92 protein-coding genes and 1 pseudogene are annotated in these 109,047 nt (G+C 63.7%); 8 read left to right on the forward strand and 85 right to left on the reverse strand.

Going from position 1 to position 109,047, the window contains the following annotated elements:
• From infB to sprA, 7 genes are all read right to left on the reverse strand, one after another.
• A partial coding sequence (gene infB, locus QF819_03685; protein ID MDP6802263.1) for a translation initiation factor IF-2 occupies positions 1 to 1,553 on the reverse strand: 1,553 nt, incomplete at its 3' end.
• Entirely contained in the window at positions 1,553 to 1,879 is a 327-nt protein-coding gene (locus tag QF819_03690) for a L7Ae/L30e/S12e/Gadd45 family ribosomal protein (protein MDP6802264.1), read from the reverse strand. The genes QF819_03690 and infB, both read right to left, overlap by 1 nt.
• Positions 1,785 to 2,258 (reverse strand): YlxR family protein, encoded by a 474-nt coding sequence (locus tag QF819_03695; protein ID MDP6802265.1) that lies wholly within the window; start codon positions 2,256 to 2,258, stop codon positions 1,785 to 1,787. Before QF819_03695 ends, QF819_03690 begins: the two co-directional genes overlap by 95 nt.
• Positions 2,155 to 3,726 carry a transcription termination factor NusA gene (gene nusA, locus QF819_03700; GenBank protein MDP6802266.1) on the reverse strand — a complete coding sequence of 524 codons (1,572 nt, stop codon included), beginning with the start codon at positions 3,724 to 3,726 and terminating at the stop codon, positions 2,155 to 2,157. Before nusA ends, QF819_03695 begins: the two co-directional genes overlap by 104 nt.
• Positions 3,723 to 4,211, reverse strand: coding sequence for a hypothetical protein (locus QF819_03705; GenBank protein MDP6802267.1), 489 nt, complete (start codon positions 4,209 to 4,211; stop codon positions 3,723 to 3,725). The genes nusA and QF819_03705 overlap by 4 nt, the downstream gene beginning before the upstream one ends.
• A gap of 93 nt (positions 4,212 to 4,304) precedes the next feature.
• Complete coding sequence (locus QF819_03710) at positions 4,305 to 5,231, reverse strand: M28 family peptidase (protein ID MDP6802268.1); 927 nt, start codon at positions 5,229 to 5,231, stop codon at positions 4,305 to 4,307.
• Positions 5,232 to 5,282: 51 nt separating this feature from the next.
• Positions 5,283 to 11,348, reverse strand: a complete 6,066-nt coding sequence (gene sprA / locus QF819_03715; GenBank protein MDP6802269.1) for a cell surface protein SprA — start codon at positions 11,346 to 11,348, stop codon at positions 5,283 to 5,285.
• Positions 11,349 to 11,532: 184 nt separating this feature from the next.
• On the opposite strand from sprA, the gene QF819_03720 reads away from it, so the two are divergent.
• Both QF819_03720 and lptG read left to right on the forward strand, forming a co-directional pair.
• Positions 11,533 to 12,852, forward strand: coding sequence for an LptF/LptG family permease (locus QF819_03720; protein ID MDP6802270.1), 1,320 nt, complete (start codon positions 11,533 to 11,535; stop codon positions 12,850 to 12,852).
• Positions 12,849 to 13,925, forward strand: a complete 1,077-nt coding sequence (gene lptG, locus QF819_03725) for an LPS export ABC transporter permease LptG (GenBank protein ID MDP6802271.1) — start codon at positions 12,849 to 12,851, stop codon at positions 13,923 to 13,925. The genes QF819_03720 and lptG overlap by 4 nt, the downstream gene beginning before the upstream one ends.
• 21 nt (positions 13,926 to 13,946) lie before the next feature.
• Here lptG and metK read toward each other — a convergent pair whose 3' ends face one another.
• The 19 genes from metK to QF819_03820 form a co-directional block, all read right to left on the reverse strand.
• Complete coding sequence (gene metK, locus QF819_03730; GenBank protein ID MDP6802272.1) at positions 13,947 to 15,113, reverse strand: methionine adenosyltransferase; 1,167 nt, start codon at positions 15,111 to 15,113, stop codon at positions 13,947 to 13,949.
• Between the two features lie 86 nt (positions 15,114 to 15,199).
• Positions 15,200 to 16,258, reverse strand: coding sequence for a bifunctional phosphoglucose/phosphomannose isomerase (locus tag QF819_03735; GenBank protein ID MDP6802273.1), 1,059 nt, complete (start codon positions 16,256 to 16,258; stop codon positions 15,200 to 15,202).
• Positions 16,255 to 16,539 (reverse strand): HPr family phosphocarrier protein, encoded by a 285-nt coding sequence (locus QF819_03740; protein ID MDP6802274.1) that lies wholly within the window; start codon positions 16,537 to 16,539, stop codon positions 16,255 to 16,257. The genes QF819_03735 and QF819_03740 overlap by 4 nt, the downstream gene beginning before the upstream one ends.
• Before the next feature lie 16 nt (positions 16,540 to 16,555).
• The gene (gene hprK, locus QF819_03745; protein ID MDP6802275.1) at positions 16,556 to 17,527 is read right to left on the reverse strand and encodes an HPr(Ser) kinase/phosphatase; all 972 of its coding nucleotides are present in this window, start codon (positions 17,525 to 17,527) and stop codon (positions 16,556 to 16,558) included.
• A 48-nt stretch (positions 17,528 to 17,575) separates the two neighbouring features.
• Entirely contained in the window at positions 17,576 to 17,962 is a 387-nt protein-coding gene (gene raiA, locus QF819_03750) for a ribosome-associated translation inhibitor RaiA (protein MDP6802276.1), read from the reverse strand.
• 27 nt (positions 17,963 to 17,989) lie between these two features.
• Positions 17,990 to 19,468 (reverse strand): RNA polymerase factor sigma-54, encoded by a 1,479-nt coding sequence (gene rpoN, locus QF819_03755; GenBank protein MDP6802277.1) that lies wholly within the window; start codon positions 19,466 to 19,468, stop codon positions 17,990 to 17,992.
• 20 nt (positions 19,469 to 19,488) lie between these two features.
• Entirely contained in the window at positions 19,489 to 20,232 is a 744-nt protein-coding gene (lptB, locus tag QF819_03760) for an LPS export ABC transporter ATP-binding protein (protein MDP6802278.1), read from the reverse strand.
• A complete protein-coding gene (lptC, locus tag QF819_03765) occupies positions 20,229 to 21,776 on the reverse strand; it encodes an LPS export ABC transporter periplasmic protein LptC (protein MDP6802279.1) in 1,548 nt (515 codons plus the stop codon). Before lptC ends, lptB begins: the two co-directional genes overlap by 4 nt.
• Positions 21,777 to 21,840: 64 nt before the next feature.
• Complete coding sequence (locus QF819_03770; GenBank protein ID MDP6802280.1) at positions 21,841 to 22,869, reverse strand: KpsF/GutQ family sugar-phosphate isomerase; 1,029 nt, start codon at positions 22,867 to 22,869, stop codon at positions 21,841 to 21,843.
• A complete protein-coding gene (gene kdsA / locus QF819_03775; protein MDP6802281.1) occupies positions 22,866 to 23,711 on the reverse strand; it encodes a 3-deoxy-8-phosphooctulonate synthase in 846 nt (281 codons plus the stop codon). The genes QF819_03770 and kdsA overlap by 4 nt, the downstream gene beginning before the upstream one ends.
• Positions 23,708 to 25,381: a CTP synthase gene (locus tag QF819_03780; protein MDP6802282.1), complete on the reverse strand. Its 1,674-nt coding sequence runs from the start codon at positions 25,379 to 25,381 to the stop codon at positions 23,708 to 23,710. Before QF819_03780 ends, kdsA begins: the two co-directional genes overlap by 4 nt.
• Positions 25,378 to 26,148 (reverse strand): 3-deoxy-manno-octulosonate cytidylyltransferase, encoded by a 771-nt coding sequence (kdsB, locus tag QF819_03785; protein MDP6802283.1) that lies wholly within the window; start codon positions 26,146 to 26,148, stop codon positions 25,378 to 25,380. The genes QF819_03780 and kdsB overlap by 4 nt, the downstream gene beginning before the upstream one ends.
• A 216-nt stretch (positions 26,149 to 26,364) precedes the next feature.
• Entirely contained in the window at positions 26,365 to 26,631 is a 267-nt protein-coding gene (gene rpmA, locus QF819_03790; protein ID MDP6802284.1) for a 50S ribosomal protein L27, read from the reverse strand.
• 30 nt (positions 26,632 to 26,661) lie between these two features.
• Positions 26,662 to 26,973, reverse strand: coding sequence for a 50S ribosomal protein L21 (gene rplU, locus QF819_03795; protein MDP6802285.1), 312 nt, complete (start codon positions 26,971 to 26,973; stop codon positions 26,662 to 26,664).
• 128 nt (positions 26,974 to 27,101) lie between these two features.
• The gene (locus QF819_03800) at positions 27,102 to 28,778 is read right to left on the reverse strand and encodes an Rne/Rng family ribonuclease (GenBank protein ID MDP6802286.1); all 1,677 of its coding nucleotides are present in this window, start codon (positions 28,776 to 28,778) and stop codon (positions 27,102 to 27,104) included.
• A 13-nt stretch (positions 28,779 to 28,791) separates the two neighbouring features.
• Entirely contained in the window at positions 28,792 to 29,376 is a 585-nt protein-coding gene (gene nadD / locus QF819_03805; protein MDP6802287.1) for a nicotinate-nucleotide adenylyltransferase, read from the reverse strand.
• Positions 29,376 to 30,143 (reverse strand): outer membrane protein assembly factor BamD, encoded by a 768-nt coding sequence (bamD, locus tag QF819_03810; GenBank protein ID MDP6802288.1) that lies wholly within the window; start codon positions 30,141 to 30,143, stop codon positions 29,376 to 29,378. The genes nadD and bamD overlap by 1 nt, the downstream gene beginning before the upstream one ends.
• 15 nt (positions 30,144 to 30,158) lie before the next feature.
• Complete coding sequence (locus QF819_03815; protein MDP6802289.1) at positions 30,159 to 31,709, reverse strand: PorV/PorQ family protein; 1,551 nt, start codon at positions 31,707 to 31,709, stop codon at positions 30,159 to 30,161.
• Complete coding sequence (locus tag QF819_03820; GenBank protein ID MDP6802290.1) at positions 31,709 to 33,298, reverse strand: FlgD immunoglobulin-like domain containing protein; 1,590 nt, start codon at positions 33,296 to 33,298, stop codon at positions 31,709 to 31,711. Before QF819_03820 ends, QF819_03815 begins: the two co-directional genes overlap by 1 nt.
• A 73-nt stretch (positions 33,299 to 33,371) precedes the next feature.
• Between QF819_03820 and QF819_03825 the strand changes: the two genes are divergently transcribed.
• The gene (locus QF819_03825) at positions 33,372 to 33,809 is read left to right on the forward strand and encodes a hypothetical protein (protein ID MDP6802291.1); all 438 of its coding nucleotides are present in this window, start codon (positions 33,372 to 33,374) and stop codon (positions 33,807 to 33,809) included.
• A 19-nt stretch (positions 33,810 to 33,828) separates the two neighbouring features.
• Here the strand turns inward: QF819_03825 and QF819_03830 are convergent, their stop codons facing one another.
• From QF819_03830 to QF819_03920, 19 genes are all read right to left on the reverse strand, one after another.
• Positions 33,829 to 34,203, reverse strand: a complete 375-nt coding sequence (locus QF819_03830) for a hypothetical protein (protein MDP6802292.1) — start codon at positions 34,201 to 34,203, stop codon at positions 33,829 to 33,831.
• Positions 34,204 to 34,788: 585 nt separating this feature from the next.
• Positions 34,789 to 36,183, reverse strand: coding sequence for a rhomboid family intramembrane serine protease (locus QF819_03835; GenBank protein MDP6802293.1), 1,395 nt, complete (start codon positions 36,181 to 36,183; stop codon positions 34,789 to 34,791).
• 107 nt (positions 36,184 to 36,290) lie between these two features.
• The gene (locus QF819_03840) at positions 36,291 to 36,506 is read right to left on the reverse strand and encodes a hypothetical protein (protein MDP6802294.1); all 216 of its coding nucleotides are present in this window, start codon (positions 36,504 to 36,506) and stop codon (positions 36,291 to 36,293) included.
• Complete coding sequence (locus QF819_03845; protein ID MDP6802295.1) at positions 36,496 to 37,206, reverse strand: PspC domain-containing protein; 711 nt, start codon at positions 37,204 to 37,206, stop codon at positions 36,496 to 36,498. Before QF819_03845 ends, QF819_03840 begins: the two co-directional genes overlap by 11 nt.
• A gap of 69 nt (positions 37,207 to 37,275) precedes the next feature.
• Positions 37,276 to 38,124: an ABC transporter permease gene (locus QF819_03850; protein ID MDP6802296.1), complete on the reverse strand. Its 849-nt coding sequence runs from the start codon at positions 38,122 to 38,124 to the stop codon at positions 37,276 to 37,278.
• 8 nt (positions 38,125 to 38,132) lie between these two features.
• Positions 38,133 to 39,077, reverse strand: coding sequence for an ABC transporter permease (locus QF819_03855; GenBank protein ID MDP6802297.1), 945 nt, complete (start codon positions 39,075 to 39,077; stop codon positions 38,133 to 38,135).
• A complete protein-coding gene (locus QF819_03860; protein MDP6802298.1) occupies positions 39,074 to 40,471 on the reverse strand; it encodes an ABC transporter substrate-binding protein in 1,398 nt (465 codons plus the stop codon). Before QF819_03860 ends, QF819_03855 begins: the two co-directional genes overlap by 4 nt.
• A 140-nt stretch (positions 40,472 to 40,611) precedes the next feature.
• Positions 40,612 to 41,877, reverse strand: coding sequence for a GWxTD domain-containing protein (locus QF819_03865; GenBank protein MDP6802299.1), 1,266 nt, complete (start codon positions 41,875 to 41,877; stop codon positions 40,612 to 40,614).
• A complete protein-coding gene (locus QF819_03870) occupies positions 41,874 to 42,596 on the reverse strand; it encodes an ABC transporter ATP-binding protein (protein MDP6802300.1) in 723 nt (240 codons plus the stop codon). Before QF819_03870 ends, QF819_03865 begins: the two co-directional genes overlap by 4 nt.
• Positions 42,593 to 43,903, reverse strand: a complete 1,311-nt coding sequence (locus QF819_03875; GenBank protein ID MDP6802301.1) for a TolC family protein — start codon at positions 43,901 to 43,903, stop codon at positions 42,593 to 42,595. Before QF819_03875 ends, QF819_03870 begins: the two co-directional genes overlap by 4 nt.
• An 89-nt stretch (positions 43,904 to 43,992) precedes the next feature.
• Positions 43,993 to 44,748, reverse strand: coding sequence for a YIP1 family protein (locus QF819_03880; protein ID MDP6802302.1), 756 nt, complete (start codon positions 44,746 to 44,748; stop codon positions 43,993 to 43,995).
• A 62-nt stretch (positions 44,749 to 44,810) separates the two neighbouring features.
• The gene (locus QF819_03885; protein ID MDP6802303.1) at positions 44,811 to 45,422 is read right to left on the reverse strand and encodes an energy transducer TonB; all 612 of its coding nucleotides are present in this window, start codon (positions 45,420 to 45,422) and stop codon (positions 44,811 to 44,813) included.
• A gap of 4 nt (positions 45,423 to 45,426) precedes the next feature.
• Complete coding sequence (locus QF819_03890; protein MDP6802304.1) at positions 45,427 to 45,843, reverse strand: biopolymer transporter ExbD; 417 nt, start codon at positions 45,841 to 45,843, stop codon at positions 45,427 to 45,429.
• A complete protein-coding gene (locus tag QF819_03895; protein MDP6802305.1) occupies positions 45,843 to 46,259 on the reverse strand; it encodes a biopolymer transporter ExbD in 417 nt (138 codons plus the stop codon). The genes QF819_03890 and QF819_03895 overlap by 1 nt, the downstream gene beginning before the upstream one ends.
• A gap of 60 nt (positions 46,260 to 46,319) precedes the next feature.
• A complete protein-coding gene (locus tag QF819_03900; protein MDP6802306.1) occupies positions 46,320 to 47,210 on the reverse strand; it encodes a MotA/TolQ/ExbB proton channel family protein in 891 nt (296 codons plus the stop codon).
• A 207-nt stretch (positions 47,211 to 47,417) separates the two neighbouring features.
• Positions 47,418 to 48,971, reverse strand: a complete 1,554-nt coding sequence (locus QF819_03905) for a GWxTD domain-containing protein (GenBank protein ID MDP6802307.1) — start codon at positions 48,969 to 48,971, stop codon at positions 47,418 to 47,420.
• A 61-nt stretch (positions 48,972 to 49,032) separates the two neighbouring features.
• Entirely contained in the window at positions 49,033 to 49,998 is a 966-nt protein-coding gene (locus tag QF819_03910) for a PorV/PorQ family protein (protein MDP6802308.1), read from the reverse strand.
• 76 nt (positions 49,999 to 50,074) lie between these two features.
• A complete protein-coding gene (locus tag QF819_03915) occupies positions 50,075 to 52,225 on the reverse strand; it encodes a hypothetical protein (GenBank protein ID MDP6802309.1) in 2,151 nt (716 codons plus the stop codon).
• Positions 52,226 to 52,301: 76 nt separating this feature from the next.
• Positions 52,302 to 55,040: a TonB-dependent receptor gene (locus tag QF819_03920; GenBank protein MDP6802310.1), complete on the reverse strand. Its 2,739-nt coding sequence runs from the start codon at positions 55,038 to 55,040 to the stop codon at positions 52,302 to 52,304.
• 355 nt (positions 55,041 to 55,395) lie between these two features.
• On the opposite strand from QF819_03920, the gene QF819_03925 reads away from it, so the two are divergent.
• Positions 55,396 to 57,183 carry a dipeptide ABC transporter ATP-binding protein gene (locus QF819_03925; protein ID MDP6802311.1) on the forward strand — a complete coding sequence of 596 codons (1,788 nt, stop codon included), beginning with the start codon at positions 55,396 to 55,398 and terminating at the stop codon, positions 57,181 to 57,183.
• A gap of 4 nt (positions 57,184 to 57,187) precedes the next feature.
• Here the strand turns inward: QF819_03925 and QF819_03930 are convergent, their stop codons facing one another.
• The 22 genes and pseudogenes from QF819_03930 to QF819_04035 form a co-directional block, all read right to left on the reverse strand.
• The gene (locus QF819_03930) at positions 57,188 to 58,030 is read right to left on the reverse strand and encodes an ABC transporter permease (GenBank protein MDP6802312.1); all 843 of its coding nucleotides are present in this window, start codon (positions 58,028 to 58,030) and stop codon (positions 57,188 to 57,190) included.
• A gap of 296 nt (positions 58,031 to 58,326) precedes the next feature.
• On the reverse strand, positions 58,327 to 59,292 hold the full coding sequence (locus QF819_03935) for an ABC transporter permease (protein ID MDP6802313.1): 966 nt from the start codon (positions 59,290 to 59,292) through the stop codon (positions 58,327 to 58,329).
• 69 nt (positions 59,293 to 59,361) lie between these two features.
• On the reverse strand, positions 59,362 to 60,981 hold the full coding sequence (locus QF819_03940; GenBank protein MDP6802314.1) for an ABC transporter substrate-binding protein: 1,620 nt from the start codon (positions 60,979 to 60,981) through the stop codon (positions 59,362 to 59,364).
• Positions 60,978 to 62,558 (reverse strand): ABC transporter substrate-binding protein, encoded by a 1,581-nt coding sequence (locus QF819_03945; GenBank protein ID MDP6802315.1) that lies wholly within the window; start codon positions 62,556 to 62,558, stop codon positions 60,978 to 60,980. The genes QF819_03940 and QF819_03945 overlap by 4 nt, the downstream gene beginning before the upstream one ends.
• Positions 62,555 to 63,247, reverse strand: a complete 693-nt coding sequence (locus tag QF819_03950) for a hypothetical protein (protein MDP6802316.1) — start codon at positions 63,245 to 63,247, stop codon at positions 62,555 to 62,557. The genes QF819_03945 and QF819_03950 overlap by 4 nt, the downstream gene beginning before the upstream one ends.
• Positions 63,244 to 64,086 carry a hypothetical protein gene (locus QF819_03955; protein ID MDP6802317.1) on the reverse strand — a complete coding sequence of 281 codons (843 nt, stop codon included), beginning with the start codon at positions 64,084 to 64,086 and terminating at the stop codon, positions 63,244 to 63,246. The genes QF819_03950 and QF819_03955 overlap by 4 nt, the downstream gene beginning before the upstream one ends.
• A gap of 3 nt (positions 64,087 to 64,089) precedes the next feature.
• Positions 64,090 to 64,725 carry a hypothetical protein gene (locus QF819_03960; protein ID MDP6802318.1) on the reverse strand — a complete coding sequence of 212 codons (636 nt, stop codon included), beginning with the start codon at positions 64,723 to 64,725 and terminating at the stop codon, positions 64,090 to 64,092.
• A gap of 9 nt (positions 64,726 to 64,734) precedes the next feature.
• Positions 64,735 to 65,880: a hypothetical protein gene (locus QF819_03965; GenBank protein MDP6802319.1), complete on the reverse strand. Its 1,146-nt coding sequence runs from the start codon at positions 65,878 to 65,880 to the stop codon at positions 64,735 to 64,737.
• Complete coding sequence (locus QF819_03970; GenBank protein MDP6802320.1) at positions 65,877 to 67,004, reverse strand: hypothetical protein; 1,128 nt, start codon at positions 67,002 to 67,004, stop codon at positions 65,877 to 65,879. The genes QF819_03965 and QF819_03970 overlap by 4 nt, the downstream gene beginning before the upstream one ends.
• A 24-nt stretch (positions 67,005 to 67,028) precedes the next feature.
• Positions 67,029 to 68,867 (reverse strand): glutamate mutase L, encoded by a 1,839-nt coding sequence (locus tag QF819_03975; GenBank protein MDP6802321.1) that lies wholly within the window; start codon positions 68,865 to 68,867, stop codon positions 67,029 to 67,031.
• A gap of 69 nt (positions 68,868 to 68,936) precedes the next feature.
• A complete protein-coding gene (locus QF819_03980) occupies positions 68,937 to 69,305 on the reverse strand; it encodes a hypothetical protein (protein ID MDP6802322.1) in 369 nt (122 codons plus the stop codon).
• On the reverse strand, positions 69,259 to 69,702 hold the full coding sequence (locus QF819_03985; protein ID MDP6802323.1) for a hypothetical protein: 444 nt from the start codon (positions 69,700 to 69,702) through the stop codon (positions 69,259 to 69,261). Before QF819_03985 ends, QF819_03980 begins: the two co-directional genes overlap by 47 nt.
• On the reverse strand, positions 69,699 to 71,159 hold the full coding sequence (gene gcvPB, locus QF819_03990) for an aminomethyl-transferring glycine dehydrogenase subunit GcvPB (GenBank protein ID MDP6802324.1): 1,461 nt from the start codon (positions 71,157 to 71,159) through the stop codon (positions 69,699 to 69,701). The genes QF819_03985 and gcvPB overlap by 4 nt, the downstream gene beginning before the upstream one ends.
• Before the next feature lie 41 nt (positions 71,160 to 71,200).
• Positions 71,201 to 72,586 (reverse strand): aminomethyl-transferring glycine dehydrogenase subunit GcvPA, encoded by a 1,386-nt coding sequence (gene gcvPA, locus QF819_03995; GenBank protein MDP6802325.1) that lies wholly within the window; start codon positions 72,584 to 72,586, stop codon positions 71,201 to 71,203.
• A complete protein-coding gene (gcvH, locus tag QF819_04000) occupies positions 72,586 to 72,966 on the reverse strand; it encodes a glycine cleavage system protein GcvH (GenBank protein MDP6802326.1) in 381 nt (126 codons plus the stop codon). Before gcvH ends, gcvPA begins: the two co-directional genes overlap by 1 nt.
• Positions 72,967 to 73,048: 82 nt before the next feature.
• A complete protein-coding gene (gcvT, locus tag QF819_04005; GenBank protein MDP6802327.1) occupies positions 73,049 to 74,146 on the reverse strand; it encodes a glycine cleavage system aminomethyltransferase GcvT in 1,098 nt (365 codons plus the stop codon).
• A gap of 167 nt (positions 74,147 to 74,313) precedes the next feature.
• Positions 74,314 to 76,194 (reverse strand): threonine--tRNA ligase, encoded by a 1,881-nt coding sequence (locus QF819_04010; protein MDP6802328.1) that lies wholly within the window; start codon positions 76,192 to 76,194, stop codon positions 74,314 to 74,316.
• Between the two features lie 65 nt (positions 76,195 to 76,259).
• Complete coding sequence (gene uvrA, locus QF819_04015; protein ID MDP6802329.1) at positions 76,260 to 79,103, reverse strand: excinuclease ABC subunit UvrA; 2,844 nt, start codon at positions 79,101 to 79,103, stop codon at positions 76,260 to 76,262.
• A 34-nt stretch (positions 79,104 to 79,137) separates the two neighbouring features.
• On the reverse strand, positions 79,138 to 79,947 hold the full coding sequence (locus QF819_04020; GenBank protein MDP6802330.1) for an undecaprenyl-diphosphate phosphatase: 810 nt from the start codon (positions 79,945 to 79,947) through the stop codon (positions 79,138 to 79,140).
• Entirely contained in the window at positions 79,944 to 80,744 is an 801-nt protein-coding gene (gene trpA, locus QF819_04025; protein MDP6802331.1) for a tryptophan synthase subunit alpha, read from the reverse strand. Before trpA ends, QF819_04020 begins: the two co-directional genes overlap by 4 nt.
• The gene (locus QF819_04030; GenBank protein ID MDP6802332.1) at positions 80,745 to 81,872 is read right to left on the reverse strand and encodes a tetratricopeptide repeat protein; all 1,128 of its coding nucleotides are present in this window, start codon (positions 81,870 to 81,872) and stop codon (positions 80,745 to 80,747) included.
• 476 nt (positions 81,873 to 82,348) lie between these two features.
• Positions 82,349 to 82,909, reverse strand: a pseudogene (locus QF819_04035) (GTPase domain-containing protein).
• Positions 82,910 to 83,228: 319 nt separating this feature from the next.
• Here QF819_04035 and QF819_04040 point away from each other — a divergent pair.
• The 4 genes from QF819_04040 (at position 83,229) to QF819_04055 (ending at position 88,019) form a co-directional block, all read left to right on the forward strand.
• Complete coding sequence (locus QF819_04040) at positions 83,229 to 84,077, forward strand: lysophospholipid acyltransferase family protein (protein MDP6802333.1); 849 nt, start codon at positions 83,229 to 83,231, stop codon at positions 84,075 to 84,077.
• A gap of 19 nt (positions 84,078 to 84,096) precedes the next feature.
• Complete coding sequence (locus tag QF819_04045; GenBank protein MDP6802334.1) at positions 84,097 to 85,233, forward strand: glycosyltransferase family 4 protein; 1,137 nt, start codon at positions 84,097 to 84,099, stop codon at positions 85,231 to 85,233.
• 104 nt (positions 85,234 to 85,337) lie between these two features.
• Positions 85,338 to 87,371 (forward strand): 3-hydroxyacyl-CoA dehydrogenase NAD-binding domain-containing protein, encoded by a 2,034-nt coding sequence (locus QF819_04050; protein ID MDP6802335.1) that lies wholly within the window; start codon positions 85,338 to 85,340, stop codon positions 87,369 to 87,371.
• 18 nt (positions 87,372 to 87,389) lie between these two features.
• Positions 87,390 to 88,019: a hypothetical protein gene (locus QF819_04055; protein MDP6802336.1), complete on the forward strand. Its 630-nt coding sequence runs from the start codon at positions 87,390 to 87,392 to the stop codon at positions 88,017 to 88,019.
• Between the two features lie 24 nt (positions 88,020 to 88,043).
• Here the strand turns inward: QF819_04055 and QF819_04060 are convergent, their stop codons facing one another.
• From QF819_04060 to QF819_04145, 18 genes are all read right to left on the reverse strand, one after another.
• Positions 88,044 to 88,814 carry a slipin family protein gene (locus QF819_04060; protein ID MDP6802337.1) on the reverse strand — a complete coding sequence of 257 codons (771 nt, stop codon included), beginning with the start codon at positions 88,812 to 88,814 and terminating at the stop codon, positions 88,044 to 88,046.
• 5 nt (positions 88,815 to 88,819) lie between these two features.
• Entirely contained in the window at positions 88,820 to 90,169 is a 1,350-nt protein-coding gene (locus QF819_04065; protein MDP6802338.1) for a nodulation protein NfeD, read from the reverse strand.
• Positions 90,166 to 92,187: an ATP-dependent DNA helicase RecG gene (locus QF819_04070; protein ID MDP6802339.1), complete on the reverse strand. Its 2,022-nt coding sequence runs from the start codon at positions 92,185 to 92,187 to the stop codon at positions 90,166 to 90,168. The genes QF819_04065 and QF819_04070 overlap by 4 nt, the downstream gene beginning before the upstream one ends.
• A gap of 23 nt (positions 92,188 to 92,210) precedes the next feature.
• Positions 92,211 to 93,362, reverse strand: a complete 1,152-nt coding sequence (gene ftsZ / locus QF819_04075; protein MDP6802340.1) for a cell division protein FtsZ — start codon at positions 93,360 to 93,362, stop codon at positions 92,211 to 92,213.
• Positions 93,363 to 93,746: 384 nt separating this feature from the next.
• A complete protein-coding gene (gene ftsA, locus QF819_04080) occupies positions 93,747 to 94,979 on the reverse strand; it encodes a cell division protein FtsA (GenBank protein ID MDP6802341.1) in 1,233 nt (410 codons plus the stop codon).
• A gap of 25 nt (positions 94,980 to 95,004) precedes the next feature.
• Complete coding sequence (locus tag QF819_04085; GenBank protein MDP6802342.1) at positions 95,005 to 95,796, reverse strand: FtsQ-type POTRA domain-containing protein; 792 nt, start codon at positions 95,794 to 95,796, stop codon at positions 95,005 to 95,007.
• Positions 95,793 to 96,722, reverse strand: coding sequence for a UDP-N-acetylmuramate dehydrogenase (murB, locus tag QF819_04090; protein MDP6802343.1), 930 nt, complete (start codon positions 96,720 to 96,722; stop codon positions 95,793 to 95,795). Before murB ends, QF819_04085 begins: the two co-directional genes overlap by 4 nt.
• Positions 96,704 to 98,119 (reverse strand): UDP-N-acetylmuramate--L-alanine ligase, encoded by a 1,416-nt coding sequence (murC, locus tag QF819_04095; protein ID MDP6802344.1) that lies wholly within the window; start codon positions 98,117 to 98,119, stop codon positions 96,704 to 96,706. Before murC ends, murB begins: the two co-directional genes overlap by 19 nt.
• Positions 98,120 to 98,128: 9 nt before the next feature.
• Complete coding sequence (locus tag QF819_04100; protein MDP6802345.1) at positions 98,129 to 99,238, reverse strand: UDP-N-acetylglucosamine--N-acetylmuramyl-(pentapeptide) pyrophosphoryl-undecaprenol N-acetylglucosamine transferase; 1,110 nt, start codon at positions 99,236 to 99,238, stop codon at positions 98,129 to 98,131.
• A 19-nt stretch (positions 99,239 to 99,257) separates the two neighbouring features.
• Positions 99,258 to 100,382, reverse strand: coding sequence for a putative lipid II flippase FtsW (ftsW, locus tag QF819_04105; GenBank protein MDP6802346.1), 1,125 nt, complete (start codon positions 100,380 to 100,382; stop codon positions 99,258 to 99,260).
• Positions 100,372 to 101,793, reverse strand: a complete 1,422-nt coding sequence (gene murD, locus QF819_04110; GenBank protein ID MDP6802347.1) for a UDP-N-acetylmuramoyl-L-alanine--D-glutamate ligase — start codon at positions 101,791 to 101,793, stop codon at positions 100,372 to 100,374. Before murD ends, ftsW begins: the two co-directional genes overlap by 11 nt.
• A complete protein-coding gene (mraY, locus tag QF819_04115) occupies positions 101,790 to 102,875 on the reverse strand; it encodes a phospho-N-acetylmuramoyl-pentapeptide-transferase (protein MDP6802348.1) in 1,086 nt (361 codons plus the stop codon). The genes murD and mraY overlap by 4 nt, the downstream gene beginning before the upstream one ends.
• Complete coding sequence (gene murF / locus QF819_04120) at positions 102,865 to 104,271, reverse strand: UDP-N-acetylmuramoyl-tripeptide--D-alanyl-D-alanine ligase (protein MDP6802349.1); 1,407 nt, start codon at positions 104,269 to 104,271, stop codon at positions 102,865 to 102,867. Before murF ends, mraY begins: the two co-directional genes overlap by 11 nt.
• Positions 104,268 to 105,800, reverse strand: a complete 1,533-nt coding sequence (locus QF819_04125) for a UDP-N-acetylmuramoyl-L-alanyl-D-glutamate--2,6-diaminopimelate ligase (protein ID MDP6802350.1) — start codon at positions 105,798 to 105,800, stop codon at positions 104,268 to 104,270. Before QF819_04125 ends, murF begins: the two co-directional genes overlap by 4 nt.
• On the reverse strand, positions 105,797 to 107,371 hold the full coding sequence (locus QF819_04130) for a penicillin-binding protein 2 (GenBank protein ID MDP6802351.1): 1,575 nt from the start codon (positions 107,369 to 107,371) through the stop codon (positions 105,797 to 105,799). Before QF819_04130 ends, QF819_04125 begins: the two co-directional genes overlap by 4 nt.
• 4 nt (positions 107,372 to 107,375) lie before the next feature.
• Positions 107,376 to 107,729 (reverse strand): hypothetical protein, encoded by a 354-nt coding sequence (locus QF819_04135; GenBank protein MDP6802352.1) that lies wholly within the window; start codon positions 107,727 to 107,729, stop codon positions 107,376 to 107,378.
• Complete coding sequence (gene rsmH, locus QF819_04140; protein ID MDP6802353.1) at positions 107,726 to 108,694, reverse strand: 16S rRNA (cytosine(1402)-N(4))-methyltransferase RsmH; 969 nt, start codon at positions 108,692 to 108,694, stop codon at positions 107,726 to 107,728. Before rsmH ends, QF819_04135 begins: the two co-directional genes overlap by 4 nt.
• 73 nt (positions 108,695 to 108,767) lie before the next feature.
• Positions 108,768 to 109,047, reverse strand: a 280-nt coding sequence (locus tag QF819_04145) for a hypothetical protein (GenBank protein MDP6802354.1), incomplete at its 5' end; no start/stop codon positions are given.

Here is a 109,047-nt window from a genome sequence, read left to right on the forward strand (position 1 = left end):
GACGGCATCACCAGGAAAGAATCTCCCGCGCGCGGCACCTGAGAGAACCCCTGGACCGCGACAGGCTGACTGGGTCCGGCGCTCTCCACGCGATGGTCGCGCTCGTCGTGCATGGCCCGTACGCGGCCGAACTCGCCACCGGCAACCAGTGCATCTCCAACGCGAAGCGTGCCTTCCTGAACCAGGGCGGTGACCACAACACCGCGCCCCCGGTCCTTCCGGGCCTCCACGATCGTTCCCCGTGCGGCGCAATCATGGCTGGCCTTCAGCTCCAGGACCTCCGCCTGCAGGAGGATCATCTCCAGCAGACGATCCACCCCCTCGCCGGTCTTCGCGGAAACATCCACCACGATATTCTCTCCACCCCACTCCTCGGGGGTGATGCCGTAACCCGTGAGCTGCTGCCGCACCTGCTCCGGGTTGGCCTCCGGGCGATCGATCTTGTTCACGGCCACCAGGATGGGCACGCTGGCGGCCTTCGCATGATCGATGGCCTCCACCGTCTGGGGCATGACGGAGTCATCCGCCGCCACCACCAGAACCACGAGATCCGTCAACTGCGCGCCACGAGCCCGCATGGCGGTGAATGCCTCATGCCCCGGCGTGTCCAGGAAGGTGACATCCCCGTTCGCCGTCTTCACATGGTAGGCGCCGATGTGCTGGGTAATCCCTCCGGCCTCTCCCGCAATCACATTCGTCTTGCGGATGTGGTCCAGGAGGCTCGTCTTTCCGTGGTCGACATGCCCCATGATGGTCACAATCGGTCCGCGGGGAGCCAGCGTGGCCGGGTCCACTTCCTCTTCGCGGTAGGGCACTTCATCCGCGTCCATCTCGAACACCACTTCATGGTCGAACTCGATGGCCAGCATCTCGATCATGTCGCGGTCGAGACGCTGATTGATGGTCACCATGGAGCCGAGCTCCATGGCCTTCCCGATCAGCTGGGATGCGGCCACTTCCATGAGTGCGGCCAGCTCGGAAGTGGACATGAACTCCGACACCCGAAGAGTCCTGTTCCCGTCCTCAGCTTCCTCCACATGAGCCCGGTCCTTCTTCTTGTGCCGTCGGCGCTTGCCCCCCGATTCCGCCATGGTCTGGCGGATGGTCGCCTGGACCACCTTCGGGTCTGCCGACGGACGCCCTCTCCGGCGGGAACCCCGTCCCGTGCGACGCTTGGCGCTGTCGGCTTTGCTGTCCTTTGGAGACCCCGCCGACGCAGACACCTTCACCACATCCGCTGCCGAGGGCGCGCTCTTTCCTGCAGAATCCGCCTTCAGATGAACCACCTTCCGCCGCTCGTCGTCCTGCCTGGCCACTTCTTTCTCTCGATCGAATGTCAGCCGGACGGCTTCCACCGTATCCACTTCGATGGAGCTCATGTGGCTCTTCACGGCCACTCCCATGTCCCGCACGATCTTCAGCACGGCCTCCGACGAAACGTCATGTTCCCTGGCAACCTGATAGATCCGCACCTTGCCGGTCTTCGCGCCCGATCCCGAAGGCTCGGCGGCGAGGACCCACCCGGGGCCCACTTCACCCGTTCCGGTCTTCATTATTCACGCCCCTTCCGGCTCGTGTCCGCGTCTGCCGCATCCCGGCGCACGGCCTTCGCCAGGTTTGCATCCTTCACACCCACCACAGCGACCGCCCCTCGGCCCAGAGTACCGCCCAGTTCCAGGCGGCTCCCCCCGCGAAGAACGGGGACTTTCCCCTCCGCCGCGATCCTTCTCAAACGCTCCCCGTCGCGCGGGGATCCATCCTCGGCCAACAGCACCAGGCGCACTTCACCGCGGCGCAGACCTTCCCGCGTCTCCCGGGAGCCCACGGCCAGCATCCGGGCTTTCATCGCAAGTCCCAGGAGCCTCGCCAGTTTCTCCATGCTTCTCCGCTTTGCGCCGGACATTCTCTCCGAGGCGCGCTCGAATCGCAAGCCGGAACACCATTTCCGCACCCCGCAAATCCGGCCCCTTGCGGTTTCGCACGCTCAGCACCTTGTCCAGGCAGGCCTCATCCAGACAGAGGTAAGCCCCCCTGCCGGGGGCCCTTCCCGCTTCGTCCGGAACCGGCCCGGACGCCCCGGCCACCCAGCGCAGAAGACGCGTGTTCTCCTCGCGCTTCCGGCAGGCCACACAGGTCCTGACGGGTGACACGGGCTTACTCCCCCTCTGTCTTCCCGGAATCCTCGGCCGCCGGTTCTTCCGTGGGCTCCTCCGCTTCGTCCGTGTCCACCGACTCTCCGCCGGAGCCCATCGCGGCATCCAGCGCGGCCATCTCTTCCTCTTCGGCCAGCCTTGCCGCTTCCAGCGATGCCTGCTCCTCGGCCTGAATCGACGGATCCACGAAGACCTCCTCTTCCTTCTCCGCCGGAGGATCCTCCTCCGCTTCCACGGGGCCCGCCGCCAGAGATGCCACGGCATCGGCGGCTTCCTTCGCTTCCGCGGCCTCTCGATCGACACGGGCGGCCTCTTCACGGGCCTTCTCCGCCTCGACCTCTTCCATGTGCTGGACGGCAGCCAGATAGATCTTCTGCGCGGTGACATCTCCCACGCCGGGAACATTCACGAGGTCTTCCAGCGAAGATCGTACCACCGCCTGCACCGTATCCAGGCCCGCTTCCACGAGACTCTCCAGTGTCTTCGGCCCGATCCCCTGAATCTCCCCGACCGGCACTCCCACTTCCGCGGCAGCGGAGTCTGCGGAAGTCTCGTCCGGCACGAGATCCACCTCCCAGCCGGTAAGCCGGGCCGCAAGACGAACATTCTGCCCGCCCTTGCCAATCGCCAGCGACAGCTGGTCTTCGGTCACGATGACGCGCATGGTCTTCGTCTCTTCTTCCGGGAGCACATGCAGGATCTTCGCGGGTGACAAGGCCTTGGTCACAAACGCAATGGGATCCTCCGAGAAGGGAACGATATCGATTCGTTCGCCGGAGAGTTCGCGCACAATCCCCTGCACCCGCGACCCCTTCATTCCCACACACGCTCCGACCGGGTCCACGCGGAACTCGGTGGAGGCCACGGCAATCTTCGTGCGTCCGCCCGCCTCGCGCGCCACTCCCTTGATCTGAACGATCCCCTCCACGATCTCGGGGACTTCCATCTCAAAGAGCTTCGCGAGAAACTCGCCCGAGGCACGAGAGAGAATGATCTGCGGACCCTTGGTCTCGCGAAGCACCTCCACGATGATGGCCCGCACTGTGTCGCCCTGGCGGTACTGTTCGCGACGAATCTGCTCGCGAAACGGAAGCATGGCCTCCGCCCGGCCGAGATTCACGATCACATTCCCACGGCTCACCTGCTGAACGCTGCCGGTGACGATCTCGCCCACGCGGCCATGGTAGGTGTCGAACACCTTCATGCGCTCCGCTTCGCGGACACGCTGAACGACCACCTGCTTCGCGGCCTGAATGGCATTGCGCCCGAACTCCTCGAAGGCCAACTCCACGCTCAGTTCCCCTCCCGTCCGGATTTCCGGATCGATCAGGCGAGCGTCGTCGAACTCGATCTCCAGTTCGGGGTCCGTGAGATCGTCCACGACCTGACGGACATAGGTCACCTTCATGCCAGCGGTCTGGCCGTCAAACTCCACGCGGATATCCGCATTCAAACCGTACCTTCGCCGCGCAGCCGACACGATTCCGGCTCGCAGAGTCTCCACGACAAGTTCCTTCTCGACATTCTTCTCCCGGGCAATCTGACCGAGAGCTTCCAGCACTTCGTAGTTCATTCTCTCTTCCCCCCGGGACCACCGGATCGGGGTTCGTCCGGATCAAGCTGTGCCTTGTTCACTTCCGACCAGGGGATCGCCACTTCCCCCTCACTTTCCGTCCCAATCACAACGCTCTCTCCTCGAGTCCCGGCGCAGACCCCGAGGAGTTCCCGCTCCGTATCTTCCATCTTCGTCCGGACGCGGACCCGACGCCCTTTGAAAAGGTCAAACTCCTCTTCGTTTCTCATCGTACGGCCCAGCCCCGGAGAAGTCACCTCCAGCACATAGTGGTCAGGAGGCGAGTCCCCTGCATCCAGTTCGCGGGCCACGGCGGAGGTTACCTGCCCGCAGAGCTCATGCGTCACGCCCTCTTCCGCGTGGATCACCAGCCGCATGACTTCCCGGCGGCCCGCTCTCCCCAGGACCAGGTCCACCAGAACCGCACCCTGGGCCGCGACACAGTCCTCCAGGCGGACGAACAGCTCCCGTTCTCGAGTTTGCATCTCTCCTCCCGGGGGCTGTTTCCGGCTGACAAGAAGAAAGCCCCGGAGAACCCCCGGAGCCGGTCGGAAACTTGCCGCTTCCGGAGGCTGCTGTCAAGGGGAAAGGGTCCGCTCCGCCTCTGCGATCACGGCAAGGACCCATCGTGCAGTCTCCTCCAGAGCCAGCGGGGAGCAGTTTGCCGGGAGATCGTCCGTCGTGTGCCACGCGGGGTCCGCCAAATCCACCAGATCCAGTGCCGGGACCCCCGCACGGAGAAACGCGACATGATCGTCGTAGACCGGGCCACCCAGCGAATCCGCCATGACCGACACTCCGGCTTCCCGGCCGATCCTCCAGACCCACTCCACCAGCGCCCCGGCTGACGCGGCCGAAAGCGCCTCCCGGGGGATTCGCGTGCCCGCACGACCGACCATGTCCACAATCAGCGCAAAGGCCGGTCGGTACGATGGGTGGTCACGCACAAACCCGGCGGACCCCAGCGCGAAAGTCTCCGCTTGGCCGTCGAGCCCGAGATCCTCTCCGTCAAAGAAGACCAGATCCACGCCGATCGAAGGCGGTTGGTCGGCCAACGCCCGGGCCACTTCCAGCAGTACCGCCGTCCCCGAAGCACCGTCATTCGCGCCCGGCACCGGCAGATGCCGACGCGCCGGATCTTCCTCGCGGTCCGCCCCGGGGCGTGTATCCCAATGCGCTCCGAGTAGAATCCGAACGGGACTCTCGGGGCGGAAGACGCCGAGGATGTTCCGCAAGACGACCTCGGAGGAGTCCCAGGGAGAGATGATCTGAAACGAATGGACGCGCACCACTTCCGCAGTGGCCTCCAGATGGCGGATGATGAGCGCCTCGGTCTCCCGGTGACCTGCGGTTCCGGGGACTCGCGGCCCTGCGGCCACCTGCGTGCGAACCAGAGCCAGGCAATCCTCTCCATCCACGACACGGGGCGGCGCATCTCCGCACCCCGTGCACAGGACGACCAGGGCCGTCCCCGCCGCTCTCCACGCTCGCTCGGGCACCTGCATTCACTTTCCTCCGGCACTTCGTACTTCATCACCCACGGCAAGACCCATCCGTCAGAACTTGATGAGTGCTTCCACCGCCACGCTGATGGAGGTGTCAGTGCGATCTCGCAGAAGATCCTCTGTGCGACTGTAGCTCAGGTCCAGACTCCCCTGAATCTTCCGCGAGAAGTTGTAGGTGGCCCGCGGCTTGATTCCCAGCGACTTCCGATGACTTCGCACGGTGGTCGTTGCCTCTCCGTCCGGTTGAGTCTGAGTCTCCTCCACCTTGTCCTCGCTGCGGTCAAAATCGAAGTTCAGCGTCAGATCGCTGCGAAAGCGAAGCCGCTTCCCGCCGAACAGGGAGAGTCCGCGCGGGGCGGAAAAGCTGTATCGGGCGTTCATTCGGAACGCGTTGTTGGTGGTGCGCGTACTGGAGACCACCGAGTTGAACTCCGACTCGTCCAATGCCACCCCGCGATTCACCGTGAGCGTCGTGTTTACACCGCCCTTCCAGTTCGTGCTCCAGGAGACGAGTGGCGTGAAGTCCGATCGCGTGGCGTCGGAGTCGTACCACTTCGTCCCTTCAGGGAGCGGCGCCGCTTCATCGGAGATACGACCGCTGCGCTTCGACTCCCTCCGGAAGGACGAAGAGAGGTTGGACGAACGCGCCCATCTTTGCAGAAAGAACCGCTTCTCCAGACCGTCGATGCTGAGCGCAACATCCGGGAAGGTCACATCTTCCGTTCTTGTACGGGTCGCGTTGAGAACCTTGCGGGTCGTTCTCTTCGTGTAGTGCCAGTTCGTCACAATGTTAGAGGTCGGGGAGAAGGATGTGTCCAGCTTGCTGGAGCGGCTCCGATCCGTATTGTCCTCGATCAGACTGGCCCCCCCAATCTCGGGAAGGACCAAAAGCCCGGAATCGAACTCCGACAGCCCCATCTGATAGCCAAGGCCCGGGCTTGCTCCCACGCGGCTGAAGCGGGAGGAGCGCCGATCCGAATACGAGTACCGAATGTCCCCCACCATCCGGGCCACGCCGCGCGCGCCGTTCAGCACCTGCTTCCACGCGGGATCTCCTTGCTCCTCTTCCCCGGCCTCCTCGTCACCCGTCTCCTTGCCGGACCCGGAAACGGGTCTTCGCCGTCCGGTACTCCCCCCGGAAGGACTGCCGCCTCCCTTCGACCGGAAGAGTTGCCGGAGATTCAGGCTGCTTGAAATCTCCCTTGTACTTGCGTTCTGCACTCTTCTCAGGCGCAACTCCGTATCCGCCGCCTGGGCGCCCGGCCCCTGATCCTCCTGATAGTTGGAGTCGTACGACATCACCGGCCGAAGCCACCGAACAAAACCCGGCCTCCAGCTGACCCGCATATTGTGATCCCGTCGGAGTTCCCTTCCGCCTGCCTGGAAACTCTCCACAAGCGACAGATCCTTCCGCAGATCCAGATCCTGCCGCTTGTTGAACGCAAACTGACTGTCGAAAGAGTTCGAGCGCAGAGGATCCCACTGGAATCCCAGGGATCCCTCCAGTAGGCGATTCCGAACCGGCGCACGCGGGGAGTACACGGCATTGCCCGTCGCCCCCTGCCGAATATCGCTCGACTCTGTGCCGTTGAGGCTCCCGTTGATCCCGAGTTTCAGCGTGGGAAAGTAGTTGAAGTCGAAGGTCTTCAGCAGGCGAATGGACCGGGCTCGCCCCGGAGTGAGGTTGTAGGTCGTCTGCCCGGTGGCTGTATGCCCCCGACTTGCCAGGAAGGGAGTGCGGTTCCTGCTGTTTGTGCGCGCATAGCTCAGACTCAGGTTGTCCAGCGTGTAGTGGATGAAGGGATTCGAGGATTGTCGCGTCTTTGCAATTCGAGCCGAGAAGGAGGACTTCCTTCGAACGGTCCTTGCGTTCATCTTGTCCTCATCGGAAATCAACTCGATGTCCGAGTTCGGAGAAAGAAGCGGCACCGACTCCGAGAAGTCGTACGACCCGCTGATGGGAAAGGACAGACCTCTCCCGTCAATGAACTTGTTTAACTTGAGATCCCCCCGAGCATTCCAGGAAAACTCATCGCTCCCGTGTCGCTCGCCCTCGATCCTGCGAAACTCCGACCCAACTCGCCGGATTCCGCCGTCCAGAGTCAACAGGTCCGCCACTCGGGCGCTTCCGTGGAGCCTCGCCGCCGCACCACGCTTCTTCTTCACCGAGCGAAGACGAATCTCATCGAACCAGACCTCGCCGGAGACTTCCGGACGAGCCGGATCATCTCCACGCACGCCGACCGTCATGCGTCTCACACGCGTCAACGACGGGGCCCCGTAGACGGACAATGTGTCTCCGTCCACGATCATCTCCCGGTATTCGACCACCGCACCCTCCACGGTCAGAGTGGTCTCCGGTGCGTCGAGTTTCAAGACGGCCAGTTCGTCCAACGGGATATTGACTTCCTGCCAGGAACTGTCGGGAACCGTCGCGAACTCATAGAAGTTCAGCGTGTCCGCTCCGAATCGAAAGAAGAAGGTCCCTGTAGAGCCCTCCACCGGATCAAAGCCCGGCCGAACCGCTCCCGCGCGATCCCTTGCGCCATCCCGAAGATAGAAGCTCATGGTCTCGTACTGGGTGAAGTTGGTACTCGTTCCGTCGCCTGTATCCAGGATCTCCTTGTAGGCGCTCCCCTGTCTCCCCTCCGTCACGGATCCGGAGGGAATCTCGCTGTATTGCACCACGAGGCTCTGTTCGCGCTTCTCTTCGTTGCTCTGGTCCTTGCCGGGATCGAAGGGCGGGAAGTAGTCGTCGTCTTCCTTGGTGTTCTTCACATTGATGAGGAACGATCCGGCATCCTCGGACTCCGGCACGGGTTCTACCGTGTCATTGGTGGCCATGGCTTCCTCCACCCATGCCGCCCCCACGATCTTGATCGACGCCACGCGTGCCTTCACGCCGGCGTCTTCCGAAAGGCCCTCGAACCAGAGGCGCGCATACTTCACAGCCTTGCGTCGAACCACACCGCCCACGGGCACTCCATCATCGATAGGAATCCGGTAGAGCCTCCAGTAATTGTCGGCCTCGCCAGTCACCTCGGAGTTCCGCTGGACCAGGTACGGGCTTCCCAGCGTGTCCGACAGATCGATCTCGAACGACAGGTACTTATTGTCTGTATCAAGGAAGTTGTCTCCGTCCGTGTCTTCCGTATCGAGACGGCTGTTACCTTCCGTTCCGTTGATCTGCGTATAGTCCGGAGTGGAAGTTCGCTCAAAGAAGAAGTCGTCGTCTCCATCGTCCCCTTCCGACCCGCTACCGTCCGTCCCTTGAACATTGTCCAGCCCCAGATCCTCTCGACTGACCGTCAGCGATCCATCAAACGGATCAAAGTCCTCGGTGTCGAGAAAGCCCCGTCCCTTTTGAAGTCCCTCCGACTCCAGATAGTGGTCTTCGCTGATCTCCCCGATGTCGAATGTCATCACTCCTTCGTACCCGCCAAGATCGTCCACCCAGATCTCCACGAACTTCTTCTCCGTGTAGTCCTCGCCTGTCATGGAGAGATTCCGCATGATGCCCACCCACGATGAGTCCGGGGACGCCGTCTCCCGCGTTCTGAACTCCAGAATCTGGATAAAGTCCTGCCCTTCCCGTTCGTCCGCGACCTGCGGGTACACATCCTTTCGACGAACAACATTCTCGGGGTTGTACCAGTTGAAGACTGTCCTCGGCAGATACTCCATCCCCACCGGTTCCGACGCCGGATGCCATGTTCCCCGGGCAAGAGAGAGCTCCCGGCTGTCTTCCACTCCTTCCATGTCGTCGATGTAGATCTGGTTTTTCGTGTTTGGATTCGGCATGGAGAACGCCACTTCGCCCTGAAGCTGCACATCCGATTTGGCGTCTGTTCGAACCAGAGGAATGGCATTCGCCAGCGAGGTGAGGAAGTCCGGCTCCTTCACCCACTGCCCGTAGAGATTCCCGACAAAGGTCCGTGTGGGTTCCTGCCCGAGCTTCGGGCGCTCCTCCGGAGTGGCTTTCGTGAAGAACAACAGGGACGAACTCAGGTGGGTGCGCGGGCCGAAGTTGTAGGTTCCCGACAGCCCCAGGAGTGACTCTTTCGCCTGCCCGAAGAGCGGGACAAACTCGAAGTCCACCGAGATCTCCGCGTCAGGAAGGCTGGCGTCCGCCGTTCGGAAGGTGAGAATGCCGTAGTCGTAGTCAATATCGTAGTCGGAGCCGCGATTGAGGAGCCGACCGTTCAGGTGTACGCGCTCCGATCCTTCCAGGATGTTGAACCGGTTCAGGCTGTAGGTGGGGGTCGGCGTCGTGTACTTCGTCTCAATGTAGTAGCGATCCTGATTGTAGAGTTCATCCGGAGGAAGCGAGTAGAGCGCCCCGTTGTCTTCCGCCAGCGGAACACCCGGCTCCGAGGACCGCCCCGTGGATACCTGCGAAGGACTCACGATCACATTGATCGAGGAAGAGTCCGGCGCGAACGGCGTAATGTTGGGAAAGGTGATCGTCCCGGCTTCATAATCAACGAACTCCGGCTCGACGCGAAGATCCGGAATGTCATCCGCAAGGCCTCGGTAGTCGAGCCCCATGATCCTCACAAACTCCTGGTTATTCGCCGCGTTGGCCTCGTCAATCTGAATGTCCTCGTCCGGTTCCCCGGCCGTGGCGCCCTTCCTTCGGATCACCAGTTCGAACCCTTCGGGCACGATATTTCGCGCACCCAGGAAATAGATGTTCTTCTGCTCGTAAGCTCGGGCGCGGACGAATCCCTTCGCGTCGTCGTCCAGTTCCGACTGCGGAGGCCGCAAGAGCTTGAGGGAGATCGTGTCTCCCTCCGCAACGCTCAGGGCCCCCACGCTGTCTCCCGACGCCCGGACATAGTGCGCCGCCAATGCGTAGCGGTCATCCAGCGGACGCGTGAGGACAACATTCCCCGACTGACGGTCCACCTGATAATCCACATTCTCCTCCAGGCGCGTAAAGAACCCGGTGAAGTTCGCGGAAGTGGTATCCACCACATCGATCCACGCATTCGCAATGAAGGTATTCGTGAAGTTGTTCTGGGCGTCCCGATCATCCATGAAGAGGTCAAAACCCTCTCCCCCGAGAGGCAGCACTGCCGCACCGTCGCCGGGGTCCGAGTTCATCGCCAGCACTTCCGGCGTGTCGATCCAAAAGTACTGCCGCTTGATGTAGTCGATGTCCCGCACTGTGACCGAGTCTCTGCGGGCACGCCCGACAAAGGTCTGGCTGGCGGTCTTCCCTTCCTGCTTCGACGCAATGACCGTCAGGTTCAGCGGCCCCAGGCTGCCCTGGGCCTTCGCACCAAACAGCCCCTGTTGAGACTTTCGAAAGCTAAGAAACTCGGACCCGGGAAGAGAGAGATCCGTGTTGCCCATCTCAATCTTCTGGACGATTTCATCTTCGTCGCCGTCATAGCGAAGTTGAATCTTGTTGTCGAGATCGGTGCTGACCTCGCTGTCATGATTCACCAACACATGGATTTTCCGCCCAATCGTTCCGTCCAGATTCAGCTTGAGGTGCTGCTTCATGTCCAGATCCGGGAACGCGGACGGGTTCCCGGATTCGTAAGTCGGGCCGCCCTCAATGATGTTGGAGGTGCCGGAGAATGTGATGCGCTCCGACCCGGTCAGGTTCAGGCGCGCGCCCTGTCCGATGATGTCTGCGAGCGCATCGGGGAACTCCACCGGAATGTCGATCGAGATGAGGCCCGCATGCTGATCTCCCCTTCTGGCGGAGGTCTCCCGGCGAAGCACATCCATCCACACCTCCCGGGCGGAGTGTACCGCCGCCGCGCCGATCATCGTCCGGAGATCCTCGACCCAGACCGGGGCCATGTCCACGGAGCCATATCGCCTGTACACCACCATGCGGCCGCCAAGAAGATCCAGTTCCGCTTCATCCCGGATGCGGGTGCTCTTGATCCGAAGGAGGCCTCCCCGCACGGGGGAATGCAGCGACGCGATGGGCTCGGGGCCCTGGACGCCCGGCGGCATCCAGAACTGCGTGCCTTCAATCCGTGACGACAGGAAGTCCGCTCGCGCGACCTGGGCAGATCCGGCAAACAGCACGCAGGTCCCCAGAAGAAGGATTCGCGTTCGGAATCCGGGCAGAAAGCGGGCCGCGAGGATCGTCATCACGCCTCAGAGATCGGGTCCAAAGGTCGGCGCCTCAAGAGTCCTGAATTGAACCACCCCGGGGCTGCCAGGGTTTCGCTTTTCCGGCATCGACCCCCTGCATCAACCCCAAGTGGCCCTTGCCCGATCCCTGGAGGCCCATTACGCTTCATTCTCGCCATTGGGAGGTCACCCAGAATCGCTCATGAACACGCTGGATCGTTATATCCTGAAGAGGCACGCGGGGCCATTCTTTTTCGCCTCCTCCACCATTACCTTCATTTTCGTGATGAGGGTTCTTGTGGATTTCCTGGATCTCTTTGCCTCACGCAATCTTGACTTCCCCACCGTCGGTGAGACCTTTCTCCTTTCGCTGGGCTGGATTCTTGCGCTCACCTTTCCCATGGCGGTGCTGGTCGCCGTGGTCATGGCCTTTGGCAAACTCTCCCAGGACCGGGAACTGGATGCCATGCACGCGGGCGGGGTGTCCTTCTTCCGAGTGCTGGCTCCTGTTCTCGGGGCCGCCGCCGTGCTGTCAGTCGCACTGGTGTTCTACAACAACGAAGTCCTTCCGGAAGCCAACCATCGCCTCAAGACGCTCACCGGCGACATCCACAAGATGCGGCCCACGATTGCCATTCGTGAGGGGGTCTTCATGGATGACTTCGACGGATACAGCATTCTCGTGAGAGAGGTGGAGAAAGGCACCGATGCCCTTCACGATGTCACGATCCATGTTCTGGACCCGGTCGAATCACCCCGGACCATTCACGCTCCCCACGGGCAGGTCCTCTCCGAGGATGACGGCAACAGCCTCACCATCCGCCTGTTCGACGGGGAGATTCATGAAGTCGATGCACAGGACCAGCACAGCTACTTCCTCCTCGACTTTGAGACCCATGATCTGGTCTTCGACAATCTCGGGACCAAACTGGAACGAAGGGGCGAATCCACCCGGGGGGACCGAGAGCTATCCTCCGCGAGAATGCGGGAACTGACCGCGGAGTTCCGAACGGAGAGAGAAGCTCTCAGCGATTCACTGCGCGCCGAGACGCAGCGAAATCTCGACGGCGTTCGACGACTTCTTCAAGCCAGTGTTGAGACAGACACCCCCGATGCCTCTGTCCGGCCGGGGGAATTTGTTTCCCGAGCGCGGATCCTCGCCCGAAGAGTCCGCAGTCTGGACAGGCGCATGGATCGAAAGACCCGCGACATCCACCGTTATGAAGTCGAGATCCACAAGAAGTACTCCTTCCCGTTCGCCTGCATTGTCTTTGTACTCGTCGGCGCCCCCCTGGGTGCGCGGTTCCGCCGTGGCGGAGCGGGAATGGCAGCCGGGCTCTCATTCGCATTTTTCCTTGTGTACTATATGTCCACGCTGGGTGGCGAGAAACTGGGAGACCGCGGCCTGGTCTCTCCAGCCATGGGAATGTGGGGCATCAACGGTCTTCTGGCTGTGGTCGGCTTCCTCGGGATTCTCAAGCGCGATCATCGCTTCCCGTTTCACCGACGAGTTCGCCTGTGACCATTCTCGACCGCTACATCGTGCGTACTTTTCTGGCGCCCCTCGGTGGATCCGCCCTCGTCTTTCTGACGGTCGCCATCGTGGTGGATCTCTTTGAACGGCTGGACACCTTCATCGACCATGAGATTCCGCCCGCCACCATTCTCGAGTATTACGCCGCGACCATGCCCTACATCTTCCTGCTGACGCTCCCCATCGCAACCCTCATCGGCATCCTCTTCTCTCTGGGAGGAATGGCTCGTCGGAATGAACTCATCGCCATGACGACAAGCGGAATCAGCCTCTACCGAATCCTGCTGCCTGTTCTCCTGACAGGTCTCCTTGTGAGCGCGGGAGGGTTCCTCTTCACTTCGGAACTCGTCCCCCGCGGAAACCGCACCTCCCACGAGATCTACAACCATGTCATCAAGGGGCGGCCTCGCGTCCAGGGCACTTCCCGGTCAGACCTGAACTTTCTCGGAGAGGACGGCCGATTCTTCCTCATAGGACGCTTCGACGGTTTGAAGGGACACATGAGTGATGTCGTCGTGCAGCAGTTTTCCGAAGGAACGCTGGTTCGACGCATCGATGCGGAGACTGCCGACTACGGCGATGATGGCTGGGTCTTTCGAAACGGCTACATCCGCACCTTCCACGAAGCCGGAATCGACGCGCGCGCATTCCTGAACCAGTCCATTCCGGAGATTCGTGAGACCCCTTCGGACTTTCTCAAGACGCGCAAAGCCCCCGACGAGATGACCCTTTCCGAACTCACCGAGCACACACGAAGAACGGCACTATCCGGCGGCGATGTCCGCCGCCTCCGGGTGGATCGCCTCATGAGATTCTCGTTCCCGTTCTCGTGCTTTGTGATTGTGCTCCTGGGGGCTCCGCTGACCAGCGCCATTCGCAGAGGGGGTCATGCGCTGGGGTTCGGGATTGCGCTCCTGGTGGGGTTCCTGTACTACATCCTGCTCGAGATCGGGAAGACCTTCGGCTACAATGGAACGCTCCCGCCGACACTGGCCGCCTGGCTTCCCAATCTCGTCTTCACGGCGGGCGGTGCCGTCGGTCTCTGGCGTACGCGGAAGTAAGCGGCCAACCTCTCCGCGTCTCTAGCGGGCCGCGGTCAGCGCTTCCACCCGATCCCGCTCCTCCCACGGGAGTGCCTCGCCTTCTCGCCCGAAGTGCCCGTACGCGGCCGTCTTCTGATAGATGGGCCGAAGGAGATCCATCCCTCCGATGAGGCCCGCCGGAGTCAGGTCGAATGTGTTGCGGACCAGTTGCGTAATCTCCGTCTCCGGAAGAACCCCTGTCCCAAAGGTCTCCACACGGATGGAAACGGGTTCCGCAACTCCGATCGCGTAAGCCACCTGCACTTCGCAGCGCCGCGCCAGTCCGGCCGCCACGAGGTTCTTCGCGACATAGCGCGCCCCGTAACTCGCCGAGCGATCCACCTTGGACGGATCCTTCCCCGAAAACGCCCCGCCACCGTGTCGTCCCATGCCGCCATAGGTGTCGACGATGATCTTCCTGCCCGTCAGACCGCAGTCCGCATGGGGACCGCCCGCGACGAACTGCCCCGTGGGGTTCACATGGAAAGTGACGGGGCGGGAGGGATCGACCAGTTCTTTCGGAAGAACGGGATCGATGACCGTCTCTCGAACCGCCGCCTCTATCTGATCGTGTGTGACATCCGGCTTGTGCTGCGTAGAGACAACCACCGTGTCGATGCGGACAGGCCTGTCTCCCTCGTACTCGACCGTCACCTGCGACTTGCCGTCAGGACAGAAGAAGTCCACTTCGCCGGAATGCCGCACGCTGGCAAGCTGCCGGCAGAGGCCGTGCGCAAGCGAAATGGGGAGTGGCATCAGTTCCGGGGTCTCATCGGTGGCGTAACCGAACATGAGGCCCTGATCCCCCGCGCCCTGTGCCTTGTGAAGGCCTTCGCCGGCGTTTACCCCCAGAGCGATGTCCTCGCTCTGGCGATCGATCGTGGTCATCACGGCGCAGGTTTCCCAGTCGATCCCGTAGGAAGAACTGTCATACCCGATCTTCCGCAGCGTATTGCGGACAATGTCCGGGATCTCGACATAGGCCTTCGTGGTGATCTCGCCCGACACAATCGCGATGCCTGTCGTCACCATGGTTTCGCATGCGACCCGGCTCTGCGCGTCCTGTTCAAGCAGTGCGTCCAGAACACCGTCGGAGATCTGGTCGGCGACTTTGTCCGGATGTCCCTCCGTCACCGATTCCGATGTGAATAGATACCTGTCCGACATGGCCCTGCTCCTTCCCGCACTCCCTGGATGATTTCGAGTCATTCTGTCAGTCATCGTGGCCCCGACGGCACGACGAGCCCGACAGACTAGCCCCGCTTCTCTGCGGACGCAAGATCCTGCTTGAGACGCACAATGCTGTCGACGGGGGTCGGGTCGATACTCCGGGCCGACGCAGCCCAGAGGCTGGCCAGATCACCAAGAATCGACAACGAGTAAAGACGCGCGACTGCGCTCTGCCCCCGGGACGAAAACCAGGTCGGGCGGCCTCCGGCGGCCTCCACGGAAGCCGCCACGATCTCCATGCGAAGACGAACCCGAGGATGAACGCCTGAGTCATTCAGGAATGCCACCTCCGCCATCTCTCCGGCTCTGGAGGGAACCTCCCACCCCACAATCTCGTTGTGGTTCTGCTCCGGCAACAAGCACCCGTGCGCCAGAAGCTTCGCGTTCTCATTCAGTTGACACACCCACCGCGTGACGCCCGGGGCTGTCAACCCGGCGGACGCATAGATCATCGGGAGTCCCCGGGCCGCTCGCTCCGCCCACTGGGCCACCCGGTTCTCCCCGGTTGCGTGCGGACCGCTCTCCGACACGATCTCCTCCACCACGGTGGCCGCTTCCTCCAGCGCATTCCCGTCCTGCTCGATCAGCCCCGCCTCGGCCACCGCGTGCAGCAGCGGAACCGATGTCCAACCCAGCGCCGCTCTCGGGGGAAGACCACCCGGGATTCGGAGGGTGGGGACGCCGGCAGCAGCCGCCGCCTCTGCCAGTGCGCCTCCGCTTGTGACGGCGCATCCCGGGACTCCGCGAGTTCTCGCTTCCGCCCAGCAGGACAGAACCTCCTCCGTATTCCCCGAATAGCTGACAAAGAAGACGAAAGCCGAAGGATCCGCCCCTGCCGGAAGCGTGTAGGATCGCACCACTTCGACAGGTGTCGGGCAGCGGTCCGCCATCAGCGCACGAAGGTAGTCGCCCCCGATCGCACTGCCGCCCATGCCGGCCACATAGATCCGCGACGGCGAGACGCCCTCCATGAGCGACGGCCCGTCGGCGGCCAGCAACGCGGCACTGCGCAACTGCTCCCCGAACCCGGCCACCAGTCCCATCATCCCCGCCGGATCGTGCGAGATCTTCCGCTCAGTCACGCGTCGCCCCCATTCACGCCTTCACCGAAACCCGACTCCACGAGATCCACCAGTTCCTGCACGCCCTTCTCTTCGTCGACGCCTTCCACTTCGATGACAATCCTGGTTCCGAGCGGCGCGGCCAGCATCATGAGCCCCATGATGCTCTTTCCGTTGACCGTGAGTTCCCCCCGCGTGACGCGAACCACACTCCCGTAACGGGCCGCCGCGAGAGCGAACACATTGGCGGCGCGCATATGCATCCCCAGGGTGTTGGGGATCTTCACCGTCCGTCGGATCATTCGGGCCGCTCCGCGATCACTCCGTATCCCCTGCGTCCCCGACCTCGGCGGCCGTGCGCTGTTCTTCCATCAAGAGGCGCAGGCGCGCATCGAGATCCGCCGCCGGACTGTGCCCGCCGGACCGGATCAGGTGGTTCATGGCCACCACCTCCGCGAGCACGGAGACATTCTTCCCGGGGATCAACGGAATGGTGACATGAGATACGCGAACTCCCAGTATGGAAGTGGTGCGGTCATCCAGCCCGAGTCGCTCGTACCGTTCTTCCGGGTCCCAGTGTTCGAGCCGTACCTCCACCTCGATTCTCTTGCGCATGCGTGTGGCCCGGATTCCGAACATCCGGCGAACATCCACGATGCCCACCCCGCGTATTTCCATACGGTGTCCCAGCAACTCATTGGAACTCCCGACCAGCACCGCGGGAGGCCGCCGACTCACAATCACGATATCGTCCGCGACCAAGCGGTGGCCGCGCTCCACCAGGTCCAGCGCCGTCTCGCTCTTGCCGATTCCGCTCTCGCCCGTCAGGAGAAGGCCCACGCCATACACATCCACCAGAGAACCGTGGAGCGTCATCCGGGGCGCGAACACTTCGTTCAGATACGCGGTCAGCAGATGAATGAACGGGGTCGTGGAGAGTTTCGTGCGAAGAAGCGGAACCGACCCCTTTATGCACCTTGCGAGCAATGGGTCCGGAACCGGCAACCCCTTCGAGAGGATCACGCACGGGAGATCCTGCTCGAACAGATGGTCATACGCCTCTTCCTGCTTCTCCGGAGAAAGGGTGCCCATGTAGAGCATTTCCGTCTCACCCAGAATCTGGATTCGCTCGAAGAGGAAGTTCTCGGTGAAACCGGCCAGAGCCAGACCCGGGCGGTTCACATCACTCACCGTGATCGGGAGACGCGCTTTCTCGATCTCGGTGACCATCTCGAGATCGAGATCGACCACCTTATCCTCGAAGAGCTTCATCGCGGAGATTCCGCGCATCAGCTGCCCTCCCTTTCCCGGCCTGAACCGCCACGCAAGTCACCCGCATCAGTCGAGCTCTGCGGTCTCCTCCCAATCCTCGGCCTCTCCGGCATCCTCGGGGATGTTCGCCTCCATCCCTGGCACCACTCCGGCGCGTTCGCCCCGGTTGTGGTCGTGCATCTTGTCGGCCTGCTTCCTGATCTGGCGCTCAATCTTCTCCACCGCCAGATCCACGGACACCATCATATCGTCCGACTCCGCCTTCCCGGTGAATCCCCCGTGTCTTGCATGGATGGACACCTCCGCAGTATGGCGGTACTTCTCCGTCACCAGCACCACATGAGCCTTGATCAACCCGTCGGTGAACTTCTCACACCGATCCAGACGGCCTTCCACATGGTCCCTCAGTTCCGGCGAAAGATCAAAATGTCGGGCGGTGATGGTCGTCTTCATGGAAACCTCCCCGGTTGTCGAGAGCGGTCAGTATTCTTTGCGGAGCCGTGCCGTGAGCAGTCCCATCTTCTCACGGTACTTGGCCACCGTCCTCCGCGCCACGATCACGCCATCTTCCCGAAGAAGATTCGCAATCCGCTGGTCCGACAGTGGCTTCTGTTTGTTCTCCCCTTCGATAAGATCTCGGATTCTCTCCTGCGCCATCTTCGAAGATACGGAATCTCCCGACTCCGTCTCCAGACCACTGGAGAAGAAGTGCTTCAGCGGGAGCACACCCCGGTTCGTCTGGACATACTTGTTGGTCGTCACCCGGCTCACCGTGGATTCGTGCATCTCGATCCGGTCCGCCACATTCTGCAGCGTGAGGGGACGCATAGCCCCGGGGCCTTTCTCGAAGAAGTCCCGCTGCACTTCCACAATGGCTTCCATCACCCGGATCATGGTTCGGCGACGCTGTTCAATGGTCTGAATCAGCCAACTCGCCGACTGGAGCTTCTGCTGAACGAAGTCCACCTCTTCCTTCCTGCGGGAGTCTCCTTCCGGCTTCGGCTTGCCGTTCGCGGACGCGGTCTCCCTTGGCGTGCCCCTGCGCAGAATCTCCTGATACTTCCGGCTGATCCGAAGACGCGGCACGCTGCCGTCAAAAAGGGACACGACATACTCTCCCTCTACCTTCTCCACGACAAGATCGGGAGTGACATAGCGGGCGTCATCCAGCGCCAGTTGAGCGCCCGGCCTGGGATTCAGCCCACGGATATCCCTCTCGGCGTCCTGGAGATCCTCCACCTTCACGCGGAGTGCTCTGGCGATCTCCTGGTACTTTCGGCGGAGAAACGCCTCAAAGTGATGCCGGACGATGCACGCCGCCAGGGAATCTCCCTGTCCGAGTACCTCCAGTTGAATGAGAAGGCTCTCGCGAAGATCCCGCGCTCCCACGCCCGGAGGGTCCAGTCGCTGGACGGTGCGCAGTGCCTGCTCGCACAGATCCGTATCCACCGCGAGTTGTTCCGCAATCTCCTCCATCGGAACGACCAGGAACCCCTTGTCATCCAGGCAGCCCACGATGTATTCCGCGACGCGAAGGATCTCTTCATCCTCCTCGTTCATGCGCAGCTGCTCGGTCAGTTCTTCGCCCAGCGTGGAGCGCCCCACCTGATCACGCTCATGGAACTCGAGGTCCTCACGGATCGTCCGGGCCCCGTCGGTAAACTCGAAGCCGTCGTCGAAATAGTCCGCCCAGTTGACCTCTTCCTCGGGCTGTGAAGCCTCTGTGTCGTCCGCCGGAGAGTCCGGGGCGGATTCCGCCTCCGGAGTCTCGGAGGAGTCCTTGCGCTCTTCCTCCGCATCCTCCGCGACTTCGAGCAGCGGGTTCGCCAGCAACTCTTCCTTGATGTGCTGCGACAACTCCAGAGATGGCATCTGAAGCAGCTTCAACGCCTGCTGAAGGCGTGGCGTCATCACCAGCTTCTGTGCCAGTTTCTGACTGAGACGAAGTCCGAGATCCATGATTCTCCGATGCCCGCGTTCTACAAGCGGAACCTCTCCCCGAGATAGATGGCCCGCGCTTCCGGGTTCTCCGCAAGCTCCTCTGAAGTCCCTGAGATCAGCACGCGTCCTTTGAAGAGGATGTACGCCCGATCGGTGATGTGCAAGGTCTCCCGGACATTGTGGTCTGTGATCAGGATTCCCAGCCCTTTGTCCCTCAGTCCCGCGATGATCTCCTGGATATCCCCCACCGCGATGGGGTCAATCCCCGCGAAAGGTTCGTCCAGGAGAAGGAACGCCGGAGCTGTCACAAGAGCCCGGCAGATCTCCACACGGCGCCGCTCACCACCCGAGAGGGTGTGCGCCTTTTGAGAAGCGAGGTGACGGATCTTCAATTCCTCCAACAACTCCTCCAGCCGGTCCTCCCGCTCCTTCCGGCTTCCGGGCAGCGTCTCCAGGATGGCCATCACATTGTCCCGCACGGTAAGTCCGCGAAAAATGGACGCCTCCTGCGGAAGGTACCCAATCCCCTTGCGAGCGTGACGGTACATGGGAAGGCGCGTCACCTCTTCGGCATCCATCATGACGCGCCCGGCATCCGTCGGGATCAGACCGGTCATCATGTAGAAGGTGGTCGTCTTCCCCGCTCCGTTCGGACCGAGCAGACCGATCACTTCCCCGCGGCGCACCGAAATGTCCACCTCATCCACAACGCGATGGCCACGATAACTCTTCACCAGGCCTTCGCTGCGAAGCTCCTGTGCCCGCTTGGCAATGCTCGTCATGAGTCTCCCTGCTCGTCCTCGTCCAGGATCTCCTCCGGTTCGCTCCGGAGCGTTCCTCGAACATCCTTCAGGATCTCCACACGGTCGAGTCCCGGGTCCGCTTCCAGCCCCCAGCCCGTCAGGACATCTTCCTCACGAAGGATCTTCACGAAGCTCTCCGTGTGAATGCGCGACGCGCCATGATCCCACAAGAGGAGATCCGTCTCCAGTACCACGCCGTCATCCGATTCCATCACGACATCCCCACGGACCTCCAGATCGTCGGAAGCCTGATGAAGCGTGCCTTCGTCAGCAGTCAGCTTCGACACATGCTCTTCCTCTTCGAAGAAATCGATCGTCACGGCTCGGGCCACCAGTTTCTTCGAATCCCGATACACCGAGGCTGTATCCGCATGAAGAACCCAGCGCGTCATTCCCACACGGTAGTTCTGAAGGCGAACGCTGCGCATTCCCTCGGTCGGGCGGCCTCTTGCCGGAGGTTCGCCCGGCTCCTCTCGCGACTGAAGACAACCCGAGCCTCCGAGGAGAACCCCGCAGAGCAACCCCAGCAGGATCAGCGCCCCTCCACTGTTCATCGGGTGGAATCGGCGGGATCTCCACCGCGAAAGAGCCCCCTTTGCCCTCTGGCGCCGCTCTGGCAACTCCGCCGGGGGCGTACTCTTCCAGCGTCGATGGAACCAGACCCACTGCTCCGGGCAGGACCGGATGCTGCGCTCCATGTGCCGGTTCCAGCGTGTCGCATCCTGGCGGCAAGCCTCTGCCGAGTCTTTGTCCGGGTGCGGCTCCTCTCCCGGGTGAACCCGAACGCGATGGATTCCGGCGGCATCCATGTGAATCCAGATCGGCAAAAGGAGTGCGCCCGTCCGCCGGGCCAGCATGAACGGCCCGGTCGGGGTGCGTGCGGGCGTTCCGAAGAAGGGTGCGAAGACGCCTTCGCCGGCGGTGTCCTGATCCGCAAGCACCCCCACTACCTCGCCCCGCCGCAGAGCGCGGAGGACACCCGTCAGTCCGCCCTCTCTCCGGTGCACCTGCACCCCCGCTCCCTTCCGCCACCTGTCCAGAAGACAACCCGCGCGACGATCGAAAGCGCGGCGTGACACCACATGAAGCGGTACCCCGCGTGCGGCGAGTGCCGCCCCGAGGATCTCCCAGTTTCCCATGTGCCCGGAGAGCGCCACGACCCCGCGACCGGTGGCCACGGCCTCTTCCAGATGCTCCAGTCCCTCAAAGCGAACTGCGGCCTTGAGATCCTCGCGTGACATATCCGGCATCCGGAGAAGGTCCACGACATTCCGGCCCAGCGCTCGGAACATCCGCCGCACGATGCGATCCCGCTCGGCGTGCGAAAGTTCCTCTCCATACGCAATGTTCAAATGGGTTCGGGAGCGACCGACTGCGGGACGATCCACCAATCGCACCCCATCTCCGAGAAGCGCGAAACACGCGTGCGCAACGCGCCTTGGAACGCAACGCACGAAGCCCCGCAAAGCCCGGACTCCCAGATAGAAGAGAAGCCGCTTTTCGCGGCGAAACCGTCCTCTCAAGCGCGCAGGCCCTCCCGAAACGGAATCTAGCGCGGACACCCGGTCCTGCGCCACGAGGAAATGACTACCTCGCCTCGCCTCCCAGACAGTCGTGGAGGTGCAGAATCCCGATCGGCCGATTCTCCGCATCGACCACGATCAGGCTCGTGATGCGGCGATCGGGGGACTCCATCGCTCGAACGGCCCTCGCCACGGGTTCCTCCGGGGCGATCGTGCGCGGATCGGTCGTCATGACCTCTGAGACGGGGCGACGCAATGCATCGGGGTTCTCCTGAAGGGCGCGCCGAATGTCACCGTCGGTAAGGACTCCCCGAAGCGTCCCGCACTCCGCGTCCGCAATGACCGCAAGTCCGAGTCTCTTGTCCGAAATCTCCTGCAACGCATCCACCAGAGAAGTCTGTCCGTTCACTCGGGGAAGAGCCTCCCCTTCGTGCATGAAGTCCCGCACCTGTCGCGCAAGGCGCCTTCCAAGAATCCCCCCCGGATGGAGCATCGCGAAGTCCTTTGCGGCCAACCCGCGGGCGCGGAACAGGGCAATGGCCACGGCATCGCCGAGCGCCATGGCGGCGGTGGACGAAGCCGACGGGATGAGGGTGTCGGGATCCGCTTCCGCCCCCACCTCCAGGACGATGGCCACCTCGGCCTCCCTGGCCAGGGGGGACTCCGCCACCGATGTCCAGCCCAGAACAGGAACGCCCCTTCTTCGCGCTGTGGAGAGCAGCGATTCCAGCGACTCGACAGATCCACTCCGGGAGATCACCACCAGTGCATCTCCGGGGGTAATCAGCCCAAGGTCTCCGTGCGCAGCTTCTGAAGGGTGCAGGAACACGGCCGGCGCCCAGGTGCTGCACAAGGTGGACGCAACCTTGCGACCCACGAAGCCGGACTTCCCCAGACCGGTCAGAAGGATCCGACCTCCCCCGGTCACTGTGTCATGCAGCGTCTCGACGCTGCGCGCAAATGCGCCCGCGGCCTCACCGGAAAGCGTCGCGCTCAGCATCCGCAGCGCGTCCGCTTCCCGCGCCACGACCTCCGCTCCCATATTCGCAAGCGTCGCGGCGGGTGGAAGGACGCTCCCGTTCCGCGTCTTCACACCGTCTCATCCCGGCTGATGACGCGTTCCGCAACCGCGTCATGAATCCGCTTCAGGCGGAGGAGGACCCCCTCCATCCGATCCAGCGCCAGCATGCTCATGGCATCGCACAGACCGTCGGCGGGATTCGGGTGTGTCTCCAGAAAGACCCCGTCCGCGCCCGCCGCCACACCAGCCTTCGCGAGCATCTCGATGTACTCCGGTTCCCCGCCCAGCGGATCGTCCGATCGAACCCCGTAAATCCGGACGGCGTGTGTCGCATCCATGACCACGGGTACCCCGAGTTGCTGCATTTTCGCGATCGACCGCATATCCACCACCAGATTCCGGTAGCCGAAGGAACTTCCCCGCTCCGTCAGAAGGATCCGATCATTCCCCCCGCGACGAATCTTTCCCACTGCCGCCGCCATGTCCTCCGGCGCCATGAACTGTCCCTTCTTCACATTGATCACGACTCCTGTGCGGGCGGCGGCCAGAAGCAGGCGAGTCTGCTGGCACAGGTAAGCCGGGATCTGAATCACATCGAGGACTTCCCCCGCAGGCGCCACATCCGACAGGTCGTGCACATCCGACAGAACGGGAAGCCCGGTCTCGTCCCGGACCTTTGCCAGTATGCGCAGCCCTTCCTCGGGACCCGGTCCCTGGAAGGACTCCTCCGAGGAGCGATTGTCCTTCAGGAACGAGCTCTTGAAGACCACGGGAACCCCCGTGCGGTCCGCCACGGAGCGAAGCTGTTCCGCCACGCGAAGGCAAAGCTCTTCGCTTTCGATGACGCAAGGCCCGGCGATCGCAAAGAGATCCCCTTCGCCCGCACGGAACCCGCCAATCGTCACGGACTTCACACGCTCTCTCCCACTGCGCTTTCGGGAACAGAATCCGTCGGGGTCTCCTCCGCCGCCGCCCCGTCCACGCTGGAGGCGTGCTCTGCGCAGGCGCCCACAAACCCGGAGAAAAGCGGGTGAGGCCGTTCCGGGCGCGACAGGAACTCCGGATGAAACTGACACCCGACAAACCACGGGTGCCCCGGCAGTTCCATGATTTCGACCAGTCCCTTGTCAGACCAGCGACCACTGAATACGACCCCTGCCTTTTCAAACTGACTTTCGTAGTTCTTGTTGAACTCGAACCGGTGTCGATGCCGCTCGCTAACGGTCCGGGTACCGTAAGCCTCTGCCGCCAAAGTCCCCGGAGCAAGCTCGCACTCGCAGGCTCCCAGTCTCATGGTGGCTCCCATGTCCACCACTCCCTTCTGTTCAGGCAGAAGATCGATCACAGGATGCGGGGTGTCCGGGTCGAACTCGGTCGATGTGGCCCCGGTCAGGCCCACCACATTCCGGCCGATTTCCGCAGCCGCCACCTGCATCCCGAGACAAATGCCGAAATAGGGCACGCCGTGCTCCCGCGCGTACTGAACGGCGGCGACCTTCCCTTCAATCCCGCGAGAGCCGAATCCACCCGGCACCAGGACGCCGTCCACTCCGCGCAGTCCGTCCTCCGCCGACCCATTCTCCAGTTCTTCCGAGTCCACCCACCGGACAGCCAGTTTCCTTCCGTGGTGAACCGCCGCGTGCCCCAACGCCTCATGGATGGACTTGTAGGCATCCTGAAGTTCCACATACTTCCCGCAGACCGCGATCTCCACCCGCTCCCGACACTCCTTCATGCGATCCAGAAACGCGTTCCACTCGCTGATGTCGGGCATGGGAGCCTCCAGCCCCAGCTTCCCTCCGATGATCTCCATCAGTGGACTCGCGTGAAACCGGCGCGGAATCTCATAGATCGTGGGAACATCCACCGCTTCGATCACGGCCTTGGGGTCTACATTGCAGAAGAGAGCAATCTTCTCGCGGACGGCCTCCGGAATGGGCATCTCCGAACGACAGAGAAGAACATCAGGCTGAACCCCGATCTGTCGGAGGTCCCGGACGGAGTGCTGCGTGGGCTTGGTCTTCATCTCGTCCGCCGCGCGAATAAACGGCACCAGCGTCACATGCACAAAGACCGCATTCTCCGACCCCACATCCAGACGCAACTGCCGAACCGCCTCCAGGAATGGCAGGCTCTCGATATCTCCCACCGTCCCGCCGATTTCAACGATCACAACATCGCATTGGTCTTCGTCGGAAAGGCGACGGATGCGGTCCTTGATCTCATTCGTAATGTGGGGAATGACCTGAACCGTTCCCCCCAGAAAGTCCCCGCGTCGCTCCTTGGAGATCACCCGGTGGTAGATCTGACCTGCCGTGGCATTGTTGTCGCGGGAGAACGCCTGATCGAGGAAGCGTTCGTAGTGCCCGAGGTCCAGATCCGTCTCCGCGCCATCGTCCGTGACGAAGACTTCTCCGTGCTGAAAGGGATTCATCGTTCCGGGATCCACATTGATGTACGGATCGAGCTTTAAGAGAGTGACGGAAAAGCCCTGCCGCTTGAGCAACATCCCGAGCGACGCGGCCGCGACTCCCTTGCCGAGCGAAGAAACGACGCCACCGGTCACGATCACATACTTCGTCAACGCCCAACCCCCTGTCCCCGAGCCTTCAGCCATGACTCGACCGCGGGAATATCCTCCGGTCGATCGACGCCCAATGGTTCCTTTTCAACCTCCACGACACGGATCTTCCAGCCCATTCGAAGCGCGCGGAGTTGCTCCAGATCCTCAAGCTCCTCCAGCCCTGTTCGCTCTGCCGAGACAAACCGCTCCAGCGCAGCCCGTCGAAATGCATACACGCCCACATGAAGGAGCGTCGCAGCGTCCGCACCCCTCCGGCCGTCAGCATCCCCGCATGCAACCGGCGCGCAATACGGGACCGGCGCCCGGGAGAAATAAAGCGCGTTGCCGTCATCGTCCGTCACCACTTTTACTGAATCCGGATCCGATCGTCGCGCAGCGTCCGCACCTCGAACGACCAGCGTGGCCATATCCACGGTCGAATCTGAAAAGACCGCCAACAGAGCATCCAGATCGGTGGACAGGAGCGTCGGTTCGTCTCCCTGAACATTCAACACGATGTCCGCCTCCGTGTCCCGCACCGCTTCGGCCACACGGTCCGTACCCGTCCGGTGCTCCGGGGAAGTCATTCGCCCTTCCGCACCTGCCTTCTCGGCCGCAACGGCGATCTCCGGCGTGTCCGTCGCCACGATCACGCGATCCACGCTCCGACATGCCTTCGCCACCGCCACCACCCACGCAAGAAGCGGTTGGCCAAGAATGGGCGCAAGCGGCTTCCCCGGGAATCGGACGGAGCCCATTCGCGCGGGAATCACGGCCACGATCTTCATGAGTACGCCTCGGAAAGAACCTTCCCAAAAGAGGTGAGGCCGCCCCTGTCCCGACGCGCACGCGCCGGAACTGGAACGGCCTCGGTGCGAAACCGGACCGGGGTCTTTGACCGACTCACCCCAAAAGGAGAACATCCTCCGTCCTCTGTCTCTCGACAGCGTCGGCCCGCGGAAAGCAATGCCCGAACGCACGGGTCCACACAATACTCAGATCCATCAGGCGTCCGGCGAAACCGGCATCACAGCGACCCGCCTTCGGCTCTTCTGAAACCTCTCAAAACGCACGCGCCCGTCCACCAGCGCAAAAAGGGTGTGGTCCCGTCCCAGGCCGACATTCCTGCCGGGATGAGTCCGGGTTCCCCGCTGCCGGATCAAGATGGAACCGGCCGACACCCACTGGCCATCCCCGACCTTGACTCCCAGCATCTTCGGGTTGCTGTCGCGGCCGTTCCTTGAACTGCCGCCTGCTTTCTTGTGGGCCATTTCAATGCTCCTCCCGGGGGACTGCCCGGGTCAGGCGACTATGTCCTTGATAAGAATGTCGGTGCAAGGCTGGCGGTGTCCGCGCTTCTTCTGGTAGCGCTTCCGCCTCTTCTTGTGGAACACGATGATCTTCTCTTCCCGGTCATGGGCGATCACTTCCGCCACGACACGCGCGCCTTCCACAAGAGGCTTCCCGACGCTCAGCTGGGAGCCTCCACCCACGAGAAGAACCCGATCGAACTCCACATCTTCACCCACGGCTGCCGTCAGCCTGGGAATCCTCAACTTCTCTTCGGGGGCAACTCGAAACTGCCGCCCGCCCGTCTCGACGATGGCGTACACGGTTCTCCTCTTCTGCAATCAGCTTTCAGGGCCAAAATTCCGTGTCATTGAACAGGATCGGCCCTTCCCGTGTCAAGGAAGGAACCCCTCCGGAGTGGCTCGCCCCGGAGGGAAATCCGGCAAAACCGCTACAGGAAGCGACTCGTCACATCCTGCCCCCGTTCGTCCCGTACGGCGATATCGTCCCGCTGGAGCTTCTTGTCCTCCCGAATGTCCACTTCCATGTCGAAACGACGCTCCAACGCCGCAATCAGATCCACTCCGTCCTCCAGGAGGGCGAAAGCCCGGTCCGGATGCAGAAGGATCTCCACCCGGGGCATCAGCGTGTTCATGCCAACCCGCCGGATGACCCGCTCCACACGAGCCCTCATGGACTCCTCGGAGAGAACCCGGCCCGAACCGTGGCACTCCGGGCACCCGATTGAGTAGTAGCTGGACATAGGCGGACGCACCCGCTGGCGGGTCATCTCCACCAGTCCGAGATCGCTCACGGGGAACGCCTTCGTTCGCGCGCGGTCCTTTCGGAGGTGCTTGCGAAGTTCCTCCAGGAGCTTCACGCGGTTCTCCTCCACCTCCATGTCGATGAAGTCGATCACCACGATCCCGCCAATGTCGCGAAGGCGAAGCTGCCTCGCCACCTCTGCGGCCGCTTCCAGATTGCAGCGAAAGATGGTGTCTTCCTGATCCTTCTTCCCCTTGAACCGACCCGTATTCACATCGATGGCAATCAGCGCCTCGGCCTCGTCGATGCAGATGTAGCCGCCCTTCTTCAGCCAGACTTTCCGGTGCAGCGTTTTCTCGATCTCCGGCTCGATGTCGAACGAATCGAACAGCGGAACATCGTCTTCATAGAGCACCACGCGATCCGCAAGATCCGGGGAGATCGCTTCCACATACTCCCGGAGAGAACGGTACTCATCGGGATCGTCCACAATGATCCGATCGAATCGCTCACTGAAGACATCGCGAATCAGGCCGGTCGTCAGCGACATCTCCTGATGGATCAGCGCGGGCGCCACCGCCCCGACCGAGTCGCGGAGCACCTTCTCCCACTGGCCGTGCAGGTGCGCAATGTCACTTGCGAACGCATCCTCCGGCTCTCCGGTGCCCACAGTGCGCACGATGAGTCCGACGCCGCGCGGGCGATGCTTGCGAATAATGTCGCGCAGGCGCACGCGCTCTTCCCGGCTTTCGATCTTCCGCGACACGCCCACATGGTCCATCTCGGGCATCAGCACGACAAACCGACCGGGGATGGTGATCTGCGCGGTGACGCGCGGCCCCTTCGTACCGATCGATTCCTTGATCACCTGCACGAGGAACTCATCGCCCTTTTTCAACTGTTCCTCGATGGGGCGGCGTCGAGAGTCCCGGCGCTTCCGGTCGGACTTCCTCTCCTCTTCCTCTTCCCCGATCCCCAGCGCCTCATCGATTGTCGGATCCAGTTCCGCAAGATCCGACACATGCAGGAACGCGCCGCGCTCCATCCCAATATCCAGAAACGCCGCCTGGATCCCGGGCAATACCGCGGTCACCTTTCCCATGTAGATGTCGCCCACGGTCCGCCGCTGTTCGGGCCGTTCGATCATGAACTCCACCAGAGCGCCATCCTCCTGGATGGCGACCCGCGTCTGACCGGGTGCCTGATTGACGATGATCTCGCGAAAGATCCCGTCGGGTCCGGCGGACTCCCCGCCTCTGGAGGAGCGCTCGCGGCGCCTTCCCCCGCGTCTGCGCGATCTTCCCGACCCTGCGGATCGGCCGCCTCGCCGCCTGGGCGGGGCCTTGGTTTCAAGCTTTTTCAACGATGTTCTCCCTTCAGGAGATGTAGAGCCCCTGGGATCGAATGTACTCCTCCACCGATTCCGCCACGAGATACCGAATGGACCGCCCGTCTCTCACGGCCGCCCGGATCTCCGAAGAGGAGATCTCCACAAGCGGGGTCGGGAGCAGGGTGATCCGGTCTCGGATCGCTGCGGGGAGTCCTTCCGTGCCGCTGCCCTGACGGGCAAGGACGACCACTTCAGACTCCTCAAGGAGGGTGTCGTAGTCCTTCCAGGACTCGATCTCCAGAATGCTGTCAGTTCCCATGATCAGGAAAAGCTCCGTCCCGGAAGGAGAATCCCTCCGAAAATCACGAAGCGTTTCCACAGTGTAGGAAGGTCCGTCCCGACCCAGTTCAGCATTGGATGCCGAGAACCCGGGGTTGCCATCAATGGCCAGGACGACCATGCGATAACGATGTTCAGCGGATGTCCCGACCGGTCCCTTATGTGGGGGAACCCGGGCGGGCACAAAGAGAACTTGATCCAGACGAAGACGATCCGCCGCCGCCGCCGCGATGATCAGGTGACCCGTATGGATTGGGTCGAAAGTGCCGCCGAAGATGCCGAGGCGTGCCATCAGTCGGCCTCCTCGGAATGCATCCCGGCGAGAATGCTCAAAGCCTCCGCGGCTTCGTCTGTATCCGGCCCCATTTCGGCGACCTTGCGATACCACGACGCGGCGAGATCCAACTCTCCCCGCGAGCCATGGATACTCCCGAGTCGGAAGCAGGCCCGCGCGGCCCAGACTGTCTCGGGGAAATGCTGGAGAATGTACTCGTGCTGAATCTTGGCCGAGCGAAGGCGACGCTGCTTCTCATAGAAAAGGCCTGCCTCGTATTCCCGGCGAGCCAGGCGATCCCGGCATTCCGCCAGACTCTCCTCCACTTCGGCCCGGTAGTCGCTCTCTGGATGATTCGCACGAAAGTCAGAGAGGAGCACAATGGCACGCTCCGTAATGCTCTGATCCAGATCGTAGGGAAGAATGGACGCGAAAGCACTCCGCGCGATTCCGAACTCCGCCTCCTCTGCAAACGGGGAAGCGCGGAAGTCCTGCACCACTGCGGAGTACTCCCCCTCGGCCAGTATGTACTGTCCCAGCCCGAACCGGGCGTCTCCGAGGCGCATCCGCACACGCGGCATCAGGGCAGATCCCGGATAACTCCGTGCGAAATGCTCCAGATAATCGACGGCATCCAGATACTTGCCCGCCTCAATGCGAGCTTCCGCGTACTCGACCAGCACGACCGGATCCGAGCCCATGGAAGGCCCCGAACCCGCGCACCCCGCGAGCAATGCTGCCGTTGCGACCGAGAACGCGGCCGCCGTCCACCAGGTTGTCTTCATCGATTCCCGAGTCGGCTACTCGCCGACATCCTGATTCGCGAAGAAGACCAGCACGAGTCCCGTGACAATTCCACCGACGATGGCAGGTTCCACCAGCGGATGGGATTTCCAGCTCTTCCCGTTCTTTCCATCCAGCCCCAATCTCGGCGGATAACCCGTCGATTCAGGAACGGATGCCTCGGCCACTGTCTCCGACCGGGTACCGGCACCGCCGGCTGTCCAGAACGAGTCTCCCTCTCCCGCGGCAGTCAGGTGGAGCGTAAGCCCTACCGACGCAGTCCGGTCGAAGGAACGGGGCCCGATCCATCGGGCTCTTCGTGCATGGGTCTCCAGATATTCCGATTGAACGACTTCAACCTCGATCAGCGCCGACCCGGAATCCGGCAATGAGCCGCTTGTCTTCAGAGACTCCAGCAAGAGTGCCTTGGTCTCCAGATCCACGTCATCCAGGATCTCAGGGAGCGCGTCACTTTTCTTCACTTCCAGCCCGCGAGCTTCGAGGGCCGTTGCCAGGGCGTCGGTCAGAAGAGACCCCGCCCGATGGTTCGTCATGGGCCTCACAAGGACAGCCCCCACATCCTCAGGAAATGCACTCAGCGCATCTCCCACCGCCACCGCCGCCACCTCACTGAAATACTCCACACGACTCAGAACTCCCGTCTCCCGGGCGACACTTCCAGCAGGGGTCCAGCGCACCCCAAACCGATGGCTGGGGGTCACCGCACCATTCCGAAACGCGTAGTCCACTTCCAGCCCCGGACGAACCAGGAACCCGGCACCCAAGGCCCACGGGTCCACCCCTCCATCCGGTTCCTCTCCGACGCGAGCTCCCGCTCGCAGCGAGGCCCGCTTCCCGACACCATACTCCACACCGAAGCCCGTGGAGGAACCGAAACCGTTTCTCCACTCCGACTCCACACCAAATCGAAAATCTCCCACCGTGCCCGCCACGCCTGTGGTGAAGCGCGTGGGAAGTGGTTCCTCCGCCCCCTCACCATAACCGATCGCCGACCCGAAATCCCGGACTCCGACGGAAAGATTCCACCCCGGCACGAACCGATACAGGAGTCCTCCCCCGGCCACCCAGCCGCTCGCGGTCTCTCCCGCCAATGCGCTTCGTACCAGCCCGAGCGAGGCTCCGGCATCCAGACGCCCCCGAAGTGTCCGGGCATAGCCCGCCTCGACCGCAAGATCTGTTTGCCCCACTGCGGCTTCGGCACCCGCCGTGTTGTCGAACTCCGCCACCGACAGCGACCTCACGCCAAGAGCCCCGGTGCCTCCGCCCATCGGACGAGCGGCTGCGAGATACCCGGAAGTGGCCGCTCCCATCCAGCGAAACAGCGATGCCGACACGGTCGCGGAGGTCTCCGATGCGAGAAGCGCCGGGTTCCAGCTGAGGGCGTCCGCGCCGGTCGCGAGCGTCGCGCCTGTCCCGCCCAGGGCCTCGGTTCGCGCCCCCGCTCCCAGCTCCAGAAAGTGGAAGCCCGTGGAGTTCGGCTCGGCCGCCGCTCCCGGGGCGCACAGCAGTAGCGCGGCCAGGCAGAAGCTTGCGATTCGCAGAATCATCACAAGGCTGCCCCTCTCACCACCGCGACCTTGCGCACCTCTTCACGCTCCTCTCCCAGAATGCGGAAGATGTGAACGCCCGAGGCCGCCACGCCGCCGCCGTTCGTCGTCCCGTCCCAGGAGACCGAGCCGGTCCCCTCCAGACGGCGCACGAGGCGACCCGCCAGATTGTAGACTTCCACCACCAGGTCTCCACTACCTCCGGGAAGCGTGATCGTTACGGACTCGGCGGCACCCGGATCGAAGCGATTGCAGTCGATGGAAGCCGGCGCATCCGCAGACGGCCCGTCCAGAAGTGTCAGCGTCACGGTTCCCGTCCCCTGGACAATCCCCGTGGAGCCGGTCACCACCACCGGGTAGCTGCCCGCCATCTGAAGGTTGGCTGCAGTCACGGTGTACTGAATGAGGTACGCACCCCCGCCTTCATTCGTCACGGTCTCTGTCCCGGACAAGTACCCTGTATCGACGGTGGTAAAGTCGACAGTCAGCGTGAGGTCGTCCCGGTTCCACCAGCTGCGGATGGTCAAGTCTTCGCCCGGTCCCGCGCCCGCCTCCCCGGTCACCACCACCAGCGAGTCCAGCACTGGAAGAATGGGATCGAATGCCAACCGGAGCGTCTTTTCCGTGATCAGACCCACCGCATCCGTTGCGCGCACCACCAGATCCCGAGCAAAGGGAATGCCGGTTGTGTCATTCACGACGACAAGCCAAGCTACCGAGTCTGCGGTGCCATCCGTCCAGTCGGGCGCCCCAAACGATGACAGGGAATCCCGCTGAACTTCCACGAAGGCGACGCGGTCGTTGTCCAGCGCGTATCCCGAGAGCGTATCCGGGAATGCATCGGTCTGGAGCGTGTCCGCGTCCGCGAACAGCGTGGGATCCGTCACATCCAGCGTCACAAACTGCGAGACGGAGTCGGCGTTCCCCGCGAGATCCGACACATACGCGAAAATCTCGTACACGCCGGAAGGGGCCGTCGCCGCGAGCGTAAGGGAACCGTCCCAGCGAACCTCAAACAAACCCGTGCCCTCCTGCACCGCGACCGTGTCCACCACAGTTCCGGCCTGTCGCACCAGGATCATACTGGCCGTCGACGAGTCCGTGGAGGTCACCACACACGGGATGACCAGTTCATGATCCGGCGGCGGAGACATCGGGCTGAAGGGGTTCGGCCCAATCGATCCGAACGCCAGCGAGGGAGTGGACGAATCCGCAACCACCACCGCGGAAGCCATGGTTGCGTCTATCCCTTCCGAGGCCACGATGTCAAAACGGTATTCTCCGTCCGCCAGCAACCCGGGCGCCCATGCCACATGAGTGGTTTCGCCCGAGGCCACCGTGGCCAGCGGGAAAAGGAGCGTCAGAAGCGAGTCCGGATCCACCGAAGAGACGGAGACCACTACGGAGAGTGAGTCCGAGCTTCCAGTGGGGACAAAAGACACGACCGTCGAATCCGTCAGGCCATCTCCATCGGGAGTGAAAGGGTTCGGCCGGACGCCGAGTCCCTCGATCGTGGGGGATACAGCCCCGGCAAACGCGGGAAGCAGGACGAAAGCCAGAATGCCCATGCCCAGTGCCCCGGCACGCATATCAAGTCCGCACCGCCGGAAGTCGATGGGTAGGGGGATCCGAGAGACTGACGAACGAAAGGACGGACGGCTCATGCCCGACACCCGCGAAGTCGTGCACCAGATGTTCCTGAATCTCGTGAAGATTCGGCTGGACCCCGACACGATAGACCGGATGGTCCCCGTGGTGGACGGCCTCATGGAACGACTGCGCGGAAGCCTCGATCTTGAGTCCGATCCCGACTGGAATCGACTGAGGATTGCGCTGGCCGGCATGCTGGCCCACGGCTGGGCCATGGGGATGAACCCCTTCAACTCCCCGAACCAGCACTCCGATGGCGAAGCCGTGGAAGTGCGTGTATCCCGCGACATCCTGATTCCCATGGAAGTGCTGAAGGCACTCCGATATGTCAAGAAGGACTCACTGGGACGCGTCGAGAAAGCCCTCTTTGAGCCGGGTACGGAAGTGCGCGCTCGTGAGCAAATTGACATCATCCTTCGGGAAATCGAGAAGAAGCACTGGAAGGAGTGAAGCTTCCTCCGGAACGCCCTCACCAGCTTGGATCCCCGGTGTCGACTTTGAATCCCGTCCCGCGTGCCGCGATCAGGTAGTTCTGCCCATCCACCGCAAGGAAGAACGGCAGATCCGTGATCGGGCAGACGAAGGACATTCCCTCCGAATCCTTCTCAAGCAGTGGACGAAGATCGTTCAGTTTCGTCGCAAAAGCCCCGTTGATGATCAGGTACTGCTGTTGTGCCTGGGAGAGCGCGAGAAGGCGCGTCTGACACTCCGACTCCAGGTTGGCCTTGCGTGTCCGAATGCCCATGGTAGTCAGGAGGAACCCCAGCAGGATCAGGGCGAGAACCCCGACCAGCGCATCGTAAGCGACGAAACGACGCTTCGGTCGTACAGGTTCTTCGGTCATGCGCCCACTCCTCCCCTTCTCTCCGGTCTTCTGAGAACGCAACTCGGGCATCCTAGGAACCCCCCGGGGGAGCGTCAAGGGCAAACAGGGACTCCAGAGGGGCCATCCGCCATCTTGACAACACCTTGGAGCAGGATTAGCGTGCCCCATCGCAGGTGAGCAACCCCCCGGCCTGAAAGGAAACTGGAACGATGCGCAGACTCTTCCCGGTCCCGACCTCCGTGCTTCTTCTTGCCTGCCTCCTTGCAGGCGCCTCCGTCGCCCTGGCAGGCGCTGAGGTCGGACGGGGTTCCTCCGGAGACCAGCAGACGATTCCGACCGATGCCTCCCGCCGATTCTCCGAAGAGAGCCCCCTCTCCATGCGGGGCGCTCCCGGCCAACTCCTGCTTGAGGGCACGGTCACGGACATCCTCGGGACGCCGATGGAAGGCGTTCCCGTGAAGCTCTTCGGCAACGGGCGTGTCATCCACTCGACGCTGTCCGGCGCGGACGGCCGCTATCGACTGGAGGCGAACCCCCTGTTCGGCCCCACCCGTACCGTGAGCCTCTGGTTTGAGTCGCCGGACACGGAACAGTACCTGGACTTCAGCGTTGTCCTCGCCGAGGGGGAGACGGCAGAAAAGCGCGGACTCTTCCCGCCCTGTACGCAGCGCGTGTCCCCGGCCGGTGAATCTGTGCGCGTGGATGTCGCGCTGAAGTCTCTTGCCGACCGCCAGAAAGAGCTGTCTCGTTCGGGATGCATGTCTGCGGAGTAGCGTTCCCTCCCCGCTCACTTCTTCGCAGCCTGTCTCTTGCAGCCTCCGACCATTCGGTGTCGGCGTGTTCCTCCAGAATGACTCGCCAGGACTCCTCCGCCGCCTTCTGCCCTCGCGGGAAGCGCGCCAGAAGATCGCCCCGCCTCAGCCACGCCAGCGGCACCGCCTCTCCCTCCGGACACGCCTCCAGGTAGATGTCCCACGCCTTCACCGCTTCGTGCGGACAGTCCATGCGCACAAACTCAAACGGAAGCCGGAGGAGAACTCCCTCGCCGAGCCCCCCGACCAGTCCGTGTCTGCGCGTGCGATCGAGAATCCGCACCATCGCGTCGGGGTCGCGATCCTGCCGGGCACGCTTGAGCAGCAACCGGTAGTCCAGCACGGCCTCGGTCGGCCGCCCCGCAAGAAGAAACGCTTCCGCGCGTTCGCCGCGCGCCGTGGCGTCTTCCGGAGACTGCGAGAGGTGTGCGGTCAGTTCCCCGATTGCCGGGTACCACTCCCCTCGCGAGAGGTGGCGTCGCGCACGATCCCGATGCACTTCCCGACGCGGAAGACGCGACAACCCGAGCACCGTCGCCATCAGCAACCCTGCGGCGAATCCTCCGCCATGCGAACCCCAGGCCACTCCACCGGTCGCCCCGCCGACAGCCACAAGTCCGTGAGCCAGCTGGAGCCCCGCCCACACGAGAATCGCCGGGACCACACCGACTCGCGCCACGCCCGCACGGTTCACCCCGTGGAGCAACGCGAACAGGAAGTACAGAATGCGCACTCTCCGATGGCGAAATGCGACGAGCGCGGCACCCAGGAATGCCGCGACCCCGCCCGACGCGCCCACCACCGGTGCCGTCCATGAGGGACTCCCGACCGGAGTGATCGCTGCCTGAATCCAGCACCCCGCGACACCGCCGGCCACAAAGAGCAGCGCCAGTGCGGAGACGCCGATCCGGGATTCAATCTGGCGTCCAAACACCCAGAGGTAGAGGGCGTTGCCGAGCACATGGAACCAGTTTCCATGCACGAACAGGGACAGGACCGCGGCCGTCAGGCTGGGGGAGTCCGGACGAAAGGAAGCGTGAACAAGAGAGGCGTGCAGCCCGGGAAGGACACGACCGGCCGCAAAGATCAGGAGGCAGACCGATACAAGGCACGCGGTTCCAACCGGCGGGTGCCCGTCTCGTCCGTCGGCTTCGGTGCCGACCGGAAAGAAAAAGAAGAAATACACTCCTACCCCCCCCGAACGGAGGCTCGACCCCAACGGAGGCGGCAACAGGAGACCCCGCTCACTTCCTCACGCGCAAGGTCGCTCCGGACCGCGGTGAGACAGGGGGGCTAGTCCTCCTCTTCCTCGACTTCCTCCCAGGACGCATCCACTGCGTTCCGGGGATCGAGTCGCTTTCCACCGGTCTCCGCACTTCCCTCGCGGGGGGGCGCTCCCACACGGAATATCCCGCGCACGAAACGCGCTACCATCCACGCGAAGAGGCCGAACAGGACCGTCCGGATCAGGGACATGGTCCGCTCGCGTTCGGAGGAATCATCGGTCATCCGCCGGGGGATCTTGAATGTCTCCGCTCCACGGGTGCGTGGGCGGAGCCGGGGGCGGTTCCCGGGGAATGTCCGGTGGCGAGGCAAAGGACTCAACCGTGTGCAGATCTTCGGACTCCTCCGGGAGCACCAGCAGGAGTGCGACATAGACCACGGCGACAAACCCGGCGCTCAGGAGCCCCGCCAACACCATTGCCAGTCGGAGGACATTGGAGTCCGCGCCCATGTGGGCGGCCAGGCCTCCGGCGATTCCGCCCAGCATCCGGTCCGACCGGGAACGCAGGAGCGGGCTGCGGCCTGCAAGCCCCGTACGATTCCGAACGCCCGGGAAGATCAGGGCCAGCCCCACACCCACCAGGAGAACCCCCCCGATCAGCGGCAGAAAGACCCCGCCGAACAACACCGACCACGGCGAGACCAGACCCAGCAGCCATGCAAGAAACAGCGCCGCAAGCGCGACCAGTGCAAACCCTCCGGTCCGGGCTCGATCCAGTTCGGGCGGCGGCTCCACCTCCACTTCCTCTTCCCGGGGGGCCAGCAGGAACCCGGCCAGATAGAGGGCAATCCCCATTCCCCCCACCGTGGCCAGCACAATCCACGCCACTCGGAGAAGATCCGCATTCCATCCCATCGACCGGGCCAGTCCACCACAAACACCCACGATCACCCTGTCCGACGAACTCTTTTCAAACTTACGCATTCGATCACCTTCCTCTTCCCACTGACCAGACTGTACCACTCGCCGCACGCTGGCAAGTCTCGCATCCAACTACGCGGGCCTCCCTCCTGAAGTTCCCGGTCCTGATTCAGTCCTGGGATCCAGCGCATCCCGAACCCCGTCGCCCACGAGGTTGAGTCCCAGCACAGTCGCCGCCAGAAACACACCCGGGAAGAGCGCAATCCACGGGGCTGCGGTCATGTGCTCCTTCCCTGCCGCCACCATCGCGCCCCAGCTGGCCATCGGGGGCTGCGCGCCAAGCCCCAGAAACGAGAGGCTCGCCTCCGCGAGGATTGTGGTCGCCACCCCCATGCTGAAAGAGATGATGAGCGGGCTCGCGCAGTTCGGAAAGACATGGCGCCACATCACGCGGAGAGGTGTCATCCCCAGTGCTCTCGCAGCGACGACGAACTCCCTCCCGCGAACAGACAGGGCCTCTCCCCGCACGAGGCGTGCCACTTCGGCCCATCCCACCACGGCCAGCGCGAAGAATGCCACGCCCGGCCCCGGTTCAAACGCCGCCGTGATCCCGATGAGCAGAAGAAGCGACGGGAACGCCAGAAAGACATCCGCTGTCCGCATAATCAGCCCGTCCACCTTCCCGCCCAGAGCACCCGCCATGAGCCCCAGCACCGCTCCCGCAAGCACCGCCAGCGTTCGCGCACCCACGCCCACCGCCAGCGACAGGCGCGCCCCATGGAGCGTACGCGCCAGGACATCCCGGCCCTGTCCATCCGTGCCGAACGGGTGCTCCGCAGACGGCGGCAACAGGCGTGCATGAAGATCGGACTCCAGCGGCCCCGACGGAGCGATCACCCCTGCGAAGACCGCGCCGCAGAGAACCACGAGCACGAGCATTCCGCCGACACAGACCCCGGAATCCCGAGCGAGCTTCCTCATGACACGCATCAGGAATCTCTCCCGGAGTGGAACGATCGTCGTATGCGCGGATCCAGCACTCCATACCCCAGGTCCACGAGGAGGTTCACCCCGACGAAGATCACCGCCAGGAAGAGCACGGTTCCCTGAATGGCCGGGAGATCCCTCCTCAGAATCGCCTGCAAGGCATACTGCCCCACGCCGGGCCACGCGAAGATCGACTCCGTGAGAACCGACCCCGACAGGTAGCTTCCAAAGTCCAGACCGATCAGCGTGGTCACTGGAACCAGGGCATTTCGGAGTGCGTGCCGCAGCATCACCACGGTCTCCGTGGCACCCTTCGCCCGGGCGGTCCGTATGAAGTCGCTCCCCAGTACTTCCAGGAGACTCGCCCGCGTCATCCGCGCGAGAACCGCTGCAGAGCGAAGACCGAGCGCTAGCGCGGGGAGCACAATCGCTCGCGGATCGGCGGTCACATAGCCGGACGGCGGCACCCACCGCAGCACCAGCGCGAACACCCACAGGAGGAGAATGCCGGACCAGAACACCGGCGTGGAAATCCCCCCCAGCGCGAAAACCATGGCCAGCCGATCCCGCCACCCACCGGGCCACGCGGCCGCCACAATCCCCAGAGTCAGACCCATGATCACCGCGAAGGCCATCGCGGCGGCTGCCAGCAGCACCGTTCGCGGGAAGCGCTCCGCCAGTTCCTCCGCGACCGGTCGGCCCGTCGCAAAGGAATCTCCCAGGTCCCCACGAACGAGACCCTTCAGGTAAGCCGCATACCGCACCGCGACCGGGCGGTCGAGCCCCAGCTCCCGGCGGATGGAGACCAGATCCTCCTCACGGTAGCGGTCCCCGGCCAGAGAGCGCGCCGCGTCTCCGGGAAGGAGATCGGACAGCACGAAAGTCACCAGCGTGACACCAAGCAGAACAGGCAGAAGCGCAAGAAGGCGTCGCGGTAGGAAGCTCACCCCCCTCCTCCTGCAGCAGAGTTCACCGGGCGCACATCCAGCCAGCGCTCGGAAGATGGAACGGGCCGCGGGGAGAACCCACGGACGCGATCCGAGACCGCCACTTCCAGCACCGGATGCCACAGGTAGATCCACGGCGCCAGCGCGTGAACAGTGCGATCTGCCCGGGCGATCCGCTGAGCTCTTCGGGCGGGATCCCGCTCGAGATCCATCTCCGCCAGGAGACGATCCACCCCGTCATCCCGGAAGCGAGCCCGATTGCCCCCGCCGCCGACATTGTCCGAATGGAAGAGCGGCTGGAGGAAGTTCTCCGCGTCCGGATAATCCGCATACCAGTTGATGAAGAAGGCCGGGGCCAACCCCCGGTCGATGGAGGCCTTCAGCGCATTCCAGTCCCGCCTTCGGATCACCGAACGGACCCCGACCGCTGCCAGATCCGCCTGCACCGCTTCCAGAATCGCCGATACTCTCGGAGACGGACGCTGCCACATCTCCAGAACCCAGTCGCTGGAAACGCCCGCCTCGGCCAGAAGTTCCCGCGCCCGGGCAGGGTCGTAGGACCACGCTTCGCCGGTGCCTCCACCCGGAAGACCCGGCGGAACCGCTCCCGTCGCCCGGACCCCCCGGCCGCCAAGGAGGGTCGACAGGATCAGGTCCCCGTTCACGGCATGATTGAGCGCGCGACGCACCCGGACATCCGCAAGAACGGGGTCGTCGTTGTTCAACCCGACATACTCCACAACCAGTGCCACACGCCGCGCGATGGTGGCCCCGCCCGGCGGAGAAGAGGACCACCTGTCCGAGACCGACGGGGGAATCTCCAGAATGTCCAGGCGCCCCACCTCAAACTCAGCGGCGCGCGTGAAGTCCTCTGGCAGAATCCGGACGGTGACAGCGCGGAATGCGGGTGCGCGCCCGTGCCAGTACGGGTTTGGCACGAACGATAGATGCGAGTCGCCCACTCGCTCCTTCAGAACCCACGGACCGGTGGATACCGCCCCTGACTCCCCACCGTCTACCGGAAGAACCACCGCGTTCGGCATGGCCAGCAGCCCCAGGAACGCCGCGGATGCTTCGGCAAGCTCTACTTCCACGATATCCGGGGCCGGCGCGCGCAGACCTTCGGGGGGATCGCCTCCGTTGGCGTGGAAGCGGGCTGCGCCTTTCACGCGATCCAGAACCCACGCGCGCGGCGAGGCCGTCTGCGGGTCGAGAAGGCGCACGAAAGTGCGGATCACATCCGCGGAGGTGATCGACGAACCATCCGATGCGCGGGCCTCCGGATCCAGATGAAAGCGATAGAGTCGTCCGTCATCGGAGAGTTCCCATGCCCGCGCGAGCGACGGGACGATCTCCCCCCCGCCATCAAACGCGACGAGGCCTTCGTGGAGCATGGCGAGCGCCTGACCTCCCACAACATCGACCGCGCGCGCAGGATCCAGCGTCGCGGGGCCGGAACTCCACGCGAGACGAAGTTCATCCGCGGGAAGGGAACCCGAATCCGGCGCGCACCCGACCGCCGAAATCAGAAGGGCTAGTAACCATCCCCCGCCAGAATGAAATCGCCCGTTCCTGAGGAATCGACGAAGAGGAACCTCCTCCGCGGAGAACGATACTCCCAGATTTCCACCGGGTGCCCGCCCATCGTCTGCCCTTCCCGGGTGATGCGTTCGTCCGGTTCTCCGTACTTCACAAGAATGCTCCCGCGATCCGTATTCCATCCCGTACGCTCCCCCCACTCCACAAAAAGGTCGTTCGCAATGGCGATACGCCGGAACACCTCGTCGCGAAACTCGTTCTCCGGTGTGGACGGCAGCGGATCCTTCGCCATCCAGTACGCTTCGAGAAGTTCCGAGCATTCCGCCCTCTCTCCGGTTCGAATCGCGTGGGCCGTGTCCATGTCGCCGAGAATCATGAGAAGCCGGACAGCATCCTCGGGATACCCCCCCGGCCAACCCGGTCCCGGAACCACCATCAGCAGTGCTTCGGTGCGCTCGGTGACGCGACTCGTCTGCTCCGTCACTTCCACGATCAGACGGTTCGTTCCCGGCACCAGTCGCGCCGTAGGAACCCGAACATCCAGCGACGCTTGCGTGGCGCCCACGGCGGGGATGACCGTGGTGTCTCCCTCCGCGAGATTCCCTCGCCCGACTGCCGAGAAGCCCCACCGGACTCGCCATACAGGACTTTGGCCGGGATCTCCCGCGATGTCGATGCTCCAGAGATACGCCTCTTCCCCCATCCGCACTTCGCGCCGGATGTCCGACGCACGCACACCATCCGGTGTGCGCACGAATCCCGGGGCGCTCACTCGCAGAGGGCCCGTCCTCTTGCGAACACGAACCTCCTCTTCGATGCGGCACGAGGATCCGCTGCCCCGATCCGTCACCGTCACCCGAACACGGCACTTTCCCGGGGACACCTCGAACGAGTAGTCTCCCCGGGCTTCCAAAGCACGGCTGAAGGTGTCCTGCCGATTCGCGGCCCGCGCCTCCGACTCCAGCACGGTGCCCGCAAGCTGGCGGCCCTTTCTCTCGACCACCACCACGACATCGTACCGTGCAAGCTGCCCTCCCCCATCCACTGGAGCGAAGAGCAGGCCCAGGTACGGGATGGCCCAGCGGACCTCCACCGTACCGTCGGCATGAATGCCCGGGCGGGTACTCACTTCCAGAGCGAATGCGGGATCGTCCTCAACGAAGAGTGAAGTGCTGGTTTGAGGAATCCCCCGACAGGGAAAGAGAACAAGGAGCGCAATGAGGACACCTCGGCAGGCGCGCCTCCAGCACTTCACAATCATTCGCTCTCCACAGAGGGGGGTTCAGATACGCTCCGGGAAGGCGGGGGCGCGTCTGATTCAATCTTCCCGTCGCGCAGGCGCACAACCCGCCCGGCTCTCCTTGCGATCGACTCCTCGTGAGTCACGACCACCAGTGTTCGACCCGCGGAATGCAACTCGGCGAACAACTGCATGATCTCCTGACCCGTACGCGAGTCCAGGTTGCCGGTGGGTTCATCCGCCAGAAGGATGGACGGAGAGTTCACCAGTGCCCGGGCCACTGCGACGCGCTGCCGCTGCCCGCCGGACAACTCGCTGGGGCGATGATCCGCGCGATCCGCAAGGGCCACTTCCTCCAGCGCCTGCATGACTCGCTCCCGACGCTCCCGGGGCGAAACGCCCGCGTAGATGAGCGGAAGTTCGACATTGTGGAACGCATCCGAACGCGGGAGCAGATTGAATGTCTGGAACACGAACCCGATCTCCTGATTCCGGATTCGGGCCAACTCGTCATCCTCCAGATCCGAGACGAGCTTCCCGGCCAGTGTGTACTGGCCGGAACTCGGACGATCCAGGCATCCTACGATATTCATCAGTGTGGACTTCCCGGAACCCGACGGTCCCATGATTGCCACATACTCGTTGGAAGTGATCGCAAGGCAAACGGCGTCCAGCGCGAAGATGGTCTCGGCCGCCATGTCGTACCGCTTCGTGACGTCGCGAATCTCGATCAGACTCATGGGGACGGCTCGGAACGCACCGCACTTCCCATGGCCCGGCGCAATCCGGCTTGAGCAAGGCGGAGATCATAGGTGGCGGAAACCAGGCTGGTGCGAGCCCGCGTGTGGTTCACCTGCGCGTCGATCACTTCCAGTATGGTCCCCTCCCCGAGTTTGAAGCGCTCCTGCGCCAGTCGGAGATCTTCTTCCGCTGAGCGTACTCCGCTCCCGGCCACGCCAATGGACTCCCGCGCAATCTCCACATCCAGATGCGCGGAGTGAACCCCCAGAACGACCTCTCTCTCCGCGCTCTCCACCGCAGCTTCCGAGGAAAGCAACGACGAGCGGGCCTGCCGGACGCCGGCTGTGGTCAGAAACCCGTCGAAGACCGTGAAGTCCAGACTGACGCCATAGCTCCATTCGGTACGCTCATCGTTGAGGGCGCTCCACTCTGTATCCTGATAGCTGATCCCGCTCCAGAGATTGAGCGACGGGAAAAACCCCGACTGAGCGGAGCGCACGCCCCACCTCTCCGCGCCCACCCCCGCCCGAGCGGTTCCGAGACGCGGGTGCGAGGCCCGGGCTGCCTTCACAGCATCGCCGAGCACTGGCAAGTCCTCCGCGGGGGGAGCATCGTCCAGAAGTTCCAGATCCTCCAGAGGATCCAGCCCGACGAACGACGCCAGGCCCGCGGTCGCAAGGCGACGGTCCCGCTTGGCGCGAAGGAGCGCGAGTTGATTGTTCGAGTGGTCCACTTCGGCCTTGAAGACATCCGCCCGGGTCGCGGCTCCCAGGTCCAGCATGGCGCGGGTCTTCTTCAGTTGCTCCGCGGAAAGCCTCACGGCTTCTTCATTCACTTCGCGAAGTGCATCGCTCCGCAGCGCCTCCACAAAGAGACGCTCGGTCTCGTACGCCACTTCCTGAGCCGCGGAGCGCAGCGCCTCGGTCGCCCCTGTTCTTCGGGCGAGGGAAGCTCGGTATCCGGACAGTCTGCCCATTCCGTCGAAGAGCGTCAGGGAGGCGTTTCCGCTGAGGCGGTAAGATTGATCGTCTATCTCGAAATCCCCACCCTGCATGAAGAACGACTTCTCCTCATAGCGGGTCCACCCGCCGCTCATGGAAAGCCGCGGCAGGTATGCGGACCGCGCCCCCAACACACTGGCCTTCGCCGACTGAACATCCGCCCGCGCCGACCGAACACTGAGATTCCGCTTGAGCGCCAGGCCCCTGCATTCGGTCAGCGTGATCGCGGCGGAGTCCGTCACCACGCACTGAAGAACCGCGGAGAAGAGGGTGCCAAACAGAATGAGCTGAAGAGTGCGCTTCAAGGGTGACCTCCCGATCGCTGCAGACTTTCGTTCGCACGCATTGGATGACTACGGACATGAGAGCACGGAGGTTCCGTGAATGCCATCGCCTAGAGGGTTCCCTGCATCCAGGCGGTCGCGGCGCGAGACGAGAACACGAGAAGCGCCTTGAAAACCCAGTACGACCCGCAGACCCACCTTGCTGTCCCGCGAGAGAGTCCGTGCACCGCCATCACTCCAAGCAGGAGGAACCAGAGATTCAGAAGGGAGAATACATCGAACAAGTCCAGGAAGATCCCCGTCCACGAGTGGAAGTCCACGCCCGGAATCAGGGCCGGGCTGAAGGCCACCTCGAGGGTTCCGCTCAGACTTGCCAGCAAGCCATGCGCCAGAACCCCGACGCAGCTGACCGTCCAAGCGAGGAAAAAGAGCGCCAGGCTTCCTCCAAAGGCCGGATCCCCTCCGGCCACCTTCACCCCCAGATGGAGTAGCACGGCCCCGAGAAAGCCGAAGACCAGCGTCGAAAGCACGCCCTGCCCGACACCCTTGGCATAGTCGGCCGCGGTGAGGTTCTCCGGATCCGGCAGCGCCGCCATGGCGGCCTCCACATCCTCTTCAGGCAGGTCGAACCTCTGAAGCGCGCTTTCCTGGACTTCTCGGCCAAAACGCAGCGATTCCTGGTACTGCACTCCCTGCCCGGCTCCCAGGAGAAGCACACAGACGAGAAGCGACGGAATCCAGAACGGATGAATGGCCAGCGCGCCAAACGCGACGGTCGGAGATCGGACGAGCTCACGCAGGATTGCCCACCCAATCCCGGGAGAAGTCTCTTCCGCTGTCGGTGGCTGGAGGTCGGCCGATGTCATGAGATCACCCCCTGGCTTATTCACCTTGCCATGCACAGCCGCGTCCTCGTCGGCTGTGCACACTACTTGTTGAAGGTGAAGCTCAGCGGGATCACGATCGTGGCTTTCACGGGGTTGCCACTCTGCTCCGCAGGAATGAAGCGCCACTTCTTGACCGCTCGAATCGCGGCATCGTTGAAGATCTCTGCATCGGACCTGACGACCGTCACATGCATGACCTTGCCTCGCTCATCAATCGTGACCTTCAGCAGAACCTCACCCTCAATCCCCGCGCGACGCGCCAGATCCGGATACTCCGGGATTACGCGCTTCTTCACCTTGGGCATCTTGTCAAAAACATAGAACTCTTGCGACGCAGGCGGAGGAGGAGGCGGAGGAGGAAGATCATCAAGGTCCAGCGCGGTGTCCTCAATCGTCTCTTCTTCGTCCACGCTCTCGTCAATGGCCTCGACCGGAATCTTCGGGCGCTGGATCTCCTTAGGCGGCGGCGGGATCTCGATCTCCGGAGGGAGCTCGATAACCTCCAGCTCCTCAGTCACCATCCTGTAGGGAGTGATGTTGATTTCACCCCAGACAGCGAACACAAGCAGGTGCATGCCCAGCGAGATCGCCAGCGCGACATCAAAGTACTTGCGGTACTGATCCTTGAACCGGACATTGGCGGTCGCGGACACGGAATCAGCCCCCTTCCTTCTCAAAATCGGTCGTGAAGGAGACCCGAGTGGCGTTGGCCAGCTTCAGTTGCTCCATCACCTGGTCCACTACCCGAAAGGGAGTCTGCTTGTCGGTATTGAACGCCACGATGAGCGCGGGATTCGCCACGAGCTTCATATAGACGAGCCCTTCCACCTGATCCACGGCAACGATCTTGTCATTGATGCTGATCTGTGAAGCCCGGTCGATCCATATGTGAGAAACCCTCTCGCGCGGCACCTTCACCGCGGCTTCCGCCTTGGGCATCTCGACAGGCAAACCATCCTCCAGCTTGAAGATGGTGGTGACCATGAAGAACACCAGCAGGAGAAAGGCAATGTCCGCCATCGAGGAGGTCGGGATGTTCTGGCCGACATTGGACTTCCTCGAAAACTTGGCCATTATTGCACCACTTCCATTCCCTTGATGGAGATCTTCGCCGCATCCGCAAGGCGGAGTTCATCCAGAATGTCCACCATGGTGCCATAGAATGCGTCGGGGTGAATCTCCAGCTGAATGACGAGCTTTTCATTCTCCCCGATGCGTCTTCGCACCTCCGCTTCGATGCCCGAAACCGGAATCCCCGCGCCGTCCAGATAGATCAGATTGTTGGCCTGAGCTTTGATCTTCAGGATGTTCTTCTGGGAGATGGTCGCCGTCTCCGAAGCCTGACCGGGAAGCTGCATGGGCAGCCCCTGTTCGACATTGAAGATGGTACTCACCAGGAAGAAAATCAGCAGAAGGAACGCGATGTCGGACATCGACGCGGTCGAGATGTCGTCATCCGTTCGCTTCCGTCTTTTGAACTTCACCGCCATGACGCGTGCTCCTCGTGGCGGGGGGAGGCAACGCCCCGCACCCCGCCGAAGGCTGTCGGACTACTCGGCAGCTGACCGCTCCAGCCCGAGATCCACCAGTGTGTCCACCAGATCCGCAGAGGTCTCCTGCATCTCGATCACGAAGCGATCAATCTGCGAGACGAAGTAGTTGTGGAAGATGGACATCGGGATCGCGATCACGAGCCCGGCCATGGTCGTCAGGAGTGCTTCGGAAATCCCGCTGGCCACAAGCTTCGCGTTGACCTGATCCGCCGCGGCAATCGCGTCGAATGCAGAGACCATCCCCGAGACCGTCCCGAGGAAACCGAGAAGCGGCGCGACATTCGCGATGGTTCCCAAGGCCAGCAACCCTCTTTCCAGGAAGGAGAGTTCGATCACACCGGCGCTCTCGATGGCCTTCTCAGTGGCTTCCACACTCACGGTGGCTCGCCGAAGACCCGCGTGCAAAATGGCGGGGATCGGCCCACGCGTCTTCTCGCAAAGCGCAGCAGCGGCCTCCACGCCCTCGGTGCGCAAAGTGGTGATCACTCCGTTCATGAGAGTGCGGATGTTGGTCCGCGCTCGGCTGAGCGTCCAGAACCGCTCAATGATGAAAGCCACACCTGCAATCAGCAGGATCAGGAGCGGCCACATGAACTTGCCGCCCTTCTGGAAGTACTCTACCGCCCCGCTTCCCGCGAACTTCTCCAGGAACCCCGGGCTGCCGCCGACTTCTTCGACCACATCCAGATCATCAAAGCCGCTGCCCCACGCCAGAGAATCAACCGCAGCCGAATCTACCGCAGCGGAGTCCACAGGCGCGGCTGCGAGAGTCGCGCTGTCGCCGGGAGCGTCGGCGCCACCCTCCTGGGCGACGACCGTAACGCCGGTGATCCCGCAAAGCGCGAGGGCCGCACCGATCGAGAGGATCTGCTTCCGCACCTTTCGCATTTCGATGGTTCTCCTTCGACATGGAACCAGGGCTGACGAGAGGATCTCGGAGAATACCCGGGTCCGCATCATTTGCTCCGTTTCCCAAAACCGTTCCCGGAGCCGCTGAGTGTTTTCAAGCCACCAAGACTAAATGGGTTAGGCATCTTATTGCCCGATTTCTCAGAGTGTCAACCCGGATTTTGGAGAACGCGCCTCAAAGGCCCGTCAGTGCCCGGGACCTCCCTCGCTGGACACAAGATGGAAATCACCGCTCCCGAATTCGTCCGCGAATATGAACTTCAACCCTCGGTGCGCACGCTGATCCACGGTTCGGCGGTCTCGCAGTTCCTGCCCGGGACCATCGTAGATCCAGACGATGAGTTCCTTGCTCTTGATCGTGGTCCCCCCCCTCTGGGAGCTGAGGGATCGGGAAAGCTCATCCGAAGGATCTCCCCGGCCACGAAACTCCGCGGAGGGCAGCGACTGCAGTGCGATCCTCTCCCCCGGATTCGTCACCTGCTCGCGAAGGCCGTCTTCCCGAAATCCTGATGACGAGTATTCGGTGATCCGATCATCCGGCTCCCCATACCGGACAAAGACACGGCCCCGGTCGGTGAGTATTCCCCGCTCCAGGGTCGAACTGAAGTTGCGGTCCGCAAAGTCGATCCGGCTGCGGAACTGCATGCGGATTTCGTTCTCCGGAGTTCCCGGCGACGGATCCAACCCTCTCCAGAACTCGTTCAGAAAGTACTCCCTTCCCGCAGGAGACAACCCCTCATACTGCCGCAGTTCTCCCGGATACAGGATCAGCGTCAGCTCCCGGAGGACTTCCTCTTCCTCGCGGGTCCAGGACTCGGCCCTCCACATCACCTCGAACGGACTCCGGGCGGATGCAATCCTGCCGGAGTCGGGGTCGCGGAGCGTCAGTTCCGCCTCATAGAGGCCCGCCGGGGTGATCGCAAGCAGGTCCAGTTCCTCCATGACAATCCACGCGCCCGACGACGGCCGAACACGACGCGTTCTCGCCAGCAATTCCTGCCCCGCCGCATCCAGAATCCGGATGCGCACAATGAAGCCCGGAGACTCCGAAGACGGTTCGGGAGAGTAGACCTCCGCAAAGAGGCTGAGTCTTGGAGCAAAAAGACCGAACCGCCCGGACGGGCTTGGCTCCAGGTTCGTCCCGTGCCGCCAGGCCCCGGAGTCTACGGTATCCAGTCGGCGAACCGTTCCCAGAACCAAGCTGGAGAGAGCCAGGCTCTCCTTTCCTGGATCCGGTACTGAAAACCGACTCTCAAACTGGCCGGTTCGGTGCCCGCCTCCACGAATCATGTAGAGAAGACCCGGCTTGGAGGAAGCATAGTCCTCCATCCGGATCCGCAGGGAATACTCTCCGGGCTCCAGAAGAGCGCGGTCAATGATCGTCTGCAGAATCCCCCGGTCGGTCGTGTCCAGTCTCTCGGAAGCCACCGGGCAGAGCTTCGACTCTCTGCTCAGGACCGTGGTGCCGTCGTGGTCAAGAACCGCGATCGTCAGTCGGAGGTCGGCCTCATGGGTGGAGCCTGTCTGGCGAAAGGTGATCTGATCGTTGCTGACAGATATGTGAAACTCCGCCTCCACGAGTTCGCCGGCGACGCGAAACAGGGCCGTTCGCGCATAGAAGGCAATCTCACCGGAGGAGGCACTCCCCGACACTCCCGCCGCGGCCGGGAGGGCGAAATGCCCAACGGCCAGCAACAGAACCGGACTGCATTTCAGGAGAGAAATGGGGCGCGCGCGCATCGTTCACATGACTCCGAACTCTGGCACATCCCCCGGGTGACCGCACCGGGCCAACCTGGGGTCAGAAGCGAAGTTCTGCCGAGACCTTGTGGGTTCCCACCAGAAACTTCATGTCCGAGTAGGCGTAGTCCACCCGCATCCATGACGCCGAACCGGTAGGGAACTCCACGCCGAACCCACCCGCGAGACCCTCCTCGTCACGATTGTAGCGATAGCCGCCACGGATCTGCAGCGTGACATTGGGTTCGAAGGCTTTCAGCGTGTATTCTGCTCCGACGCTCGCCCTTTCCGCGTTGTCGGACGGGTGATCGAACTCCGCCGCCGCCAGAAGGTTGTGATTCGCACTGGAGTAGACATCCATCGCCGTGCCCACGCGGAACATCGTGGGAAGCGGGAAGTCCTGTTCGAGGAACCGGAGAGACGGCCCCAGGTTCTGGATGGCCATTCCGATCCGGATGGTCTTGTAGTCTGTGAAATAGAGCGTCCCAAGGTCCACGGCCACGCCGTCCGCATTGGCATCGGCGAGCCCCATGTGAATGTACTTGGCCGTCAGGCCAAAGGAGAACCGGTCGATGAGATTGCGCGCCCAGGTCAACGCCAGGTTGAAGTCACCGGCATCGAAGTTCCGGCCCGTTCCCTCCGGACTGTATGCGGTGCGAATGGCCATGGGGTCCATCTGCAGAACCGTCGAACTGAACGCGAAGGCGCCGGGAAGGCCGTGGTAAGTGAATGCATAGCCGACAAACTCGTGGGAAATGTCCGCGGGCCAGGAACTATGGTTCAGCGAAACACGACTGGTCCCGTCGCGCGTGATTCGAGCCACGCCGGCAGGGTTCCAGAAAATGCAACTGGCGTCGTCCGCCACCGCGACGAAGGTCTCCCCCATCCCAACAGCCCGGCCGCCGACACCTATCTTCAAGAACTGGGCCCCTGCTGTACCCACCTTCTTGAAGATCTTGGCCGCATCCGCCGAAGGGGCGGACAGAATGGCCACTGCGGCAATCGCCACACACAGGCGCGTCTTCAAGATGAAACCTCCCTTACCGGTCGACCCGGAACAGTTCCCACATTCGGGGGAACACCGTCCACAATCCGCGAACAAGCTAACGGATCACGGCGAACTTGCCAATGGTCTCCTGCCCGCCGGGCGTGATCACATGATAGAGATAAATGCCGCTGACGGTATCCTGGTTGTTCATCGAAATCAGGTTGGAGTGCGTCCACTCATACTCCCCCGTTCGCCCATCCCCGCCATGGTGTTCGATCGTTTGTACAAGATCTCCGGAAAGCGAGAAGATGCGGATGGTCGCTCGCGGGGGAAGGTTGATGAACCGAAGTCGACGACCCGTAGGCTCAAAGTCCGTTTCCTCCAGATCCCACTCCGCTCCGAGATAATACGGATTCGGGACGACCGCCACTTCGTCGAGGGTCTGCGTTGCCGACCAACCGGCCATGACCTTGGCCATGTTCTGTGAGTACTTCCCGAACTTCGGCTCCACTGTCCGGACCCTGGTGGTTTCCGGACTTCCGGGGGTGGTCAAGCTGTCGATCTCCGTGGTGTAGACGCCGCGGTCATAGGCCGTTACTGCATACCAGTACCAGAAGCCATTGTGAACGCGGGTATCCACGAAGCGGTACATGCCCACTCCACTCAGCCCCGTATCAATCTTGGCCAACTCGGTACTGTCGAAGTCCGCGATCAATCTCCACATGGCGTCTGACGGGATGTTGGCTTCTCGCCTCCATCCTTCCGCCTTCCAGACCTGATAGCCTGCAAAGTCGATCTCCCGGGTCAGCGGGTCCGGCACTCCCTCCGGGAAATCATCCCACTCCATGCTCACATACTGATCGCCGGCCTGAAGGCGGACATTCGGGGGAGGGGGTGGAGAACTGGTGGCCCAGTGAATCACCTCTCCCTGATCGTCAATGAAGCCATTGTACACGCGCTGCGCCTGGATGGGATTCGTGAAGTCGGGCTTGCGAATCGTCTCCCCTCCCGCGTCGAAGCTCTCCAGCATCTCACCGCATACAAACGCCACCTGGAATGTCAGCGTGGAGCCGGGAGGAATCTTGGCGAAGGGCCCGGCGGACACCAGGAATCGGTAGTCATCCGGCTTGCCCGTATTCGCATCAATCGTCGGGCGAGTGTCGCTGTTGCCGCGAAGGAATCGATAGCGGTCCACATCATCGCGAGGGTCCTGATCTCCGCCCGACCAGACGCGGTAGGCATGAATCCGCACAGACTCCGGCGCGAAGAGATCCTCGGGAGCCCCACCCGATTCGTCTACGGTGTGCCCCAGGAACAGAACCCCGACATACCCCGGGACATCATCGTTTGCATTGTCTCCACCCACCTCGTCGAAGGTGTAGCCCATGGTGAGCTTCAGCCGAAGAGGGTCCTCATCTCCGGTGGGAGCGATGAGCGTGTCCAGCGTGGCGAAACCCGACTGGTCGTCTTCCCAGTACTTGAGATCCTGATCGTCGATCCCGATATCGCCATCCACCATGAAGCCCAGATAGGCACTTTCCACATCCCAGCCCACTCCGTCCATCACCTGAGAGATGTTCGTGACGGTGAACTCAATCCCGACAAAGTCGTCAAACTGAGGGTCCGTCCAGACATAGCTCTCCTGCTGAATGCGGAGCCCAAGCGGTTCATGGAAGTCAGCCGGGTCCGACCAGAACTGATTCGCGAAGGTGGAAGTATCGTAGTAAACGGTTCGGAACATCTGCTGGGAAATCCCGGCGAAGTCCTCGTCTATGCGACCGTCGAAGTCGTTGTCCTGCCCGTCCAGTCCGTCCTCGTCTGCCGTGCCGTCTCCGTCGTCATCAAACCCTCGCAGTCCGGAAGGGGCACCCTCAAAGGTCTCACAAATCCCCGAGGGAGGACTGCCGCACCCCTCATCGTTCTCCATGTTCCAGTATTCACCGAACTGGTACAGCCCGGCCGAGACAATCGTGTCCGGTTGGCCTCCGCGATTGAGCACCCCGCCGATCCAGAGACCCGCCGCGTACAGGTACTCGTTGTTCGATCCTGCGGGCCACTCCCCCGAAGGGTTCGTGAGGTCTGCGCTGCCACGACCGAAGCGTCCACGGTTGGACACATGCAGGAGCAGGTTTCCAGCATCGTGGAACCAACCTGCAAACTCATCGATGCGATAAGGCGGAAGCTGCGGACTGTTCTCCGGGACCACGCGTGCCACAGCCGTCTGCCCGACAGAAAGAAGGCCCGCGATCAGGCACAAGACTCCCACGCACCTGGCAAAGGGACTTCCCCCGCTACTGCAAGTTCTACTCCTCTGGCTCTCCACTCCCCATCCTCTCATCAGATCACCACTCATATGCCACGCCAAAGCGGAAGGAGCGAGGCTCACCGTATACCCGCGGATCATTCAGCGGGACCAGAATGTCGTCCGGGGTTCCCATGGTGTCGTGAAGGTTGTACGCCCCGCCCAGTTCTCCGAACTCGGTGAAGTACTCCTGATAGTAGGAGTTGGCCGGCGACGGGGAAATGTAGGGTGTCACCGTCACGACATTCTTGCGGTCCAGGAGGTTTCTCCCCTCAACGAAGAGCCGGAACTCCTGCCCGTACAGCGAATATTGTTTGTTCGCCTTCATGGAGAAGTACATGGTGTACGGAAGCCGGATGGAGTTGAAGAACTCGGCCCGCACAATCCGATCCCCAAGTCGCTTGGGTGTAGTCGGGGAACCCGATGCGATGGAGAAGTCCGCGTTGACACCCCAGATGCCCGGATCGGAGAGGTACAGGTACATGTTGAAGACATGGCTCCGGTCCCAGTCGAGCGGGATCTCCTTGATCGGCTCCCGGTCTGCGGCCTCCCCGGACACCACCACCGCCTGCAGGACATCGGACGAAGAGCCCGTCGCCTTGGACAGCGTGTAGGCGAGTCCTCCTCTCCAGTAGTGGGAGAACCGCTTCTCCAGCGTCAGCTCCAGCCCACGAACGGAACCGTAGTCTTTGTTGATGAAGACAAATGGGGCGAAGGCGTCCTGCTCCGTTTCGTTCTCGGCTTCCAGCGCTTCCGCCCCGGTCAGCCCGAAGATGTCCTTGAAGAAGACCGACCCGTCCACCCAGACCTCGTCGCTGAGCTGACGCCGAACGCCGAACTGATAGGAAATGGTGGTCTCCGGCTCCAGGAAAGCGTTGCCCACAGTCTGGTTTCCGGGCGCGGGATTGTCGCTGTAGTCGAAGATCCACTCCAGATTCGGCAACTGGAAGAAGCGACCATAATGGAAGTGGAGAACATCCCGATCAGAAATGGGATACGACATCCCCACTCGCGGAGAAACCTGTGCTCGCCAGCGCTCCAGAAGAGATGTCCCCTGCGTGGGCCTCTGGAGGGCAAGCACACGCTGATTGGCAAGACGGATGGCGCTTTCCCCAGGGTCGAAGAAGTCAAACCGCAGGCCAAGGTTCATGACCATTGATTTCTTGTAACGAAGCCGATCCTGCACATAGAACACGCCGCCCATGGCGCGCTCAGAGTACTGATTGGGAGAACTCCCCTGATCGTTGTCCTCGGAGGGGGCATACCGATCGTCTTTGGAGAGGTCGTAGTAGTCCAGCGTGGCGCCCGTCTTGAACTCGTGGGTGTCCCCAACCTTGACCTGGTAATCCGACCTCCAGGTAATCTGCAGCGATTCCCGCTCTGTCCAGTCGGGGAAGTCTCCTGAGATCGCATAGAAGAGGTTCTCCGGATCCCGCTCCCGATCGTTTCCCCGGAACGGAACATACTCCCCGGGGCTCTTCCCTCCGACATCCTCGTGATAGCGCGTCTTGAAGTAGGCGACTCGCGTCTTGAAATAGGACCCTTCACTCACGGGGTGGGTGTACGACAGCTTGTACTGGTTGATCTTCGTCGTCTGATCGGTGAGGTGCGCAGGCCCGTTGTAATAGGTGTAGGTGGAGTCCAGCGGGGCATGCCACCAGTGCTCAAGATCCTCCGACCAGTACCCGACGCGGCTGAACCCGTGGTGATACCAGTCCCTGCGACTGCTGGAGAAGAGAACCTCGCCGGATATCTTCTTGGCTCCGGGGAGTACATAGGTGAGCTTCCCCTGCCCGGACAGAAGGTTTCGCTTCCGATCCCGGAAACTGGCCAGTTCCCAGTCGTTGAATGTCAGCTTCTGTGCGGGTCTCTCCTCCAGTGTCCGGAGGTAAGTATCCGAAAAGGTGCCCTCTCCCGATGCATAGAACCGCAGGCGGTTGCCCGTAAAGGGAACGGGGCCTCCGAAACCCAACGAGAAGCTGTCGTAGTTGAAGTAGGTCTTGTCCGGCGCGCCGAAGTCGTCCGTCATGAACTTGAACTGCCCCGTGTACTTCTCCGTGCCTTCCTTGGTCTTGATCTGAATGACCGCGGACTGAGCGTTTCCATATTCCGCATCCATGCCGCCCGAAATCATGTTCAGTTCCGAAAGCGACTGAAGCGACACTTCCATCGTGCCGCCGGAAGACCCGGCGAATGCATCCGAGACGGGCATTCCGTCCACATAGGTCTTGATCTCGCCAGACCGCCCTCCACGCACGAAAAGCTCTCCGCCGAGAGAGGTCACGCCCGCCTGCGTGGCGATGGCCTCTTCCACCGTGTTGATGGCACGGATCTTCGCTTCATCCTGCTTGAACGACTGAATGGAGGCGGACTCTTCCTTCTTCAGGACATCGTAGGCGTCCGTGCGAATGTCGACGACATCCACTTCCAGAACCACCGACTCCTCAAGCCGAATCTCCAGTGGGGTGGTGCGGTTGGCGTCCACGCGCACATTCGCCACCTCCAGAGACTCAAAGCCCATCATAACGACGCGCACAACATGAGTGCCCACGGGAACTTCCGAGATGGCGAAGGAGCCATCGTCCCGGGCGAGCGAACCGCGCGCTGTGTTCTTGACGACGACATTGGCGTAGGCAAGAGGCTTGCCCGTCGAGTCATCCAGCACGACCCCCCGGATACTCCCGGTGACGCCCTGAGCCTGAACCGGCGCGGCGCCCGAGAGACACAGGGCGGCGAGGATTGGAAGGACAAAGGCCGTCATGGCGTGAGCTTTGCGCATCGGGTCACCCTTCTCGCACGGCGAAGGCCGGGGAAACATGCCGGACTACGGAGGCTCGCCGACGCAACACTGCGCCTCGGCGAGCCTTCGGTTGCGCCCTTCCAAACGGCGCAACCCCTTGGCAAGACAGGAGAAACGCACATCAATCCATAAGACGCGCGGCCACTATAGCGAAGCCCCTCAGGGGTGTCAAGCAGCCACAACTCCCCGTCACTGCCTGAGTTGCGTCGGTGCGGGCGAAGCCGGGCGGCGCTCCCGTCGGGACCCTCCTCCCCCCGATTGACACCCCATTCCCTCGACTCTATTCTGCCCCCTCGCACCGTCCGGTATCCTCATCACCCGGGAGCCTTGCTCCGTGAATGCGCCCCCAAAGACCGTCCTTAAGATCGAAGGCCTCCGGACTCAGTTCCAGGTGGAGGAAGGAACGGTTCACGCCGTTCGAGATATCGATCTGGAGATCCTGGAAGGCCGGACACTCGGGCTGGTGGGAGAATCCGGGTCAGGCAAGTCCGTCACCAGTCTGTCGGTGATGCGGCTGCTCCCGGAGAGGATCGCGCATCTGGAGGCGAACGGAGTCCGGTTCCTCGGGCAGGATCTCCTTTCGCTTCCGGAGAAGGAGATGCGGCACATCCGGGGCGGACGGATGAGCATGATCTTCCAGGAGCCGATGACCTCGCTGAATCCCGTTCTGACGGTGGGCAGTCAGGTGATCGAGGCCATTCGGATTCATCAGACGCTGGGCAAGTCGGAAGCCCGGGAACGGACGGTCGACCTCTTCGAAGAAGTGGGGATTCCGGAGCCATCCCGACGGGTGGACTCGTATCCCCACGAACTCTCCGGCGGGCAGCAACAGCGCGTCATGATCGCCATGGCGCTCTCGTGCAATCCCCGGCTTCTGATCGCAGACGAGCCGACGACCGCGCTCGATGTCACGATTCAGGCTCAAGTACTGGAACTCCTGCGCCAACTCCGCGACACACGCAGCATGTCGATCCTCTTCATCACGCACGACCTGGGGGTCATCGCCGAGATCGCCGATGATGTGGCGGTCATGTACGACGGGAAGATCGTCGAGCACGGACCGGTCCTTGACCTCTTCACCGCTCCGTCTCATCCCTACACCCGGGGGCTTCTGGCCTGCCGCCCCCGGCTTGAACAAAGGCTCTCCCGACTGCCCATGGTGTCCGACTTCATGGAAGTCCATCGCGACCCGGAAGAAGGCGCCGTCCTTCGCGAGCGCATCATGCCTCCGGAGAGACAGGCGGAACTGGAGCGAGTCTCCACCCCCTGCGCACCCCTCCCAGACGCGCAACCTGTCCTGCGGGTGGAAGGTCTCAAGGTCCACTTTCCGATTCGCAGGGGCCTCCTTCAGCGGGTCGTGGATCACACGCGCGCCGTAGACGGGCTGGACCTTGAAGTCCACGAAGGGCGCACACTCGGGCTCGTCGGAGAGTCCGGATGCGGGAAGACGACCGCCGCGCGCGCCATTCTCCGGCTGCAGGAGCCGACGGAGGGCACGGTCTCGTTCCGGGGGACGGACCTCGCGTCGCTGAGCCGACACGAGCTTCGGAAGATCCGCGGCGAACTCCAGATCATTTTCCAGGATCCCTATGGCTCGCTCAATCCGCGCCTCTCCGTGGAGAGCGCCATCACGGAGCCCATGCAGATTCACCGTGTCGGAACCAGTCGCTCCGATCGCCGGGACCGCGCGGCCGCCCTGCTGGAAGAGGTCGCGCTGAGCGCGGATCACCTGCGACGATACCCGCATGAGTTCTCCGGCGGGCAACGCCAGAGAATCTGCATCGCCCGGGCTCTCTCGGTAAACCCGTCGTTCATCATCTGCGACGAATCCGTTTCCGCCCTCGATGTCTCCGTGCAGGCTCAGGTCCTGAACCTCCTGAGAGACCTCCAGGACCGGCGCGGCCTCACCTACATTTTCATCAGCCATGATCTCGCGGTGGTGAAGTTCATGGCGGATACCATCTCCATCATGCACGCCGGGAGGATCGTGGAATCCGGACCCGCAGAGGACATCTACGCAGATCCGAAGCAGGCCTACACGCGGAGTCTGATCTCCGCCATCCCTGACGACAGCCTGGACGCCATCCGGAAGCGCGTGGCGGGCCGCGCCGCCACACCCTGACCGGCTACTCCACGCCGTCGGGGCGCGTTCTTGGATCCAGCGCGTCACGCAGGCCGTCGCCCAGCAGGTTGTAGGACACGACGGTCAGGACAATCGCCAACCCGGGGAATGTCGAGATCCACCATGCTCCCAGGAGATTGTCCCTGCCCTGATTGATGATGTTCCCCCACGACGCGGTCGGTGGCTGCACTCCCAGCCCGAGGAATGACAGCACAGCTTCCACCAGAATCACATCACCGATCATGAGCGTAGCCGCGACGATGACCGGTGACAGTGTGTTCGGCAGCAGGTGACGGAGGATTGTCCGGTGCGCCGGAATACCCAGAGCGCGCGTCGCCTCGACGAACTCCTGCTCGCGCAGTGAGAGGATCTGCCCCCGCACGAGCCTCGCAACTCCCATCCAGCCGGTCAGCCCGAGGACCGCGACAATCAGCCAGATCTTCGGACTGTAGATGGCAATGAGCGTCAAAATGATGAACAGCTTGGGGAATGCGATCAGCACATCCACGACACGCATGACCACCCAGTCCACGCGGTCACCGAAGTAGCCTGCGATGCATCCGAAGAACAGACCCAGCGTGATCGCGAGGGTGACCGCCACGAATCCGATGGAGAGTGATATCCGCGAGCCGTAGATCACTCGCGAGAGAATGTCCCGTCCGAACTTGTCGGTTCCCATCGGGTGATCTTGACGGGGCGAAAGAAACCGCGTCCGCACGATGTCCTCCTGCGCATTCGGATCATGCGGCGCAAGAAGAGGCGCGAGAATCGCCACACAGTACAGCGTCAGCACCAGAAAGAGCCCCGTCCGCGCAATACGATTTCGCATGAACCTGCGGTAAGCGATTCGCGCGCGACTCGTCCCCGCCGTTGCTTCCGAGTCGGATGCGCTCTCGAGCGATCGAATCCGGCGACAATCCACCGTGGATGCGACCGGAATCCCAATCAGAGCCAGAGCCAGGAACACCACCGCCGACATGAGGCCGCCCCCTCCCCCGCCGTGCAGGACTTCGCTCACCTCCGCGCGGGAACCGACCGCGACTGCCCAGAACGCCAGCCACGCCACGGCGAAGAGCACGCCGCGGGCCCATCTCCGATGAAGCAGGTGGCCCGCCCCCGGGACAGCGGAAAGCACGCGACGCATCATTCGTAGCGAATCCTGGGATCCACGACTGCGTACAGCACATCCGCAATCAGGTTCCCGCCCACGACCATGACACCCGCGATGAGATTGACCGCCATGACCACGGGATAGTCCCTCGCGAAGATCGCGCCCACAGTCAGGCGCCCCATGCCCGGCCACGCGAAGATCGTCTCCGTGACCACCGCGCCCGACATGAGAAACGGAATGTAGAGTCCGAGGAGCGTCACCAGGGGAATCAGCGCGTTTCGCAGCGCGTGCCGGAACACGACCACGCGTTCAGGCAGTCCCTTCGCGCGGGCGGTTCGAATGTAGTCCTGCCGGATCACCTCCAGGAGGCTCCCGCGCATGAACCGCGCAACGGAAGCAGCCGACGCAATCCCCAGCACGAACACAGGCAGCACAAGATGGAGCGCCCGGTCCCACAGCCTGGGCAGAAACGCCATGTACTCCGCATCCACGGAGGCCATCTGGCTCGCGGGGAGGATGCCCAGCTTCAGCGAGAAGACAATGATGAGTACCAGCCCCAGCCAGAACCCCGGCATCGAGTAGACGAAGAGCGCCCCGAGCGTGAGCACATTGTCGATCCAGGAGTACTGACGGGCGGCGGAAACCAGACCGACCGCAACTCCCACGACGAGATCGAGCAGCAGCGCGAGGAATGTCAGGATGAGCGTGTTCGGAACCGTCTCAGCGAGAATCTCCGCCACCGGTCTGTGATGCGAGAAGGAGACGCCGAACTCCCCCTGGGCCAGCGCGCCGAGCCACTTCACATACTGCACATGAAGAGGCTGATCCAGTCCCAGACGCACACGCACCGTCTCCATGACGGAGGGGTCAATCTCCGGATTGAAGTACATCGCCATGGGGTCACCCGGAGCCAGCCGGATGATGAAGAAGGTCAGCGTCGCCAAGGCCCATACCAACGGGATTGAGGCCAGCACGCGCCGAATGATGAAGCGAATCATCTTTCTCCCCCGCGCGGCATACGAACGCCTCTCCGGGGAGCCGCGAGGGCGTCTGCCGAATCCTGCAGCCTAGCTCGCATAGCGACGGTCCCCCGGGGCAATCCACCACTCCCCGGCGTTCAGCAGAAACCCGCGCACATCCGTCTCCACTCCCCGGATGCGCCGCGACACACCGACCGAGTAGTTCAGTTCGAACAAGACCGTATACGGTTGCTCCTGATGAAGCACGCGCTGGAACTCCCGCCAGATCGGCAGAGCGTCCGCATGGGTCCGCGCAAGCAACCCGCGATCGATCAATGCGTCTACCTCACGATTCGTGTAGCTCCCCATATTGTACTTTCCCAAGACCGCATCGGAGTGGAATGTGTCGTACGGATTGACCACGAAGTCCGACTGCCACGCCATGTGGTAAGCGTCGAAGTCCTTCGCCATGATCTCATCGAGAAACACCGTCCACTCCCTCACCTCCGGGGTCGCCGCGATCCCGATGCGCGCCAGATCAGCCTGAATCATCACCAGCGTATCTTCGCGGAGCTGGTTCCCCAGATTCGTCTTGATCCGGAACTCGAACTTCTGCCCATCCCGGTCCAGGACGCCGTCTCCGTCTGTGTCCCGCCAGCGAAGTTCCGCGAGGATCCGCGAAGCCTCCGTCGGATCGTACGGATGGGGCGCGATCTCCGTGGCATACGCCTGGGATAGCGACATGATCGGATGCGCGGTCACCTTGCCCTGACCGAACACCAGCGCGTCGAGAATGCCCTGCCGGTTGATGGCCATCGTCATCGCGCGCCGGACCGCACTCTCGGCAAAGAGCGGGTTCTGAATATTCCATCCGATGAACTGAAACCCCCGCTGCGGAACCGTCTTCACGCGGTAGCGATCCTCCTCGCGAAGGCCCGGGACGGAGGAGAAACGCAGCCGCTCCACGATGTCCAGTTCACCACTGCGAAACGCCGTCTCCACCGCAGTCTGGTCCGGAATGACCCGCACGACGATCCGATCCAGCCAGGGTCGTCCCGCAAAGTGATCCGGGTTCGCCTCCAGGACCAACTCCCGATCACGCTTCCATCGAACGAAACGAAAGGGGCCGTTTCCGATCGGTGCCCGGTTGAAGGACGCGGACTCCATGAGTTCCGCGGGAACATCGCCCAGGAGGTGGTGCGGAAGAATCACACGACGCAGTGCCGGCAACTGGTCCGCATAGGCACGCGCGAATCGGAACACCACGGTGTGGGGCCCGACGGCCTCCACTTCCTCCAGCGGACGCAGCGATCCCACATCCGGGTAACCCAGGAGAGGGTTCTTCATCATGCGAAATGTGAACACGACATCGGCCGCCGTCGTCGGCACGCCGTCATGCCAGAGGACATCGTCGCGAAGGGTGACCGTAATCTCGCGCCGGTCCCCGGAGAACTCCCAGGCGCTTGCCAGTGCTCTTTCAAGTTCGAAATCCGCCCCCCAACGAAAGAGTGGCGTGTACAGGAGGTTCGTCATGACCTCCGTCGCGTTGGCATCGGTGGAGACGAACTCGTTCAGCCCGTCCAGGTCGGAAAAGAGCCCGATCACGCAAGTCCCCCCGGGGACGGGGCCGGCGGAGGGCTCTTCCGCCTCGCGTGCGCCTCTCTCGGACCCGCAGCCGACGACGAAGATCAGTGCGGCCGAGACAATCCACGCCCGCCCACGGCTCACGACGCCCCTCCGGCAGGGCGCCAGCGGTGGACCTCTACCAACGCCCCGCGCGAATCCATCGGCGCCTCAGCAACGCGGTCGCGGCGGTACGGGTAGTTGGCCTCTCCGGCGTAGAGCACCGACACGGGCTCGAGGCGATGCATGACCTCCTGGAACTCCCGCCAGATCCGTTTCGTCTCTTCCCGATCCTGTGTCACACGCGCCCGATCCATCAGGCTGTCCGTAACCGGATGAGAGAACGAAATGGAGTTGTGCCCGCCTGCGATCGCGCGCGTGTGAAAGTTGTCCTCCGGGTCGAAGACGAAATCAGTGCGGCTCGCCAGCACCGTCGCGTCAAAGTCCTTTGCGTAGATCTTCTCCAGATAGACCGTCCACTCAAAGAACTCCGTATCCACGCCAATCCCCAGTTCTTGATAGTCCGCCTGCACCATCGTCGCGATTTCCTCCGAGATCTCGTTTCCTGAAATCAGCGTGAAGGTGAACTCAAAGCGTTGACCGTCCTTCATGCGGATGCCCTTTGAGTCGCGCTCCGACCACCCCGCTTCGTCGAGAAGTCGTCCGGCAGCCGCCGGGTCGAAGGGGTACGGCTCGATCCCCGGGTGAAACGCCCAGTGTTCCGGATAGATGGTCGTCGCGATAACCTGTCCAAAGCCGACCCGGAACGCATCCACGATCGTCTGCCGGTCGGTCACCATCGTGAGTGCCCGGCGAACACGCGGGTCGGCGAACAACGCGGCGCGATGATTCCAGCCGATATAGGTATAGGTCCGATCGGAGAAGCGCCCGAACCCGTACTCGGCGCGGCCTTCCAGTGCCTGAAAGAAGCGGCTGGGCATCCGATGGTACACATGCACGCCGCCCGTCTCCAGTTCGGTGCGGAGCGTCGTTTCTTCGGGGATGATCCGGAACACAAGCCTGTCGAAGCCGGCCCGCCCGAGCGCGCAGGTCTCGCTGGCGTCGAAGACCAGGCGATCCTCCGCCACCCACTCCCGCAGTCGCCAGAACGCATTCCCCACGGGCGCCCGGTTGAAGGGGAGCGACGGAAGCGCCGCTGCCGTAGCGCCGGAGAGGAGGTGCGCGGGCAGAACATGAAAGCGCGTGTCATTCACCGGTTCCGCCACCGCCTTCCGGAAGCGAAAGCGCACTGTCCGCGGGTCCGGAGCGTCACACGACTCAATGTGGCGAATCTGTCCCTTGTCGCGATAGGGAATGTCCGGGTCCGCCATTCGGTCGAAGGTGAACTTTACATCGTCGGCGGTAGTCGGGACACCATCCTCCCAGACAACATCCTCGCGAAGCGTGTAAGTCAGAACGAGTCCATCGTCAGAGAGTTCCCAGGACTCGGCGAGCATCGGACGATCTGCAAGTTCCGGCGGAGGCCCGAAATCCGTGAGCTTCAGGAAGAGGAGATCGGCCATCTCGGTCGCCTGCGAACTGGTCGAAAGAAGCGGGTTCAGAAGATCCGGCTGGTAGCCCATTCCCCAGACCAGCGTCCGTCCCGCCCCGTTACCGGGGGAACCGCACGAAAGCCCCATCAGCACAACCGCCGCGAGGAGGAATGCGAGGGTGGCCCTCACCCGGCATCCTCTTCCGACGCGCCTCTCCCGCCACGCCTCGCCCAGAGGGCCAGGAAGACCGCGACGCACACCAGCAGCATCCACGACACCCGGCCATGCGCGATAAGATCCCGAGAGCGCCCGATGGCCAGCGAGATCCGCGACATCACCGTGTATCCGAAACTCGCGCCGAAGGACACCATCAGGAACCAGACGCCGATCCGCGTCACAACCCCCAGCGCCCCGCGATGCTCTCTTGAGAAGTAGAAGTACAGGAGGCTGGATGACAGCCCCAGCACCAGGATGGCATTGCTCACGGCTCCTGCCCCGCCGTGCACCACATCCAACATCGTCGACTGAAGCTGGATGATGAGATCTCCCGACCCGAATGCCACAACATTGATCCCCGAATACATCCCCACGACGAAGGCCAGCGGCCACCTGGACAACCAGGAGTGCTTTTCGGAAAACCGCGTGAACATGAGAAGGGAGAGCCCCAGAGGAATCCACTTGAGCAGATCCCCCTCCGCAAGCGGAACGATGAGGTTGGGCCGCACCGTCTCCTGCCAGGCCATGGCGATCCCGTACCCCGCCGTGATCCCCACAAAGACATGCTCGGCGAACTTGTACAGAGGATTGTCCCGATACAGGAAGCTCAGTATGCAGAATGTGAGTGCCAGGCTGATCCACACATGCAGAGCGTCGATCATGACTCTCTCCGCCGACGAAGGAAGTACATCACATTCCCGAAGAGAATGAACACGATGATCAGCACATGGCTCGCGCTCTGCGCCGCCATCCCTCCGACCGCTTCCCCCGGACGCCCCACGAGAAGTTCATACTCGGCCGCGCCCTTCATTCCGGCCGAGAGCCCGACCAGTTGCTTGGGAATGGCCTGATAGTACGGCACATAGTCCGGCCCGCTCACCGCTGTACACGCGCCGCCGATCCGCACTCCGTACTGGCTCCGTGCGATCTGGACATACTCCTTGATCCCGGGCACCCCGGCGGAGACATTGATCAGCATCTCCACATCGTCATAGCGAAACACCTCGCGCATGAGCGGCAGCGAATCCACCGGTGTCCCGTCGCGGTCGAAGGGGAAGGCCTCGTGAATCGACTTCCCCATGGAGCGAATCACGATCTGCCGACCCTCCTTGTAGCCCAGGTGCACATAATCCACGCCCGGGACATATCCATACTCCGACTCCAGCCCCACTTCCTCCAGCACCCTCTCCGTGATGGGAGGAGCCGGTGCCCACAGGCTGACCATGACCATGCGAATCCGCTTTTCCGCCAGATGATGCAGGACCGCAATGTGGAAGGGGAGCAACTCCGGTTTTCCCGGGGGATCGTAGTCTGCGGACACCAGCACGATCGACCCTTCCGGCAATGCCTCTACGGCATCGTACAGATCCCGCACCATCGGTGAGATCGGGATGGGCAGGCTCACCGGAAACAGGAGCGGAAGCATGATCGCCAGCGAGAGAATGACGAAGAGCCACCGTCGGTCCACGAACTCCAGCCTATGGAAGAATCCACCGGTCATGGACTACTTGCCCCCCAGATGCGCGCGTTCCAGCCCGAGGATGACACGCAGTCCCGTAGAGATGGCGCCGAGCGCGGCCCCCATCAGGATGGCTCGCTTCCCCGCCAGATTGGGGACCTCCATGATCCAGTCCTTCACGCCCGGGAACCCGCCGAGAAAGGACTCCGGCCCCCAGATGTACGCGCCCACCGGAACCTGCCCGAGCATCACGATGACCGCCGCACCGAGCAGCAAGACCGCTTCCGTGCTCCTTGCCCGGAAGGCCCGGTACGCTGCGGAAGTGATGAAGAACGCAAGGAGCGAAAACATGGTGGCGCCCAACGGATCAAAGACGGTGTCGTACAGCCAGAGGAAAGGGCCGCCCTTGTGGTCGTGGAAGATCCCCAGTCCTGCCATCCCGACAAGGCTCACGACAAGGACAGCGCTGTAGGCCCATCCCTCGTCGCGGCGAGAGATGCGCCCGCCATGAATCCGCAGGACATTGGCCACGGCCAGCACATAGGTGAAGGCCACGACGATGAGCCCCCACTGCTCCATCTCTGTCACGAATGCCGCGAAGGAGCGATGCGGCACGAAGAACTCCGCGATCATCACCGTTCCGGCCACCAGCGTCAGAACCCAGGGAACCCAGCGTTTCATTCCGTCCTCCTACCGCACCAGGAACCAGTCGCGGAAGCCCGAGACTCCCAGCGACTCCATGAGAGTACCGACAAGCAGAAGACTCACGAACAACACCTTCGCCCAGTCCGCGGCCTTCAAGTTGGAGAGGAGCATGGGATCTTCGGACATGTAGGCGCTTGCCGCAAAAAACTCCTCACCGATCAGTGTGTAATCGCACGCGGCAATAAAGAACGGCAACTGCGTCACCTCCGCTGTCCCCGCGATCTGGATGGAGCCCGCGGCAAAGCCTGTCTCGGCGAAAATCAGCGACTCCGCAAAGAAGCGGCCCAGATAGAGATTCGCGGCAGGCTTCTCGCGCAGGATGATCCCGTTGACCCCGGCGCAGTAGGCAAACTGCTCGGTCGAGATGAAACGCACCGAGTCCGTCTGATACGCATCCGGACGCCCCGCTTCCATGCAGGACTGCTTCACCACCTCGTCCGCCACTGCCATGACGAATGGTGTCCGAGTGGGGACGCGCACCGGCACATCGTGACGGGCCGTCTCCCGGGCGACACGCGAGAGGATCATCATCGACGCGATGGTCTGGATGTCTTCCACATCCTCGATCCCGGGAACATAGAGAACCGAGCGGCCCATTTCCGTCGCCCGGCCGATGGCCTCGTCGATCGCGGCGACTGCCGGCAACTTCCTCACATGGAACCGTGCGCCCCGCGATGCACGCGCGATATTCACCAGGACAAACGCGAAGAAGGTGGACAGAAGAAGGAGAACATTGATGCGTTGAGAGTTGAAGAACTGCGGCTTTGAAACTGCGGGCGCGGTCTCTGCCGGAAGAGACTCACTGCCGTCAGGGAACAGGGTCGTCAAACGATAGACGAGGGACACGCCATCGGGCGGCCCCTCCTCATTGCCGTTCCTGGCATCGATAAAGACGCCCTCGGACAGCGCGACCACTCCCACATCGCGTGCAACTCCGTCCTCACCCACGCGCTCCAGCCGGACCCGAAGATCCTCCGGCGCACTCTCCGGCACATCCCAGCGAACGGTGATGGACCGTCCGCCGTCGTCGGGTGTGTCGTGCGCCGCGAGCCCCTCCGGCACCCGGCTGGCACCGGCGGGGACTGCCGGCGCTATCGCCAGAGAGACGGCCAGTGCCGCGGCGCGGATCAACTCTCGATGATCTCTACATTGGCCCGCGGGAGCATGTGGTCCTCTCCGTTCGGCAGCTTCACATGAAGGACCCGGACCATCGCGCCCGACGGGAGTTCGTGAAGCGGCGACGGAAGACCCTGCACAATCCCCAGTTCTCCGAAGTGCGGCTCCCGAATGATCCGAACCTGCGTACCCGTCTGGAGCCCGCCCGCCACCACGGCGGCCACCGGCCCTCCCTCGGCACGGACATCCGACCGAGGGACCACAATCTCCGGCCGAATCACGCCGGCCCGAATCTGCGTGGCTCCGTTGATCGAGGCTTCCATTCCCACGCAGGAGCGAAGCAGATCGAAGGTGGCCTGCGCCATGCCGATCTGGCCGAAACCTTCCGTAATGACGACGGTCAGCCCTTTTTCCTCGTTCCCCGTGATCGCCACGCCGATGTCGTAGCCGAGGAAGTCACGGATGGTCGCATCGTCGATCCCGCCGGCGACGATGCCGAGAACGCCGCACGAAACCGCCTTCTCCAGCGCGGCGGAGGTGACCAGCGAGCCACCCACCAGAATGGTCCCTTCATGCTCGGCCGCAATTCCCGTGGCTTCCAGCACTTCGTCCGGAGACTCCACCGCCATCATGACCTTGCCGCAGGTCTCCCCGCCGATCCCGAAAATCCCCTGAATGAAACTGCCGTGGGTCTGCACCACCGCGCCTTCGCCCTCGCGGACCTCCACGACCTCTCCATCGACATAGGCATCCACCTCCACCGGCATGGGCGGTTCCCGGAGTAGAACCTGCCCCGTCACGCTGGACACATTCTCAATGGTGCCTCGAATGGGAGACTTCACGCTCGACTTGAAGAGCCCGAACAGCGTGGAACTCCGCGCGATGATGTCGTCCTTTTCGACGGCGTCGCCGGGGTGCTTCTCCATCTTCTCGGGAACCTCTTCGGGCAACACCGAAAGCAGATTCGCAACATTCACACTGTGAACATTCCCCGGAAGTTCCGTGCGAGCCACCACCTGTTCGGATGTGACCCGGTCCCCCGAGGCCACCACTACCTCTCCGCGAAGGGGAAGAATGCGCTCCTTGTTGAGCGCGGTGAGTTCGGTAACCCGGAGCCCGGGCGTGTACGCGTGTGCCATCGTTTATCCTCTCTTCCGGGCGGGTCAGACGACCGCCGCGGCCTCCTCGGTGGGGTACGCGTCCATGGCCGTCGTCCACCCGCGCAGCTTCTCCACGCGATCCGGATCCGCCGGGTCCAGCGCGAGCGGCCGCCCGCGACCATCGAGTACGAGTCCTGTGACGCCGCCGTGAAGCGTCGTCTCAACCAGCTTCCCGGGGCCATTCCCGAGATCGCAGCCCTTGGCGGGAGTCAGGCGCGCGAGCACCGTCGTCCCCGGCCCCAGCGGCAGCAATACCAGATCCCCGCTGGCCACCTTGTGCGTCTCCGTCAAGCCCTCTTCGGAAGTGAGCTCCGCCGTGAGGATGGTCTTCCCGGGCTTCACTGATCCCACGGGAGCCACGCAGGTCCCCAGCCAGATCAGGCAGTCCTTCTCGAAGACCTCGGTGGCCGCTTCCGGATGCACCGCGGCCAGAACCCCCAGTTGCGGCATCATGAAGATGGAGTCCACGCCCAGCCGGGTAATGCCCTCCGGCAGGAACGCATCCACCATCATCATCGCGGACTGATTGCGTCGGGGGGCGTGGGAAAGGACGCCGCCGGAACCGATGAGCAGGTCCAGCGACATCATATCGACAATGGTCTCCCCGGTGCTGGACTGCGCGAAGGTATCCGATACCGTCCGCTCCTTCTGGACGCCGCGCAGACCGACCGCCATATCCTTGTGCTGAACGAAGGCCAGGCGAAGCGCCTCCCGTGCGAGCGCCTGCTCCACCATCAACGCCTCCATCGTGTGCGGAATGGTGGTGGGGCGAATCATCTTGTTCCGAATCCGGTTTCGCAACCCCTTCTCCTCTACCGTGAACGGAACCCAGCGCATCACATTCTCGATGCCGGCTTCGGTCAGCACATTGGAGATGGAATAGCTCATGCCGAGATTGGCGGAGACGGTCCGGTTGAAGACATCCCCAAAGACCGAGAACACATCGGTGGTAGCCCCGCCGATATCCACACCGACCACATTCAGTCCCTGCTGCTCGGCAATGGTGCGGATGATGTTCCCTACCGCCCCCGGCGTCGGCATGATGGGAACGCCCACCCAATCCATGAGCTTCCGGTAGCCGGGAGCCTGCGCCATGACATGCTCCATGAACAGGTCGTGGATCTTCTCCCGGGCCGGGCCGAGGTTCTCGCGCTCCATCACCGGCCGCAGGTTGTCCACGACAGCCAGATCCGTCTTCTCGCCCAGCGTCGATTCGATCTGTTCCGACGCCTTGCGGTTCCCGGCATAGATGACAGGGAGCTGATAGGTGCTGCCCAGGCGCGGGCGCGGGTCTGCTGCGGAGATAATCTCCGCCAGTTTGACGACATGCTCCACGGTTCCGCCGTCGATACCGCCTGAGAGGAGGATCATGTCCGGGCGCAGATGACGAATGCGTCGGATCTGCTCGTGCGGAAGCCGCCCGTCATTGGAAGCCAGCGCATCCATCACGATGGCACCGGCTCCCAGAGCGGCGCGCTCCGCGCTTTCGGCGGTCATGGTCTTGACCACGCCCGCGACCATCATCTGAAGCCCACCGCCCGCACTGGAGGTGGAGACATAGAGGTCCACGCCCGTTCCGTCTTCCCGGCAGGGCGTCACGATTCCGTCGCCCTCCAGGAACTTCCGGTCCGCGAGCTCTTCGACCTCTTCGATGGCATTGAGAACTCCCTTCGTCACATCTTCGAAGGGCGCCTCTACGGTCGTGGGAGCTTCCCCGCGAACGATGAGGCGGTACTCTCCTTCCCGATACTCAATCAGGATGGCCTTCGTCGTCGTACTCCCGCAGTCCGTGGCCAGAATGCTCCGGATCTGCGAAGGGTCCAGCGTGGGTATCTCCGACATCTCTTCCTCGTTCTCGATCCCGGCGAGCCCGGAGTCCCCCCCCGGTCGATTCCCCCGAAGGAGAAACCGTTACGCCTTCAGTTTTCGCTTCTTCTCTTCCGCGCGCTCGATGCGCACAATCATCCTCTCCATGGTGCTTCGATCTTCCAGAAGCAATGCCACGCGATCCAGTTCCTTCGCGTCAAACACCGTGTGAACAATCGGCGACAGAAAGTGGAGAAACTGGCTTCCCACGAACGACAGCGGCTTCGACGACTCCAACATGAACACCGCCGGAACCTCCATCCCCCAGCGCACCACTGCGGCCGCGATGCGGTCCAGGAGTTCCTCGTCCTCCTGAGAGAGAGCCCCCCCATGCTCGCGGATCGGCGGAGGCGCCCCTCCCGACTCTTCAGGCCGACGCGGCTCCGTCTTTCTGCCCCACCATTTCTTCAGCAAACCGCTTCACCTCTTCCCCGTTGTCTTCCAGGAGCAGCGTCTCTCCTCGAAAGGAATCCCGCCAGGTGTCCCGATGGTAGGGCGACAACAACAGCACCCTTCGATCTATTCTCACCCTCCGAAAGTCCGACCATGGTCGGCTCCATGTCCTCCAGGGCCGGGCGATCTCCACTCCCTTCCCGTCAAGCCGGTACCTCGTCGGGAAAAAGAACGGCGCAAACGAAGCAAACAACACCACCGCCGACAGTACCGTCAACAAGCGATCCACCGACACCCTCGCCACCACTCCCACGCAAAGCGCGGACGCCAGAAGCGCGAACGCTCCCGCGGCAGGCCTTCGTGCCAGGGGCCACGCCCTCCAGCAGATCTCCCGGGCGACCGAATCCGGCCCCGTCACCCGCAACGCCCCGGCCAGCAGAGGTCCGGCCGACGAGCGGCGCGAGCCTCGTCCACGCGAGACACCGGCGTTGTATGCGGGGCCGCCTTCACGACCTCGGGGGATTCCCTGACCTCCCGCGCGATGGCGTTCATCGCGGCGGCGAAGCGATCCAGAGTCTCGACGCTCTCGGACTCCGTCGGTTCGATCATCATCGCCTCTTCCACGATCAGTGGGAAGTACACCGTGGGAGGATGAAAACCGAAGTCCAGAAGGCGTTTGGCCATATCATGGGTTCGCACACCCAGAGCCTTCTGACGCGTCCCCGAGATCACGAACTCATGCATGCAGGCGCGATCGTACGGAATCTCGAAGTCCTCCGCTACAAGGCTTTTCAGATAGTTCGCCCCGAGAACGGCCCCCTCCGAAATATCCCGCAGGCCCTCCGCCCCGTGGTAGAGCAGGTAGGCGTACGCGCGAGCGAGCACCCCGAAGTTCCCCAGATGCGTGTGAACGCGCCCGGCCGACCGGGGCCGGTCCGTATCCAGAAAGAAGGTCCCGTCCTGGCGCCGGGTTGGCAGGGGGGCGGGAAGATAGGGCGACAGCGCCTCCGACGCGCCAATCGGCCCCGCACCCGGACCGCCGCCGCCGTGAGGCGTGGCGAAGGTCTTGTGCAGGTTCAGATGAAGCAGGTCGAAGGGGACATCGCCCGGGCGCATCAGGCCGATGATCGCGTTGAAGTTCGCGCCGTCCATGTAGAGCAGCGCACCGGCATCGTGGACGATGCGCGCAATCTCCAGAATGCGTGACTCGAAGAGCCCCAGCGTGTTGGGAAGCGTCAGCATGACCACCGCCGTCTTGTCGCTGACCGCCTCGGCGAGCTTCCCGGGATCCACTTCTCCGTCTGCTCCGGAGAGCGCTTCCACCGTGCGGAATCCGGCGAGCGAAGAACTGGCCGGATTCGTGCCGTGCGCGCTGTCCGGGACAATGACCTCCGTCCGGTCTTCCCCGCGATCCTCAAAGTAGCGTCGAGCCATGAGAAGACAGGTCAGCTCTCCGTGCGCCCCGGCGGCGGGCTGGAGAGACATCCGGTGCATCCCGGTAATGACGGACAGTCGGTCCGCCAGATCCACCAGTAGCTCCAGCGCTCCCTGCGACGCTTCTTCCGGCGCGTGCGGATGGAGATCCCGCAAACCGGGAGCCGCCGCCGCCACTTCGCACATCTTCGGGTTGTACTTCATCGTGCACGACCCGAGCGGGTACATGTCCTTCTCGATATGGTGGTTGAGGTTCGACAAGCGCGTGAAGTGGCGCACGACCGCAAGTTCGGAGTTCTCCGGCAGATCCGGCGGAGTCTCCCGCAGAAAGCGGGCCGCGATGCCGGGGGTATCCCCCGAAAGCGTCGATTCCTCCGGCAGGCGGTACCCTCTCCGGCCGCTCCGGGACATCTCGAAGAGCGTGGGTTCCACCACCGTCATCGGAACCTCTTCGGCGGCGGCGGAAGTCGGGCGATCAACGGTCATGGGCTCACCCTCTCCTTCGCTGCGCAGTCGGCAAGTACGCAACCCATGGCTTTGGCATAGGCGTCCACCTCGCTCCACAGTCGTTTCTCCGTCACCGCAATCAGAAGTCCCTCTCCGCCCCCCGGCACTTCCTCCACAGGAATCCCCGCGAGGATCCCGTGCTCTGCCATCCGCCTCAGAACCTCCGACGCCGCCGCGCAATCCGGGAGGCGCACGGCAAACTCGCGGAAGAAGGGTGCGTCCGGGTCCGCCAGCGCCAGTCCGTCGATCGCCGTCAATCGCTCCGCGAGGGCATGTGCCTTCTTCGCGGAAAGCTCAGCGGCGAGCTTCCGGCCGGTCTCTCCCAGAAGAGCGGTCGAGATGGTGGCGGCCAGTGCGGTGAGTGCCTGATTCGTGCAGATGTTCGAAGTGGCCCGGGCGCGACGAATATGCTGTTCCCGTGTCTGGAGGGTCAGCGTGAAGGCACGACGGCCCTTCGCGTCCGGGGCGATGCCCGCAATCCGACCCGGCATGCGCCGCAGGAAGCTCTTTCGGGCGGCCATCACGCCTGCTCCCGGCCCTCCGAAACTCATCGGGGTTCCGAGTGACTGGGCCTCGGCGACGGCAATGTCCGCGCCATACTCCCCGGGGGGCTGAAGCAGCGCCAGGGAGGAGAGATCCACCGAGGCGACAAAGAGCGGCGCGTCTTCCGCCTCAAGGGAGGCCCCGGCAAGGCGCATGTCTTCCAGAGCCCCCAGGTAGTTGGGGTGCTGGAGGACCACAGCGCACACGCCGTCGAGCGCGTCCGGCGTCAGTCCCGACACATCCGTGCGCGCACCCTGAGCCGGAAGTTCCCGGATCACGAGACCGGAGGGCGCGGTGATCGTGCGAAGCACCTCCATCGCCTGCGGATGCAGATGCGGCGACACCAGCACGGTCCGACCCGGGCGGGAATCCTTCGCAACGAGCACGGCCTCGGCGAGGGCCGTCCCGCAGTCGTACATGGAGGCATTCGCAAGGTCCAGCGCCATCAGGCGACAGACGATCGTCTGGAACTCGTAGATGGCCTGAAGCGTTCCCTGGCTCACTTCCGCCTGATACGGAGTGTAGGCGGTCATGAACTCCGGGCGGGAGAGGAGCGCTCCGGTGGCCGACGGGACGCAGACATCGTAGAACCCGCCCCCGGCGAAGCAGACCTGCTCTCCTGCGGAGCGATTCCGGCCGGCGAGCTTCGCGATGCGATCCAGCGTCTCCGACTCCGAGAGACCGGCCTCCAGCGGGAGGTCTTCCGTGAGGCGAAGTCGCTCGGGAATCTCACCCACCAGGTCCGCAAAGCTCTCCGCTCCGATCACCTGGAGCATGTGCTCCCGATCGGCCTTTGTATGCTGAACGAAGGAGTTCATCAGGCGCCGATGTGGTCCGCGTATTCTTCCGCGGAGAGCAGGTCTTCCATCTTCCATTCAGCGGACGGCTCCGCGCGGAGCAGCCAGCCCTCTCCATACGGATCTTCGTTCACGGTCTCCGGGGTGTCCGCCAGTCGTGTGTTCATGTCCACCACGACCCCGTTCAAAGGCGCGAAGAGATCCGAGACGCTCTTCACCGACTCCACGCTGCCGAAGACCACTCCGACCTCCATCTGCGTTCCGAGTTCCGGCAGTTCCACATAGACGATATCCCCCAGTTCCTGCTGGGCGAAATCCGTAAGCCCCAAGACCACGACCCCGTCTTCCATGAGGACCCACTCGTGATCCTTGGTGTATCGGAGTTCCCCGGGAATGTTCATCGAACCAGACCTCCCTGTCCCCCTGGAGGGACGCGTGGTTGCACTCGCATCCGGCCCGCCCGGAACGCGGGACTGAGGCGGGCTACAAGAACGACTTGCGGACCCTGTGGGCCGCGACCTCCCGATCCCGGATCCGGATCACGAACTCCTTGGCCCGGGCCGCCGCCCGGTCCACACGCGCCAGCGCGATCCCCCGCCCAAGCGATGGGCTGAAGGTACCGCTGGTCACTCGCCCGGCTTCCTCTCCATCGGCCAACACCACGCACCCCGGCCTCGGGATGAGCCGCTTTCCATCCTCCGGGGGCACCACGGACAGGCCGACCGTGGAGAACGGAACGCCGGAGACCTTCTGTGCCTCCAGCGCGTCGCGACCGAGAAAATCCCCCTTGTCCATCTTCACCACCCCGCCCAGTCCGGCTTCCCAGGCGGTCACGTCCTCGTCCATGTCCTGCCCGTAAAGACGGTACTGCTTTTCCAGACGAAGGGTATCCCGGCTGCCCAACCCGGCAGGCCCTGCCCCCACCGACTTCCCCGCCTTCAAGAGAGCCTCCCAGACGATCGCCGCGTCCGACGACGGAAGAAACAGTTCGAACCCGTCCTCGCCGGTATAGCCGGTACGCGCCAGCACTCCGGGTACACCCGCGAAGTGTCCGCGCGCCACTCCGAAGGCGGGCACCGAAGGGAGATCAATCTCGGTCAGATCCGAAAGAATCTCCGCGGCCCGCGGCCCCTGCCACGCAAGAAGGACCGTCCGGTCGGACACATTGCGCAGATCCACATCCTCCGGAAGATGCGCCGCCATCCAGTCACAGTCCTTCTCCCGGTTTCCCGCGTTCAGCACCGCAAGGAAGCGGTCGTCCAGTCGATAGAGAATGAGATCGTCGATCACCCCGCCGCGGGTATTCAGCATGAGGGTGTATTGCGCACGGAGAGGCTCAACGCGGGAGAGATCATTGGTCGTCAGGCGATCCAGAAAGGCCCGAGTCCCGGCCCCACGGATTTCCACGACTCCCATGTGGGACACATCGAACAGCCCCGCGCTCTCCCGAACGCGTCGATGCTCCGCCAGGATCCCGTCGTAGGAGAGCGGCATTCGGAAGCCGGCAAAGTCCACAAGCCGGGCGCCGGAGGCTTCATGAACTTCGCAGAGCGCGGTTCGTCGGGACGAATCCACCACCATCTTCATCTCCCTTGAGATGCCAATGCCCGCTTTCTTGGGGAAATCCGGAGACGGGAGCGAGAGAGTACCAGACCCCGCCGGGAGTCCCAAGACCTTGTTTTGAGTTCAGGTTCACCTCGAGCTTGGCGGCCTATTCTACTGCAATGCCCTAGGTTGCAGACCCTCCACTACCCCACAAAGATCGGGCGGTGCGACAGGAGCAGCGGGTGGTTTCTCTGAGCGAACGGTTTTCCCTCCGCCAGTGCCTCCATCCGCGCGATCAGTTCGTCACGAGATCCGTGGAACTCCTCCGCCCCGCGAACTCGAACCTGCAGGTCTCCGCCCCCCTTTTCGCGGTCACCAATCACCGCGATGAAGGGCACCCACTCCTTCTCAGCCGCCCGGATCTTCCGCCCCAGCGACATATCCCGATCATCCACATCCGCGCGGAAGGGCCACTCGTCGGCCAGTTCCTCGCAGTAGGGGATGTGCTCATCTGAGACCGGAAGGAACCGAATCTGGGTCGGTGCAAGCCAGAACGGGAACGAGGCCTTCTGCCCCTTCTTCATGAGAGCCGCCTGATGTTCCAGGATGGCGTAGACATTCCGGTCGATCGAACCCGAAATGGATGCGTGCAGCATGAGCGGCGTACACCGCTCCCCTTCTTCGTCCGCAAACTCGATCCCGAAGCGATCGCAGTTTTCCACATCGATCTGAACCGTGCTGAGAGCCGAAGCCTTGTTGTGGTTATCCAGCACATTGAACTCGAACTTCAGCACGAAGTAGAAGAACCGCTCTTCCCAGATCTCCAGAAGAACCGGCCGATCCATCTTCTTTACGAGCCCCTGAATGAACTCGCGGTTTTCGTCGTAGAAGCTGCGCACCACCCGAATGGCCATGGCATATGGCACGCCGAGATCTTCCATCCACTTTCGGGACAAGTCGAACTGGCGGCTGAATTCCTCTCGCGCCTGCGCTTCATCCCGGCACAGCGTGTGCATGTCCGGCATGGTGAAGGTACGCAGACGACGCAGTCCTGCCAGCTCGCCACTCTGTTCCCGCCGGAAGGAGAAGTGCGTCAGTTCGTAGATCCGCACCGGGAGCTGTCGGTAGCTCATGCGCATGTCGTGCTTCATGAGGTACTGCCCGAAGCACGCTGCGAACCGAAGGAAGTACTCCTTCTTCTCGCTCTTCAGCACATACTGCCGCGCCGGAAAGCGATCCAGGTACTTGGCGAGGTTCGGGTGGAGATAGTCGTACATGATGGGCGTCTCGACACGCATCGCACCGTAGTCATTCATCATGTCGTTCACATGGTCTTCCATCAGCTTCTTCACGAGGTGTCCCTTGGGATACCAGCGGAAGTTCCCTGCGTCCGACCCCGGTTCATAGTCCACCAGTTCATGCGTCCGCATGAGTTTCACATGGGGAGGCTCATCCTCGGAGACTCGCGACCCGGCCGTCTCATAGGCGTGCAGGCGCCCCTCCAGCGGCGCGGATCGGAAGTTGAAATCCTCCGCCGGGGTTTCCTCTCCATCCGGCGTGAGAATGACCACTCGGGAGCGAAGCCCTTCCTCCGCGGCCACCGCCTTCGATTCTGCCGCATCGGCGCCCGCAGCACCCTTGCCGCCGCTTCCGGTGATGGTGAGCGCCTGTTCGGAAAGCGGATGTCCCTTGGCGCGGATGTCGAAGGCCTTGTAGTAGCCGAAGGGCGAACGGTGCATCACCGGCGTCCCCTCCGCCTCCGCGAAGGCCTCCCACATCAGGTCCAGGATCTTCTGCGCCATCCGGGGGCTCGCCAGATCGGACGAGAGGTGTGCATACGGATACAGCCACAGCGACTCCGGCTTCAGGCGGGCCGCGTGCTGGAGGATCTTCTCCCGAGCCTCCGCCACGACGCCGCCCGGCGAATCCTCATCCCCTTTCTCGATGGAGAGAAAGCAGACCAGCGAATCTCCGGAGGATCCCGATCGGTCTTCTTCGCCCACTTCCCGGGCAGCGGCGGCAACGGTGGTCTCCTCCGTCACCTCAAAGGAGAACTCTTCCGCGTGAATCATGAGGATGCGCATGGCGTTCCTTCCCGGGACGGCAGCCCGACGAGTACGCCGCCATTATGTTCACACAGCGGCCGGGGTCAACTCCGCGAATGCGCCTTTCGCTTTGCAGGGCCCAGTTCTTTCGAGAGAATCCGGCCCGTATAGGATCCACGGACGCGTGCGACCTCCTCCGGCGTGCCCTCCGCCACGACCCGCCCGCCGCCGTCCCCCCCCTCCGGCCCGAGATCGATCAGGTAGTCCGCGGTTTTCACGACATCCATGTTGTGCTCGATCACGATCACCGTGTTCCCGCGATCCACCAGCAGGTGCAGGACCTCCAGCAGTTTCCGAATGTCCTCGAAGTGGAGGCCCGTGGTCGGTTCGTCCAGCACATAGAGCGTGCGGCCGGTGCCCCGCCGGGCGAGTTCCGTCGCCAGCTTGACGCGCTGAGCCTCCCCTCCCGAAAGAGTGGTCGCCGACTGCCCGAGATGGATGTACCCCAACCCCACATCCGAGAGAACCCGGAGGCGACTTCGGATGCGCGGAATCTTCTCCAGAAATGCCAGCGCTTCCTCGACCGTCATCTCCAGCACTTCCGCGATGTTCCTGCCGCGATACAGGACCTCCAGCGTCTCGCGGTTGTAGCGCGTGCCCCGGCATTCGTCACACCGGACAAAGACATCCGGCAGGAAGTGCATCTCGATGCGAACCAGACCGTCGCCGTCGCATGCATCGCAGCGCCCTCCACGAACATTGAACGAGAACCTCCCCGGCGCGTAACCACGGACACGCGCTTCCCGGGTCTCCGAGAAGAGCCGCCTGATCTCCGTGAACACGCCGGTGTAGGTAGCGGGATTGGAGCGCGGGGTTCGCCCGATCGGCGACTGATCGATGCTGATCACCTTGTCCACCCGGTCCAGCCCTTCGATGCGCCGATGCGCTCCGGGCACGCCCTGGGCGGCGTGAAGCTGGCGGGCCGCTTCCTTCACGAGGATGTCGTTCACCAGCGTGCTCTTCCCCGATCCCGACACGCCCGTCACGCACACGAACCGACCGAGGGGAAAGGCCACATCGATCTCCCGAAGATTGTGCTCCCGCGCCCCGCGAACAACCACCGCGCCCCGCTCCGGCGCACGGCGCTCCCCGGGGACTTCAATCCGAAGCCGCCCCGCGAGGTGCCCGCCTGTCAGGCTCTTCGCGCTTCGCATGATCTGCTTCGGGGTTCCCTGTGCCACCACCCCCCCGCCGTGCCGTCCCGCACCCGGACCGAGATCCAGAATGTGGTCCGCGGTCAGCATGGTCTCCCGGTCATGCTCTACCAGAAGTACCGTGTTGCCGAGATCGCGAAGGCGCAGGAGGCTCTCCAGGAGCTTCCGGTTGTCGCGCGGGTGCAGCCCGATCGATGGCTCGTCGAGAATGTAGAGGACGCCCACCAGACTCGACCCCAGTTGCGTCGCCAGGCGGATGCGCTGCGCTTCCCCCCCGGAAAGCGTCCTCCCCGCGCGATCCAGCGACAGATACCCCACGCCCACATCCGACAGGAAGCGGAGGCGCTCGTCGATTTCACGGAGGATGGGAGAGGCAATCCTGCGCACGCGCGGAGTCAGCCGAAGCCCCCGGAAGTAGGCACGCACCTCCTCCACGGAGAGCGCGGCCACCTCCGCGATCCCCTGCCCGCCGAGACGCACTGCCCGACTCTCCGGCCGGAGCCGCGTCCCCGCGCAGCCCGGGCACTCCAGCCTCCGCATATAGCGTTCGATCTGCTGGCGCGTCCGGTCTCCCTCGGTCTGCCGATACCGCTTCTCCAGCGAAGGAACCACTCCGGGAAACGGCGCGGAATAGGTCCCTTTCGACTTCGCCCCGCCCCAGCGGTGCTCCAGCTCCTCCGGGTACCCGTCCAGAATCGCTTCCCGCGCACGCTTCGAGAGCTTCCGCCACGGCGTGTCCAGGCGAAAGCGAAGGCGTTTCGACAGCGCCCGCAGCATCCCCCGGTACCAGCTGCTCTTCGCGCCGCGCCATGCGTGGATGGCGCCGTCGGCAATCGACAGGTCCGGGTCGGGGATGACCAGTTCCGGATCCACCGACATTCGGATCCCCAGGCCGTTGCACTCCGGGCAGGCCCCGTACGGACCGTTGAAGGAGAACGAGCGCGGTGTGATCTCCCCGATTCCCACGCCGCAATCCACGCACGCATAGTTCTCCGACAGCACCATGTCCTGCGCACCACCCGTGTCCAGGACGACCGTCCCGCCCGCGGCCCCGGCCGCCACCGAGATGGAGTCCGCCAGCCGCGAGCGAATCCCCGCGCGGACGACCAGACGGTCCACGACCGCCTCGATCGTGTGCTTCCGCTTCTTGTCGAGCGCGGGCGCATCATCGAGATCCAGGATCTCCCCGTCGACGCGCACCCGCACGAACCCCTCCCGCCGGATGTCCCGGAACACGCCTTCGTGCGCTCCCTTCCGACCCCGGACCAGCGGCGCGAGGATCTGCACGCGCGTCCCCTCCTCCAGCCCGAGAACCGCGTCCGTCATCTGGTCGGTGGTCTGGCGCACGATCGGCTTTCCGCAGTCGGGGCAGTGCGGCTCTCCGGCGCGGGCGAAGAGAAGGCGGAGGTAGTCGTAGATCTCCGTAATCGTCCCGACCGTGGATCGGGGGTTCCGCGTGGCCCCTTTCTGCTCGATCGAGATGGCCGGGGACAGTCCGTCGATGGAGTCCACATCGGGCTTGTCCATGCGCCCGAGAAACTGCCGGGCGTACGCGGACAAGCTCTCCACATACCGGCGCTGACCCTCGGCATAGATCGTGTCGAAGGCCAGCGACGACTTCCCCGAACCCGAAAGCCCCGTCACCACGATCAGGCGATCTCGCGGCAACTCGATATCCAGGTTCCGCAAGTTGTGCTGCCTGGCACCCCGAATCCGAATCGTACGCCGGGCCAAGTCAAACCACCTTTCCCGTCCGGTCCGCCTTCCGTCAGAAGACGCGCGGTGCCAGAATCGCCAGGAGTCCCACGAGCGCGCAGTACGGCGCGAAGAAGTGCAGCCGCCCCGAGCGGATCACCCGAAGGAACCCGATGAGAGCGACCAGTCCCGTCGCGAACGCCGCCACGAAGGCGATCCCCAGCGCGCCGCCCGCCCCGGCCTCGGAGGCTCGGGCGAGGTCCGGGAGCTTCAGCACCAGCGACCCCAGAATCAGCGGAACGGCGGCCAGGAACGAGAACTCCGCAGCGGCCGGCCGGGCCACTCCGCGACGGAGCGCCGCCCAGAGAGTCGCCCCGGACCGGGAGATCCCGGGCAAGACGGCGACGGCCTGTGCGCATCCGATCCAGATGGCATCCTTCCAGCTCACGGGAGCCTGCCCGGGTTCCAGCCTGCGCGTCGAAAAGAGAAGCGCACCGGTCATCATCAGAAACACGCCGACCGCATCCGTGCTGGCGAAGGCGGCTTCCACACGGTCCTCCAGGAAGAGACCGACCGCAGCGCCGGGGACCGTGGCCACAAGGACCCGAGCGGCCAGTCCTTCGTCATCGCCCAAAGAGCGGCGCCGCAACCCCCGCATTGGCAGAAGAACCAGCCCCCGGGCCAGCCGCCGCGCTCCCTCGTGAAAGACGGTCAGGATGGCCAGCAGCGTTCCCGCGTGAACGAGCACCACCATCCCGATACCGCCCTCCCGGGAACCCAGGGCCGCTTCCAGAAGAGCCAGGTGGCCGGAACTGGATACCGGCAGGAACTCCGTAAGCCCCTGAAGAACACCGGTCAGGAGCGCTTCCCACCCGGAGTTCAAGATCGGCACCCCGCCAACGCGGCCGACAGCGCGCGGGCTTCGGAGCGAAGCGCGGCCACGGCCTTCGCCCCGGCCTCTTCCGCGAGGGCGACCAGGCGGCTCCCCACGATCACGCCGTCGGCCAGTTGCCCGACTTCGCGAGCCTGCTCGGGAGTGGATACGCCAAAGCCTACTCCAACCGGGATGTCCGAGATCTCCCGCACGCCGTCAAGTACCGGCCGGAAGGCGGCGGACAGCGCGGTCCGTTCACCCGTCACGCCGAGGCGACTCACGCAGTAGACGAAGCCGGTGGTCAACTCCACCGCCTGCCGGATCCTCTCCGGGCCGGAAGTCGGCGCGACCAGGAACACGGTGCCGATACCCGCCTCTCGCTGACCGTCAAGAAAAGGCCCCGCCTCCTCGGGAGGGAGGTCCGTCAGAATGAGTCCCCGAACACCCGCGGCGGCGGCGTCTTGAGGGAAGCGCTCCCAGCCGTACCGGAGGACGGGGTTCAGATAGCTCATGAGAACAATGGGGACACCGGTCTTCTCATGGATGGCCGCGGCGCACTCCAGCACATCGCCCGTGCGGGTTCCCGCGGCAAGCGCTCGCTCGGACGCGCGCTGAATCACCGGCCCGTCGGCCAACGGGTCGGAGAAGGGCACCCCCAGTTCGAGCACTCCCGCCCCGCCTTCCACGAGGGCGCAGGCGTAGTCCACGGTCTGGGCAAGCCCTGGATCTCCGGCCGTCAGATAGGGTACCAGCACCGCGTCCCCGGCAGCCACGGACCGGCGGAAGACCCGGGACAGGGCGCTCACCTAAGCCTCCTCTTTCGAGAGAATCTCTTCCGAGCGCCGATAGGCTTCCCGCGCGGGAAGCGGGTCCCCTCTTTTGTCGAAGGCAACCCCCAGATGGTAGTAGGCCCGGCCGTTTTCCGGATCCAGCGCGATGGTCCTCTCGAACTCGGTGATGGCCTCTTCCACGCGGTCCATCTTGTTGAGAACACAACCGAGTTCGTAGTGTGCGCAAGCTTCGTCCGGCGCAACCCGAAGAGCATCCCGAAGTGTCCTCACGGCTCGCTCGTACTGCCCTTTCTTCTGATGAGCATCCGCAAGCGCCCGAAGGATGATGGCATTGTTCGGCGCCGTGGTGACCGCCCGGCGCAGTTCCTCCACCGCCTGCCCGCACTGTCCCCGGTCCAGGTACGCCACCCCCAGATTGAAGCGGGCTTCCGCATTGTGGGGATCACACTCCAGCGCAAGAAAGAACTCCTCGATGGCCTCGTCAAACTGATGGTGCTCCCCATAGAGCGCCCCCAGATTCAGATGCCACTCCGCTCGCTCCGGTTCCAGTTCCACGGCCCGCCGGATTTCCTCGACCGCGTGGTCAAACTCCCCCGCCCGATCGAGCAACACGCCCAGATTCCCATGGGCCCGTGCGAAGGAAGGATCCGCTTCGACCGCGGCGCGATACGCCTCCATCGCTTCCTGATTCCGCTCGTTATTCGCATGCGTCACGCCAAGGTGGTAGTAGGCCTCCGCTGAACCCCCGGACAACTCCAGAGCCTTGCGGTGGTGCTGCAGTGCGGCATCCTTGTCCCCCGCGAAATCGAGGGCCTTCGCGTACTGACTGTGCGCGGTGGCACTCTCCGGATCCAGCGCAAGGCACCGGCTGAAACTGTCGAGTGCTTCGGGAATCAAATGCGCTCTCCGCGCAGCCAGTCCGCTGGCGAAGGCGCGGTCGAAATCCTCCGGAAGAAGCTCCGAGATGCGTGCCAGCGCCCGATACTCGCCGCGAGCCTCCCGCTCCCGCGCACAGGCGTCGGCCAGGGCCTCCCAGCGCCCGACATCCCGCGCCCCGGATCCGCTCACCGCTTTCTCGGCTTCCGCCACGCGCCGCGAGATGCCGTTCCCGGTGTCGTGCCATTTCCTGAACCAGTTGAACACACGCGCCTCCCGCCTCCCGGATCCACCGGGAGCGCCACGGGCGCTACATTATGCGTGCGACCAGACGGCGGTCAAGCCGGGCCGGACTCCGTCCGGAGTTCCAGCACCAGCCGGACCGGGCGGGTCCCGTCACCGAGCGCACCGGGGGGAATCACAATGGTGCGCTCAATCACGATCGGCGAAGGCGTGGAGGCCATCGGTGCGACCTTCGTCTCCGGAGCCACGGTCGCCGTACACTGCACGGCATCGAACCCGCGTTGGATCACAAGCTCGTTGGGGACGGATTCGGTCGGGACTGCCCCGCTCGCCTCCGACACACTTTCCCGCACAGCCCGCACCGCTGCGCGGTCGAGCGATTCTTCCCTCGCAGTCAGTGGCGGAGCTTTCGTCTCACTTTTCGACACGGCCGGAACCGCAGGCGGCGACTCCTGTGCCACCTCACCCTCACCCTTCAATTGCGCCTTCAGGCGATCCGTCAGCAGCCCGGCGATCCGATCAAAGGTCTCCGACACCCCTTCCCCGGTCACCGCAGTAGCTTCCACGCATGGAACTCCGTCCGGGTTGAGGGCCGCCTCCAGTTCTTCCACCGGCATGGCACCGGGCATGTCCCGTTTGTTGTACTGGATGACCCACGGGACCTCTTCCAGTGCCGCGCCGTACTCCAGCAGATTCGTTCGGAGGTTGCGCAGACTTTCGAGGTTCGCGTCCAGTTCCGAGCGCCGCGAGTCCGCGACGAACACAATCCCGTCTGCACCCTTCAAGACCAACTTGCGAGTCGCGTTGTAGTACACCTGTCCCGGGACCGTGTAGAGAAGGAAGCGCACCTTGAAGCCGCCGATGCTGCCACGGCTCACAGGTAGAAGGTCGAAGAACAGCGTCCGCTCCGCTTTGGTCTTCATGGACACCATCTTGCCCCGCGTGTCTGCGGGAGTGACCCCGTAGAGGTGTTCCAGATTCGATGTCTTCCCGGAGAGACCCGGCCCGTAATAGACGATTTTTCCGCTGAGCTCTCGCCCGGTGTAATTGAAGACCACCACTGGACCCGCCTCCTGCCTCCCGGCAATCCCGGCTACCGCTCCCCGCCGCGGGGGGCACCTCCCGCGTTGGATGCAAGCCCTGTGCCGCACGCTGCGAGGAGGTCGACGGGGCTTTCACAAACCCCCTCAACTCGCGGGGGTTCCGACGGTTACGGCTTTGTCGGCCCCTTGCTCCCGTGCGATCGTGCTCCATCCGGTGGGCACCTGACCCGTTGCAAGCTGCGAAACTCCGGCAGCCTGCACGGTCCCCCGACCCGCCTTGACAGCCCGGCCTGACCGTCGCTACCGTGACCGCCTTGCAAACCCGGTCAGGTGTCCTATGCGCGATCCTCTTCTTTTTCAACTGCTCTGTGGGGTCGCCAGGTTCCTTCCCCTCCGCGCGGGGTATACGATGGCGGACCTGCTCTCACGGGCTCATCGGCGACTCTGCCCGGAACGGCAGCGCGCGGTCCTGGCCAACCTGGAAGTACTGCGCGGCGTGAACTCCACCGACCCCCGTCTCGCGCAGGAGGTCTTTCGGCACTACGGGAGGACGATGTTCGAGTTTCTTCGCGGGCCAGACATTCCCGAAGTGGAGTTGCGCTTCCGCGGGTTCGAGCATCTCCATGCCGCGCTGGACCGCGGTTCGGGCGCAATCCTCGCGGCACTTCACACGGGCAACTGGGTGCTCGGTGGAGTCCGGCTGGCGGCCCGGGGAGTTCCCGTCAATGCGGTGGCGGGGGTTCAGATGAGCGAGAAATGGACGGGTGTCGTTCGACGCAGACATGCCGCCGCTGGAATCCGAATCCTGCCCGCCGGACTCTCCGCCACCCGGGAGATGATTGCACGGCTCGGCAGAAACGAAACGCTGGTACTCCTGCCCGACGGCGATGTCTTCCGCAAGGGCGTGGAGGTCCCGCTCGCCGGGCGATCCGTCCCCCTCCCCGCCGGACCGGCCCGACTCGCCGCACGAACCGGCGCCGCGCTTCTCCCCGTGATTCCGTTGCGCCTTCCGGACGGAACTCACTCGCTTGAGTTCATCGAGGAGATTCCGATCCACGGAACCTCCCACGCCGAGATACGCTGCGCCACCACGCTCCTGGCCGCCCGAATGGAGAAGGCCCTTTGCGAGCATGCAAATCAGTGGTCCATCTTCCGGCCCTTCTTCGAGGGACGCACCGCCGCATGACGACCCGCTGGAGAACCCCATGAGGATCGCCATCGTCGCCCAGCCGTACTATCCGCAAAATGGCGGCATCACGGAGAATGTCCACCATACGGCGTTGGAACTGCGGGAGCGCGGACACGAGGTGGATATCATCACCTCGCGTTTTCGCGGTCATGAACACAGCACGCCCGGGGTCCATCGTGTCGGGCGCAATGTTCTGGTTCCGCATCTTGGCGCCTTCTCCAACATGAACGCCGACCCGAGGCTTCGTCCGCAGGTGGCACGCATCTACCGCGACCACTCCTTCGATGTGATCCATGTCCACACGCCTCTTTCCCCAACGCTCCCTCTCGTCGCCATCCGGGAAGCACCCGCCGGGGTACCGGTCGTGGGCACCTTCCATGCCAGCGCACCGGCGAGTGCCGGATACCGCGCCTTTCGCCCGTGGCTGAACTCGTTTGCCACTCGACTCAATGCGCGAATCGCCGTCTCGCAGTCCGCCCGGCGCTTCGCCAGGCACTACTTTCCGGGGGAGTACCGCATCGTTCCCAACGGCGTGGACCCGACCCGATTCCGCCCGGGGCTGCCACCCATTGAGGGGATCACGCAAGGCCCACCCACCATTCTGTTGGTCGGGCGTTTCTATCCGAGGAAGGGCGTCCCCGTCCTCTTGAGAGCGCTTCCCCGGATCGCTCGCGAGATTCCCGGGCTTCGTGTGCTCATCGTGGGAGATGGCCCGCTGGGAGCATGGTACAGGTCTCGCGCCACGCGCCTCCCCTGCGAGGTTCGCTTCCTGGGAGAGCTCTCGACGACCCAGATCCCTCGCGCGTATGCCGCGGCCGATCTCTTCGTGGCACCGGCCACGCGAAACGAGAGCTTCGGCATTGTTCATCTGGAAGCGATGGCGTCCGGGGTGCCTATCGTCGCCAGCCGGATCGAAGGGTACGCTGAGACGCTGGACCACGGGCGTGAAGCTCTTCTCTTTCGGCCGTCGGACTCCGACGATCTCGCGCAAGCGGCGATCGCTGTACTGCAAAATCCCGAGCGCGCGCGCAGCATGGCGCAGCATGGACGCACCAAGGCCGCCCGCATGAGCTGGGCGCGGATCGCTCTCGAACTGGAATCGCTTTATCTGGAACAGCTCTCCAGGCCACCGAGTTTCGCCATCGCCTCCTGACGCCGCTCTTCGGAGTGCTGGACACGAACCCGTCCTTGCGCAAGACTCGTTCTCCGTCCGGACCGACAGCGGCGTCCGGCAAACCTCACGCGGGGGCGAATCCAATGAGTACACGCAAGATCGGCGTCGTCGGCGCAGGAACCATGGGCAGTGGAATTGCCCAGAAGATCGCAACCGAGGGCTTTCAGGTCGTGTTGGTCGACCGCTCCATCGACCTTGCCCGTGCCGGGGTCGAGCAGATCCGACAGCTTCTCGCGCAGGCCGTGGAACGCAGGATCTTCCGCGAGGAGCAGGCCGCGGAGATCGTGTCCCGAGTCACGCCCGCCGGGCGCATGGAAGACCTGGCCGACACGGAGCTCGTGATTGAAGCGGTATTTGAGGATCTGAATGTCAAGCGAGAGCTGTTTGCCACACTCGACACACTGCTTCCCGCGAACACGATGTTCGCCACCAACACCTCCAGCTTTCTCGTGGAAGATGTGGCGTCGGCTACGAACCGCGCGGACCGCGTCGTCGGCCTCCACTACTTCTTCCACCCCGCCAAGAACCGCCTCGTCGAAGTCGTCCCCGGCAAAGACACTTCCCCGGCCACGCGCGACTACGCCTGGACCTTCTGCGAAGCCACCGGAAAGACGCCCATCCACTCCGGCGACTCGCCGGGGTTCGTGGTCAATCGGTACTTCGTTCCGTGGATCAATGAAGCCGTGCGCCTTCTTGATGAAGGCGTCGCGGACATCCCCACCATTGAAGCGGCGGCCATGAAGGCCTTCGCCATCGGCATGGGTCCGTTCCAGCTGATGAATGTCACCGGCATCCCCATTGGCATGCACGCCGCCACGACACTGGGCGACCGTCTCGGCCCGTTCTACGCCCCCGCCGACGCGCTGGTGCGGCAGGCGGCCACCGGAGAGCTCTGGGACTTCCAGGGAGACGCGGACGAAACCCGATTCGACACGATCCGCGACCGCCTTCTGGGCGTCACTTTCCTGATTGCCGCTGCACTGGTGGACGAAGGCGTCTGTTCCGTGGAAGACGCCGACATCGGCGCCCGGGTCGGACTTCGGTGGGCGAAGGGTCCGTTCGAGCTGGCGAACCGGTTCGGTACCGACGAGGCCGCCCGCATGGCGGACGAACTCGCCGACCGCTGGGACACGCTGGAAAGCCCTCTTCTCCTGTCCGAACGACGCGCATCGGCGGAGCCTTTCCGCTTCCGGCTTGTGCAGCTGGATGTCGGCGACGGAATCGCAGAGATCACGCTGAACCGGCCCGATGCACTGAACGCACTGAACGAGGAGGTCGTGGCCCAGCTGGACACCGCCTTCACCGAGGCGGATACCCGCACCGATGTCTCCACCATTGTGATTCGCGGGGCGGGAAAGGCGTTTGTCGCGGGCGCGGACATCAAGTTCTTCGTGGACCGCATCGACGCAAAGGACCACGACTCTATCCACGCGTTCACGAAAAGCGGGCAGGCACTGTTCCGCCGGATCGACGAGTCCGAAAAGCTCGTGATCTGCCGCCTCGACGGCTTGTCGCTTGGCGGCGGGTCGGAACTGGCGCTGTGCGCCGATGTCATCCTCGCCTCCGACCGCGGAAGCCTCGGATTCCCGGAGACCGGGATCGGCATCTACCCGGGGCTTGGTGGAACGCAGCGAACCACGCGCCGAATCGGCGTCCCGCTGGCCCGCTGGATGGTTCTGACGGGGACACCGGTAGACGCCCGCACCGCGCTTGCGATGGGACTCGTCGACGAGCTCGTCCCCATCGAGAAGATGTCCGCCCGGATTCAGGAACTCCACACGAGCGGATCGCCGCACTCGGGAGCTTCGCACACGCCGGAAGGCCTCCTGAAGGAGATCGCAGGCCTCTTCGCAGAGGCGGATGTGGAAGCCCTCCTGGCCGGGGAACTGCCCGAGGGCGCCGAGGCTGCTGCTCGTGAAGCGGGGCGCGTGAAGCACAAGGCCCCCGTCGCCACGCGAATCGCCGACAGACTCGTTCGCGAGGGGGCAGCCCTTCCTCTTGCAGACGGGCTGGAGATGGAGCTTTCGCATCTCGACGAGATCTTCCGTACGCAGGACGCCTACATCGGGTTGTCCAGTGTCCTCGCACGCAAGCGCCCCGAGTTTACCGGGTCCTGACGCAAAGGAGACCTTCCATTGTCCCACGACGCCTTCCAGCTCCGCGCATACTGCTTTCTCGATCGGATGCAGACGCAGTACGCCTCGTTCCTCGGGAGCATTACGCAAGGCGACCTGCCGGTGGAGGGGATGGCCTCTCTTTATGTCGAGATGGCCCCGGGAAACGAAGTGTTTCGGGTCGTCGACATTGCTCTTAAGGCGACCGATGTCAGACCGGGCGCACAGATCGTCGAGCGGGAGTTCGGGATGTTCGAGGTTCATTCCTTCTCGCAGGCGGCGGTGCTGGAAGCCGGTGAAGTCGTGCTTGCCCGGCTGGGGCTGTCGGTCGAGGACCGCGTTCGCCCGGTGATCGCATCCAAACAGGTGATCACCAATGTGGATCCGTATCAGGCGCAGCTTCTGAACCGATTTCGCCGCGGCAGCATGATCCTCTCCGGGCAGACGCTTCTCGTGCTGGAAGTCGCACCGGCCGCCTATGTCAACCTGGCGGCGAATGAAGCGGAGAAGGGCGCAGACATCAGCATTGTACATGTCGCGTCTGTCGGAAGATTCGGGCGTATGTGGCTGGCGGGCGGCGAAGCCGAGATCCTCGCCGCCGAAGAGGCCGCCACCTCCGCACTGGAAGGTGTCACCGGCCAGGACGAGTAGCCCGGCTCCACCCGGGGTGTCCCGTCAGGCTCCGGACTCTGCGCTTCCGTCCGATCCCTTGTCGACGAACGCCTTCATCAGTTCCAGCGGGACCGGGAAGACGATCGTGGAGTTGTTTTCCGTCGCCACCTCCGCCAGCGTGCCAAGGAATCGAAGCTGGATGGCCGCCGGTTCCTTCCCGATGACGGCTGCCGCTTCCGCGAGCTTGTGCGCAGCCTGGAACTCTCCTTCGGCAGTGATGATCTTCGCGCGGCGTTCCCGTTCCGCCTCTGCCTGACGAGCCATCGCCCGCTGCATCTCATGAGGAAGGTCCACATGCTTGATCTCCACCATCCCCACCTTGATTCCCCACGGATCGGTCTGGCGATCCAGAATGCTCTGGAGCTCCATGTTGATGTCTTCCCGACTCGACAGGAGATGGTCCAGCTCCGACTGCCCCAGAACCGACCGAAGGGTGGTCTGTGCCAGCTGAGAAGTGGCGTACATGTAGTCCTCCACCTCCACGATCGCCTTTTTGGGATCCACGACACGGAAGTAAATGACCGCATTCACCGTGACGGAGACATTGTCGCGCGTGATGATATCCTGCGGCGGGACATCAAACGCCACCGTCCGAAGCCCCACGCGAACCATCTTCTCCAGGAACGGCACCAGCAGAATAAGCCCCGGGCCTCGCGCTCCTACCAGACGCCCCAGTCGAAACACCACGCCGCGTTCGTACTCGCGGAGGATCCGGATCATGTTGAACAGCAGGAAGACAATAAAAATCAGAATCGGCAGACCTGTCAGTGCCATGACGATCACCTCCCGGTTTGGTTCAAGTCCGTGGACACCGGCGAATTCTCACCCTCCGGAGCGGTGCTCCGCACTCGAAGGAGAAGACCCTCGACGCTCTCCACCTGAACAGCGGTTCCCCGTTCCATGACTTCCGACGCATGCGCATCCCACAACTCCCCGCGCACCGACACTTTTCCCTTCGGCGCAAGCCGGGTCGCGGCGGTTCCCGTAAGCCCCACGAGGCCTTCGCGACCGGTGACCGGCTTTCGGCGCATCGCACGCACGGAAAGCGACACCGCCACCGCAAAGAGCCCCGCGATGAAGAGGGTCAAGGGCAGGATCACGCGAAGAGAAGCACGAAGCGCAGGCTCCGGCGAATCGAAAAGCATGAGGCCGCCGAGCACGCTGGACGCAAGCCCGGCCACCGTCAGCATTCCATGGCTGGCCACCTTGACCTCCAGAAGCAGAAACACGCCCCCCAGCAGCAGCAGCAGCAATCCGGCAGCGCTGATGGGAAGCGTCTGCATGGAGAAGAGTGCAAGAACCAGAAAGACCGCCCCGACCACGCCGGGGAGGATGACGCCCGGATTCGAAAGTTCGAAGAAGAGACCGTAGAACCCGAGGATCAGAAGGAAGTAGGCGACATTCGGATTGGCCAGCAGCGCCAGGATACGGAACCGAAGGTCCACCTCCTGCCTTGCAATCCGGGCGTCAGTCAGCAGAAGAGTGACTTCGCCGGAGGGGGTCGCGACGATGCACCCGTCCGCTTCCGCCAGGAGTTCCTCCACGCTGTCGGCGATCAGATCGATCGCGCCCGCGTCCAACGCCTCCTCGGATGTACTGGACACGGCTTCCCGCACCGTGGACTCCGCCCACTCAACGCTTCTCCCCCGGCGTTGGGCAATCGTCCGAATGAACGCCGCCGCATCGTTCTGGATCTTGCTGCCCATGGTACTGTCCGGTGAGTCACCACCTCCCATCATCACGGGGGACGCCGCGCCGATATTCGTTCCCGGGGCCATTGCCGCAACATGGCCGGCCAGCGTGATGAACGCCCCCGCGGAGGCGGCGCGGGCTCCCGCCGGGCCCACCCACACAAGGACCGGCACTTCCGAATGCAGAATCTCCGTCACGATATCCCGCGTCGCGTCCAGAAGCCCCCCCGGGGTATCCAGCTCCAGCACGAACGCCTCCGCCCCGGCCGCGTGCGCTTCGTCCAACGCCTTCGCCACGACATCCGCGGTCACCGGCGTAATGGCGTCGTCCCAGCGGAGCAGATGGACGAGGGGCTGCTCCGATGCCCCGCCCGAAGCCGCCAAGAGCACGACGGCCGCGGCAGCCAGTCCAGCCACCTGCCACCATGATTGCTTCATGTTCGCTCCTCCCCCGATGGAATCCGCAAGCCGTCCAGCATGGCTTCCGCCGCCACGCGTGCACGCTCCGCCAGAGAGGCGATCCGCTTCCCCGCACCGGGGCCCAACCCGGCGAACAGACCTTCGTGACCGCTCTGTCGAAGCCCCAAGAGTTCCCCGGGCCCGCGCATCGCAAGGTCGATCTCCGCGAGGCGAAGCCCGTCCGACACTTCCACGAGCGTCTCAAGGCGCTCGCGGGAACCGGCCGGAGCGCTCTCCGACTCGACCAGCCAACAGTACCCCTTCTGGCCGCGTCGCGCGATGCGTCCTCGCAACTGATGAAGCTGGGCCAGCCCGAGGCGATCCGCCCCCTCCACCCAGAGAATCGACGCGCCCGGCACATCAATCCCCACCTCGATGACGGTGGTGGCGACCAGTGCGCGCAAGTGCCCCTCGGCGAATCGCTCCAGAATCTGCTCCCGCCTGCCCGCCGGAACGCGACCGTGCACCAGTGCCACGGACTCCTCACCCGCAAGTTCAGCCATCTCACGGAAGAGGCCTTCGGCGCCTTCCTCTTCGCCGTCAATGCGAGGCCGGACAAGGAACGCCTGCTGACCCTCCCCCATGCGGTCATGCACCCAGCGAAGGCCTGCGCGCCGCTTGTTTCGTGGAACCAGGCGCGTGGTGACTTCGCCTGATGCGTCCGCGCGCGGCTGGAGCATGGAGAGATCCGAGTCGCCAAACGAAAGCAGCGCCAGCGTGCGCGGGATCGGCGTGGCGGACATCACGAGAAGGTGCGGACGGTCCCCCTTGCTTTGAAGCGTCTGGCGTTGCCGGACTCCGAAGCGATGCTGTTCATCCACAATGACCAGCCCCAGCTTCTGGAATCGCGTGGCCTCCGACAGGAGCGCGTGAGTGCCCACCGCAAGGCGGGCCTCCCCGGTCGCCAGGTGTTCCCGCGCGACCCGGGCTTCCCCGGCCGGGAGCGACCCCGTGAGAAGGACGGAACTCTTCGCCACCCGTGGGCTGAGCGTCTCCAGCGTGCGGAAGTGCTGGCGCGCCAGAAGGTCCGTCGGCGCGAGAAGAGCCGACTGCCACCCTCTGGAGGCCGCTTCGCAGATCGCGGCCAGCGCGACCACCGTCTTTCCGGAACCGACCTCCCCGGCAAGCAGCCGCTCCATGGGGTGCGTGCGAGCCAGGTCGACCGTGATCTCCTCGACCGCCTGGCGCTGCGACTCGGACAGGGGAAACGGAAGCTCCCCAACCAGCGCGGCCGCGCCGGTGCCTCTCCCGTCTGACTTCGGGGCCGGAAGCATCCTTCGGGCTCGATTGCGACGACACAGATTCCACTCCAGCCGAAAAAACTCGTCGAACAGGAGACGCTCCCGACCGCGCTCCGCATCCGCAAGATCCTGCGGGCGATGCACGGCGTGCAATGCCTCCGCGAGCGAGACGACCTTCGCCAGCCTTCGCACTTCCTCGGGAAGAGGATCGGGCGGCATCGGGTCGCGCAGCGCATGACCGACCAGTTCCCGAAGAAGGCGCTGCCCGATACCCTCCGTGAGCGGATAGACCGGGCGAGTGCCCTGAAGGCGCATGGGCACTTCTGCGTCGACCGTCTTCAGCCGCGCAAACTCGGGGTGCACCAGCGCTCCCTTCTCGGAGAGCCTTCCCGACAGCGCCACGGCAACCCCGCTGGAGAGTTCGCGCGAGAGATAGCCCGCGCGGAACCACATGGCTTCCATGCGTCCGGTGTCGTCTTTGAGCTGGATCCGAAGAGTGGAGCGCCCGCGTCGGTGCAGGGTGCTGCGCGAGATGACGCCCCGCACCACGACCCACGAACCCGCAGACTGAGCTCGCGCTGAGGCAATCGAGCGAAGCCCCCCGCGATCCTCAAAGGAACGCGGCACATGGCGAAGGAGATCGGCAACGGTGTCAATGCCCAGATGCTTCAGGCGGGCGGCCCTCACAGGACCGACGCCGGGAAGCCGGACAATGGAGTCCTCGGGGACGGGGGTCCCCCTCTGCGTCGGGATCACCGGGTCCTCCCCCGGCGCCGCGATCAGTCCATCTGCTTTCGCAGGAATGTGGGCGTCTCCAGATCGTCGTCCACAAAGGAGCGGATCACGCGCTTTGTCGGCTCTCCTCTGGTCTCCGCTCGTCTGAAGGCGGGTCGATCAAGATCTCCGCCCAGCGGCACGACCCGAGGTTCCATGGACGAAGAGGCGGAGTCGACCCGCATCCCCTCCTCTCCCTCTGCACCGATTCCGGTCGCAATCACCGTGACCTGGATCTCGCCGGCCCGATCGGGATCGATGACCGCGCCGAAGAACAGGTTGGCATCCTCGCCGGCCGCTTCGTGAATGACGGAAGTGGCGCTGCTCACATCGCTCAGCGAGAGATCCTCCCCGCCGGTGATGCTGACCAGCACGCCTCGAGCCCCTGAGATGGAGACCTCTTCCAGGAGCGGACTGGTTACGGCCACGCGGGCCGCCGCTTCCGCACGCGCCTCACCCTCTGCGGTTCCGGTGCCCATGAGAGCGTCACCCATCTTCGACATGACCGTCCTGACATCCGCGAAGTCCAGGTTGACAAGCCCGGGGACGGCAATCAGGTCCGAAATACCGCGAGTGGCCTGCATGAGGACATCATCTGCCATGCGGAACGCTTCGGACAGAGGGGTGTCGTCCTGAACGATCGAGAGGAGTCGCTGGTTGGGGATGACGATCAGCGTGTCCACATGGTCCTTGAGCGCAAGCAACCCTTCCCGCGCTTGACGGATGCGCGGGGTGCCCTCGAACTCGAAGGGCCTGCTGACCACAGCCACCGTCAGCGCGTTCATTTCCTTGGCGATCTCCGCGATGACCGGCGCGGCACCCGTTCCGGTGCCCCCGCCCATTCCAGCGGTGACGAACACCATGTCCGAACCTTCCAGGGCCTCGGCGACGGCATCCCGGCTCTCTTCCACCGCGCGGCGCCCGACCTCCGGGTTTCCCCCGGATCCAAGTCCCCGCGTCACTGTCTCTCCGAGCTGGAGGCGCACGGGCGCGGAAGACGCGCCAAGAGCCTGCAGATCCGTGTTGGCCGCAATGAAGTCGCAGCCGGTCAGACCGGCTTTCAGCATTCTGTTGATGGCGTTGCCGCCCGCTCCGCCGACGCCGATCACTCGGATCGTCGCGAGGCGCTGCACATCCTCGGCATACTCGAAAGGCATGGACTCCCCCCCCACCACACTCACCCGGGCCGAGCGGCCCTCCCAACCACACAACCATTGGATACCACCTGGCAGGGTCTTTGCCTAGCCCGGATTTCTACTTTCGGGTGGCGGGAGGATTCGTCCGGGGAGTGAATGGCAAGAAGGCCAGGTCCCCTTCCCCCGGGACCTCCACCGAAGCCAGGTCCCCGTCCCCCAAGACCTCGACTAGTTCGGGTGGCGGGAGGGTTCGTCGCGAGGGTTCGTCAGGGGAGTGAGTGGCAAGGAGTCGGGCCGGGATCGACCGGAGGCGGGGCCATGGCCCCGTCGAGGATCGATCGCGGCCCAGCGACGCAGCCAATCTCCCCCTGCCGAAGCCGCAGCAGAACCCTCCCGCCACCCGAACTAGAAGAAGTCCTCGACCCACCGCTTCATCTGCCCGGCCAGGCGCCCCAGCGCTTTCCCGCCCCCGAATGACGGGCGGCCCTGCTCGTCGTCTTCACGATGCGCATACCGGACAAGGCCGACAGCCGTGGCAAGATCGGGTGAATCAACGCCTTCGGGATACTCCGCCAGTCCGAACGGTGCCCCCTGCTTTGCGGGGAGGTTGAACATCCGCTCCGCCATTTCCAGCGTTCCGGAGAGCTGACTGCCTCCTCCGGTGAGCACAAGGCCTGCCGCGAGAAGGTCCCAGTAGTCGGTCTTCTTCACTTCGCGGTAGGACAGCGCCAGGATCTCCTCCATTCGCGGCTGCACAATCTGGTTCAGGATGCTGCGGCTCACGGTTCGCTCCGGTCGGCCGTTGACTCCGGGTACCGTGATCTCTTCCTCCAGACCTTCCTCGGGACGAAGCGTTGCGTGCGCGCGTTTGATCTCGTCCGCTGCGGCAAGAGGTGTCCGGAGCCCGATGGCGATGTCGTTCGTGACATTCGTCCCCCCGACTCCGACCACCGCCGTGTGCTTCAGTCCGCCATCCGCGAAGACTGCCACATCCGTCGTGCCCCCGCCGATATCCACCAGGACCGCTCCCAGTTCCATTTCGTCCTGAGTGAGAACGGCGGTGCTCGCGGCAACCGACCCCAGGACGACGCGTTCCACTTCCAGCCCGGCTCGACGCACGCACTTCAGGAGATTCTGAATGGGAGTGGAAGCACCCGTGATGATGTGAACTTCCGTCTCAAGACGCACACCCGTCATGCCCACGGGATCGTGAATCCCGCCCTGATCGTCCACCGTGAACTCCTGCGGCATCACATGGATGATCTCCCGGTCCCCCGGAAGCGCGATGGCACGCGCGGCTTCGATGACGCGCTCCACATCGCCGCGCGAGATCTCGTTGTCCGGGTTGCGGACCGCGATGACTCCGCGGCTGTTGATGCTCTTGATGTGATCTCCGGCGATCCCCACGGTGACCGATTCCACGGAAGTCCCCGCCTGCGTCTCCGCGATCTCCATGGCTGCTTCGATGGAGTCGATCGTCCGCTCCAGATTGATCACGACGCCCTTCTTGATGCCGCGGGTGGGGCTCATGCCCAGCCCCTGGATCTCCAGGAGCCCGTCGTCGTTGGGTGCTGCAATCACTGCTGCAGTGCGGGTACTCCCCAGATCGAGTCCCGCGAGGATTCCATTCGATGCCATTCCCGCTCCCGCCCTTGGATGTCCGTCAGCGTCCAGCCGACCGTCCGGGCCGCCAGACCGCCGTCTCCCCTGTGATCACACGCAGCGTACCCTGTCTCCCCCCCTCGGAGTCCAGCCTTTCGCGAAGAAACGCCGACACATTGCGAACCGCGTCCCCCGGTGGTACCGCCTCCCAGATCACCGCTGTGAAGCCCTCGCCCGGCAGTTCCAGCTTGAGCTCCCCCCCCGGCATGAGCGTGATGATACAGCGTGCTTCGAATGCGCCCGCTCCCTCAAGCAGTTGTGCCAGCTCTACCGCCCGGCGAAGGCCGTCGACATCCAGCCCCGTTTCCGGTGATCCCACGCCCCGGATTCTCGGGAGAGTCGGCCCCGGTTCTCCCGCCGGGAGGATTCGCAGGCCCGCCGACACGCCCACGAGTAACCCGTCCCAGACGAGCCCCGCGACGGCATGGGCCTCTCGCACCTCCAGCTTCACAACCCGGGGGGAGGGACGCAGCACACGGGCCTCCCGGACCAGAGGGTGTGCGAGGAGCCGATCCCTGGCCTTCGAACCTTCCAGCGCCAGCCAGGAGTCCCCGATGGAGATGCCCGATGTGGCCAGCACTTCTCCTGCCGGAACCCGTTCCGCCCCTTCCACGCGGATGTCGCGAACCGCCAGTCGTGGCCAGGCCGCCAGCGCATACCAGCCGGCCTGTACGCCCCAGCTGGCAATCCCCAGCACCACAAGCCCCCCCGCGAAAAGCGCTGCCCGGCGCCCCGGCCTCGGGACACGCGTGCTTCGGCGACCTCGCCGCCGCCGGGACCTTCCCCGGGTCATGTCACCCCCACGAGTTTCACTTCCAGCTCCAGTTCGACTCCGTGAACCGCCACCACTCGTTCCCGGATGCGCTCAATCAGCCGAAGCACATCCGACGCGGTGGCTTCCCCATTCCGGTTGATCAGGAAGTTTCCGTGCTCTCGCGAGACGCAGGCACCTCCCTCGGTGGCGCCCTTCAGCCCGGCCTGGTCGATCAGTCGCCCCGCGGACTCTCCGGGCGGGTTCTTGAACATGCATCCCGCAGAGCGGGCGCGATCCGGCTGATCCCGGCGTCGGCGCGCCCAGAGTTCTTCGATGGCGGCGCCAACCCTTTCCGGGTCGTCTTCTTCCACCGCAACGCGCCCTGACGCAATGATGAAACCGTCTGGAAGGCGGCACTCGCGATACGCCATCGAGAGGTCTCTCGCCGGGAGCGTCCGAACGGCGCCTTCCCGGTCCACGCCCGTCACCGAGATCAGAACATCTGAAGTCTGACCCGCCCGCGTTCCGGCGTTCGTGGCCACCGCACCACCCCATGTCCCCGGAATCCCCGCACCGAACTCCAGCCCGGCCCATCCTGCGCGGGCCGCCTCCCGCAAGATGCTCCCCCATGGGCTCCCCGCGCCAATCTCGAGAACCCCCGGTTCCACCAGCGCCATTCCTCCCAGCGTTCCGGAGACGCGCACCACCACGCCTTCGAACCCGGCGTCGGCGACCAGGAGGTTCGAGCCGTTTCCCAGAACCAGCACGGTCTCATCCGCTTCGGTCAGGTGGGCTCGGAGCGTCGCCAGGCCTTCCAGTGTCTGCGGCGTCACGAGAATATCTGCCGGGCCACCGATGCGAAGGGTGGTGAGGCGGTTCAGCAGAACGCCGGTCCGCACCATCAGATCCGGCAGACCACTCAACTGATCCGCAAGCGGGCACGGCTTCACCGCGCCGGTGCGCAAAGGCTCTCCGGGAGACCCGCTGGACTCGCGGCCAGTTTCGCCGCGAGAAGATCACCTGCCTTCCAGACATCCCCTGCTCCGAGAGTCAGGACCAGGTCTCCGGCGCGCACCTCCGGCAGGAGAAGGTCCACCGCTTTCTCCCATTGCGCCGCGATCTCCACTGCGGGCGCCCCGGCCTCTCGGGCGGCCCGGGCGATCATTTCTGCATCCACCCCGGGGATCGGATCCTCTCCGGCGGCGTAGATCGAAGTGACAACAAGCCGATCCGTCAGAGCCAGCGCAGGACCAAACTCTTCGGCCAGATCCCGCGTGCGGCTGTATCGATGCGGCTGAAACAGGGCCACAACCCGGCGGTCCGGCCAGCACTCACGCACAGCCGACAGCGTGGCCGCGATCTCCGTCGGATGGTGTGCATAGTCGTCGATCACCAGTACGCCATCCGCGTCGGAGCGAATCTCCAGCCGTCTTGCAATCCCGCCGAACTCCTCCAACGCCTCTCGAATCTCCTCGAAGTCCACACCGAGATCCCGAGCCACACAGATGGCCGCCAGTGCGTTCCGAACGCTGTGGTCTCCCGGCATGGCCAGCGACACGCGGCCCAGTTCGCAATCATTCTCAAAAACGGTGAACGAGCAGCGCCCATCCTCCATGCGTTTGTCTGCGGCTCGCACGGTCGCGTCTTCTGAAAACCCGTAAGTGATGACTCGCCTCTCCAGATCCGGCAGGAGGCCGCGCGTTCGCTCATCATCCACGCAGAGAATGGCCGCACCATAGAAGGGTACGCTGTTCGCAAAGCGCAGGAAGGTCTCGCGAATGCGTTCTTCCGATCCGTAGTAGTCCAGGTGCTCGCGATCGATGTTCGTAATCACTGCCAGTGCGGGGCTGAGACGCAAGAAGGAACCATCCGACTCGTCCGCCTCCGCCACAAGCACGCGACCGCTCCCCAGTCTGGCGTGGACGCTCCACGCACGAAGCCTCCCCCCCACGACGATGGTCGGGTCCAGCCCGCCTCGTGCCACAGCAAGCGCCGTGAGCCATGTCGTGGTTGTCTTGCCGTGAGACCCACCCACCGCCACACCGAACTTCATGCGCATGAGCTCTGCAAGCATCTCTGCCCGCGGGATCACCGGGACACCCGCGCTCCGGGCTGCCTGAACCTCGGCGTTGGTGTCGGAGACAGCGGACGAAATCACCACAACCTGCGCGTCGCCGAGGTGCGCGGCGGCGTGCCCGATCTCCACCCGGCACCCCAGCTCCTTCAGGCGGTGGGTGACATCACCCTCGACCAGATCGGACCCGGAGACCTCGTATCCCAGATTGGCCAGCACCTCGGCGATGCCGCACATACCGGTGCCGCCAATCCCCACGAAGTGGATGTTTCGAATCTTGTGGAACATCCCCACCCCTCAACCTCCCTGCTTCTCGAGAAACCGCTGGCACGCCAGTGCCAGCACCGAACGGGCCGAAGACCGGCTCTCCGCCCGGCACGCCCTCGACATGGCCTCGCGGGTGGGAGCGTCTCGCAGCAGACGCTCCACCAGTCGTCCCAGCGACTCGGTGGTAAGGTCTTCTTCCGGAAGGACTCGCGCGGCCCCCGCCGCTTCCCGCTCTCGGGCATTCTCCATCTGGTGGCCGCCCGCGGCAAATGGAAAAGGTACCAGCACGGCAGGAACTCCCGCCGCCGACAGCTCCGCCAGCGTGGTCGCTCCGGCCCGCGCCACCACAAGATCCGCGGCCGCGTAGGCGTCTCCGATCGCTTCGATGAAGGGCACCGTACGCACGCTCTCCGGCAGAGGTTCGGCCGCGGTCGAGTCCAGCCCGAAGCCCCGGTCCCCCGTCTGAATGATCCAGCTCACGCCCTCGCAGGTCTTCCCGTCCCGCGCCACGCCGAAAGCCGCGTGCGCCACGGCCCGCGCCCCCTGGCTTCCACCCAGCACCAGCACCACGCGGCCATTCGCGGAGAGCCCGAGTTCCGTCAGGAACCGCTCCCCGTCTCCTTCCTCCACCGACCGACGAACGGGCGTTCCGGTGACTCGTGCCCGAGAACGGCGCGGCAGGCGCGTCATCGCGACGGCATCCGAGACATGGACCTCGGTCGCGAAGAGCGAAGAGATGCGCGTCGCAACCCCTGGCAGGCGATTCTGCTCCAGCACCAACGCCGGGATTCGCATCACCCACGCCAGAAAGACAAAAGGCCCGGAGACATATCCCCCGGTCCCTACCACGACCTTCGGACGAACTCTTCTGAGCAATCGCCATGTGTCCAGGAAACCCGCAACCAGATAGTACGGTAGCGTCAGCCACGACCACCCGGGTCGCCGGGCCAGCCCGCGCATACGCACGAAGTCCGGTTCAAAGCCCGCTTGCCGAATCCACTCCGCACCCGGCTTCCCGGATGCGACCGCAAAGCGGACCGAAACCCCCTGCTGCTTTGCGGTCAGTTCCTCGGCCAGCGCGATTCCCGGGTAGATGTGCCCGCCCGTTCCGGAGGCGGCGATAAGAACTCCGCCATTCATCAACCCTCTCCGAATCCGCTCATGCCACCACGCGTCGACGGCGCCCTCCGGTACGCGCCGAGATCGACAGCAGGATCCCCACTGCGCCCAGATTCATGACCATGGCCGATCCCCCATAGCTAATGAAGGGAAGCGGCATACCCGCTGTCGGAACGAGTCCCAACACCACCAGGATATTCATCATCGCGACGAGCGCGACCATCATCGTCAACCCCAGTGCCAGAAACCTGCCGAACAGATCCGGTGCGCGATGGGCCACGCGAACCCCCCGCCACAGAAACATCGCGAACAGCGCGACAACCAGAACCGTCCCCACAAGTCCGAACTCCTCACCGAGGATCGCAAACACGAAGTCCGTGTGCGAGTCCGGAAGGAAGAACTCCGCCTGTCGCCCCTCTCCCGGCCCCATTCCGATCAGCCCCCCCGACCCCAGGGCAACAAACGACTGATGGATCTGATAGCCGGCGTTCTGCGGGTCTCCCCCTTGGAGAAATGTGTTGAAACGCCGGGCAATGTGACTCTGCTGCGCTCCGAGGATCGCCACCACCGGGAGAACACATGCGCCGGATGCCATCATATGCGTAAGACGAGCCCCACCGAAGAAGAGCATCGCGCCGGTCAGGAGTGAGATCGCAAGAACATTCCCATAGTTCGGTTGCTTCATGAGAAGCACGACAAAGACCCCGGCGACCGTACAGATCGGGGCGAAGCCGCGCCGATAGTCCCGGATGCGGCCTTCACCCTGGGAGAGAATGTGGGCGATGTAGACAACCAGTGCCATCTTCGCCAGTTCCGCTGGCTGCACCGCTGTGAAGCCAAGGTCGATCCAGCGAGTCGCACCCTTGCGAGTCACGGCCCACGGGAAGTCGGGTACGAGCGTCATCGCCAACAGCACGATGGAAGCTCCGATCATCGGCATGGCCAGTCGGCGGGTTACGCGATAGTCGATCCTCGAGAAGAGGAACATCGTAATCAACCCGAGGCCCACCATGGACATGTGACGCAGGAACATCGCGGTGCTGTTCCCGAAGTACCTCTGCGAAACCGGCGTGGTCGAAGAGAAAACTGCGGTGCTTCCGATAGCAAGCAGCACGAGCACGGTGCCGAAGAGCACGGGATCCCCCCCGGTGCCCCTAGCCTTCATAGGTCTCCTCCTTGCGGCCTGAACCGCCGGTCAGTTGCCGGACAAGATCCCTGAAGGTCTCGCCTCGATGAGCGTAGTGGTCAAACTGATCAAAGCTCGCGCATCCGGGTGACAGCAATACTCGGTCGCCCGGTTGTGCGAGGGCCGCCGCCTGCGCGACGGCCTTCTCCAGCGTCCCCGAGCGCACCAGATCCGTGGCTCCGCGGAATGCGTCCTCCAGCAGCGAGCTGTCTTCCCCGATCAGAAAGACGGCGCGCGCGCCTTTTCCCACCGACTCTCTCACGCTCCGGAAGTCGCAGCCTTTGGCAACCCCTCCGGCGATCAGAATGGTCGGCACCTCTGCCTCCAGCGCCTTGGCGAGGCTTCCCGGGTTCGTGCTCTTCGAGTCGTTCACCCATTCGACGCCTCCGAGGGTCGCCACGGTCTCCATGCGATGCGGGAGCCCCCGAAACTCCCGCGCGCCGTCCGAGATGGCGTCCGCGGAGAGCCCGATGACCCGCGCTGCCAGAGACGCCGCCAGGAGGTTCTCCAGATTGTGCCCGCCGGGAAGATGCCACTCTGAAAGGGCGAAGACCGGGTCGGTCGCCCCGTCGGCACCCACCAGAGTAATCCGACCGTCCCGGATGAATGCCCCCGGCCCCGTGAAAGGATGCCGCCGGAAAAGGCGCGTCTGCGCCGGGAGCGTTGCGGCCCAGTCCGCAAGCACGGGATCGTCGCCGTTTAGAATGGCCACATCGCGCGGCTTCTGGTTTGCGAAGAGTCGCCGCTTCGACGCCGTGTAATGCTCGCTGTTGCCGTGCCAGTCGAAGTGGTCTTCGCCGAGGTTCAGGAGAACCGCCACATCCGGGCGAAACTCCTCGCAGGTGGCCAGCTGGAAGCTCGACACCTCCGCCACGACAAGGTCCCACTCTTCCCCGGCCAGCGAAGAGAGCGGCGTACCGACATTCCCTGCCACCGCGGTTCGTTGCCCGGCTGCCCGTCCCATGGCACCCAGCAGTTCCACGGTGGTGGTCTTGCCGTTCGTGCCGGTCACCGCGATCATCGGCGCGTCCAGAAACCACCAGCCCAGCTCGAGTTCGCTGCGCACCGGCAGTCCGTTTGCCCGAGCCTCGTCTAAGACGGGATTGCCGGGAGGGACACCCGGGCTTGCGATCACGAGATCCGCCCCCCGGAGCACTTCGGGACAATCCCCGCCGAGCCAGCCGTCGCCTCCGGGAATGCCTTCGCCCGAAACACCGAGTTCCGCCGCGCACCCCTGATCCGTCACGCGCACCTTTGCGCCCGCCCGCTGGAGAAGAGCGGCCGCCGCCTTTCCGCTTCGGCCATACCCGAGCACCACGACCACGGCGTTCTCCAGGCAGGGCCCTCTTGCATTCAGCAGAGTCCGCGCGATGCCCGCTTCCCCTTTCATCTCAACTTCAGCGTGGACAGCGACAGCAGCGCAAGAAGCCCCGCCACGATCCAGAATCGAACCACGACCTTGTTCTCCGCCCACCCCATCAACTCAAAGTGATGGTGAATGGGGGCCATGCGGAAGATCCGCTTCCCGCGGATCTTGAACGATGCCACCTGGAGAATCACGGAGACCGCCTCGAGCACGAAGAGACCCCCCACCATGGCCAGAATCAGCTCCATCTTGAGGAGGATGGCCACGGTTCCCAGTGCCCCTCCCAGCGCGAGTGACCCTGTGTCCCCCATGAAGACTTCCGCAGGGTGCGCGTTGTACCAGAGGAAGCCGAGCGCGGCGCCCAGCATGGACGCACAGAAGACCGCCAGTTCGCCGCTTCCCTGCAGATACGGGATCTTCAGGTATTCGGAGAACCCTGCGTGCCCGGACACATAGGACAAGCCTGCGAAGGCCAGCGCCGCAAAGACCATGACGCCGATCGCCAGTCCGTCCAGGCCGTCGGTCAGATTCACCGCATTGGATGTCCCGGCGATGACCAGAATCACAAACGGAATGTACGCCCAGCCCAGATCGATCAGCGTCTCCTTGAGGAAAGGGACCGTGGTCTGTGTCGCAAGATTCGGATCCTCCGGGTACGCCACGAGAATCGCCCCCACGATCAGTCCCAGCGAAACCTGCCCGGCAATCTTCGCACGGCCGACCAGCCCGCGAGGGTGGCCGCGAACGACCTGCAGGTAATCGTCGAGGAAGCCGATGGCACCCATCCAGAGTGTGGCAAACAGTGCAATGCGAACCTGCGGGCATCTCATGTCCGCCCAGAGAACCGTGGGAAGTACGATGGCGGCCAGAATCAGGAGACCGCCCATGGTCGGAGTCCCGGTCTTGGTCTGATGCGCCGTCGGGCCCTCGTCCCGGACGCGCTTGAGAACTCCACGGTTGCGGAGTTTCGCGATCACCCACGGCCCCAGCACCACCGATAGCGTGAACGCCGTCAGCGCCGCATAGGCAGCCCGAAAGGTAATGTACCGAAACACATTGAAGACGAAGAGCTGGTCGCGAAGCGGATAGAGAAGCTCATACAGCATGATCTTCTCCGCACCGACGCGAGATCAGCTCGTCCACGACGATCTCCAACCCCATGCCGCGTGAACCCTTGACCAGAACGGCGTCCCCCGGACCGACCCATTCGCCCAATGTCCGAGCCGCCGAGTCCGCATCCGACGCGGCGAGAATCTCCGGACGGGTGGACTTCCCGCCCTCGGCATGCGCCGCATGGAGCGCATCCCCCACGAGGATCGCGAAGTCGGGCCCCGTACTCTTCAGGTGCTCCATGAGTTCAGCGTGCAGCGAGGCGGACTCCCCGCCAAGTTCCAGCATGTCTCCGAGAACGACGGCCTTCCGTCCGACTGTTTCCAGTCCGGCGAACCAGTCGAGAGCGGCCACGGCAGACCGGGGGTTTGAGTTGTAGGAGTCGTCTACAAGCAAGGCCCCGCCCACCTCGCGAACCGACAACCGGCCCGGGACCCCTTCGAATGTGGCCAGCGCCTCCAGCCCTCGCGAAATGGGAACCCCGTGGGCTTCACCCAGAGCAAGCGCAAAGAGCGCGTTTCGCACCTGATGGGGGCCGGGGACCATCAGCGAACCCTCGTGACCGCCCGACACACGAAAACGCGTGCCCGCTGTTCCCACCGGAATGAGGTTCTTCGCACGAAGATCGTTCCCCAGGTCGAACCCGACTCGCACGACATGGCGGCTCGCGCGGGACGCGGCCTCCGCCAGATGGAGATCGTCGCCATCCACCACGCAGATGCCCTCGGCGGGCACTGCCGCGAACAGCGCGAGTTTCTCGCCAAGGACACCCTCTACCGACCCGAACCCGTCCAGATGCGCGGGCGCGACATTGGTCAGCGCCGCCGCCGTAGGGCGCGCGATCCCTGCCAGACGAGCGATCTCCCCCGGGCGGGATGCGGCCAGTTCCAGGACGACAGCGTCCGGAGTTCCCTCGATTTCGAGAAGGGTGCGCGACAGCCCTTCGACCGTGTTGAAGTTGCCGGGAGATCGTTCCACCCGGCCGACCCCCGAAAGAACCAGCGCCGTCATCTCCTTCACGCTGGTCTTCCCGACAGATCCCGTAATCCCGATGACCGGACAATCCCATGCGTCACGCACGGAGGCCGCCAGCATGGAGAGCGCGTCCAACGGCTCCGCATGGCGAATCACCGCAGAGCCTCGCGGGAGCGCGCCCGACCATCCGGAGCGCACCACCACGACGGAACAGCCGGACCCGAAGGCTCCCGGGACGAAGTCCTCGCCCCGGAAACTGGCACCATCGAGAGCGAAGAACACATCGCCCGTCCGGGCCACCCGGCTGTCCGTCGTGACGGCGCCCACGCGTACGCCCCCTTCCCCTTCCAGCGTCCCACCCGTGATCCGCGCGACTTCCGCCGCAGTCCAGCGCCCCACCATGACCTCCGGCGTCACTGTGGCTTGTCCACGGAAGCGGCAGCCGCCGCCAGAATCTCCCGTTCGGGGAAGGGGTGGTCGATGCCTGCGACGGACTGAACCGTCTCGTGGCCTTTCCCGACGGCCAGCACGACATCTCCCTCGTCGGCGAGCGTGACCGCCCGCAGAAGCGCCTCCTCCCGATCCGGCACCACCTCCACCCGCTCCCTGCGACACCCCTCCCCCATCATCTGCGCAATGATCTCGTCGGGATCTTCGTTTCGCGGGTTGTCCGCCGTGAAGATGGCCACATCCGCCAGCGTCGAGGCCAGTTCCCCCATGACCGGACGCTTGGACGAATCACGATCGCCGCCGCATCCCAGGACCACGAGAACACGCCCCCGCGCGATCCGGCGAGCCACCTCCAGCGCAAGCCGAAGCCCATCCGGCGTGTGAGCATAGTCCACGAAAGCGTCAAAGCGCCCGGTGTGAACACGCTCGAATCGCCCGGAAGGAAGTTCCGCCTGCTCAAGGCCGCGCACCGTATCCGCCAGCGAGATCCCCATCCCATGGGCCAGCGCCGCCGCCGCCAGGGCGTTTTCGATATTGTGCAATCCCGGCAACCCAATCCGGGTGTCCGCGGATCCCGCCGGAGTGGTGAGGCAAAACGCACTGCCCGAACCGGTCGAACGGACCCCGTGGGCGGTCACATCCCCATCACCACCACCCGTCGAGAAGAGGAGGACCTCTTCTACCCCGTCCCGGATACGATCCGCCCAGGGGTCGTTCGCATTGATGACTGCCCGCGGACCACCGGGGCCCGATCCGGGCGCCAGGAGTTCGCGGAACAGGCGCGCCTTGGAGCGCCCGTACGCGTCCATGTCTCCGTGCCAGTCCAGGTGCTCCGGCGAGAGGTTGAGAAACGCCGCTCCCGCAAAGGACATGCCGTCAACGCGACGAAGGTCCAGAGCATGGGACGAGACCTCCAGCGCCGCCATGCTCGCACCCTGTTCCACCGCGTCCGACAGGGCCGCCTGAAGATCCGGTGCCTCCGGAGTGGTCCGAGCCTGCGGGGAGACACCTGCGGGAAGGCTGGTTCCGAGCGTCCCGATCATCGCGGGCTTCCGACCGGCCACACTCCCGATCGACCGCAGCAGATAGACCGTGGTGGTCTTGCCGTTCGTCCCGGTGACGCCGATCACGGGAAGTCGATCCGCAGGATGCCCCCACGCCCTTGCAGCAAGCATCGCCACCGCGAGACGCGGTTCGTCCGCCTCGACCCATCCGAGGTCGGTGCGATCCGGAGCGGCCACACCGCTGGCAACCACCACGGCGGATGCCCCGCGCTCTCTGGCATCTTCCAGGTAGGCGACCCCGTCCGCGTGCTGTCCCCGCAAGGCCACGAAGACATCGCCCGGTGTGATCTTCCGGGAATCAAGCTGCACTCGTCTCACCGGCAGGTGGCCGCCGCGCAGAACGCGCATCCCGTCCAGACCGCCCACGAGGTCGCTCAGGGTACGGCCCGTCGTTCGCCTTCGGCGTTCACTCATCGCCGCCGCGAAGATCATCCGGCCTTCTCCTCTTCCGGGTTGGAGAGGACCGTTGCGAGTTCGCCCGGTTGCCGCAAAGCCAGAATGCTGCCCTCCACCACCCGCCGGAAACAGGGGGCCGCAATGCTTCCGCCGTACCCCACCCCGCGCGGCGCTTCCACCATGATCGCGCCGACAAGCGTCGGCCGCTCCGCCGGGAGGTATCCCACGAACGATGCAATGTGGCGGCGCGGGTCGTAGCGACCGGTGCGCGGGTCCACATACTGCGCCGTTCCCGTCTTCCCGCAGACACGAAGACCGGGGATCGCGGCCTCTGTCCCGGTGCCTTCGCAGACCACGGCGGCCAGCATGGCGGTGAGGCTCTCGGCAGTGGATCGCGAAATCACACGGCGTACAGCGCGGGGGCGGAAAGACCGCACCAGCGAACCATTCGGCGCCCGCACCTCTCGAACGATCCGGGGCTTCATGAGGAGCCCGCCATTCGCGATGGAGGAGTATGCGCAAGCCAGCTGGACCATGGTGACGGAGACTTCCTGCCCGATGGCGATCGACTCCAGGGAGCGACCCGACCAGTCTGCCGGGCGGCGAAGCGTGCCACTGACCTCGCCCGGAAGATCAATCCCCGTGATGCAGCCGAACCCGAACGCCCGCGCATACTCGTAGAGGCGATTGCGGCCGACCCGTCGCGCCAGGCGTGCCGTTGCGGTATTGATCGACTGCGCGATTGTCTCTTCGACCGTCACCCAGCCATAGTCCTCCTTGTCGTGAAGAGGGCTTCCTCCCGCAAGGCTCATTTCCAGCGAGGATTCCAGCAGCGTCGAAGGAGTCGCAAGGCCCTCTTCCAGCGCGGCCGCCACCGTCACCACCTTGAAGGTGGACCCCGGCTCGTTCCGATCGGTAACGATGCGGTTTCTGCGCGCACCCCACTCTGATGCAGCATAGCGACCCGGGTCGAAACCGGGCCAGCAGCCCATCGCAAGGATGTCTCCGGTACGCGGGTCCATGAACAGGCCCGAAGCGGAACGGGCACCGGTCCTCTCAACGGTCCGACGCAGTTCTCTCTCCAGAACAGACTGGGTGGTGGTATCGAGCGTCAGGTGCAGCGTCGCGCCGTCCTTCGGATCCTGGACGGTGCCCCACGATGCGGAGAACTTGAGACCCCTTCCGTCCCTGCCCACTGTTCGCTCGCCGGGGATACCGCGCACAAGCTCGTCGAAGCGCTCTTCCAGGCCTTCGGCACCGCGACCATCCGCCATGCAGAACCCCACGACATGGGCCCCGGTGGTCCCTTCGGGATAGAGGCGGGAAGGCTCCGTTCGCTCACGAAGATTGCCCGGCAGCGTGATGGCAAGCGGGGTGCCTTCGCGGTCGAGGATGGCTCCACGAGCCGCGGGCAGTTGCTGGCGATGCTCCTGTTGCCTTCTGGCTTCATCCTTCAGGGAGCGCGCCTGGATCACCTGCACCTGAACAAGGCGAGCCACGACCACCATGCCCACAATGCCTGCCAGGACCAATCCGAGAACAACGCGGGACTCAAACCGACCTGCCGCTCTCCGCTTCCCAGCCACCGCCGCCCCCTTCCGCGACACTCCCTCAGCCTGCCTCCCCGCTCACGGAGATCCAGACAACGTCTCCCCACGCCGGAGCCGAAAGCCCCAGACGCCGGTCGGCCAGCGGTGCAATCCTCTCCCAGGTGGACAACCTCGAACGCGCTCCCTCCAGACGCAGGAGCGTGCGTTCCATGGACTCCCGTCGTGAAACGAGGCCGTCACGCTCACGAAGAGCTTCGGAGAGCCGGAGGCGCTCCCACACACAAGAGAAGAGGAGCGGGACGCCGACGACCAGTACGACGACACCCCCCACAACCCGCCGACGATCTCTCCTCCGCCGTCGCGATGTGGCCGCGGCCTGTCCCGCCCTCTCCGCGCTGTTCGTATTCGGACTCAACAGCTCTCTCCCGCATCCGGAAGGCGCTCGGCCGCCCGGAGTTTCGCGCTTCGCGAACGGGGGTTCTTTTCCCGTTCAGAACTCGACGCCACCACCGCCCGGCGCGTCAGAACCTGCAGCCACGCTCGATCTCCTCCGCATCTGCAAAGCGGAGACTCCGGCGGACACTCACAGGCCCGGGCCGCGTCCCGGAATGCCCGCTTCACGCGGCGATCCTCCAGGCTGTGAAAACTGATGGCCGCGACTCTCCCCCCCGGTGCCAGTACGCTCTGTAGACCGTCCAGCAGGCAGTCGAGTTGACCCAGTTCATCATTGACCGCAATCCGCAACGCCTGGAAGACACGCGCCGCCGACTTGGAGCGCCCATCCGGCCGACGCCCTGCAACACCCTCCAGGACCCGACGAAGGTCGGTCGTGGTCTCCATCGCGTCCCGATCCCGCGCCTCCAGAATGGCCCGCGCCACGCGCGGCGCCCGAGGCTCTTCTCCGAACTGCCGGAGGATCCGAATGAGCGCCTCCGGGTCCAGTTCGCTCAAGAACTCCCGGGCGGAGTGCCCCGAGGTCGGGTCGAATCGCATATCGAGCGGCCCGTCGCGCCGAGTGCTGAAGCCCCGTCCCGGGTCGTCGATCTGAGGTGAGCTGACCCCGAGATCCAGCAGGAGTCCGTCCACCGGTCCCCCGGCCCATTCGTGAGCAAGGCGCGGAAGGTCCGCATACGATCCGTGCACGACCTGCGCGCGATCCCCGAATCCGGAGAACCGCCGTCGGACGAACTCCACGGCAGCGGGATCCCGGTCCACGGCAAGAAGGTGGATGTCCGGCCTTCTACGAAGCAACTCCAGGGAGTGGCCGGCGTGCCCCACCGTCCCGTCAACGACGCGTCTTGCGCTTGGCGCAGCCCAGAGGTCCACCGCTTGGTCCAGAAGGACCGGTTCGTGGCGGAAATCCATGGGCCCCCTCTTCATTCGTCGCGTCATCTCAGGAACCGGCAGTCCCCTCGCCTCACACCTCACCACGACACCACCGGCCACCTCTCCCCTAGAGCAGGAACCTCTCCGCACGGTCCTCGAACGACGAAGCATCCGAGGCCATGTGGGTCTCATACCGTTCAGGATCCCAGAGTTCGAAGCGCGAAAGCGCTCCCAGAACCATCACTTCTCCACCCTTCTCAAGCCCGGCCAGTTCCAGCAGTTGAGACGGAACCGTGATCCGGCCCACGCTGTCCATGCGGGCCTCGTAAGTGCTCTCCATGATCTGCCGGACATACAAGCGCGCCTCCCGGGAGTTGGCGGGCAGCGCTTCAAGCACCTGCTGCTGC

The organism is Gemmatimonadota bacterium, from assembly GCA_030747075.1.
GTDB lineage: Bacteria > ARS69 > ARS69 > ARS69 > ARS69 > ARS69.

Bases quoted from the DNA above. Each gene is read 5' to 3' on its own strand.
- QF819_03690 (MDP6802264.1), bottom strand. From the start codon at position 1,879: ATGGAGAAACTGGCGAGGCTCCTGGGACTTGCGATGAAAGCCCGGATG.
- QF819_03695 (MDP6802265.1), bottom strand. From the start codon at position 2,258: ATGCCGCGATGGGCTCCGGCGGAGAGTCGGTGGACACGGACGAAGCGG.
- nusA (MDP6802266.1), bottom strand. From the start codon at position 3,726: ATGAACTACGAAGTGCTGGAAGCTCTCGGTCAGATTGCCCGGGAGAAG.
- QF819_03705 (MDP6802267.1), bottom strand. From the start codon at position 4,211: ATGCAAACTCGAGAACGGGAGCTGTTCGTCCGCCTGGAGGACTGTGTC.
- QF819_03710 (MDP6802268.1), bottom strand. From the start codon at position 5,231: ATGCAGGTGCCCGAGCGAGCGTGGAGAGCGGCGGGGACGGCCCTGGTC.
- sprA (MDP6802269.1), bottom strand. From the start codon at position 11,348: ATGACGATCCTCGCGGCCCGCTTTCTGCCCGGATTCCGAACGCGAATC.
- QF819_03720 (MDP6802270.1), top strand. From the start codon at position 11,533: ATGAACACGCTGGATCGTTATATCCTGAAGAGGCACGCGGGGCCATTC.
- metK (MDP6802272.1), bottom strand. From the start codon at position 15,113: ATGTCGGACAGGTATCTATTCACATCGGAATCGGTGACGGAGGGACAT.
- QF819_03740 (MDP6802274.1), bottom strand. From the start codon at position 16,539: ATGATCCGACGGACGGTGAAGATCCCCAACACCCTGGGGATGCATATG.
- hprK (MDP6802275.1), bottom strand. From the start codon at position 17,527: ATGCGCGGAATCTCCGCGATGAAGCTCTTCGAGGATAAGGTGGTCGAT.
- raiA (MDP6802276.1), bottom strand. From the start codon at position 17,962: ATGAAGACGACCATCACCGCCCGACATTTTGATCTTTCGCCGGAACTG.
- rpoN (MDP6802277.1), bottom strand. From the start codon at position 19,468: ATGGATCTCGGACTTCGTCTCAGTCAGAAACTGGCACAGAAGCTGGTG.
- lptB (MDP6802278.1), bottom strand. From the start codon at position 20,232: ATGACGAGCATTGCCAAGCGGGCACAGGAGCTTCGCAGCGAAGGCCTG.
- kdsB (MDP6802283.1), bottom strand. From the start codon at position 26,148: ATGAAGATCGTGGCCGTGATTCCCGCGCGAATGGGCTCCGTCCGATTC.
- rpmA (MDP6802284.1), bottom strand. From the start codon at position 26,631: ATGGCCCACAAGAAAGCAGGCGGCAGTTCAAGGAACGGCCGCGACAGC.
- nadD (MDP6802287.1), bottom strand. From the start codon at position 29,376: ATGGCACGCCTCGGCATCTTCGGCGGCACTTTCGACCCAATCCATACG.
- bamD (MDP6802288.1), bottom strand. From the start codon at position 30,143: ATGAAGACAACCTGGTGGACGGCGGCCGCGTTCTCGGTCGCAACGGCA.
- QF819_03815 (MDP6802289.1), bottom strand. From the start codon at position 31,709: ATGATTCTGCGAATCGCAAGCTTCTGCCTGGCCGCGCTACTGCTGTGC.
- QF819_03820 (MDP6802290.1), bottom strand. From the start codon at position 33,298: ATGCGTGCCGGGGCACTGGGCATGGGCATTCTGGCTTTCGTCCTGCTT.
- QF819_03825 (MDP6802291.1), top strand. From the start codon at position 33,372: ATGCCCGACACCCGCGAAGTCGTGCACCAGATGTTCCTGAATCTCGTG.
- QF819_03830 (MDP6802292.1), bottom strand. From the start codon at position 34,203: ATGACCGAAGAACCTGTACGACCGAAGCGTCGTTTCGTCGCTTACGAT.
- QF819_03840 (MDP6802294.1), bottom strand. From the start codon at position 36,506: ATGACCGATGATTCCTCCGAACGCGAGCGGACCATGTCCCTGATCCGG.
- QF819_03845 (MDP6802295.1), bottom strand. From the start codon at position 37,206: ATGCGTAAGTTTGAAAAGAGTTCGTCGGACAGGGTGATCGTGGGTGTT.
- QF819_03850 (MDP6802296.1), bottom strand. From the start codon at position 38,124: ATGAGGAAGCTCGCTCGGGATTCCGGGGTCTGTGTCGGCGGAATGCTC.
- QF819_03860 (MDP6802298.1), bottom strand. From the start codon at position 40,471: ATGCTCCACGAAGGCCTCGTCGCGTTTGATGGCGGGGGGGAGATCGTC.
- QF819_03865 (MDP6802299.1), bottom strand. From the start codon at position 41,877: ATGATTGTGAAGTGCTGGAGGCGCGCCTGCCGAGGTGTCCTCATTGCG.
- QF819_03870 (MDP6802300.1), bottom strand. From the start codon at position 42,596: ATGAGTCTGATCGAGATTCGCGACGTCACGAAGCGGTACGACATGGCG.
- QF819_03880 (MDP6802302.1), bottom strand. From the start codon at position 44,748: ATGACATCGGCCGACCTCCAGCCACCGACAGCGGAAGAGACTTCTCCC.
- QF819_03890 (MDP6802304.1), bottom strand. From the start codon at position 45,843: ATGGCCAAGTTTTCGAGGAAGTCCAATGTCGGCCAGAACATCCCGACC.
- QF819_03895 (MDP6802305.1), bottom strand. From the start codon at position 46,259: ATGGCGGTGAAGTTCAAAAGACGGAAGCGAACGGATGACGACATCTCG.
- QF819_03900 (MDP6802306.1), bottom strand. From the start codon at position 47,210: ATGCGAAAGGTGCGGAAGCAGATCCTCTCGATCGGTGCGGCCCTCGCG.
- QF819_03905 (MDP6802307.1), bottom strand. From the start codon at position 48,971: ATGCGCGCGCGCCCCATTTCTCTCCTGAAATGCAGTCCGGTTCTGTTG.
- QF819_03920 (MDP6802310.1), bottom strand. From the start codon at position 55,040: ATGCGCAAAGCTCACGCCATGACGGCCTTTGTCCTTCCAATCCTCGCC.
- QF819_03935 (MDP6802313.1), bottom strand. From the start codon at position 59,292: ATGATTCGCTTCATCATTCGGCGCGTGCTGGCCTCAATCCCGTTGGTA.
- QF819_03950 (MDP6802316.1), bottom strand. From the start codon at position 63,247: ATGATCGACGCTCTGCATGTGTGGATCAGCCTGGCACTCACATTCTGC.
- QF819_03955 (MDP6802317.1), bottom strand. From the start codon at position 64,086: ATGACCGGTGGATTCTTCCATAGGCTGGAGTTCGTGGACCGACGGTGG.
- QF819_03960 (MDP6802318.1), bottom strand. From the start codon at position 64,725: ATGAAACGCTGGGTTCCCTGGGTTCTGACGCTGGTGGCCGGAACGGTG.
- QF819_03970 (MDP6802320.1), bottom strand. From the start codon at position 67,004: ATGGCACACGCGTACACGCCCGGGCTCCGGGTTACCGAACTCACCGCG.
- QF819_03975 (MDP6802321.1), bottom strand. From the start codon at position 68,867: ATGTCGGAGATACCCACGCTGGACCCTTCGCAGATCCGGAGCATTCTG.
- gcvPB (MDP6802324.1), bottom strand. From the start codon at position 71,159: ATGACGGTGGTGGAACCCACGCTCTTCGAGATGTCCCGGAGCGGCCGG.
- gcvPA (MDP6802325.1), bottom strand. From the start codon at position 72,586: ATGAACTCCTTCGTTCAGCATACAAAGGCCGATCGGGAGCACATGCTC.
- gcvH (MDP6802326.1), bottom strand. From the start codon at position 72,966: ATGAACATTCCCGGGGAACTCCGATACACCAAGGATCACGAGTGGGTC.
- gcvT (MDP6802327.1), bottom strand. From the start codon at position 74,146: ATGGTGGTGGATTCGTCCCGACGAACCGCGCTCTGCGAAGTTCATGAA.
- QF819_04010 (MDP6802328.1), bottom strand. From the start codon at position 76,194: ATGCGCATCCTCATGATTCACGCGGAAGAGTTCTCCTTTGAGGTGACG.
- QF819_04040 (MDP6802333.1), top strand. From the start codon at position 83,229: ATGCGCGATCCTCTTCTTTTTCAACTGCTCTGTGGGGTCGCCAGGTTC.
- QF819_04045 (MDP6802334.1), top strand. From the start codon at position 84,097: ATGAGGATCGCCATCGTCGCCCAGCCGTACTATCCGCAAAATGGCGGC.
- QF819_04050 (MDP6802335.1), top strand. From the start codon at position 85,338: ATGAGTACACGCAAGATCGGCGTCGTCGGCGCAGGAACCATGGGCAGT.
- QF819_04060 (MDP6802337.1), bottom strand. From the start codon at position 88,814: ATGGCACTGACAGGTCTGCCGATTCTGATTTTTATTGTCTTCCTGCTG.
- QF819_04065 (MDP6802338.1), bottom strand. From the start codon at position 90,169: ATGAAGCAATCATGGTGGCAGGTGGCTGGACTGGCTGCCGCGGCCGTC.
- ftsZ (MDP6802340.1), bottom strand. From the start codon at position 93,362: ATGCCTTTCGAGTATGCCGAGGATGTGCAGCGCCTCGCGACGATCCGA.
- ftsA (MDP6802341.1), bottom strand. From the start codon at position 94,979: ATGGCATCGAATGGAATCCTCGCGGGACTCGATCTGGGGAGTACCCGC.
- QF819_04085 (MDP6802342.1), bottom strand. From the start codon at position 95,796: ATGACCCGGGGAAGGTCCCGGCGGCGGCGAGGTCGCCGAAGCACGCGT.
- murC (MDP6802344.1), bottom strand. From the start codon at position 98,119: ATGTTCCACAAGATTCGAAACATCCACTTCGTGGGGATTGGCGGCACC.
- QF819_04100 (MDP6802345.1), bottom strand. From the start codon at position 99,238: ATGAATGGCGGAGTTCTTATCGCCGCCTCCGGAACGGGCGGGCACATC.
- ftsW (MDP6802346.1), bottom strand. From the start codon at position 100,382: ATGAAGGCTAGGGGCACCGGGGGGGATCCCGTGCTCTTCGGCACCGTG.
- murD (MDP6802347.1), bottom strand. From the start codon at position 101,793: ATGAAAGGGGAAGCGGGCATCGCGCGGACTCTGCTGAATGCAAGAGGG.
- mraY (MDP6802348.1), bottom strand. From the start codon at position 102,875: ATGCTGTATGAGCTTCTCTATCCGCTTCGCGACCAGCTCTTCGTCTTC.
- QF819_04125 (MDP6802350.1), bottom strand. From the start codon at position 105,800: ATGATCTTCGCGGCGGCGATGAGTGAACGCCGAAGGCGAACGACGGGC.
- rsmH (MDP6802353.1), bottom strand. From the start codon at position 108,694: ATGAAGAGGGGGCCCATGGATTTCCGCCACGAACCGGTCCTTCTGGAC.